We start from the raw sequence: 96,465 nt of genomic DNA on the forward strand, positions 1-96,465 counted from the left end.
CAGCGCCGGCAGGTCGGCCTGGACGCCGGTCTGGACCTTCTCGAACAGCGCGCTGGCCTGCCAGACGCCGGCCAGTCGTGCGGCAGCGGCGATCGCGCGGTCGCGCTCCGGGTAGCCGACCAGCACCAGCAATTCGCGGTTCAGCGGTTCCTGCATGCGCTGCTCGGCGCTTTTCTGCAGCGCGTCGCGGCTGCTGCCGGGCACCAGTTCGAGGATGTCGGTGCTCAGTGGCGCGCCGTTTCGCCACTGCCAGGCGCCCAGCGCGAGGAGCATCAGCAGACCGGCGAGAAAGACCCGGGGGGCGCGCCGCTCAATCGGTGAAATCATGCTGTTCCCGATCGGACAGGGCATCGGCCGCGACGCTGTTCTGCAACAGCAGCTCGGTGCGGTCGCCCTGGGTTTCGTTCAGCACGATGCGCTGTACCAGCGCGCCGCCGTCGATGCGGATGCTGTTGAAGATCTGCTTGAGCAGCAGCGCGCGCGGCGTCAGGGTCAGCTGCCAGTGCTGTGCATCGCCTTGCAGGGCCAGCTCGAAATCCCGTTGCAGGCCGCTGCTGTCGCCGCCCAGCACGGCGAGGAACAGGCGGTTCTGCTGGGCGCTGGCGCTGCGTTGCGGGATCGCCTGCCAGCCGCCGGCTTCGCGCCGGGCGATGCCCTGTTCGTCGATGCGGTAATCCTGCTGCAGCGGCGTCTTCAACAGCCAGAGCAGGCCGTGGCCCTTGGCCAGGACGAACTCCCCGCGGCTGGTCAGCGGTTTTTCCAGGGCGCGGAGAAACTTCTGCTGAACGAATTCGCCGCGCACCACCGCGGGTTTGCCCAGTTGCGCCGCCAGCTGTTCCAGGCCGAACGCCTGGGCCAGCGCCGGGAGCAGCGACAACGCGGTCGCCAGCAGCAGGCGTCTCATGCCAGCGCCCTGCGCACGGCGTCGACCAACACCGCCGGCGAGGCGAGTTGCATTTCCTGGCTGGCGATCTCGACCGCCACCTGCACGCTGCTGGCGCGGGTCAGGCGTTCGCCGGTTTCGACGTCGCGAATCAGGTAGTTGATCTTCAGGCGGTTTTCCCACTCGACCAGGTCGGCGCGCACGCTGATGCGCTGGTTGAAGCGCGCCGGCCGCACGTAGCGCAGCTGCAGGTCGATGATCGGCCAGCCGTAGCCGGCGTCGCGCATCTGCTGGTAGTTGTGGCCGATGCGCTCGAGCAGCGCGCAGCGGGCGACTTCCAGGTATTTGACGTAGTGGCCGTGCCAGACGATGTCCATCGAGTCGACGTCGAAGAACGGCACCAGCACCTCGATTTCGCTTTGCAGTACGCCGTCCTTACGCATACAGCCCCCAGAGGCGGTTGCGGATGTGGGTGAGGCACAGGCGCAGCTCGGTCTCCAGCGCGCGGTCCTCGATCACCGGCGCGAAGTCGCTGGCGAGCTGTTCGCGCATCGCCGCCAGCGCCGCCGGCAGCGCGCGCGAATCGGCCTGGCCGGCACGCAGCCAGACGCCTTGGTTGGCGGCGAGCAGCGCCGCGGCGGCGACCTGCTCGCTCAGCTCCAGGCTGCGCAGGGCGTCGCGGGCGGCGATGGTGCCCATGCTGACCTTGTCCTGGTTGTGGCATTCGGTGGAGCGCGAGAACAGGCTCGCCGGCATGCCGTTCTTCAGTGCCTCGGCGGTCCAGGCGCTGGCGCCGATCTGCACCGCCTTGAAGCCGTGGTTGATCATCGCGGTGTGCGCCGGCGCGCCGGAGAGGTTGCTCGGCAGGCCGTGGTTGTAGCGGGTGTCCACCAGCAGCGCGAGCTGGCGGTCGAGCAGGTCGGCGACGTTGGCGACGAGGTTCTTCAGGCTGTCCATGGCGAAGGCGATATGGCCGCCGTAGAAATGCCCGCCGTGCAGCACGCGCTCTTCTTCGGCGTCGATGATCGGGTTGTCGTTGGCGCTGTTCAGCTCGGTCTCGATGAACTGGCGCAGCCAGCCCAGGCTGTCGGCGAGCACGCCGAGCACGTGCGGCGCGCAGCGGATGGAGTAGCGATCCTGCAGCCTATGCAGCGGCGGCGTCGGGCCGTCGATGGCCAGGTCGTCGCGCAGCCAGGCGGCGACCTGGGCCTGGCCGGGGTGCGGCTTGGCGGCGAACAGGCGCTCGTCGAAGTGTTCCGGGTTGCCCTGCAGGGCGATCACGTTGAGCGCGGTGATGCGCGTGGCCAGGCGCAACAGGTAGTCGGCGCGGACGAACGCCTGGCAGGCCAGGCCGGTCATCACCGCGGTGCCGTTCATCAGCGCCAGGGCTTCCTTGGGCCGCAGCACCAGCGGCGTCCAGCCGAGTTCGCGATGGACCTCGGCGGCGTTGCGGCGGGCGCCGCGCCAGAGCACGTCGCGTTCGCCGGCGAGGGCGGCGGCGACGTAGGACAGCGGCGTGAGATCGCCGCTGGCGCCCACCGAGCCTTCTTCGGGAATCAGCGGCAGCACGTCCTCGGCGAGGAACGCCTGCAGCCGTTCGAGCAATTCCAGGCGCACGCCGGACATGCCGTGGGTCAGCGAACGCAAGCGCGCGGCGAGCACGGCGCGAGTGGCCTGAGCGTCGAGCAGCTTGCCCAGGCCACAGCCGTGGAAGGTGAACAGGTGCTGCGGCAGCGCCTCGACGTGCTGCAGCGGCACGGCCACCACGCAGGAGTCGCCGTAGCCGGTGGTGACGCCGTAGATGACCCCTTCGCGGTCGAGGAGAGTGTCGAGGAACTGAGCCCCGCGAGCGATCCGCTCACGGAAGGCGGCGTCGTCCTGCAGGCGCGTCGGTGCGCGGCGCTCGGCCACGGCGACCAGTGCTTCGATGGAAAGATGGCTTTCGCCGAACACCACGGGATCAGTCGTCATGCGATTTCCAGAACGGATAGAAGTTGAACCATTGCAGCGGCGCCTGGGCGCAGTGCTCACCGAGGCGCAGGGCGTAGCGCTGCGTCCACTCGCGGATCACCTGCTGACGGTCGTTGCGCCGCCAGTGGATGCGTTCGGCGAAGGGCTCCAGGTGAATCCGGTAGCGCCCGCGCTGCTTGATGCAGAACAGCAGGCTCGCCGGGCATTGCAGCAGCCCGGCGAGCAGCCACGGGCCCTGCGGAAAATCGGCCGGCTTGCCGAGGAAGTCGACCCGGCTGCGGCGGCCGCCGTGCAACGGCACGCGGTCGCCAGCGATGGCCAGCCATTCGCCGTTGTCCAGCCGCTCCGACAGCTGCAGCATGATCGCCGGGTCCAGCTCGCTGACCTGAATCAGGCGCAGGCGGCTGGCACCGGCCTCACCGAGCAGGCGGTTGAAGCGCTCGGCGTGGCGGGTGTGCACCAGCACGTTCATGCGCACCTGTTCGCCCAGTTCGGCCAGCGCGCGGCATACCTCGAGGTTGCCCAGGTGGGCGCCGACCAGCAGCTGGCCGCGCTGGCCCGAAGAAGTCTTCTGCCGCAGGCCGGCCGGGTCCAGCAGTTCGATGTCGCGCATGTCCAGCTTGCCGTTCCAGACGTCGAGCTTGTCGAGCAGGCTGTCGGCGAAGGCGAGGAACTGGCGGAACACCGAGCGCGTGTTTGGCCGCAGCCCGGCTTTTCCGCTCCACTGGGCGAGGTTGTCCTGGTATTCGCGGGCACTGCGACGCGCCCGGCGGCCGAACAGGAAGAAATAGAAAACGATGCCGTACAGCAGCGGCGCGATCAGCCGGCGGCCCAGGGTGCGCGCGGCCCAGGCGGTGAAGCGCATCAGCAGTAAGCTGCCGCGTTCGCCCTGCGCGGCCCAGTGCTGGCCGGCGTCATTCATGCCCGCCACCGCCGCCAGAGGATCAGCGGCGCGCGGCCGAGCATGCCGAAGAACAGCTTGGCGTGCATTTTCGAGATCAGCGCGTTGTCCTGCCACAGGCGGAAATGCGACAGGCCGTCGAGCGGGTAGTGCACGCGGGTCGGCAGCCAGCGCATCGGCTGGTTGCGCCAGGCCAGGCGCACGAGGATCTCCGGGTCGAAATCCATCCGCCTGCCCAGCCGCGCCGAGTCAATCAGCGCCAGGGTCGGCTCCAGCGGGTAGACGCGGAAGCCGCACATGCCGTCGCGGATGCGTAGCGAGAGGCTGTTGATCCAGACCCAGACATGGGTCAGATAGCGCGCGTAGAGGCGGCTCTTCGGCACGCTCGCGTCGTACTGCGGGTAGCCGCAGATCAGCGCCTGCGGCGCCTGCTCCGCGGCGGCGAGGAAGGCGGCGACGTCGCCGAGGTCGTGCTGGCCATCGGCATCCACCTGCAGCGCATGGCTGAAGCCCAGGCGGCGGGCTTCGCGCAGGCCGGCCATCACCGCGCCGCCCTTGCCCTGGTTGGTCGCCAGGCGCACCAGGTGGACCTGCTCGGCGTCGGCCAGGCGATCCATCGCTGCGGCGCAGGCCGCGCTGGAGGCGTCGTCGACGATCACGCAGGCCAGCCCGGCCTCGCGCAGCGCCTGCAACACCAGCGGCAGGGCGTGTTCGTGGTTGTACACTGGGATCACCGCGCACGGCCTAAACATTGGCCGGCCCGAGGAGGATGCGCCCGGAGGAGCAGGGCGCATCGCCGTTGCGATAGGCGAAGTGCAGCTTGCCGCGCTCGGCATCGAAGCGCAGCGTCAGCTGCAGTCGATCGCCGGGACGCGCGAGTTGCTGGAACTTCAGCACCTCCATACCGCAGAAACGCGGGGGCAGCTGGAGCAGCTCGCGGGCCAGGCTCAGCGCCCAGTCGATCTGCACCACGCCGGGGAGCACCGGGGTGCGCGGGAAATGCCCGCTGAAGTGCGCCAGGTCCGGCGGCACGTCCAGCAGCAGTCGCCACTCGCCGTCCACTTCGTGTTCCTCGACCCGTTCCGGCTGCCGGGTGCGCGGCGCCTGCAGCAGAGCATCGACCTGCGCCTGCGGCAGCTTGCCCTGCGCGGTCAGCGGCAGTTGCCGCAACAACCGCCAGCGACGCGGCAGCGCCAGCGCCTCGCAATGATCGCCGAGGTGGGCACGCAGCGCCTGGGTCAGCGCGCGACGGCCCTCGTTGCGCAAGACGTGCAGCCCGGCATCGCTGAGGGCGACCAGGGCGCCCAGATAGGCGCGGTTTTCGCTGATCACGCCGAGGCGGCAATCGGCGACCCAGGCGTGGCTGGCCAGCGCCCCTTCGAGCATCGGCAGGGAGATGCGTTTTTCTTCCAGCTTGACGATGCGATCGAGGCGACCGAGCAGCTCGAAGCCACCGCTGGCGTCGAGCCTGACGGCATCCGCCGACTGTTCGATATGGCCGGCCGGCAAGTAACTGGAGGCGATGCGCAACGCGCCGCTGTCATCCTGGCTCAGTTCGACTCCGGCGAAGGGCTGCCACAGGCCCTCGCCCTGACGCCAGGCGATGCCGCCGGTTTCCGAACTGCCGTAGATTTCCGTCGGCCACTGGCCGAGACGCCGTTGCAACTCCTGGGCGGCTTCGGCCGGCAGCGCGCCGCCGGAGGAAAATACCTTGCTGACGCGGCCCAGCGCGGGCCAGTCGAGGTTGTCGCCCATGCGCTTGAGCAGCGCCGGGCTGGCGACCCAGGCGAACCCGCCGGCGTCGGCGAGGCCCAGGCTGGCGAGCTGGATGTCTTCGGGAAATGGCAGCGCGCGGCGCAGGAAGGTGCGCCCCGCGGCCAGCGGCCAGAGCACGCGGAACAGCAGCCCGTAGATGTGTTGTGCGGCGACGCTGCCGATCAGCGTGGCGGCGCCCAGCTCGGCGCCCCACAGCGCTTCGAGCGCGTCGACTTCGTTGGCCAACTGGCGCAGCGACTTGCTGATCAGCTTAGGTTTGCCGCTGGAACCGGAGGTGCTCAGCGTCAGGCGGCAGGCGTCCAGGTCCAGTTCCGCGGCGGCCAGCGGCTCGTCCTGCGGCGCGTCGAGGCGCGTGTCGCCAGGCTGGTCGGTCAGCCAGAGGTCGACCTTCGGCGCCAGGCGCTGGCGATTGCCCGGTTGCAGGTCGGCGGGCAGGACCACCTCGACACCGGCGCGCCAGGCGCCGAACAGCGCGATGGCCAGCTCGGCGGCGTCTTCCAGGTGCAGGGCCAGGCGGCGCACGCCGCGGCGTTGCAGGGCGGCCGCCAGGCACAGGGCGCGCTGGCGGAATTCGGCGTGCTCGAGGGCCGGCGCCAGGCTCAGCGCGCGCGGGCCGGGCGATTCCAGCAACAGGCGGTGCAACGGTGTCATGCGCTCGCCCTCACGCGTTGGCGCAACAGCCATTCGCCGATGAACAGCAGGCCCATGAGCAGGTAGGAGAGCAGCCCGTTGTAGAGCGTCCACCAGCTCAGCGGCGCCCACAGCGTCAGCGCGGCGGCGAGCAGCCCGTTGCAGAGGAAGAAGATCGCCCAGACCACGGTGACCTGGCGCGTGTAGCGGATCGCCACGGCTGGCAGTTCCGGCTCGCGCAGGCGTGCCAGGCGCTCGACCAGCGGCGGGCCGTACCTGAGGCTCAGGCCGAACAGCGCCAGCAGCATCAGGCTGATCAGCACCGGGTACCAGCGCAGCAGGTGCGCGTCGCCGACCACGCCGAGCAGCACGCAGAAGGCCAGCGCGCCCAGCGCCAGCCAGCGGTTGCCCGGGCGTTCGGCGCTGCACAGCATGCGCGCCAGCCAGAGGCTGCCGAGCAGGATGGCGAAGAACTGCGGTGACAGATGCCCGAGGCCGTAATAGACGGCGAACGGATAGGCCAACCCGGCCAGCAGCAATCCCAGCGCGATCAGTCGACTCAAGCGGCGTCCTGCATCTTGTGCATCGCCTCGACCACGTCGGCCACTGTGCGCACCGCCTTGAAGTCCTCGGCGGCAATCTTCTTGCCGGTCTGCCGCTTCAGGTGGTCGATCAGGTCGACCGCATCGATGCTGTCGATTTCCAGGTCCTGATAGAGGTTGGCCTCCGGCGTGATCCGCTCGGGTTCCAGCTCGAACAGCTCGACCAACGCGTCGCGCAGGGTGGCAAAGATTTCATCGCGATTCTGCATGGGTCGTTCCTTCAGGCCGCTTTGCTCGCGCTGACGTAAGCCGCCAGGCGGGCCACGTTGGCGAAATGCGTGCGGGTGTCCTTGGCTTCGGCGTCGATCTTGATGCCGAAACGCTTCTGGATGGCCAGGCCCAGTTCCAGGGCGTCCACCGAGTCGAGGCCGAGGCCGTCGCCGAACAGCGGTTGTTCGCTGTCGATGTCGTCCGGGCCCATGTCTTCGAGGCCAAGGGCCTCGATGATCAGGTTTTTGATGTCAGTTTCCAGTTGGCTCATCTTCGGCGAGCTCCTTCATGAAGTAGTGATGCAGATGATCGTTGAGTTTGCGCGAAGCGATGGGCGCGGAGTCCTGTTCGGCGAAGCGTTGCGGATCGATGTCCGCGCCGACGTGCAGGCGGAAGTGGAAGCGCCGCGAGGGAATGCTGTACCAGGGCTCGGCCTTGGTCAGGGTCGTCGGCGTGACGCTGATCACCACGGGCGTGACGATGCGGGCACCGCGCAGGGCGATCGCCGCGGCGCCACGGTGGAACTCCGGGGCACGACCGGGTGTGGTGCGGGTGCCTTCGGGGAAGACGATCAGCGTCTGACCCGAGCGCAGCGCCCCGGCCGCCTCGTCGAGCATGTCCATGCTGCCGCTGTTGCTGATGTAGCCCGCGGCGCGCACCGGACCGCGGGTGAACGGGTTGTTCCACAGGCTCTGCTTGACGACGCAGTTCGCATCGCGGATGCAGGCGATCAGTACCACCACGTCGATCAGCGACGGGTGATTGGCGATGATCAACTGGCCGGGCTGGCCGAGGCGCTGCACGCCTTCGATCTCGTAGGTGAGCACGCCGCTGCGGTACATGAACTGGACGAACAGCCAGAACAGCCGGCTGACGGTGGCGCGTGCCCGCTGGCGGCGCCGGGCCGCGTCGCCGGGAAGCAGGCTCAGCAGCGGGAAGATCAGCAGCCTCAGGCACAGCCCGCCGACTCCGAATAGCACGAAGCTTAGGCCCGTGGCGATCAGCCGCCAGGCATAGGGCGCGCTGCCGTGCGCCTTCACGGATTGCGTCGCCAGGTCCATGCGCGGCTCTTCCAGTGGTTGCTGCACAGGCTTTTGCCTTGCAGCAGGGTGAGCAGGACATTCAGCGCATGCGGCCACCGGCAGGCGGTTGCGTCGGCGCTGGGCGTGTCGCAGGTAAGCGACCACTGCGCGCCGCGGCGCAGCCTCAGGGCCACGGCATAGGGGAAGGGCACGTCGTCGATCCAGGGGGCGTAGGCCTCCGGCGGGCGGTCCTCGGCGATCACCAGCAGCACCTGCGGCTCGCCCTCGGCAAGCAGCCCGGCGGCTTCGAGCAGGGCATGCTCCAGGCCGTCGCCTTCGGCAGCGATGGCGGTCATCTCGCTGTCGTCGCCGCGCAGGATCGACCACAGGCCGATGATCGCGTTGTGCACCGAGAGGCTGAACTGGGTGGGTGACAGCGGCTGCCGCTCGGCCAGTTCGCTGAGCAGGGCGAAGGTGCGCGGCGTCTCGCCATGCCGGGAGGCAAACACCATCGGCATCGGCGCCTGGCCTTCGGCCAGCGGCCAGGCTACCTGGAAGGTCATTCGCGCCAGCCGACTCATGCGCCGACGCTGCATCGCGGGCAGGAAATCGACCGCAGGCACGGCCGCCGGGTCGCCGCCGACACAGCCGGGGGCCAGGCTCCAGCGCGTCCAGGCGTCCGCGTCATCCAGGCCGGGGGCCCATGCTCTCCATTGATCGATGCTGAATTGAATCACGTCAAAGCGCTCGTTCCCGCTTGTACGGGTGTCCATTGCGAGGTGCGTCTTCCTGAAACGGGTTGGTGTGAAACTGTCCAGACCACGCGCGGGCGGATTATCCCGGCGCCATCCGCTACAGGCAAACATTGTTACAGAGTCGAATGTGACGCCGCGCAACCTTCCGGGTCACTGGCGTTCTAATCGATCCTTTATACAAAAGGCGGGCGGTAGAGTGATCGCCGCTCATCGAAACGCGGCGATCCGCGGCCCGCGCGCTGTCGTCTTATCGTCATCTTCGCGGCGTAGAGTGAGCAGCGGGTTCCATTTCCGGAGGTTTCGCATGCGGCGCGTGGTGTTCAATCAGAAGGGCGGGGTAGGCAAGTCGAGCATCGCCTGCAACCTGGCGGCGGTCGCCGCGGCCGAGGGTTATCGCACGTTGCTGGTGGACCTCGACACCCAGGGCAACTCCACCCATTACCTCACCGGGCTGGCCGGCGACGAAATCCCGCTGGGGATCGCCGACTTCTTCACGCAGATCCTCTCGTCCGGGCCGATCGCCAAGAACGGCAAGGTGGACATCTACGAGACGCCGTTCGACAACCTGCACGTGATCACCGCCACCGCGGAGCTTGCCGACCTGCAGCCCAAGCTGGAGGCGAAACACAAGATCAACAAGCTGCGCAAGCTGCTCGATTCACTCGACGAGGACTACGAGCGGATCTACCTGGATACGCCGCCGGCGCTGAATTTCTACACGGTGTCCGCGCTGATCGCCGCCGAGCGCTGCCTGATCCCCTTCGACTGCGACAGCTTCTCGCGCCAGGCGCTGTACGGGTTGCTGCGCGAGATCGAGGAGATTCGCGACGACCACAACCCCGGCCTGACGGTGGAAGGCATCGTGGTCAACCAGTTCCAGGCGCGGGCGGCGCTGCCGCAGCGGGTGCTCGACGAGATGATCGGCGAAGGTCTGCCGGTGCTGCCGGTCTATCTCGGTGCCTCGGTGAAGATGCGCGAGTCGCACGAGGCCTGTACGCCGCTGATCCATCTCGACCCCACGCACAAGCTGACCCGGCAGTTCGTCGAGCTGCACCAGTTGCTCGAAGCCAGCGGCTGAGCGCGTCAGCGCGAGTGGGCGCGCAACTGGTAGAGCGCGCTGCTCTCGGCCACCACTGCGCCCGAGGCGTCGGTGAGCTGCAGCTCCAGCCGGTACTCGGCCTTGCCGGCGCGCGTCGCCTCTTCCTGGATGCGCTGGATCTCGGCGGCGTCCAGACGCGCCTCCACGCGGATGTCGCCGGTGGCCGGGCGGCGGAAACGCAGGTTCATCTCCTTCACCACCGGGTAGAAGCGCTGGCTGTCGAAGCTGGTGAGAAAGAGTGCGCCGCCGGGCATTTCCGCGAGGGTGAAGAGGGCACCGGCGTACAGGCTGCCGATGTGGTTCTGGTTGCCGGCCAGCGGCGCCAGCAGGCGCACGAAGCCGGGCTCCAGCACCTCGGCCTTGAGGCCCATGCGCTGGACGAAGGCGATCTTTTCCTCGGTGAGCTGGCGGGCGATCTCGGCGGGCACGGGCATGGCGGACTCCTTCGGTAAGGTCCCTAGCCTAGCCGGCGGCGCTGACGCGGCAATGATCGCCGCGCTCGGCGCCACTGACCGATGCGCTCAGAGTCCCTGGCCGTTCAGCCAGGCGAGCAGTTGCGGCAGCGGCATGGCGCCGCTCTGGCGCGCGCTCTCGCGGCCGTCGCGGTAGAGGATCAGGCTGGGGATCGAACGGATGCCCAGGCGCGCCGACAGCTCGCGGTTGGCTTCGCTGTCCAGCTTGCCCAGCCGGCAACGCCCACGCAGTTGCGCGGCGGCCTGCTGGAACACCGGGGCGAAGGCCTTGCACGGCCCGCACCAGTCGGCCCAGACGTCCACCAGCAAGGGCAAATCGCCCTTGGTCTGCCGGTCGAAATTGGCCTGGTTCAGTTCGAAGGGGGTGGCGCTGAGCACCTCGGCCTTGCAGTGGCCGCACTTCGGCGTCTCGCCCAGGCGCGCTGCCGGTATGCGGTTGAGCCCGGCGCAGTGCGCGCAGGGAACGAGAAGGGCGTCGGACATGCCGCGGCTCCGTCGAAGGATGGTGATCCTAATGTGGAGCCGCGGGCCGGGAAGTCAAGGCGGCCGGTCAGCCGCGCGCCGCAGCCAGCGCCTGCCCGATGTCGGCGAGGATGTCGTCGATGTGCTCGATGCCGATCGACAGTCGGATCATGTCGCGCGGCACGCCGGCCTTCTCCAGTTCGGCGTCGTCGAGTTGGCGGTGGGTGGTGGACGCGGGGTGGCAGGCCAGCGACTTGGCATCGCCGATGTTCACCAGACGCACCACCAGTTGCAGCGCATCGATGAAGCGCGCGCCGGCGGCCTGGCCGCCCTCGATGCCGAAGGACAGGATGCCCGCCGGTTTGCCTGCGACGTAGCGTTGCGCCAGTTCGTGCTCCGGGTGATCCGCCAGGCCGGCGTACTTCACCCAGCGCACCTGTGGATGATCGCGCAGGTATTCGGCGACCTTCAGCGCGTTCGCGGTGTGCCGTTCCATGCGCAGGCCCAGGGTTTCCAGGCCCTGCAGGATGAGGAAAGCGTTGAACGGCGACAGCGCGGCGCCGGTGTTGCGCAGCGGCACCACGCGGCAACGGCCGATGAAGGCGGCGGGGCCGAAGGCCTCGGTGTAGGTGACGCCGTGGTAGGACGGATCGGGCGTATTGAGCAGCGGGAAACGCTCGCGGTGCTGCGCCCAGGGGAATTTGCCGGAGTCGACGACGATGCCGCCGATGGAGTTGCCATGGCCGCCGATGTACTTGGTCAGCGAGTGCACGACGATGTCGGCGCCGTGCTCGAACGGCCGGCAGAGCACCGGGGTGGCAACGGTGTTGTCGACGATCAGCGGCACGCCATGGCGATGCGCGGCATCGGCCAGTGCCTGCAGGTCGACGATGTTGCCGGCCGGGTTGCCGATGGATTCGCAGAACACCGCCTTGGTGCGCCCGTCGATCAGCGTTTCCAGGGCGGCGATGTCGTCGTGCGGGGCGAAGCGGGTCTCGATGCCGAAGCGCGGAAGGGTATGGGCGAACAGGTTGTAGGTGCCGCCGTACAGCTTGGCCACCGAGACGATGTTGTCGCCGACCTCGGCGAGGGTCTGGATCGCGTAGGTGATGGCCGCCGCGCCGGACGCCACGGCCAGCGCGCCGACACCGCCCTCCAGCGCCGCCACGCGCTTTTCCAGCACGTCGCTGGTGGGGTTCATGATCCGCGTGTAGATGTTGCCGGCGACCTTCAGGTCGAACAGGTCGGCGCCGTGCTGCGTGTCGTCGAAGGCGTAGGAGCTGGTCTGGTAGATCGGCACGGCCACCGCCTTGGTGGTCGGGTCGGGGCTGTAGCCGGCGTGAATGGCGAGGGTTTCCAGTTTCATGTGCGAGGCGTTCCATCGTGGCAGGGAAGGCCCTGAGCATGTCGACTGGAACGGCGGCGGGTCAATGCGTCCCGCCGCGCCCGGCTAAACCGTTTGCGCCTAAGGTTATGCCGCGATCAACCAACCAGCGCGTTGTAGATGTTGTAGGCGCTGATCAGGGTGATCAGGCTGCCGATCAGCATCAGCAGGGTCTTCGCCGGCAGGCTTTTGCACAGCAGCGCGGCGAAGGGCGCGGCGAACAGGCCGCCGAAGACCAGGCCGGCGACCAGCAGCCAGGTGCTCGGCTGACCGGCGAGCAGGATGAAGGAGGTGGCGCTGGCGATGGTCAGGAAGAACTCGGCGAAGTTTACCGAGCCGATGGTGGTGCGCGGGTCGCTGCCGGAGCCGATCAGGGTGGTGGTCACCACCGGGCCCCAGCCGCCACCGCCCGCCGCATCGACGAAACCGCCGAACAGCGCCAGCTTGGCGATGTGCTTTGGCTGGCGCTTCTGCAGCACGTGGCGGAACGCCTTGGCCAGGATGTACAGGCCCATCAGCAGCAGGTAGGCGGAGATGAAGGGCTTGAGCACCTTGCCGTCGAACTGGGTGATCACCACCGCGCCGAGCACGGCACCGATCATTCCCGGCACGAGCAGGCGCAGGAACAGCGACTTGTTGACGTTGCCCAGCTTGACGTGGGAGATCCCGGACAGGCCGGTGGTGAAGACCTCGGCGATGTGCACGCTGGCGCTGGCCGCGGCGGGCGAGGCACCGGCACTCAGCAGGAAGGTGGTCGCGGTGATGCCGTAGGCCATGCCCAGCGCGCCATCGATGGCCTGGGCCAGGAAGCCGACCGCCACCGCGCTCCAGAACAGCGGGCTGTTCAGCGCGCCCTCGATGATCTCCAGGCCACTGCTCTGGTGTTCGCCGAAGAACAGCCGCCAGGCGAGGAAGCTCAGCAGGCCGACCAGGATGGCCACCGCCAGCCACATGGCGACGCGCAGCACGGGATGGTTGATCGGGTTGGAAACGTAGTCCTCGACCGGCGGCAGGCCGAGGGCCTGGTGCTCGCTGTTGATCGGGCTGGCGGTAAGGTCTAGATCGCGGATTTTCATCTAATGCAGAAGCCGTCTGGGCGAGTGGTTGGCCACCCGGTGGCGCCACGATAGTGAGCTTTGCTTAGAGAGTCTAAGAATGATTCGGCAGGGTTATATGTGCTTTTGTTTGGAACTGCGGTGTTGGACGCTCAGCTGCTCAGGACGAGCAACTGATTTCCAGATGCTTGCCCCATTCCGGCGGACGCTCGGCGAAACCTTCCTTGCCGGGTTGTTCGTCGAAGGGCCGGGCGAGTACCGCGTGCAGTTCGCGCACTTCGCGGTAGTCGCCGGCTTCCGCAGCCTCGATGGCGCGCTGCGCCAGGTAGTTGCGCAGGATGTACTTCGGGTTCACCGCATGCATGCGCTGCCGGCGCGCGGTCTGGTCGCCGCCTTCATTCTCGACGCGGGCGCGGTAGCGCACGGCCCAGGCATCGAACCCGGCAAGGTCGACGAAATCGTCGCGCAGTCGGGCCAGGGCCGTTTCCGGCGCGTCGTCGCCGAGGCGGCGGAAGAACAGGCTGTAGTCGATGGCGCTGCCCTGCATCAGTTGCAGCAGGCGCTCGATGAGTTCGCCATCGGCCTCCTCCGCCTGCTGCAGGCCCAGGCGACGGCGCATCAGGTCGAGGTAGTGCGCCTGGTACAGCGGCAGGAAAAGGGTCAGCGTCTCGCGCAGGATTTCCACGCTGACGAACGGGGTCAGCGCCTGGGCCAGCGCGGAGAGGTTCCAGTGCGCGATGGGCACCTGGTTGCTGAAGGAGTAGCGGCCGCTGTCGTCGGAGTGGTTGCAGATGAAGTGCGCGTCGAAATCGTCGAGAAAGGCGTAGGGGCCGAAGTCGAAGGTGATGCCGAGGATCGACATGTTGTCGGTGTTCATCACCCCGTGGCAGAACCCGTAGGCCTGCCAGCGGGCGATCAGCTCGGCGTTGCGCTCCAGCACCTCGCGGAACAGGGCCGCGTGCGGCTCGGGCGACTCCAGGCAGTGCGGGTAATGCTCGCGCAGGACGTGCTCGGCGAGCTGCCCCAGGGCGTCGTGCTGGCGCGTGTAGTAGAGGTACTCGAAGCTGCCGAAGCGCACGTGGCTGGGCGCCATGCGCAGCAGCATGGCGGCGCGTTCCTCGGTCTCGCGATAGACCAGCGTGCTCGAGCCGGTCACGCACAGCGCCCGCGAGCTGGGGATGCCCAGCGCATGCAGGTGTTCGCTGGCGAGGAATTCGCGGATCGAACTGCGCAGCACCGCGCGGCCGTCGCCGCTGCGTGAATAGGGGGTCTGCCCTGCGCCCTTGAGGTGCAGGTCCCAGTGCTCCCCGGCGGCGTTGACCACCTCGCCCAGCAACAGGCCGCGGCCGTCGCCCAGGCGCGGGTTGTAGGAGCCGAACTGGTGCCCGGAATAAACCATCGCCCGCGGTTCGGCGTCGGACCAGAGCATGTGGCCGGCGAAGATTTCGGCGAATTCGGGACGTTCGCTCTCGGCCGGGTCGAGGTCGAGTAGCGCCATGGCCGACGCGCTGGCCACCACCAAACGCGGTTCGGCGATGGGTTCGGGCAGCACGGCGGTGGAGAAGCTGTCGCCCAGGCGGGCGAAGCGGTTATCGAACTGCAGTGTGTCTAGGCTTTTCAAGGTGTTCTCCGCATCTCGGACATACTGGGTTTGAACGCTGCCAAGGGGTGCCGTTCGGCCCGTACCAGCGCCCCCGCCCGATTTCGCCGAGATCGCACCGCTGTGCCGTTAGGGCACCACTGGTGGCTTCGGCACGCTGGCATCTGCGCCGGCGGCGGCTGCTCCGGTGACGATCGCGTTGCGTTCGACCTGGGCTTCCTGGCCTTCGCTGTTCTTGACGAACACATCGACCTGACGGAACGCGATCTCGATGCCGTTTTCGTTGAACAGCTGGAAAATCCTCCGGTTGATCTCGTCGGTGGCGCGGCCGCGATCGCCGAGTTCGCGAACGTGGATGATCAGGTCGTGATCCAGGGTGCTTTCGCCGAACACCTGGAACAGCACCAGCGGTTCAGGATCGCGCATCACCCGGGCGTTCTCGTTGGCCGCCTGGTAGAGCAGCCGGCGAACCAGCTCGAGGTCCGAACCGTAGCCGACGCCGACCTTGAGGACCAGGCGCGTCACGGTGTCGGTGAGCGTCCAGTTGATCAGCTGGCTGGTGACGAAAGTCTTGTTCGGCACGATCACCACTTTCTTGTCGGCGTCGGTGATGTGAGTGGCGCGGATCTGGATGCGGTTGACCGAGCCGGTGACGCCGCCGACGGTGACCAGATCGCCGATCCGTACCGGGCGCTCGAAGAGGATGATCAGGCCGGAGATGAAGTTGGCGAAGATTTCCTGCATGCCGAAGCCCAGTCCTACGGACAGCGCCGCAACCAGCCATTGCAGCTTGTCCCAGCTGACCCCGAGGGTCGAGAGCCCGACCACGAGGCCGGCCCCGGTAATCACATAGGACAGTAGCGTGGTCATCGCGTAGGCGCTGCCCTGCGCCAGGCTCAGGCGCGAAAGGACCAGTACCTCCAGCAGGCCCGGCAGGTTGCGCGCCAGCGCCAGGGTGACCGCGACGATGAGCAGGGCGCTGAGCAGATTGAGCAGGCTGATGGGGGTCTGCGTAGCCGTTGCGCCGGTGCCGCTGGTGTAGGTGTACAAGGTGACGTTGTCGAGATACGCGAAGACCCCGATGAGGTCCGCCCAGACCCAGTACAACGCCACCAGGAACAGGCCCAGCAGTGCCAGCCGGATCAAGCGCAGCGACTGCTGGTTGATCTGCTCGATGTCGAGGTTCGGCTCCTCCTGCAGTTCCTGCCCTTCCGGCCCTTCCTTCACCTGCGTCTGGCGCTTCGCGAATGCTCGCTGGTAGGCCAGGCGCCGCGCCGCCACCGACAGCCAGCGCACCGACATGGCTTCCAACAGGATCCAGATCATCACCAGGTAAAGCGTGTCGATCAGGCGGTCGGACAGGCGCAGCGCGGTGTAGTAGTAGCCGAAGCCGACCGCGAGGATCAGCGCGATCGGCAGGGCGATGATGGCCACGCCGATGATCAGGTTGACCGCCTTCTTGCGCGGCCCGCTGAGCAGCGTCTTGCCCAGCAGCCAGGCCATCAGCGCGTAGCAGACCAGCACCACGACGATCCCGATGACGTCCTCGGCGAGGGTCTCGGGCTGCACCTCGGCGATGCTCACCACCGCCAGCAACGCCATCACCACGAAGCCGAGCTTGCGCATCTGCGCCCGCAGGAACGACACCTGGCGGCGCGCCCAGCGGAAATGCAGCTCGGCCAGGCCGCCGCTGTCGAGCACCCGGTAGGCGGTGTAGAACACCAGCCAGGCCTCGGCCATCTGGATCAGCGCCGAGCCCAGGGCGGCGTTCTGGCCGCGCGCGTCATAACGCAGCGCCAGCCCGCAGAGCATCAGGAACAGGCTGCCGGGCAGCGCCAGGAGAATGTAGAGGAACACCGCCAGCGGCGTGTGCAGCTGGCTGTCGTTCTTGTAGTGGCCGATGTCGCCGTGCAGCTTCTGCAGCTTCTGGTGGATGAAACGGCGTCGCCAGAGCAGCACGCCGATGCCCAGCAGCAGCGGAATGAACACCCACGGGCGGCTGCCGAGGCCGGCCAGCAGCTCCTGGGTCAGCGAACTCCACGGCACCCGCGCCACCTGGCTCTCCAGGTAGGACGGCGCCAGGCGCAGCCAGTCCAGCCCCAGCGGCTGGTTGCTGGGAATCCAGAACATTTGCTCTTCGAGCGTGGCGCGCAGGCTCTTGGCGGTGTCCTGCAGCTGCTTCTGGTTGAGCTGCAGGTTGATCGACTCGCTGAGCAGCGAGTTGAGCTCCGTGTTGAGCTGGGCGAGCAGCTCGGCGCGGGTGTCGGCGATGCCCTGCAACGACTGGCGCAGCTCGGGAGTGACCTGCTCCGGCGGCTGCGCGGCGAGCAGCCGGTCGACGTATTCGCTGGGGCGGCCGAGTTTTTCGCGGCGCTGGCTGAGCTCGAACTGGTACAGGCGCAGGTCGGCGATCTCGTCGGCGAGGTTGCTGTCGGTCTTCACCTTCGGCAGCGCCTGCTGCTGCTGGTAAAGAATCTTCGACAGCAGCAGGCTGCCCTTGAGCACGTTGATTTGCTCTTCCAGCGCCTGGTCGGCCTGAGTCAGGTTGTCCAGTTTCTGCCGGGCCTCCAGGTTCAGGCGGTTCAGCTCGCTGAGGCGGTCGGTGGCCTTGAGCAGGTAATCGGAGAGCTGCAGGTTTTCGCTGCTTTCCTGGGCCAGCAGGCTGTCCGGGCTGAGCTTCTGCGCTTCCGCCGACTGGGCCGCGACGGTCTGCTCGGACTGTTCGCGGCGCTTATCGCTGATCAGTTGCTGGAGGTCGAGGATTTCCTTCTCCAGCCGCGCGATGCGCTCCTGCAGGAGGTCGCGCTGGGCGTTGCCGAGGTCCTGCAGCAGGCTGTTGCCGGCCATCTCCTGGCGGCGCAGCTGGGTCTGCACGTCGAGCTGCGCCAGTTCCGCTTCGAGCATGCCGCGGCTTTCGGGGATCAGCGGCTTGCCGTCCAGCTTGCCGGTTTTCAGCGCACTGCTGATTTCCTGGCTGCGCGTCTGGTTGCTGCTGATCTCCGTCTGCGCGCGCTCGGGGCGGGTCTGCGAGGTGATGATCAGGCTGTTGGCGGCGGTGCTCGCCTTCTGCCACTCGTTCAATTGGTTGCTGCGCTCGGCGATCAGTTGCTCGATCTCCGGCACCTTGCTCGCGGCGTAGCGCCTGGCGATGTCCACCGGCGTGCTGGCCTTGAGCTGCGCCAGCTGGTGCTGAGATGTGGCGATCAGGCGTGGCGCTTCGGCGAGCTGCTGCTTGAGGCTGGCCAGGGCCTGCTGGGTCGTGGCGCGCTGGTCGAGCAGACTCAGGGTGCGTTCGAGGGCCTGCTGCACCGCGGCCTGGTCGGCCTCGGCGAGCTTGCGCTGGGCCAGGCCGTCGAGGCTCTGCTGCACGGCATCGCGCGACGGTGGTTCGGCATAAGAGGGTGAAACGCTCAGGCAGAAACCGAGCAGGAGGGCGAAAGGCAGGCAACGCAGAAAGGACATGGCGGCATTCGTGCGGCTGGAAAGACGGCGAGTTTAACAGGCCGTCGCGACCAATAGCCTCAGCCGCTTGCGATGACCCGCGCGCCGCTTCGGGCTAGAGGAACAGCCCCGGCCCCGGTCGGCCGCCCTCGGGAAACCTGACGCCGACCTTGCCGATGCGGTTGCCGTCCATGCTGGCGACGGTCCAGGTCAGGCCCTTCCATTCCACCTGGTCGCCGACGACCGGTTCGCCGCCGATCTGCCGGGCGATGAAGCGGCCCAACGGCTGGCTGCCGTCGAGATCGTCCAGTTGCAGGCCGTAGAGCGCGCCGATGGCGCCCAGCTCGGCGTCGGCCTCGAGCACGAAGTCGCCGAAGAAGCGCAGGTCCTGGCCGCGCTTGGGCGCCTGGCTGAACAGCTTGCCGAGCGCCGGCAGGTCGCGGTCGTGGCCGATCACGCAAAGGATGTCGCCGGCTTCCAGCGTGGTGCTGCCGGACGGGTGAAGCAGGTCGGTGCCGCGGAACAGGGCGGCGATGCGCGTGTCCTCGGGCATCTTCAGCTCGCGCAGGGCGGCGCCGATGCACCATTTCTCCGCGCCGAGGCGATAGACGAACAGCTCCCACTCGCTGGTCGGATGCACTTCCAGCCCGGCGCGGGAGATCGGCGCGGGTGCCGGCGGTACCGTGACGCGCAGCAGCTTGGCGGCCCACGGCAGGCTGGTGCCCTGCACCAGCAGCGACACCAGGACGATGAAGAACGCCAGATTGAAGTACATCTGGGCGTGCGGCAGCCCGGCCATCAGCGGGAACACCGCAAGGATGATCGGCACCGCGCCGCGCAGGCCGACCCAGGCGATGAAGGCTTTCTCGCGGTCGTGGAAGGCGCGGAACGGCCACAGCCCGACCAGCACCGACAGCGGCCGCGCGATCAGGATCATCCACAGCGCCAGTCCCAGCGCCGGGATCGCGATCGGCAGCAGGTCGTGCGGCGTGACCAGCAGGCCCAGGACCAGGAACATGCCGATCTGCGCCAGCCAGGCCATGCCGTCGAGCATGTGCAGGATGCTGTGGCGCGAACGGATCGGGCGGTTGCCGAGCACCAGGCCGCAAAGGTAGACGGCGAGGATGCCGCTGCCGTGCAGGGTATTGGTCAGGGCGAAGATCATCAGCCCGCCGCTGATGACCAGCAGCGGGTAGAGCCCGTGGGCGAGGTGGATACGGTTGATCATCTGCAGCAGCAGCCAGCCGCCGCCGAGGCCGAGCAGCGCGCCGATGCCGAATTCGCTGAGCAAGTGGCCGAGGAAGCCGATGTCGACGCCGGTCTGGCCCTTGGCGAGCATGTCGATCAGGGTCACGGTGAGGAACACCGCCATCGGGTCGTTGCTGCCGGATTCGATCTCCAGGGTGGCGTTGACCCGTTCGTTGAGGCCCTTGCCGCCGAGCAGCGAGAACACCGCGGCAGCATCCGTGGAGCCGACGATGGCGCCGATCAACAGGCCCTGGATCAGGTTCAGGTCGAACAGCCAGGCGGCGGCCATGCCGGTCAGCCCGGTGGTGATCAACACGCCCACCGTGGCCATCGACAACGCCGGCCAGAGCGCCACGCGGAAGCTGGACACACGGGTGCGCAGGCCGCCGTCGAGGAGGATGATCGCCAGCGCCAGGTTGCCCACTAGGTAGGCCATCGGATAGTTGGAGAAGCCGATGCCGCCGGGACCGTCGATGCCGGCGAGCATGCCGACCGCGAGGATGATCACCAGGATCGGGATGCCCAGGCGCGAGGACAGCGAGCTGACCAGAATGCTCGCACCCACCAGCAACGCGCCGATCAGGAACAGGCTGTTGATGGTGATGGCATCCACGTACGGCTACTCCTCAGGCGGGCGAAAACGACCGCCTCGAACGAGCACGGTCCGACCTTTCTATGCAGGTCGCATGCCAGGGATTCTAACCTGAGGTTTTGCGCCGCTGTCAAAAAATGTCCGGCGTTTTCCAGGCGGGCGGCGGAGAGGGGCGAGGTGCATCGCCGAAGGGGGAAAACGTCCCGCCGGGCGGGACGTTCTGGGTGCGGGCTCGCGCTGGCTAGAACCAGGTCTCCTGCATGCCCAAGCAGGTGTCGTCGCGGGCTTCGAGGAGCGTCAGCGCCTGGTTGCAGCCCGGCACTTCCCAGGTCAGGAAGTAACGCGCAGCCTGCAGTTTGCCCCGGTAGAAGTCCACATCCGCCGGGTTGCCGCGGGCCAGGCCCTGCTCGGCGCGGATCGCCTGTTCCAGCCAGCGCCAGCCGATCACCGCATGGCCGAACACGTTGAGGTAAAGCGCCGAGTTGGCCAGCGCCTGGTTGACCTTGCCCTGCATCAGGTCGCCGAGCAGCGCCAGGGTGACCGTCGACAGGCGCTGCAGCAGCTGTTCCAGCGGCTGACGCAGCGCGTTGAGCGATTCGTACTCGGCGGCGCGCTGGCAGCAGTCGCCGATCAGGCGGGTCAGTTGCTTGAGGCCGGCGCCGTTGTTCTGCGCCACCTTGCGCCCCAGCAGGTCGAGCGACTGGATGCCGTGGGTGCCTTCATGGATGGGGTTGAGGCGGTTGTCGCGGTAGTACTGCTCCACCGGGTAGTCGCGGGTGTAGCCGTGGCCGCCGAGGATCTGCACCGCCAGCTCGTTGGCCTTCAGGCAGAACTCTGAAGGCCAGGACTTGACGATGGGGGTGAGCAGGTCAAGCAGCTCGTGGGCCTGCTTGCGCTCTTCCTCGGTGGCGAGGGTCTGGGTGTCGTCGAACAGGCGCGCGGCGTACAGGCCGAGGTCGAAGGCGCCCTCGACGTAGGCCTTCTGGGTCAGCAGCATGCGGCGCACGTCGGCGTGCTCGATGATCGCCACCTGGGCGCTGCTCGGGTCCTTGCCGTCGGGCAGGCGGCCCTGGGGGCGCTCGCGGGCGTAGTCCAGCGAATACAGGTAGCCGGCGTAGCCGAGCATCACCGCGCCCATGCCGACGCCGATGCGCGCCTCGTTCATCATCTGGAACATGTAGGACAGCCCGGCGTGCGGCTTGCCGACCAGGTAGCCGACGCAGGCGCCGTTGTCGCCGAAGTTCAGCGCCGTCGAGGTGGTGCCGCGCCAGCCCATCTTGTGGAACAGCCCGGCCAGCGCCACGTCGTTGCGCTCGCCCAGCGAGCCGTCGTCCGCGACGAGGAACTTCGGCACGATGAACAGCGAGATGCCCTTCACCCCCGGTGGCGCGTCCGGCAGCTTGGCCAGCACCATGTGCACGATGTTTTCCGAAAGCGGATGGTCGCCACCGGAAATGAAGATCTTGTTGCCCTTGATCCGGTAGCTGCCGTCGCCGGCCGGCTCCGCGCGGGTGCGGATGTCCGACAGCGACGAGCCGGCATGTGGCTCGGTAAGCGCCATGGTGCCGAAGAAGCGCCCCTCGATCATTGGCTCCAGGAAGCGCCGCTTCTGCTCCTCGCTGCCAAAGCTCTCGATCAGGTTGGCCGCGCCCATGGTCAGGAACGGATAGGACGTGGTCGCCGCGTTGGCGGCCTGGAAATGCGCGAAGCAGGCCTGGGACAGCAGCGTCGGCAACTGCATGCCGCCCTGCTCGAAGCTGCGCGCGGCGTTCAGGAAGCCAGCCTCGAGGAAGGCATCGACCGCCGGCTTGACCTCGGGAATCAGCTTCGCCGCGCCGTCGATGTATTCCGGCTCGTTCTCGTCGCCCTTGCGGTTGTGCGGGGCGAAGAACTTCTCGGCGATGTTGCGCGCGGTGCCGATGGCGGCGTCGAAGGTCTCGCGGCTGTGCTCGGCGAAGCGCTCGCGCTGGGTCAGGGCTTCGGCATCGAGCACTTCGTAGAGCTCGAAAGCCAGGTTGCGGGAACTGAGCAGGGTCTCGGACATGGGTACCTCCGGTTGGATCGGGCCAGTCTGGGCCCGCGGATGCGCCTCGACCAGCACCATGCACAAGCGTGATGGAGGCGCAAAAGCCACTGCCGGGGCGGTAGAATTCGCCGCCTGATCCGAGGACCTCCGATGAACTACCGCCACGCCTTCCATGCCGGCAACCATGCCGACGTGCTCAAGCACCTGATCCTGGCCAGGATCATCGCCGCTCTGTCGCGCAAGGAAGCGCCCTTCGCCTACGTTGACAGCCACGCCGGCATCGGCCTGTACGACCTGCAGGGCGACGCCGCCAGTCGGACCGGCGAGTGGTTGGCCGGCATCGGTCGCCTGTGGGACACGCCGATGCCGGCGGCGATGGCCGACTATCGCGCCACCATCGCCGCGCTGAACCCGGCGGGCACGCTGCGCTACTACCCGGGCTCGCCGGAGCTGGCGCGGCGCCTGAGCCGCCCGCAGGATCGCCTGCAACTGAACGAAAAGCACCCCGAAGACGGGCGCCTGCTCAAGGAAAACATGGCCGGCGACCGCCGCGTGGCGGTGCACCTGGGCGAGGGCTGGCACGTGCCGCGGGCGCTGCTGCCGACCCGCGAGAAGCGCGTGCTGATGCTGATCGATCCACCGTTCGAGAAGGCCGACGAACTGCAGCGTTGCGCCCAGGCGCTGCAGGAAGCCATTGCGCGCATGCGCCAGGCCATCGTCGCGATCTGGTATCCGATCAAGGACGAGCGCCAGCTCAAGCGCTTCTACCGCGACCTGCAGCAGAGCGGCGCGCCCAAGCTGCTGCGCGTCGAGCTGCTGGTGCACCCGGCCGACGAGGCGCAACGCCTCAACGGTTCCGGCCTGGCCATCGCCAACCCGCCGTGGGGACTGGAAGAGGAATTGCGCGAGCTGCTTCCGTGGCTCGCCGAGCACCTGGCGCAGAGCGAGGGCGGCTGGCGGCTGGACTGGCTGATCGAGGAGTGAGGCCGCGGCTCAACCGCGCTGACGTGCATCCACGTGATAGGACAGCTGCTGGCGCGGGTTGAGGTACTCCAGCGCTTCGACCGGCAATTGCGCCGGCCGCAGCGCGCGGGCGATCGCCAGCTGCGGCTCCTGTTCCAGGTCGACGATCAGCGCTTCGTTCTTCGGTACCGTGGCGTCGTAAAGAATCAGCGTCGGCTTCAGCGGCAGGCTCGGGTGCATGGCCAGCACCAGGGCGTAGGCATCATTGTCGAGCTGCACCAGGCTCCCCGGCGGATAGACCCCCATGACGCGGATGAACGCCTTCAGCGCGACGTCGTCGAAGCGCGCGCGCACGGTGAACATCTTCGCCAGCGCCTCGTGCGGGCTCAGGCCGTCGCGCGGGTTGAGCGGGTTGCACAGGTTGTCGAAGTAGTTGGTGATGCAGACCACCCGGCTCAGCCGGCTGATCGACGCCTCGCTCAACTGGCGCGGATAGCCGCTGCCGTCGCAGTACTCGTGGTGCTCGTGGATGATCCGCAGGATGTCGTCGTCGAACATCAGCCCCTGACCGAGGCGCAGGCCGTAGTCGGTGTGCATCTGCAGCAACTGCTGCTCGGGGCGGGTCAGCGGCGGCGGCTTTAGCAGGACCTTGCTGGGGATGTCCAGCTTGCCGATGTCGTGCAGGACCGCGCCCATGCCCAGGCTGTGGCAAACCTCGGAATCGAAGCCGAGCTGCCGACCCAGCAGCAGCGACAGCACGGTCACGTTCAGCGGATGGTAATAGGCATCGTCCGAGGCTTTGCCGTTGATGCTGTGCAGCACCACGCCGTCTTCGCCGAGCAGCACCTCGACCATGTCGGCCACCAGCGCGCCGGCCTCCTTGGTCAGGTCTTCCGGCTGCCGGCGCAGGGTCTGGATCAAGCCCTTGGCGCGCTGGCTGGTCTGAACGAACTTGCGATCGACTTCCGCCAGGCGCTTGCGCAGGACGCTGAGCTTGCGCACGCGCTTCTCGCGGGCGATCTCCTCGGCGCTGGGCGGCGGCGCTTGCACCACCGGCGGGGCTTCGGGCTCGGGCAGTTCCAGCGGGGCGCGATCGCTGCGCGTGGGGTCGTAACGCAGCCGTTTGAGGCCCAGGTCGCGGAGCGCCTTGATCTGCCCCTCGTCCTTGATCTTGAACTTGCTGAACGCGAAGGAATGCTCCCACCAGCCCAGCTCGAGCTGGACATAGAGACCGACGCAGAGCTGGTCGGGAGTGATGTAGACGGGTGTTTCGGGCATGCCTGGCTCGCAAGGCTGATCGGCTGCTGGCTATTTACTGGCATTTTGCACCGTAGTCTAGACCTCGGCGTGTGCCGCGCTCGCGCCGGCGGACCAGGCGCCGCGCTTCACGCTGGCAGGCAGACGCCCGTGCCGCCCAGGCCGCAGTAACCGTTGGGGTTCTTCGCCAGGTATTGCTGGTGATAGGCCTCGGCGTAGTAGAACGTCGGCGCCTGGATGATCTCGGTGGTGATGCCGGCGAATCCAGCCTTCTCCAGTTCGACCTCGAACGCCGCGCGACTGGCTTCGGCGGCCGCGGCCTGCTCGTCGTTCAGCACATGGATCGCCGAGCGGTACTGGGTGCCGACGTCGTTGCCCTGGCGCATGCCCTGGGTCGGGTTGTGCGCTTCCCAGAACACCTTGAGCAGCGTCTCGTAGGAGGTCAGCTGCGGATCGAACACCACCAGCACCATCTCGGTGTGGCCGGTCAGCCCGGAGCAGACCTCGTCGTAGGTGGGGTTCGGCGTGTAACCGCCGGCATAGCCGACCGCAGTGCTCCACACGCCCGGCTGCTGCCAGAAGCGCCGCTCGGCACCCCAGAAGCAACCCAGCCCGAACAGGGCCTGCTGCATGCCGGCGGGGAAGGGCGGCTGCAGCCGGTTGCCGTTCACGTAGTGCGCTTCGGGGACCGGCAGCGGTGTTTCCCGGCCAGGCAACGCCTGTTCGGGCTGCGGCAGTTCGAGTTTGTGGGCGAGGATTTGCGAGCGCAGAGCCATGGTTGCCTCCGGGACTGAAAAGGGCGCGGTTGCCGTTGGATGTCGGTGCCTGGACGGACAAGCATGCCGGCAAAGCCGTGGAAAAGTCACCTGCAGGGTTGGACCGGGCGGCGCGACTAAGGTGCGTGCGGGTCAGTTCTGCTGGCGATAGCGGCGCAGCCGCTCGACCAGTTCGGGGCCGGGGATCGGTCGGTCGAACAGGTAGCCCTGGCCGATATCGCAGCGCTGCTTGCGCAGGAAGGCGAGCTGCTCGACGGTCTCGATACCTTCGGCGACGACGGTCAGCTTGAGGTTGTGCGCCATGGCGATCACCGCCGAGGTGATTTCCATGTCGTCCTGGCTGGTGGGGATGTCGTTGATGAAGCTGCGGTCGATCTTCAGCACGTCGATGGGGAATTTCTTCAGGTAGCTCAGCGACGAGTAGCCGGTGCCGAAGTCGTCCATCGCCAGGGTCAGGCCGAGGTCCTTGAGGCGGTTGAGCTGGTCGCGGGTGTCCTCGGTGGCTTCCAGCAGCAGGCCTTCGGTGAGTTCCAGCTCGAGCAGCGAGGCGGGCAGGCGCTCTTCCTCGAGGATGCTGGTGATGGAGCCGACCAGGTCTGGATCGGAGAACTGCTTGGGCGACAGGTTGATGGCGATCTTCAGGTTGCCGAAGCCCTGCGCGGTGAGTTCCTGGCTGGTGCGGCAGGCCTGGCGAACCAGCCACTTGCCGATCGGGATGATCAGCCCGGTTTCCTCGGCCACGCCGATGAACTGGTCGGGACGGATCATCCCGCGCTCCGGGTGGTTCCAGCGCAGCAGCGCTTCCATGCCCAGCAGCTTGCCGGTGCGCAGGCAGAGCTTGGGCTGGTAGAAGACTTCCAGCTCGTTCTGGGTCAGCGCGCGACGCAGGTTGTTCTCGACGAACAGCTTGTAGCTGGCCTCGGCATTCATCGCCTCGGTGAACACCTGCAACTGGTGCTTGCCGTTGGCCTTGGCCTTGTGCAGCGCCAGGCCGGCGTGCTTCATCAGCGTCTGCGGGTCGCGCCCGTGGTCGGGCGAGCAGGCCAGGCCGACCGATCCGGTGACGCTGATCAGCTGGTTGTCGACGAACAGCGGCTTGTCCAGCAGGTGCAGTACCTGGTTGGCATGGCGCTGGCCGGTTTCCAGGTCGGTCTTGGTCAGCAGCACGGCGAACTCGTTGCTGGCGAAGCGCGCCAGGGTGCCGTTCGGCGCGAGGCTGTTGCGCAGGCGCCGCGCCAGGTTGACCAGCAGCTTGTCGCCGGTCTGGTGGCCGAGGCTGTCGTTGATTCGCTTGAAGTTGTCGATGTCCACCAGCAGCAGGCTGACCGGCACGTCGGCGTCGCGCTCGAAATGTTCCTCGAGGCTGCGGATGAAGTGCGGGCGATTGCCCAGGCCGGTGAGGTTGTCGGTGTAGGCCAGGCGCTCGATGCGCTGGTGCGCCAGCTTGTTCTCGGTGACGTCTTCGTAGATGCCGATGTAGTGAGTCAGCTCGCCTTCGGTGCCGTAGACCTTGGAGATCGACAGCTGGCCCCAGTAGGGCTCCAGGTTCTTCCGCCGGCTGCGGAATTCGCCTTGCCAGCTGTTGGTGGTGGCCAGGCTGGAGTTGTCGTCGAAGAGCAGTTCGCTGAGGTTTTCCAGCGCCGGCAGCTCCGACAGGCGGCGGTTCTGCACTTCCTCGACGCTGTACTGGGTGATCGAGGTGAAGCTCGGGTTGACGTATTCCACCAGACCGTCGCAGTCGACCAGCAGGAAGGCGCTGGCACTCTGCTCGACGGCGCGCTGGAACAGGTGCAGCGCGCTGGCGGCGTTGCGTCTCTGGTGGTTGGTCAGGACCTGCGCGTACTGGTCGGCCAGTTCGCCAGCGAAGGCCACCTCGTCGGTCTGCCATTCGCGCTGGCCGCCGGTGTGCTCCAGGCACAGCACGCCGACCAGCTCGCCGCCGACACGGATGCCGGCGGCGAGCAGCGCGGCGATCCCCACGGGCTGCAGGTAGGTTTCGCCCAGCTCGCGGGTGCGCGGGTCCTGCTGGGCATTGCTGGCTTCGATCGCACGGCCGCCGTTGAGCGCTTCCAGGTAGCGCTTGAAGGGCCGCGCATCCAGGGCGAGCGGCTGTTCGTGCCGGTCGATGTCGCGGCGATACAGCGCCACCGGCTCGAGCCGCTCGTTGGCCAGGTTCCAGATGCTGGCGCGGGCCACGGCGTAGGTCTCGCAGGCGGCTTGGGTGATCAGCTCGGCGGCTTCGCGCAGGGGGTCGCTGGAGTTGTAGCGGTGCCGCGCCAGACGCAGGATCAGGCTCTGCTGCGCGCGCGAGCGGACCAGGTGCTGCAGGTGGTCGTCCTGGGTCTGCTGGTAAAGCTGCAGCGACGCGCGCAGGCGCGCGTTCTGCGCCTCCAGTTCGCTCTCCAGCTCGCTCTCGTCGGCCACTGCGGCGGCATCGTCGATGATCATCAGGTAGCCGCGCAGCAGTTGGCGCTTGTGCTGCTGGAAGCCTTCGCCGATCTCGATCACCTGCAGCGGTCGCTCCGGCGTGTGCAGGGTGTAGCGCACCGTGTAGTGCGGCGCCTGCTGGAGTTGTTGCTGGATGACATCGTGCAGCCGGTAGCGGGCTTCGGGCTCCATCAGGCTGGCGAAGGGGCTGCCGATCAGGGCGCAGAGCTCGCTGGCGGGCAGTCCCAGGCGTTGCTCGCAGGCCGGATCGAGGAACAGCAAAGCCCAGCTGGCCTCGTTCAGCCGCTCGAAACGCAGCATTCCCAACCGAGAGGGCACGGGGAGTTGCGTAACTACCTCGACCGCCGGACGGCTGGCGGGATCGGGATGGTTCTTCATTCGGGCGGCTGCTTCCGGTTTTAGGACCTGGGTAGGGGCGTCGGCCCGTCAATGTGTCGGGCAAGGGTGCATCAAAGTCTCTGCCGCTGACAAGCGTAGAGGCACTTTGGCAGCACTCTGCGGGAAGTACCTGTTTTAACAGACATTCGGTAGGGTTTTTTTGCGGACTGCCCAGTCAAAAAAAAGCCCCGCTGGGAGGCGGGGCCGAGGAACGAGCGTGGCGTGCTCGAGCAAGGGGCTGGCAGGCCGCGTGGCTCGCCGGAAAACCGTTACAGCAACAGCGTGCGGATATCGCCGAGCAGCTCGCCGAGACGCTTGGTATAGCGCGCGGCGGCGGCACCGTTGATCACCCGGTGGTCGTAGGAAAGCGACAGCGGCAGCATCAGGCGCGGCTGGAAGGCCTTGCCGTCCCAGACCGGCTGGATGGTCGCTTTGGAGACGCCCAGGATCGCGACTTCCGGCGCGTTGACGATCGGCGTGAAGCCGGTGCCGCCAATGTGGCCGAGGCTGGAGATGGTGAAGCAGGCGCCCTGCATGTCGTCGGCGGCGAGCTTCTTGGTGCGTGCCTTTTCCGCCAGTGCGGCGGCTTCGGCGGCCAGTTGCAGCAGGCTCTTCTGGTCGACGTTCTTGATCACCGGGACCAGCAGGCCGTCCGGTGTGTCCACGGCGAAGCCGATGTTCACGTACTTCTTGCGGATCAGCGCCTTGCCGCTGGGGGCCAGCGCACTGTTGAAGTCCGGCAGTTCCTTCTGCAGGTGCGCGCAGGCCTTGAGCAGCAGCGGCAGCACGGTCAGCTTGACGCCGGCCTTCTCGGCGACGGCTTTCTGCGCAACGCGGAAGGCCTCCAGCTCGGTGATGTCGGCCGAGTCGAACTGGGTCACGTGCGGCACGTTCAGCCAGCTGCGGTGCAGGTTGGCGGCGCCGACCTGCATCAGGCGGGTCATCGGCACTTCTTCGACTTCGCCGAACTTGCTGAAGTCGATTTCCGGCACTGGCGGAATGCCCGCGCCGCCGGTTGCGCCCGCGGCGGCGGCTGGCGCGCTCTTGGCTTTCTGCAGCTGCGCCTTGACGAAGGCCTGCACGTCTTCCTTGACGATCCGGTCGCGCGGACCGCTGGCGGTGACGTCGGCGAGATCGACGCCGAATTCGCGCGCCAGCATGCGGACCGCCGGGCCGGCGTGGACTTTCTTGCCGGCCTTGCTCGGCGCGGTAGCAGCAGGCGCAGGCGCTGCCGATGCCTGGGGCTCGGTGACGCCCTGCTTGTTCGGTGCGACGGCCTGTTGCGGCGTGGCCGCTTCGGTTTTCGCCGCGGCCTTGGCCGGAGCGGCGCCCGCGACCTTGAGCACCAGGATCAGGTCGCCGGTCTTGGCCTGGTCACCGACCTTGACCGCCAGGCTTTCCACCACGCCGGCCTTCGGCGAAGGGATCTCCATGCTGGCCTTGTCGGATTCCAGGGTGATCAGCGACTGGTCGGCTTCAACGCTGTCGCCGACCTTGACCAGCACTTCGATGACGTTGGCGTCACCGCTTGAGCCGATGTCCGGAACCTTGACCTCTTCGCTGCTTTCGCCCGCGGGCTCGGCGGCCGCTTCGGGTTCGGCAGGCTTGGCGTCGCTCTTCGGCGCGGCAGCGGGGGCGCTGGCGGCCTTGGCGGGTTTGGCCTTGGCGGCACCTTTCAGGACCAGGATCAGGTCGCCGGTGCCGACTTCGTCGCCGACCTTGACCGACAGGCTTTCCACCACGCCGGCGGCCGGCGAGGGGATTTCCATGCTGGCCTTGTCGGATTCCAAGGTGATCAGCGACTGCTCGGCTTCGATGGTGTCGCCCGGCTTGACCGACACTTCGATGACGCTGGCCTTGGCGCTGGAGCCGATATCCGGAACCTTGATCTCCTGCGCTTCGCCTTCGCCGGCGGATGCCGAGGCATCGTCGTCGCCCGGCGGCGTCGGCGCTTCGGACTCTTCCGGAGCCTCCTGGGTCTCGCCCACGGCGGCCTTGGGTTCGGCGGATGCCTGCTCGCTGGCGGCGCCGTCGGCGCTTTCCAGGTCGATCAGCAGGTCACCGGTCTTCAGGTTGTCGCCCATCTTGAAATGCAGCGCGACGACCTTGCCCGCTTTGGGCGCCGGGATTTCCATGCTGGCTTTGTCGGACTCGAGGGTGACCAGGCCCTGTTCGGCTTCGACGACGTCGCCGACCTTGACCAGTACCTCGATGACCTCGCCTTCGCCGCTGCCGATATCGGGTACGCGAATGGTTTCACTCACAATATGTTCTCCTGTTCGCTCGCGTTATCAGCAATCAAGCGGGTTGCGTTTCTCGGGATCGATGCCGAACTTGGCGATGGCTTCGGCCACCACTTTGCGTTCGACCGAACCGCGATCGGCAAGTGCTTGCAGCGCGGCGAGGCTGACCCAGCGGCGGTCGACTTCGAAGAAGTCGCGCAATTTCTTGCGGCTGTCGCTGCGGCCGAAACCGTCGGTGCCCAGGACCTGGTATTCCTTGCTCGGAACCCATTGGCGAATCTGGTCGGCGAACAGCTTCATGTAGTCGGTCGATGCGACGACCGGGCCATGACGTCCTTCCAGGCAGGTTTCGACGTAGGTCTTGCGCGGCTCTTCGGCCGGGTGCAGGCGGTTCCAGCGGTCCACCGCCAGGCCGTCGCGACGCAGTTCGTTGAAGCTGGTGACGCTCCAGATGTCGGCGCCGACGCCGAATTCGGCGAGCAGCTCGGCTGCAGCGCGGACTTCGGTGAGGATGGTGCCGCAACCCAGCAACTGGACGCGGTGGGCGAAGTCGCCCTTGGCTTCCTCTAGCAGGTACATGCCGCGGATGATGCCCTCTTCCACGCCTTCCGGCATGGCCGGCTGCTGGTAGTTCTCGTTCATCACGGTGATGTAGTAGTAGACGCTTTCCTGCTTCTCCATCATCTGATAAACGCCGTGGCGCATGATCACGGCCAGCTCGTAGGCGTAGGTCGGGTCGTAGCTGCGGCAGTTCGGGATGGTGCTGGCGAGGATGTGGCTGTGGCCGTCCTCGTGCTGCAGGCCTTCGCCGTTCAGCGTGGTGCGCCCGGAGGTGCCGCCGAGCAGGAAACCGCGGGTCTGCGCGTCGCCGGCGGCCCAGGCGAGGTCGCCGATACGCTGGAAGCCGAACATCGAATAGAAGATGTAGACCGGCAGCATCGGCGTGTTGTAGTTGCTGTAGGCAGTGCCGGCAGCGACGAAGGAGGAGAACGCGCCAGCCTCGTTGAGGCCTTCCTGGAGGATCTGGCCGTCCTTCTCTTCGCGGTAGTACATCACCTGATCGCGGTCGACCGGCTCGTACAGCTGACCTACCGGGGAATAGATGCCAAGCTGGCGGAACATCCCTTCCATGCCGAAGGTGCGCGCTTCGTCAGCCAGGATCGGCACGATGCGCTTGCCCAGTTCCTTGTCCTTGACCAGCGAAGCGAGGATCCGGCCGAAGGCCATGGTGGTGGAGATTTCGCGATCGCCGGAACCGTCGAGCACGGCTTTCAGGGTTTCCAGCGGCGGGGTCGGGATGCTCACGCTGGTGTGGCGGCGTTGCGGCAGGTGGCCGCCGAGCTTCTCGCGGCACTTGCGCAGGTACTTCATCTCCGCGCTGTCTTCTTCCGGACGATAGAAGGGCAGGTCATGCAGCTGCGAGTCATTGAGCGGGATGTCGAAACGGTCGCGGAATTTCTTCAGGCTCTCGATATCGACTTTCTTGGTGTTGTGCGCGGTGTTCTTCGCTTCACCGGCGCCGGTGCCGTAGCCCTTGATGGTCTTGGCCAGGATGACCGTCGGCTGACCCTTGTGGTTGACCGCCTGGTGGTAGGCCGCATAGACCTTGTAGGGGTCGTGGCCGCCGCGGTTGAGCTTCCAGATCTCGTCGTCGGTGAGTTTCTCGACGCGCTTGAGCAGTTCCGGATCGGCACCGAAGAAGTGCTTGCGCACGAAGGCGCCGTCCTTGGCCTTGTAGTTCTGGTAGTCGCCGTCGATCACCTCGTCCATGCGGCGCTGCATGCGGCCGTCTTCGTCCTCGGCGAACAGCGGGTCCCACATGCGGCCCCAGATGACCTTGTTGACGTTCCAGTTGGCGCCGCGGAAGTTGCCTTCCAGTTCCTGGATGATCTTGCCGTTGCCGCGAACTGGGCCGTCGAGGCGCTGCAGGTTGCAGTTGATGACGAAGATCAGGTTGTCCAGGTTCTCGCGACCGGCCAGGGAAATGGCACCGAGGGTTTCCGGCTCGTCGGTCTCGCCGTCGCCGATGAAGCACCAGACCTTCTGTTTGCCGGCGGGGATGAAGCCGCGGTTTTCCAGGTACTTCATGAAGCGCGCCTGGTAGATCGCCTGGATCGGGCCGAGGCCCATGGAGACGGTCGGGAACTGCCAGAAGTCCGGCATCAGGTGCGGGTGCGGGTAGGACGAGAGGCCGCCGCCATCGACTTCCTGGCGGAAGTTGTTCATCTGGTCTTCGGACAGGCGGCCCTCGAGGAAGGCGCGGGCATAGATGCCCGGCGACGCGTGGCCCTGGTAGTAGATCAGGTCGCCGCCGTGTTCTTCGGTCGGGGCCTGGAAGAAGTAGTTGAAGCCGATGTCGTACAGCGTCGCGCTGGAGGCGAAGGTGGAGATGTGGCCACCCAGGTCCGGGTCCTTCATGTTCGCGCGCATCACCATCGCCAGGGCGTTCCAGCGAACCAGCGAGCGGATGCGGCGTTCCATGAACAGGTCGCCAGGCATGCGTGCTTCGTGGGTGACGGGGATGGTATTGCGATACGGCGTGGTGATCGCGTAGGGCAGCTGAGTACCGCTGCGAGTAGCGAGTTCACCCATGCGGGTCATCAGGTAGTGGGCGCGGTCTTCGCCTTCGCGGTCCAGGACCGACTCAAGGGCGTCCAGCCATTCCTGGGTTTCGACGGGATCGAGATCTTGCATGGCTTGCTCCAGGGCGGAAAGGCAACCAAAATCGGCCGCCTGTAACACCACCGGCCTTGTGGGCCGGAAGTGGCTAAATTCTTGGATGTGCCGGTCATTCGGCCTTGTAGTTTTACTACATTCCGACGCCGGTTTCACCCATTCGGGCACATTGCCCAGTAGTAAAACTACAATAACAACGGCTTCTTCATTGCCAGCGTGGGCTTTCGGCAGGGGCGGAAAACCTCTTTCGCATCCCCCGGCGGCAATCCGCAGCCGACAAGGATAGACCATGAACCTGCCCCCACTCGTCGCCGTGCCGGACGTCCTGCAAAGCGGCGCCGAACGCGCGGAACAGGCCTTGCGCACTGCCGCAGCGACCCTCGGCGACAGCGCCGAGCAGCGCCTTTCCAGCTGGCCCGCACCGCGCCACGCGGACTTCCTGAGGGTGGCCGCCGCCAGCGATTTCGTCGCCGAGCAGGCCACGCGCAGCCCCGAAGCCTTTCTCGATCTGGCCGATTCCGGCGAGCTGGAGCGTTCTCTGCAGACCGGCGAACTGCGCGATCAGTTGCACCGCCTGCTTGCCGAATGCACAGACGAGGACGACCTCGCGCGGCGCCTGCGACGTTTTCGCAACCGCCAGCAGGTGCGCATCATCTGGCGCGACCTGACGCGCCAGGCCGACCTGATCGAAACCTGCCGCGACCTCTCCGAGCTGGCCGACGTGTGCATCGACGAGGCCTACCGCTGGCTTTACCCGCGCCTCTGCGCACAGTTCGGCACGCCGATCGGCAAGCGCTCCGGCGAGGCCCAGCAACTTGTCGTGCTGGGCATGGGCAAGCTCGGCGCCGGCGAATTGAATCTGTCCTCGGACATCGACCTGATCTTCGGCTTCCCGGAGGGTGGCGAAACCCAGGGCGTGAAGCGCGCGCTGGATAACCAGGAATTCTTCGTGCGCCTCGGCCAGCGGCTGATCAAGGCGCTCGACAGCATCACCGTCGACGGCTTCGTGTTCCGCGTCGACATGCGCCTGCGTCCCTACGGTTCCGCCGGTGCTCTGGTGTTCAGTTTCAGCGCGCTGGAGCAGTACTACCAGGACCAGGGGCGCGACTGGGAACGCTACGCGATGATCAAGGCGCGGGTGGTCGGCGGCGACCGCCAGGCCGGGGAGCAACTGCTCGACCACCTGCGCCCGTTCGTCTACCGGCGTTACCTGGATTTCTCGGCGATCGAGGCGCTGCGCCTGCTCAAGCAGATGATCCAGCAGGAAGTCCGGCGCAAGGGGATGGACGAGAACATCAAGCTCGGCGCCGGCGGGATTCGCGAGGTCGAGTTCATCGCCCAGGTGTTCCAGCTGATCCACGGCGGCCGCGACCTGAGCCTGCAGCAGCGCTCCCTGTTCAAGGTGCTGGCAACCCTCGAAGGGCAGGGCTACCTGCCGGCGGCGGTGATCGCCGAGCTGCGCGACGGCTACGCCTTCCTGCGCTACACCGAACACGCCTTGCAGGCGATCGCCGACCGCCAGACGCAGATGCTCCCCGACGGCGCGGTGGAGCGCGCGCGGGTCGCCTTCATCCTGGGTTTCCCGGGCTGGGCCGCGTTCCACGAGCGCCTCAGCCACTGGCGTGAGCGCATCGACTGGCACTTCCGCCAGGTGATCGCCGACCCCAACGAGGAAGAAAACCTCCCCAGCCAGGCCAGCGTCGGCGGCGAGTGGCTGCCGCTGTGGGAAGACCGCATGGAAGAGGAGGCCATCGACCGACAGTTGCTGGATGCCGGCTTCGTCGATCCCTTCGCCGCGCGCAAGCGCCTTGCCGAGCTGCGCAACGGGCCGCAGGCGCGCGCCATGCAGCGCCTGGGTCGCGAGCGGCTGGACGCCTTCATCCCGCGGTTGCTGAGCATGGCCGCCGAACACCAGGACCCGGACCGGGTGCTGGAGCGCGTGCTGCCGCTGGTCGAAGCCGTGGTGCGGCGCTCCGCCTACCTGGTGCTGCTGACGGAAAACCCCGGAGCCTTGCAGCGGCTGATCGCGCTCTGCGTCGCCAGCCCATGGATCGCCGGACACATCGCGCGCTACCCGATCCTGCTCGACGAGCTGCTCAACGAAGGACGGCTGTTCAACCCGCCGAACGCGCCGGAGCTGGCCTCCGAGCTCCAGGAGCGGCTGCTGCGGATTCCTGAGGACGACCTCGAGCAGCAGATGGAAGCGCTGCGCCACTTCAAACTGGCCCACGGCCTGCGCGTAGCGGCCTCGGAAATCAGCGGCTCGCTGCCGCTGATGAAGGTCAGCGATTACCTGACCTGGCTCGCCGAGGCGATTCTCGACCAGGTGCTGGCGCTGGCCTGGCGCCATACGGTGGCGCGCCACGGCGCGCCGAAACGTGCCGATGGCAGCCCTTGCGATCCGGATTTCGTCATCGTCGGCTACGGCAAGGTCGGCGGCATCGAGCTGGGCCACGGTTCCGATCTCGACTTGGTGTTCATCCACGACGGCGATCCGCAGGCGGAAACCGACGGGCCCAAGCCGATCGACGGCGCGCAGTTCTTCACCCGCCTCGGTCAGCGGATCATTCACCTGCTCACCGCGCACACCAACTCCGGCCAGCTCTACGAGGTCGACATGCGCCTGCGTCCGTCCGGCGCGGCCGGGCTGCTGGTGAGTTCGCTGGGCGCCTTCGCCCGCTACCAGGAAACCGAGGCCTGGACCTGGGAACACCAGGCGCTGGTGCGCGCCCGCGTGCTGGTGGGCAATCGCCGGGTCGGCGAAGGCTTCGAACAGGTGCGCGCCCGCGTGCTCGGCCGCGAGCGCGATCTGCCGACCCTGCGCCAGGAGGTCAGCGAGATGCGCGCCAAGATGCGCAGCAACCTCGGCACCCCGATAACCGCCGCCGGCACCGCGGCGAACGCCTTCGCCGCCACCGTCGGCTACGACCTCAAGCAGGACGCCGGAGGTATCGTCGATATCGAATTTATGGTGCAATACGCGGCCTTGGCCTGGTCGCACGGGCATCCCGAGCTGCTGCGCTACACCGATAACATCCGCATTCTGGACGGCCTGGCTGATGCCGGACTGCTCCCGGCCGAAGACGTCGCCCTGCTACAGGAAGCCTACAAGACCTACCGCTCCGTGGCGCATCGTCAGGCGCTGGAAAAGCTTCCGGGCGTGGTCCCAGGCGATCAGTTGCAGGCCGAGCGGCGCGCCGTGATGCGCATCTGGCGGACGCTGGGGCTGAGCTGAATCCCGGCGCGTCGCCAACCCGTATTAGTTGTACGAACCGAACCTTGAGGAGCTGGCAGTTATGTCGATGTCCGACCGCGATGGCGTGATCTGGTATGACGGCGAAATGGTGCAGTGGCGCGACGCTACCACCCATGTGCTGACCCACACCCTGCACTACGGCATGGGCGTGTTCGAAGGCGTGCGTGCCTACGAAACCCCGCAGGGCACGGCGATCTTCCGCCTGCAGGCGCACACCGACCGGCTGTTCGATTCGGCGCACATCATGAACATGAAGATCCCGTTCACCAAGGACGAGATCAACGAGGCGACCCGCGCCGCCGTGCGCGAGAACAACCTGGCTTCGGCATACATCCGTCCGATGGTGTTCTACGGATCGGAAGGCATGGGCATCCGCGCCGACAACCTGAAGGTCCACGTCATCGTCGCTGCCTGGCACTGGGGCGCGTACATGGGTGAAGAAGCGCTGAAGAGCGGCATCAAGGTGCGCACCAGTTCCTTCACCCGCCACCACGTGAACATCTCGATGACCCGCGCCAAGTCCAACGGCGCCTACATCAACTCCATGCTGGCCCTGCAGGAAGCGGTTTCCGGCGGCGCCGACGAGGCGCTGATGCTGGACCCGGAAGGCTACGTCGCCGAAGGCTCCGGCGAGAACATCTTCCTGATCCGCGAAGGCCGCCTGTACACCCCCGAGGTGACCGCCTGCCTGAACGGCATCACCCGCGGTACCGTGCTGATCCTGGCCAAGGAACTCGGCCTGGAAATCGTCGAGAAGCGCATCACCCGCGACGAGGTGTACATCGCCGATGAAGCCTTCTTCACCGGTACCGCCGCCGAAGTCACGCCGATCCGTGAAGTCGATGGCCGGCAGATCGGCGGCGGCAGCCGTGGTCCGATCACCGAGAAGCTGCAGAAAGCCTACTTCGACCTGGTCAGCGGCAAGACCGACGGCCACGCCGACTGGCGTACCCTGGTCAAGTAAGTCGCCGGACCTTCCCGGCGAAGCCCGGCGCGAGGCGGCCCTGCGCCGCGTCCGTCGGGCTCGGGCGGTCCGCGCCTCGAGTCCCTTATGAATATTCTGATCATCGGCCCGAGCTGGGTAGGCGACATGGTGATGGCGCAGACGCTGTTCGCCTGCCTGAAACAGCGCCATCCCGGCTGCGCCATCGATGTGCTGGCGCCTGAGTGGAGCCGGCCGATCCTCGAACGGATGCCCGAAGTGCGCGAGGCGCTGAGCTTCCCGCTCGGCCACGGCGTACTCGATCTCGCCGCTCGCCGGCGCATCGGTGCCGGCCTCAAGGGGCGCTACCAGCAGGCGATCCTGTTGCCGAACTCGCTGAAGTCGGCGCTGGTGCCGTTCTTTGCCGGGATTCCCAAGCGCACCGGCTGGCGCGGTGAGATGCGCCTGGGCCTGCTCAACGACATCCGCAAGCTGGACAAGGACCGTTATCCGCTGATGATCGAGCGCTTCATGGCGCTCGCCTACGAGCCTGGCGCCGCGTTGCCGCAACCCTATCCGCGGCCGGCGCTGGCAATCGACCCGGGCAGCCGCGACGCCGCGCTGGCCACGTTCGGCCTGCAACTGGATCGTCCGGTGCTGGCGATGTGTCCCGGCGCCGAGTTCGGCGAAGCCAAGCGCTGGCCGGTGGAGCACTACGCCAAGGTCGCCGAGCTGAAGATTCGCGAAGGCTGGCAGGTCTGGCTGTTCGGCTCGAAGAACGATCACCCGGTGGGCGAGGAAATCCGCGCGCGGCTGATCCCCGGCCTGCGCGAGGAAGCGCTGAACCTGGCGGGCGACACCTCGCTGGCCGAGGCCATCGACCTGCTCTCCTGCGCCGCCGCCGTGGTCTCCAACGACTCCGGCCTGATGCACGTGGCCGCGGCGCTGAACCGCCCGCTGGTGGCGGTGTACGGCTCCACCTCGCCGCAGTTCACCCCGCCGCTGGCGGACCAGGTGGAGGTGGTGCGCCTGGGGCTGGAATGCAGCCCGTGTTTCGAGCGCACCTGCCGCTTCGGTCACTACAACTGCCTGCGCCAGCTCGAGCCGCGCCCGGTGCTGGATGCCCTCGGCCGGCTGGTCGGCGACCCGCTCGAGGTGAGCTGACGTTGCGCGTCCTGCTGATCAAGACGTCCTCCCTCGGGGATGTGATCCACACCCTGCCGGCCCTCACCGATGCGGCGCGGGCGATCCCCGGCATCCGTTTCGACTGGGTGGTGGAAGAGGGCTTCGCCGAAATTCCGGCCTGGCATCCGGCGGTGGCGCAGGTGATCCCGGTGGCGATCCGGCGCTGGCGCAAGCACCCGTTGCAGACCTGGAGGAGCGGCGAATGGCGGCGCTTCAAGGCGCGCCTGCGCGAGACCCGCTACGACCTGGTGATCGACGCCCAGGGCCTGCTGAAGAGCGCCTGGTTGACCCGCTACGTGAAGGCGCCGGTGGCCGGGCTCGACCGCGACTCCGCCCGCGAGCCGATCGCGGCACGCTTCTACGACCGGCGCTACGCCGTGGCCCGCGAGCAGCACGCGCTGCAACGCACCCGCGCGCTGTTCGCCGAGGCGCTGGATTACCCGCTGCCGACCGGCATCGGCGATTACGGACTGGACCGCGCGCAACTGGCCGATCCGGCCGGCGAGCCTTACGTGCTGTTCCTGCACGGCACCACCTGGGCCAGCAAGCACTGGCCCGAAGCCGACTGGCGCGCCCTGGCCGAGCGCATCGCCGAGCGCGGCTGGGCGATTCGCCTGCCGTGGGGCAACCCGACCGAGAAAGCCCGCGCCGAGCGCATCGCCGCCGGCCTTGAAAAGGTCGCCGTGCTGCCCAAACTGAACCTTGCCGGAGTCGCCAAGGTGATCGCCGGCGCGCGTGCCTGCGTGGCGGTGGACACCGGCCTCGGTCACCTCGCCGCCGCGCTGGACGTGCCGTGCATCTCGCTCTACGGCCCGACCCGCCCGGACCGCGTCGGCGCCTATGGCCGCTCGCAGATCCACCTGTGCGCGAACGGGCCGGGCGCCGGCCTTGGCGACCGCGACACGCCGTGCTTCGACGGCCTCGATGCCGAGCGCGTCGGCACCGAACTGGAGGCGTTGCTGCTGGCGCCGGAAAGCGTTTTCGAGGATCGCGCCTGATGCAACTGGCTTTTGCCCTCTACAAGTACTTCCCCTTCGGCGGCCTGCAGCGCGACTTCATGCGCATCGCCCTGGAGTGCCAGCGCCGTGGCCACGCCATCCGCGTCTATACGCCGATCTGGGAAGGCGAAGTACCGTCGGGTTTCGACGTGCGCGTGGCGCCGGTCAAGGCGCTTTTCAACCACAGGCGCAACGAGAAATTCAGCGCCTGGATCGCCGCCGACCTGGCCCGCGATCCGGTCGACCGGCTGATCGGCTTCAACAAGATGCCGAACCTGGACGTCTACTACGCCGCCGACGGCTGCTACGAAGACAAGGCGCAGACCCTGCGCAACCCGCTGTACCGCAAATGGGGCCGCTACCGGCACTTCGCCGACTACGAGCGTGCGGTGTTCGGCGGCGACGCGCAGGCCGAGATACTGATGATCTCCGAGGTCCAGCAGCCGCTGTTCGTCAAGCACTACGGCACCCCGGCCGAGCGCTTCCACCTGTTGCCGCCGGGCATCGCCGCCGACCGCCGGGCGCCGTCCAACGCCGCCGACATCCGCGCCGAATTCCGCCGCGAGTTCAAGCTGGCCGACGACGACCTGCTGCTGGTGCAGATCGGTTCCGGCTTCAAGACCAAGGGCCTGGACCGCACCCTGAAAGCCGTCGCCGCGCTGCCCCGCGAGCTGAAGAAGCGCACCCGCCTGATCGCCATCGGCCAGGATGATCCCAAGCCGTTCCAGCTGCAGATGGGCGCGCTGGGCATTTCCGAACAGGTGCAGATTCTCAAGGGGCGCAGCGACATTCCGCGCTTCCTGCTCGGTGCCGACCTGCTGATCCATCCGGCCTACAACGAGAACACCGGCACCGTGCTGCTCGAGGCGCTGGTCGCCGGGCTGCCGGTGCTGGTCAGCGCGGTCTGCGGCTATGCCCATTACATCGCCGATGCCGATGCCGGCCGCGTGCTCGCCGAGCCGTTCGAGCAGGCGCAACTGAACGCTACCCTGGCGAGCGTGCTCGCCGACGACGCGGCGCGTGCCGGCTGGTCGCGCAACGGCCTGGCCTTCGCCGATTCGGCGGACCTGTACTCGATGCCGGAGCGCGCGGCCGACGTGATTCTCGGAGAACGGCCATGAGCAAGCTGGAGCTGCAGGAACCCTTCAGGAGCCTCTGGCAGGGCCGCGATCCCTTCGTCGAAGTGGAGAAGCTGCAGGGCGAGGTTTACCGCGAGCTGGAGGCCCGCCGCACGCTGCGCACCGAAGTCGACGGCCGTGGCTATTTCGTGAAGATTCACCGTGGCGTCGGCTGGGGCGAGATCGTCAAGAACTGGCTGACGGCCAAGGCGCCGGTGCTGGGCGCCGGTCAGGAATGGGCGGCGATCCAGCGGCTGACCGAGGTTGGCGTGCCGACCATGACCTCCGTGGCGTTCGGCGAGCGCGGTGCCAACCCGGCGATGCAGCATTCCTTCATCGTCACCGAAGAGCTGGCGCCGACCGTCAGCCTGGAGGATTTCTGCCGCGACTGGCCGAGCGATCCGCCGCCACCGGCGCTGAAACGGGCGCTGATCGCCGAAGTGGCGCGGATGACCGGCGCCATGCACCGCGCCGGCGTCAACCACCGCGACTGCTACATCTGCCATTTCCTCCTGCACACCGACGCACCGCCGGCAGCCGGGGCCTTCAGGCTGTCGGTGATCGACCTGCACCGCGCCCAGGTGCGCACGCAGACGCCGACCCGCTGGCGCAACAAGGACATCGCTGGGCTGTACTTCTCGGCGCTGGACATCGGCCTGACGCGGCGTGACAAGCTGCGCTTTCTAAAGACCTATTTCGGCAAGCCGCTGCGCGAGATTCTGCGCGACGAAGCCGCGCTGCTGGCCTGGCTGGAACGCAAGGCCGAGCGCCTGCTGCAGCGCTACCGGCGCAAATACGAGCCGGGGGCCGCGGCATGAGCGGCGCCTGCACACAAGGGGCAACATGAATTTCAACGGACTGCGTGTCGGCATCGTCTCGTTTCCGGCACTGGGTGACGCCACCCTCTACCTGCGTCTGGCCTGGCTGTTCCATCGCGCCGGCGCGCAGGTCAGCTTCTTCAGCAAGACCCTCTACCCGGCGCGCGAGTACTTCGACTGGCTCGACGTGCAGCGCGATGACAGCGAGTCGCTGGAGGTGCTATCGCCCCGCTTCGACCTGCTGATCGCCTGCTTCGAGAAGTGCTACGAGCCGGGCGCGGGTGCCCAGGCCTACGCGGCGCTGACCAACGTGGCCTTCGTCACCGCCAAGAAGATTTCCCGGGAGTCCGGCCTGCACGGGCGCGAGGTAATCGTGCGCGGCGAGCGCCTGCCGGGCGCGAGCATTCCGTTCTGCCTCGATTCGCGTGCCGGGCAGACCATGGTCGACTGGGTCGACTCCTACGCCAGCCAGGTGTACGGGATCTCCCTGGGGCCGGGTGAGCGGGTCATGGGGCGCGAGAAAGAGCCGGCACCGAGCCGCCGCGTGGTGGTTTTCCCGACCACGCCCAAGGAGAGCAAGAATTACTGGCTGGCCGGTTTCCGCCTGCTGGCTCATGCCATCAAGGCGCGCGGCTGGGACGTCGAGTTCGTCTGCATGCCGGACGAACGCGAGCGGATCGGCGCGGCCATAGGCGATTTCCCGCTGCATGCCTTTCCGGACGTCAAGGCGCTCATGGATTACGTCGCCGGCGCCGCCGTGGTCATCAGCAACGATTCCGGCGGCGGCCACCTGGCCTCGATGATGGACATTCCCACCTTCACCATCACCCGCCGGCGCAAGAACTTCGTCTGGCGCCCCGGCTTCAACCACAAGAACACCGTGCTGTATCCACTGTGGCGCTTCAAATGGCTCGGCAACTACGTCTGGCGGCCGTTCGTACCGGTCTGGCGGATCGCCCGCGACCTCGGTCAGGCGCGCTGATGGCGGGCTGGAAGCTCGATTCGTCGTATGCCGATCTGTCGGCGCACTTCGGCAGCCTGGACGCGGTGTTCGCGCTCGAGGGCGAGCGCCTGACCCGCGACCCGCTGTCCGAGGTGATCCGCGTCGAGGTCGACGGCGTGCGCTATTACGTCAAGCGCTACTGGGGCGCAGGCAAGGGCGTGCGGCGCTACCTGGGCCGGCCGCGGGTCAAGGCCGAGTGGCAGAACCTCAAGCATTTTGCCCGCTGGGGCATCCCCACCGCGACGGTGGTCGGCTGGGGGCTGGAACGTAGCGGCGGGGCCTTCCTGCGCGGTGCGCTGATCACCCGGGAGTTGCCCAACACCCACGACCTGGCATGGCTCGCGAACAACCACGATCCCCGCCTGCGCGATCGTCGCTGGGTCGATGGCATCAGTCGCCAGCTGGCCCGGGCGACGCGCATCCTGCACGACCATTCGTTCGCCCATAACGACCTGAAGTGGCGCAACCTGCTGGTCGACGAGCGCGGCGAGCTGTTCTTCATCGATTGCCCCGGCGGAACCTTCTGGCGCGGCGCCTTGCTGCGCCGACGCATCGTCAAGGACCTCGCCTGCCTCGACAAGGTGGCGAAGTACACGCTGTCGCGTACGCAGCGCCTGCGTTTCTACCTGCAATACGCCGGCGCGACGCGGCTAGGGGCGGGCGACAAGCAGCGCATCCGCCAGGTGCTGGGCTATTTCGAGGGACGCGAGTGAGCGATTACCTGTGTGGCGATGACTGCGACCTGCTCGAGCGCCATGCGCTGGCTAGCTTCGACGCACTCTGGGCCTTGCAACTCGACGCGGTGGACGCGCCGAACCGGGCGGGAAAGGGCTGGAGCCAGGTCTTCCGCCTGGATCTGGAGGGCCGCGGTTACTACCTCAAGCGCCAGTCCGACTACCTGATGCGCAGCCTGCGCCATCCCTTCGGCGAGCCGAGCTTCGCCCGCGAATTCCGCAACATCCAGCGCTACCGTGAGCTGGGCATTCCGGCGTTGCAGGCGGCCTTCTTCGGTCAGCGGAAGGTGCGCGGCGAGCGCCAGGCGATCCTCCTGACCCGCGCCCTGGACGACCGCCGGGACCTGCAGCACTGGCTGGAGGGCTGGGAGCAGCGGCCGGCGGAGCAACGCCAGGCGCTGCTGACGGCGGTGGGGCGGCTGGCGCGCCGGCTGCACGAGGCCGGGCAGAGTCACGGCTGTTTCTACCCCAAGCACATCTTCCTGCGCGAGGCCGACGGCTTCGACGCCTGCCTGATCGACCTGGAGAAGACCCGCCCGCTGCGCCGGGGCGAGGCCGACCGGGTGCGTGATCTGGAACCGCTGCTGCGCCGCGCGCACGTCTGGCAGGAAGCCGACGTGCGCGGATTTCTAGCCGCCTATCTGGACCGGCCGGCGACAAGCGCCGAGGTGGCGCACTGGTTGCCGCTGCTCGCCGCGCGTCAGCGCCGCAAGGAGGCACGCACGTGAAGCTGGCCGAGTTGCAGCATGCCGGTCGCGCGCCGGCCCTGCCGCTGAGCGTCGACCTCGGTGCGCACGGCCTGGGCGTCAGCGCCTGGCTGCGCGTGCTGCCGGGGCAGCGCTACGTCGGCCTGGCGCAGTGGCAGGGGCGAGCAGTGCTCGCCAAATTGCTGGTCGGCGCGAAGGCCGAGCGGCATTTCGCCCGCGAGCGCGACGGCGCGGCGCTGCTGGCCGCCTCCGGCCTGGATACCCCGGCGCTGCTCGGCGAAGGCTTCGAGGCCGGGCAGGGCGGCTGGCTGCTGTTCGAGTTCCTCGACGGCGCGCAGAGCCTGTGGGACGCCTGGCGCGCGGTGGAGCATGAACCGCCGCTGTCGGACGCCCAACAGGCCGTGCTGGGCGAGGCCCTCGCCGCCATCGGCCGCCTGCATGCCCAGGGCCTATGGCAGAGCGACCTGCACCTGGACAATCTGCTGCGGCACGACGGTCGCCTGTTCCTGATCGATGGCGGCGGCGTGCAGGCGGAAACCCCTGGCCAGCCGCTGTCCCGCGCGCGGGCGCTGGAAAACCTCGGGGTGTTCTTCGCCCAATTGCCGGCGCGTCTGGAGCCCTTTTTCGAAGAGCTGCTGGTGCGCTACCTGCTGGCCAATGGCGAGCACGCCCTGCCGCTGGAGGCGCTGCTGAAGGATGTCGCCCGGGTCCGTCGCTGGCGTCTGCGCGATTACCTGCAGAAGGCGGGGCGCGATTGCAGCCTGTTCAGTGTGCGTACCGAGCCGCGCGGCCTGTGCGCCGTGCGCCGTGACGAGCAGGACGCCCTGGCCCCGCTGCTGGCCGACCCCGACGCGTTCATCCGCGCCGGGCAGTTGCTGAAGAACGGAGGCAGCGCGACGGTCGCGAAGGTCGAGGTGGCGACGCGCCAACTACTGGTGAAGCGCTACAACGTCAAGGGCCTAGGCCACTGGCTCCGACGCTGCCTGCGCCCGAGCCGGGCCTGGCACAGCTGGATCGAGGGCAATCGGCTGGAGTTCCTCGGCATCGCCACGCCACGACCGCTGGCCTGCATCGAGCGACGCTTTCTCGGGCTGCGTCGCGGGGGCTGGCTGATCAACGTCTTCTGCGAGGCGGGCGACCTGTTCGCGCTGTTCGGGCGCGAGGGCGATCGTCTGCCGTCCCCGGAAGAGGCCGGCGCGATTCAGAGCCTCTTCGCCGACCTGGCGCGCGAGCGCATCAGCCACGGCGACCTCAAGGCGACCAACCTGCTGTGGGACGCCGGGCGTCTGCTGCTCATCGACCTCGACGCGCTGCGCGCGCACCCACCGGGTGCCGGATGGCAGCGCGCCCAGGCGGCGGACCGCGCCCGCTTCATTCGCAACTGGCCGGCGGATAGCCCCCTGGCGCATTGGCTGGAGGAAAACCTGCCCAGCGCCGAAGCGCCGCCATCCGCCGTGGGGCATGACTGATGCAGGTGGCCGATGCCCGCTGGAAACAGCACGCACCGGCCGATCTGCTATTGAGCGTGATCATTCCCGCCTACAACTACGCCTCGGTGTTGTCGCGCTGCCTGGATTCGGTGCTGATGCAGCTCACCGGCGAGTGCGAGCTGATCGTCGTCGACGACGGTTCGCAAGACACTACGCTCGATCTGCTGCGCGGACGGCATTGCGGGGCGCAGCGTGCCGCTTATCTGCGCCAGGACAACCGCGGCCCTTCCGCGGCCCGCAATGCCGGGCTGGCGCTATCCTCCGGGCGCTGGGTGTTGTTTCTCGATGCCGACGATGTCATGGCTTCGGGGGCGATAGCGGCGATCCTGCATAGGCTGCGCACCTGCCCCGGTATCGATCTGTTGCTCGGCGGACATCTGGATTGCGCGGAGGACGGCAGTAGCCGCTACCACCCTCCCGGGCGGATGGCCGACGCGGTTTTTTCCCGGCTCGACGATTTCCTGCTGAAGAAACGCTTCGGCATGGGGCATGGGAGCGCCGTGTTCCGCCGCGCACGGGCGACGTGCTGTCCCTACCCCGAGGATCTGAAGCAGGGCGAAGACCTGGCGGTTTTCGCCTTCATGCTCTCGTCGCCGGTGATTTCGGTGCTGGATGTTCCGCTCGTCTGGATCTACAAGCACGCGGATTCCCTGCGCAATCAGCTGGAGCTGGATGCCGCCCACGGCGACCGGGTCGCGGCGGCGGTCTTCGAGCGTCTGCCGGGCGAGTTCCAGCACCGCCTGCGCGCCTACCGGGCACAGCGCCAGCTGTCCCTGTTTCGCGGTTGCTACCTCGCCGGGCTGCGCAGCGAGGCGTTGGCTTGCTATCGTCGGGCCTGGCGGCTCGACCCCTGGATAGCGTGCCGCTGGGACTATCTTTCGAAATGGCTACGGCTGGTACTTGGCTGGCGAGGGACGCGACCTTGAGCGTGCAGGATGTGCACATGACGGACACCCGGCAGGTCGCTTCGCTGGCGCCGGGCACTTCGAGCGGCATCCGGATCGACTATCAGCTGCAGCTCGGCGAGCGGCGCTACCCGGTCTATTTTGCCGCCGCAGGCATTCCGCTGTCCGGCGATGGCGAAGCGCTGCTGGCCATGGCCGCGCTGGGGGCGATGGCCACCGATACCGACCTTCGCTTGCCGGGCGTGCTCTCGCCGCAGTTCCTCGCCAACCAGCGCCAGCTCATGCAGACGTTCACCGGTTGGTTTGCGCGCTATCGGCCGGTGTCGATCACCGCGCAGTCCCTGGTTTCCCGCCCGAAAGCGGCCACCGGGCGTGTCGGCAGTTTCTTCACCGGCGGAGTCGACTCGTTCTACACCTTCCTCAAGCACCGCGACGAAATCACCGACCTGATCTTCGTGCACGGCTACGACGTCGCGCTGGACGACCTGCCGCGGCGCCAAGCGATCAGCGAAATGGGCCGCGCGATAGAGCAGGCGACCGGTGTGCGCTTCATCGAGCTGGAGACCAACGCCATCCGTCTGTTCAAGGATTTCGGGCGCTGGGGACTGCATGGCCACGGCTACGGGCTGGGCAGCGCCGCGCGCCATCTGGCCGACTATCTGGACCGGATCTACATTCCGTCCTCGTTCGCCGAAGCCGACCTGATGCCCTGGGCATCCCATCCGCAGACCGATCCGCTGTTCTCCGACGAGCGTCTGGAGGTCATCCACGACGGGTGCGAGGCCGGACGGATCGACAAGGTCGAGGCGCTGGCCGCGGACCCTTTGGCGCTGGCTCATCTGCGGGTCTGCTGGGAGCGGGTCGAGGGCAGCTACAACTGCGGGCGCTGCGAGAAATGCCTGCGCACCATGACATCCCTGGCGGCCCTGGGCGTTCTCAAAGACAGCGCGACCTTTCCGCCACAGGTGGCCCTGGAGCGCGTCCGCGCCCTGGTGATGTACGACGAATCCCTGATCAAGTTCGCCCGTGAGAACGTCCGCCTGCTGTCGGCCCGCGGGTTGGGCGACAGCCCTCTGGCCCGGGCCTGGCAACAGGTGCTGGAGCGACCGCAGTGGCGCAACAGGCTGATCCTGCGAGGCAGGAAAATACGCGGCAAATGGCGGCGGGTTATCAGGAAAATAAGGAACGCCACGTGAGGCCGATCTGTTTGCTGGAATACACCGGCGCGATATTCGAGCGATTCGTCAATCTGGGTGACGATATCCAGACACTGGCCGTCAGCCGCCTGGTGCCGCGCGTCGATGGCTATGTGTCGCGTGAGGCCCTGAACCAGGTCACGGAGCCCTGCACCGTGCCGATGAATGGCTTCTTCATGAACACCGGGAACTGGCCGCCCTCCGCCCAGGTGAGCCCGGTGTTCTTCGCGTTCCATATCTCGGCCCCCGCGCAGGCGGTGATCTGCTCCCCCGAAGGCATCGATTACCTGCGCCGCTGGCAGCCCATCGGCTGCAGGGATCGCGGCACGCAGGCACTGCTCGAACGGCATGGCGTGCAGGCGTATTACAGCCGTTGCGTGACCCTGACCCTGCCACGGCGCGAGCGGTCGCCCGAAGGGGAGGGCGAGGTGTTTCTGGTCGGCCTCAGCCCGGCGGCTCGGCGGACGGTGCCGGCTTCGATTCGCAAACGTGCGGTCGTCGTCGACCAGGCCAAGCTGCGCCTGCCGATCGGCAACACGCGTTTGCGCCTGGAGCTGGCCGGCGAACTGCTGGACCAGTACCGCCGACGCGCGCGTCTGGTGATCACCTCGAAGATCCATTGCGCGATGCCCTGCATCGCCATGGGCATTCCCGTCGTGTTTCTCTACGACGCGGCGCGGCGCGACGACTATCGGGTGAAGATCATCGAGGACCTGGTGGGTATCCATTACGTGCACAATTCCGGGCCCCTGGCCGCGTTGCGCAACCTGCATCTGGCGCGCGGGATCGACTGGAATCCGCCGCCGCTGGATATCGAGTCGCTGAAACTCGAGATCGCCGCCGAGTTCGGCCGGGCGTTCAGTCGCGTCCACGCTGGCGAACCAGGCATCGCCGAAGCGGAGTCCACAACGTGAGCATCATCGTTTCAGAGCTTTCCTTGGACTGGTCGCGCGAGCCGTCGGAGAAATCGACGGTGACCTACCGCGTCGACCTCGGCGATCGGCGCTACGACGTCTTCATCCGCAGCAACGGCTTGCAACGGCAGCCCGGACTCGATGCGGCGCTGCCGCTGGCATTGCTGGCGGCGATGAAGCTGCGTCGGCCGATTCGGGTCAAGGGGGCGCTGTCGGCGACCTACCTGGCGAGTGTCAGGCAGGTAATGGCGCTGTTCGAGGCAAGCTTCGACGAATATTTCGCGGTGCCGATCGAGGCCGATTCGATGTACCAGCCGGCCCCGCAGGCCGGGCCGCGCAAGGCGGCCTTCTTTTCCGGCGGCGTCGACTCCTTCTTCACCCTGATCAAAGGGCGGGAAGAGCTTACCGACATCCTGTACATCCACGGCTTCGACGTGCGCCTGGACGACCTGCCGCGACGTGCGGCGGTGAGCGCGATGGGAGCCGCCGTGGCCGAGGGCACCGGGACGCGCTTCATCGAGGTGGAAAGCAATCTCGGCAAGGTGATCCAGGACTTCGGCTCCTGGCCTATTCACGGGCACGGCTTCGCCCTGATGAGTGTCGCCCGCGCGCTGGCCGGCGATATCGGCGAAGTGCGCGTTCCCGGGACCCACAGCCTGCGGCACCAGAAGCCCTGGGGCTCCTGGCTGGATACCGATCCGCTGTTTTCCGATGAACGTCTCGCCATCGTCCACGATGCCTGCGAGGCCGAGCGGATCGACAAGATCAAGCGCATCTCCAGCGAGCCGCTGGCGCAGACATATCTGCGGGTGTGCTGGGGCAAGGTCGACGGGATGTACAACTGCTGCCGCTGTGAAAAATGCCTGCGGACCATGGTTTCCCTGCATGCGCTGAATCGCCTCGAACAGTTCACCTGCTTCCCGCTGCCGCTGGAGACCCGGGACGTTGCGGGCATTCTTCTCCCGCGCGATGGCTTGCGCATCTACCTGGAGGAGAATATCGAACTGCTTAGGCAGAATCGGCCGGAAGAGCGTGCATTGATCGCCGCCTTGCAGCGGCAATTGCGCCGGCCCATATGGCTGGCCGTGCTGCGCCTGAAGTGGCGCAAGCGATTTGCCCGGCTCAAGGGGCATTTTCGCCGCTTGACGCGGCGAGGCGCCGGACGCGACCTTGAGTGACGGGCTGAATTACCGATTTCGACGGGCGCCGCGATATAATCCCTGTTTTTTGCTGCTCGGTGCCGCCCCGCTTCCCCCTTCCGGATGAAGGTCGCCGCGGCCGGCCTCGCGCCGGGCACGACCCACTTGACGTGGTCATCCAAACTCAAGAGGCAACGCTGTGTCACTCACGATTCTCGGCCTTTCCGGCGCGCTCAGTCATGATCCCTCCGCCGCGCTGTACATCGACGGCAAGTTGATCGCGGCAGTGGAAGAGGAGCGCTTCGTTCGCGACAAGCACGCGAAGAACCGCATGCCCTACGAGTCGGCGAAGTTCTGCCTGGAGCAGGCCGGCATCCAGCCGGCGGATGTCGACGTGGTGGCGATTCCGTTCGCGCCCATCAGCATTTTCGGCAAGGCGCGCTGGCACTACGCGAAGCGCTACTGGTACGCGCCGGACCGCGCACTGGACGCCATCCTGCTCGGTAACCGCCGCTACAAGCGCTATCACAAGCGCATCGAATGGTGCCTGCAGCAACTCGGCTTCGACCTGAAGAAGGTCCGCATCGAGCCGGTCGAGCACCACCTGGCACACGCCTCCAGCGCCTACCATTGCTCGGGTTTCACCGAGAAGACCGCGATCATGGGTATCGACGGCAAGGGCGAGTACGCCACCACCTTCTTCGGCTACGGCGAGAACGGCAAGATCCACAAGATCAAGGAGTTCTTCGACCCGGATTCGCTGGGTGGCCTGTACGGTGCGATCACCGAGTACCTGGGCTTCGAGATGCTCGACGGCGAGTTCAAGGTGATGGGCATGGCGCCCTACGGCGACGCGGCCAAGTACGATTTCTCGCGGCTGGCCAGCTTCGAGAACGGCGAGCTGACCATCAACACCGACTACGCCAACGTCATCGGCTTCCGCCGCTACAAGGAGAAGGGCAAGGGCTTCTACTTCTCGCCCAAGCTGATCGAGTGGCTGGGACCCAAGCGCGAAGGCGACATCGCCGACGACCCTTACATCCACTACGCGGCGAGCATGCAGGCGCTGTTCGAGAAGCTCGCGCTGCAGATGATGGATCACTACCTGGGCGACATCATCAGGCAGACCGGCAAGATCGCCTTCGCCGGCGGCTGCGCGCTGAACGTCAAGCTGAACCAGAAGATCATCGCGCGGCCCGAGGTGAAGGAACTGTTCGTCCAGCCGGCCTCCGGCGACGCCGGTACCGCGGTGGGCGCGGCCGCCTACGTCTCGCATCAGCGCGGCGTGCCGGTGGAGAAGATGGAGCACGTCTATCTCGGCCCGGCCTACTCCAACGAGGACATCATCGCTGCCTGCGCGCGTCACCCGAGCCAGCCGGTATGGAAGCGCATCGACGACATGCCGCAGCGCATCGCCCAGATCATGGTGGCCGGCAATCCGGTCGCCTGGTTCCAGGGGCGCATGGAGTTCGGCCCGCGTGCGCTGGGTGGACGCTCGATCATCGGTTGCCCGAGCGTGGCCGGCGTCGCCGACCGGATCAACGCGCAGATCAAGTTCCGCGAGCGCTGGCGCCCGTTCTGCCCGTCGATGCTCGATACCGTCGCCCCGCAGATGCTCAAGGTCGACCATCCGTCGCCGTTCATGACCTTCACCTTCGAGGTCAACGACGAGTGGAAGAACCGCGTTGGCGAGGTCGTCCACGAGGATGGCACCTCCCGCGCCCAGGTGCTCAAGCGCGAGTACAACCCGCGCTACTACGACATGATGAAGGCGCTGGAAGACCTCACCGGCAACGGTGTCTCGCTGAACACGTCGCTGAACCGCCGTGGTGAGCCGATGGTGTGCTCGCCGACCGATGCGTTGAACATGTTCTACGGGTCCGATCTTCCGTACCTGATCATGGAAGACATCCTGGTTGCCAAAGACGGGATGGACTGGCATGACCCCATCGGCTGAGCCGCGCGTTCTGCAGGTTTGCCATGGCTATGACGGGCCCTTCCTTGATTGCGCCCGTCAGTACGCGGTGCTGTTCGCCGGGACGCCCTACAAGGTGACTACGGTGTTCCTGACCGGCGCGCCCGATCCGGCGGTAGCGGCCGGTTGCGCGTCCGACGAGGTGCTGTTCCTCGATTACAGCTCCCGGGACATCCGCGGCCTGAAGCTGCGCGCCATCCGCGAGATTCGCCAGATCGCCCGCCTTCGCAGCGTGCAGCTGTGCATCGCCCACCGTTTCAAGCCGATCTACATCGCCTGCCTGGCCACCCGGTTGCCGGTGATTGGCGTGCACCACGCATTCGGCATCTACACGCGGCTGATGCGCCGCGCGTTCGTCGGCCTCTTTCGCCGTCGCCTGACGCTGCTCGGCGTTTCCGACGCCGTGCGCGACGACATGCGCCGCTGTCTCACCGACTGGCCTGCCGAGCGCATCCAGACGCTCTACAACCGTATCGACGTGGCCGCCGTGCGGGCTCTCCAGATCGACCGCGCCGCCGCCCGCGCGGAGCTGGGTCTGCCGGATGGGGCCTGGATCGTCGGCAACGTCGGCCGCCTCCATCCGGACAAGGATCAGGCGACACTGCTGCGTGGCTTCGCCGCGGCGCTGCCGGAGCTGCCGCCCAACAGCCTGCTGACGATCATCGGAACCGGTCGCCTGGAGAGCGAACTCAAGGCTCTTGCCCACGAGCTGGGCATCGCACCGAAGGTCGCGTTCCTCGGCCAGGTGCCCGATGCACGTCGCTACTTCAAGGCCTTCGACGTCTTCGCGCTGAGCTCCGACCACGAGCCTTTCGGCATGGTGCTGCTGGAAGCCATGGCCGCGGGTGTGCCGATCATCTGCAGCGACTGCGGAGGAGGGCGCGAGGTGGTGAGCGGGGTGGGCATATTGTTCCGGTTCGCGGATGACCGCGGGTTGGCCGAGGGCATCGCACAGCTGTCCAGGCTGACCGATGAGCAACGGCAAACCTGTGCACAGGTCATGTTCGATCAACTGCAGGCCCATTACTGCGATGCCGCCGTAACCCGGCGTTTCTGGGCACACTGGGCGCTCGAAGGCGGCTGGTCCGAGGACGTCTCTTCCCGCCGATGAGAGCTATCGACATGCCAATCCGCGCCATCGTGTTCAACGATACCTCTTACGACGAGCACCACGGTTGCCAGGTAGTGATGGCGCAGCTCTTCTCGCTGTGCGCAGACGCTGGCATCGAGATCGCGCGTTCCTGCCCGATAGGCCACGACTGGGCGAGCGACGAGAAGCTCAGGCGAGACATCCGCAAGGTCGATGTTTGCATCGTCAACGGCGAAGGGACGATGCATCACGATGCGAAACAGGCGATGCGCTACGGGCACCTCGCCCGCTATTGCCGCGAGCAGGGCGTCCCCTGCTACCTGGTGAACAGCGTCTGGCAGGACAACCAGAGATTGTCCGAGTATGCCGCGGATTTCACCGGTATCTATGTCCGTGACGGAAGAAGCCAGGCGGAGCTTGCGTCGGAGGGCGTTCAGTCCACGGTCGTACCTGACCTTACGCTGTCTCTTGCGCCGCGCGAGCCGCGCCGCCGGCAAGGCTTCATCATCAACGGCAGTGTACTCAGAGAGCGCCTGGCGGAGGCATGGGGAGTCGCGTGCATGGCGGACGCGCGGTCCGTGCGCTATGTGAGCATCCGCACGCTGCCGCCGCTGCAGTTCTCCAAGGGCTTTTCCGGCTATGCCCTGCGCAGTTGCTGGAAAAGACTGCGGCTGCTACTGGATATCCTCAAAAGCCGCCTGTTCAACCCCGGCGACCCTGCCACCAAGAAGGGCGCCGGATACCTGCGCTGGCGCTATGCGGAACTGTCGACCGAAGACTTTCTGAATGCGCTCGCCTGCAGCGAAGGCGTGATCACCGGCCGGTATCATTGTGTGACCCTGTGCCTGCTCACGCGAACGCCGTTCTTCGCCATTTCTTCCAACACCCACAAGATCGAGGCGCTTCTCGATGAGGTCTGCCTGCCGTCGCGAATGGTCGATTCCTATGCCGCCGGTATGGCGGCGCGTGAGGCGATGGCATTCAGTGACGCCGAACTCGGGCACATTGAGATCTTTCTGGAGCAGGCTCGCGCGCGGGCCCGGCAGATGTTCCAGCAAATAGCCGATAGCGTCGCTACGGCACGTCGGGAGGGAAAATGTTGACGCTGGAGGAGCGGCCGAACGGTGCGCTGGGCGTGGTCAATGACGGAGTCGGGCTGTTCGATCTCGAAAGCCTGGCGGCCCTGAAGGGTACCTGCAGTGGCCCGGCTTTCATCGTGGCATCAGGGCCTTCCGTTCGGAGGTTTCCCATCGAGCGCTACGCGCATATCCCGATGTTTGCGGTCAACGGCTCTATCATTGGTTTTCAGAAGGCGCGCGTTCAGCCCTTTTTCTACGTCTGCGACGATCCCAACTTTCCGGCAGCGAGCCCGCGCACCGTGGTGGAAGCTTCGCATTGCGCGCAGAACATGGCAGTCAGCGTATCGGTCATCGATAGTCTGCTGAACAGCTTTGGCAATTTCAGACCTGCATGTCCTGCTTATCACTTCGAACGATTAAACAGGCCTTGGAGTGGACGCGGGATAACGGACCGCAAATTCGCTTGGCTCATAAGAAACAATCCAGATTACTTCTCCAACTTCTCTCTGCTATCAAAGAAGAAGAACCGTGTCGGTTTCAGCGCGGACATTTCCAAAGGCTATTTCTGTGCACGCACGGTGCCTTTCGTGGCGTTGCAACTCGCGTACCATTTGGGATTTAGTACTGTCATTTTTGTAGGTATGGACCTGAGCTCTACGCGGGGGCGTTTCTACGAGACAGAAGCGGATGGAGGAGGGCTTCCTAGTGCTTTGGATAGCGACTACGAGGATCTGATACTGCCCAGCTTCAAATTCGTGGCCGATAGGGTGGTGAATCGGGGCGTATTTGAAATGTTCAATCTTTTCAAGGAAAGTCGTCTCCCTTTGGAGGTTGTTCCAAGCATCGAAACTCTCGATAACTTGGACGCCCTTCTGGTAAAGAGCCTCGGTAGGGCTGGTTAAGGTTTTGACGGTTTGGACGCGGGCACGACAGGGCTGGTTCTTAGATGTATCGCTCTTGTGCGCCTTCTAGTGCCTTAATTATTGAGGGGAAATTCAAAGCGGCGTGGTCTTCAAGTGCCTTTGGATCTATACCTACGATCCTGATCGGGATGTTAGTTAGTCCAAGCTTCTTGGCGACGAAAAAACGGTGATTGCCACTGGCGGCCTTTGCTATGGTTCCATTCCCCAGGATAAACGCAGCGCCAACGTCGTGCCCTTTGCCGTCTATGTAGCCTTTCTCTTGCATACTTGAAATTAGTTCACAAGCGTAATTTTTGAAGAATGAATTAAGCTCTTCGGTTGAATTTATTTTTATGTTCTTATGCCGGGTTTTTCCTTTCTCTTCGAGTTCCTTTTTAAGGTCTTCATACCATGACGATCTATGGTAGTTTTCAATATTCTCGATGAGGCTTTCTACTCTGCAGTATTTTTCCGTTTGTACAATGTTGACTAACGGTGGTAGCCATCTTTCGGGTACAAGAAAGGGGTGATGGCGTGTGATCGTTCTGTTCGTCCATTTCCGGAAGAAAACCGGTAGCCATTTAGTTTTCTGTGCTGTTAGCACGCTTAAAGGGTGTTTTGAACCAGCGTAAAGATCTATTTTTCGTGGGTCTACGTACAGAGTCAGTTTCTCGTTGAGTTCCAGATTTGCTTGGGTTTGAGATATGGGCATGGAGTTGTGCCTTTTGTTGTGTCAGTAATTGTTGTTTTTCCTTTTGAAAGGTACGAATTATATGGATTTCTATATAATCGACTTCCCCGTCTGCTTCCTGCGGCATCACGCCGACTACTGAGTTCAGATCAACTATGTAGCCATTGACCTGCTGTCGAGTGCAACTCCGAATTTTGTCGGGCAACACTCCTGCTGCTATCATCGACGCCTCTGTGCCTTCGGCCTTCCTTGGAAGCTTTGTTGCATCCTCCGTCATGATCCCAAACGCAGTTCCAATGTCCTGCCCGGTATCTGAGATGAGCGAGTGTGCAACACAGATGCCAAGGGGGGCGGGGCCGAGCCCGGCCCGACTCAGTCGCTCAGTTGCGAGATAAATTTCCGCAGTTCTTCGAATGGCTGACTTGTTATAAGCGTTTAGCCAGTCCCTCCACGTATAACTCCCTGCGCCGCTTGGAGACTCGTCCAACCGCGCCTTCATCTGATTGACTTCGGCTCGCGTGGGAGCGCCGGGAAATCTGCAATCGATCATGCCATTGTCGGCGTAGAGAAATTTTGCTTGAAGAGTGGGAATCCAAAACGCCCAGGCACCAGCCTCATAGGGGTGCTCACCTCCACGGGCGTAAAGGCTCGGCCCTTTCTTTTTTTTACGGCCTATAGGCAACAGTGCCTTGGGCGTGGGGAGGAATTTGATCGTGTCGAAGAACACAATCTCTGGTTTTATAGAGGTGATGCCTGACTTCATTCTCTGCCCTTCCTATGGCTCTGTCTGTCTACCATTTCGCACTTAGGTTTTCTATGGGTTATCTGGGATTTAATTATTAATTCTACCATCCTGAATTATGTTGATGGGCGTCATTTTTTTGTATAAAATGGACCAATTTGTTAGTTGGTTGTTGGAAGCACTTTGTTGTCGGATATTGGTGTCGGTGAGCTATGTCTTCAGGTGAAATTTCTCCGCTGGTCTCCGTAATAGTGCCTTGCTACAACTATTCGGCTTATGTTGGCCAGGCGTTGTTGAGTATTTTGGCACAGGATTACCCGAACTTTGAGTTGATCATTGTGGATGATGGCTCTACGGATGATAGTGTGGTTGTTATTGAGCGGGCGATCGCCGGATGTGAGTCTTGGTCTTTGGTGCGGCGGGTGAGATTTTTTTGCCAGTCTAATCAGGGTGTGAGTGCTGCACTAAATGCGGGACTTGCTTATGCTGAAGGGGCGTTTATAGCTACCTTCGATGCGGACGACTTGATGCCTCCGGGTCGTATCTATTTGCAAGTTAATTATCTTCTTGCGCACCCCTCGGTTGGTTGTCTCGGTGGTAAAACCATTCCCATAGATGAGCGTGGGAATATGCTTCCTACAAATATGAAGCGTAAGAGCGTCTTGCGTTTCAACTTCTCAGAGGCGCTGGCCGTCGCTCTTTGTGTGGGTGGTAACGTTGCCATGTATCGATCTGACGCCATGGAAAGGGTTGGAAATTATGACCCGGAAATAAAGGTTCAAGATTTCCAGATGACGCTCAAAATTGCTTACGCGGGTTATGGTGTGGCCATTCTGCCTGAGGTGGTTACCTTTTATCGTCAGCACGGATGCAGCCTCTCTAAGGACTACAAGACGGAGTATCAATATAATCTGAAGGTTATTGAGCCTTACAGTGCGCATTTATCTTATGAGTCCGCGTGGGCGCGAGTTATAACTAAAGCTTTGCATAATGCCGTTATATATGATAAGCGCTATGCGTGGGAGCTGTTCCGGCAGGTGCCGTTGCGGCAGTGGGATAAGAAACTCTTAAGGCGGCTACGACATTTTTTGTTCAAGGCGCAGAAGCCATGGCCTTTCGGAGTGCTCAACTAAAAGATATCCTCTATGGATGATGTCTCTGTGTAGCCTGCTTTTAATGCGTCGATGTTTTCATGGAATAGCCATTGCCGATCTTCCTCGTATCGTTGCATGTGACGAAGATTTCTCTGTCGCTTCCAGCGTGAAAGTCGTTTCCTCTCAATGCGCATATCGGCAAAGTCGATTAGCCCTAAGCGTTGGTCTGGTAGCAGTAATACATTGCCAAGATGCAGGGAGCGAAAGTAGACGCCGGCTTCGTGAAGTTGTGCCAGTAGACGGCCAAGGCTCGTCGTAAGCTCCTTTCGGCGGGGCGGATTGGCATCTTTCATTGCTTGCCGCAGAGTTATCCCGGGAAGCCCTTTGTACTGAACAGCTGTGCGGTCGGGGCTATCCAGTCGGTAGACGGCGGCTACTTCCGGTGCCGGTACGTTGAGTCGGCTCAGGGTGGCCGCGTTATTTGCAAACCGCTGGGCATAGGGTGATAGCGCTTCTGAGGAGATCAGGCGCTTACGTCGGAAAAGCTTGAGAAAATTCCCGTCTGCCAGACGCATCACCTTGGGGCCATGGCTGTCGGCTTCGAGTACCTCGGCGCCTGAAATCAGGGTCTGGTAGGTGGTGGGGCTCAGTGGCTTCATGGTAGTTCCCGGCAAATCAGTGCCCAGATTCTAACGAGTGTTTAGACCCCTGTCCCCTGGTGGTATAATCCTCGGCCCCCGCCACCGTCAGCAGTAGCCAATGACCGACTCAACAAGCACACCTAATGCGATGTCCAGTTTCAGGTTGTATATGCGCCTGCTAAGTTACGTGCGCCGTTATTGGATAATGTTTGCTGTAAGTATGCTGGGTTACGTTATTTTTGCGTCCACTCAACCCATGATGGCCGGGCTGTTGAAGTACTTCGTGGATGGAATTGCCCATCCTGAAAAAAACATTACGCAGTTGCCCATTCTTGGCGAGATGCAGCTGCTATATGCAGTTCCGCTTGCATTGTTGCTCATTACGGTATGGCAGGGCATAGGTTCTTTTTTGGGGGGGTATTATCTGGCTCGAGTTGCGCTTGGGCTTGTTCAGGATCTGCGCGTAGCACTGTTCAATAACCTGCTTACATTGCCCAATCGATATTTCGACAACCATGCATCCGGGCACCTGATCTCGCGGATTACCTATAACGTCAGCATGGTTACCGGTGCGGCGACAGACGCGCTGAAAGTGATGGTCAGGGAAGGTCTTACCGTTATTTTCCTGTTCGGCTATCTGGTATGGATGAACTGGAAACTGACATTGGTCATGGTCGCCATCCTTCCGGTCATTGCGCTGATGGTACGCACGTCCAGCCGCAAGTTTCGCAGCCAGAGTCGAAAAATCCAGGGGGCAATGGGCGAGGTGACGCATGTCACGTCTGAAACCATTCAGGGCTACCGGGTGGTCCGCAGCTTTGGCGGCGAACGCTATGAAAGCCAGCGATTCCTGGCGGCCAGCGAAGACAACATGCGCAAGCAGTTGCGGATGACGCGGACCTCGGCGATCTACACTCCGAGCCTCCAGTTCGTCACCTACAGTGCCATGGCGTTGCTCATGTTCCTGGTGTTGTTCCTTCGCGGAGACTCCACGGTCGGTGACCTGGTGGCCTACATCACCGCGGCAGGCCTGCTTCCCAAGCCGATTCGCCAGCTTTCGGAGGTCAGCTCGACCATCCAGAAGGGGCTCGCGGGTGCGGAGAGCATTTTCAACCAGCTCGACGAGGTTCCGGAAAAAGACGAGGGGACCGTAGAGAAGGAACGCGTCAGCGGCAAGCTGGAAGTTCGTAATCTCAGTTTTACGTATCCAGGTACGGAAAAGCTGATCCTCGACGACATCAGCTTTCGTGTCGAGCCGGGGCAGATGGTCGCTCTGGTGGGCCGCTCTGGGAGTGGTAAATCCACGCTCGCCAACTTGATTCCGCGCTTCTATCAGAGCGAACAGGGCGCGATCCTCCTCGACGATGTGCCAGTCGAGGAATATCGCTTGCGCAACCTGCGCAAGCATATCGCGCTGGTTACCCAGAACGTCACGCTGTTCAACGACACCGTTGCGAACAATATCGCCTACGGCGATCTGTCCACGGCGCCGCGGGAGGCTGTCGTGCGTGCAGCGGAAGATGCCTACGCCAAGGAGTTCATCGATCAACTTCCACAGGGCTTCGATACCCTGGTCGGTGAGAACGGTGTGCTGCTGTCGGGTGGCCAGCGTCAGCGTCTCGCCATCGCCCGCGCCTTGCTCAAGGATGCTCCGGTACTGATTCTCGACGAGGCGACCTCCGCCCTGGATACGGAGTCCGAGCGGCATATCCAGGCCGCTCTGGATGAAGTGATGAAGGGGCGCACCACCTTGGTTATCGCGCATCGCCTGTCGACCATCGAGAAGGCCGACATCATTCTAGTGATGGACGCGGGACGCATCGTGGAGCGCGGCTCGCACCAGCAGTTGCTGGATGCCAATGGCTACTACGCCAAGTTGCATGACAAGTTCGAAGAGCTCGCCATGGATGACCGGCCTTCGGATTGACTGGCAAGTAGCCTCCGCCACCATACGCCGGGCTTGATCCCGTTCTGAGAATTCAAGCAATAGCCCTCTTAAGGATTCCGTTCGGATGAAATTCAGTGATAACAGCGATATCACCCTGGTAGTGACCAGCTGCGGACGTTTCGATCTACTCGCCAGGACGCTGGAAACCTTCGATGCGTTCAACACCGCGCCAATCAACCAGGTCATCATCACGGAGGACTCGGGAAGTGATGCGGTAGCTGACGCATTACCTGCTCATTGGAAGGAGCACACGAAAATTTTCGTCAATCGACCGAAGATTGGTCAGCTTGCATCCATCGATCTGGCCTATGGGGCGGTGAAAACACCCTTCATTTTCCATTGTGAAGACGATTGGGAATTCTATCGCCCTGGCTTCGTCGAAGCGTCCAGGGCAATTCTCGAACAGATGCCTTCCGTGCTCGTCGTCTGGTTGCGAAGCTTTGCCCACGACGTCCGCATCAGTTACCCCTTTCATTCGCTGGGCGAGCGCTACGTCATCGAGCGCGAGGCGTGTTCACGGCTGTTGTCGAGCAATCCTTCGTGGCAGGGATTCACCTTCAATCCAGGCTTGCGTCGCCTGCAGGACTATCGACCCCTGGCTCCCTTCGCCCGTTTCGAGTCCTCGGCGGCAGGTGAGTCGGGGCTGTCCAGGGCTTATGCCGAGCGACAGTTTTTCGCGGTCATACTTGAGTCGGACGCCGTCCTGCATATCGGCGGAGAAAATCACGTCTGGAACCCCCAGGACGCCCTCAAGAAAAAGAGGAAGGCGCTGCGTCGGGCGGTGCGCGTCATGGCGGCCCTGGCGATCCTCGGCGTCGGCGCCTTGATTGGCGCTGCCCTCTGCGGGTTCGATTGAGGGCTATTGTCTTGAGCTCCCGGCTATTCGATGCTGCACAACGCTGCCGGCTACTGCTCATCCTGTTGTCGTTCTTCGCATTGCTGGTCGGCCGTTTCTACTGGTACGGAGAGACGACCTCCTGGGCCGCCTTCATCCGCGCCTCCCTGTTCGCTGCCCTGCTATTGGCGCTGGCGGAATGGAAAAGCATCCGCCCCTTTTTGCAGGGCAATGCCTTTGCATTTGTTCTGCTGGGCTTCATGGCCTACTTGGCGGCCAACAGCATTTGTCTGGGCGATGGCAAGACGGCCCGCAGGGTGGCATTGCTGATTGCATTGCTGGTTGCGGTGAAGTGCGTCGTAAGCAAGGCCCCCGGAGCGATGAGGGGGCTGTTGATGCTGATGGTGGTGGTGTCGGCCGGGGTGGCACTCTTTAGCATCTTCAACCTGCACGCGGCGGGCATGCTCAATTTCCAGTATCGAAAGGGAAGTATCGAAGGCTCCGGCGTTCCGGGCTTCGCAGAATTCGAAAACAGCATTCTGGCGGCCCTCGAGCTCGGCTTTTCCTGCGTGACGGCCTGCTGGCTTCTGCTGCAGGCAAGAGGCCGTTGGCTGCAGATGTTGCTCCTGTGCTGTGCGCTGGCTGTCGCCGCCTACATCTACCTGACCTATGGCCGAACGGGCTGGCTGGCCACCCTGGTGGGCTGCGGCATTGTGATGCTTTTCGGCGTCGAACCCCGGCAGAGAGGGCGCCTGCTACTCGCGGGCTTGGCGATTGGTATGGTCGTAGTGGTGGTTTTCCATGAGCGCCTCGCCTACGAGCTATTCAACCGACAGCTGACCAATCGCGACGAGATTTGGGCGATGGTGCTGGATCTGATGCCGGACCACTGGCTATTCGGCCATGGCGCCGACACCAGCCTTAGCCGAATGCTGGGTCATCGCCCGTTGGGTGGCGGGAAGCCCGTCCTGATCGCGCACGCCCACAGCATTTACATGGAAGTGCTGTTCAACTACGGGTTGGTTGGTCTGAGCGGCTTCGTTTCAGTGCTGCTTTTTGCCGGGAACCGGCTCTGGGCGCAACGAAAAGAGCCGCTGGCGCTGTTCTGGCTTGCGGTGTTGGTCGGCGGTGCGTTGGGGATGCTGTTCGATTTCAGCTCCTTCGTATCCACGCCCAATCTTCTGTGGCTATGGTTCTGGTTGCCGGTCGCCTGGGCTTTTGCGTTGTCGGGCCGTCAGCCAGAGCGGCAGCTGGGGTGAGGAACCAGAGTAAAAAAATCGCCAAGCAGCATGGAAACTTCGAACTTTACCGATTGAGAGTGCTTATGACCCTTGATGCCAACTGTTCAGTTGAGGTGTTGCCCGATGTTTGCAAATTGGCGTTCGCCGGGCAGGAGATCGGAGTCATATCGCTAGGGCGGAGCTTCGATGTCCAATCGAACAACTTCGCTGCAATCCTGCTGCTGCCGTTGGCGATGGCGTCACGACAGGACCTGGTTATTCCCGGTTTGGGTGATCCTGCCCTCGCGCACAACCTGAGTCGGCTGTCCCGAGTCTGGCAAGCCTGGATGCCTGAGCTGTTTGGAGAGGTGACGGTCAGTTTCGAAACGAGCCATACGCCACCCCGAGCCAGCTCCAATCGGGACTTGGTCTTATATTCGGGAGGAGTTGATTCGACCTACAATCTTTTGAATCGGGTCTCGCGGGGCGAATCGCAGGATCTCCTTACCGTTCATGGCCTGGACTATCGCTATCACGACGATGCGAAGTTCTCGAGTTTGCTTGAGAAGACTTCCGGCTTCTCAACGGGCATCTGCGAAAACCATTATCGGATAAAGACCGACGCCTACGATGCCTACGGTGCGCTGGGCATCGACAGTGGCCTGGCCCATATCTATGTGCTGGCCGGCCTGCTTTTCATGCATGAAATGCAGTACCGCGCCGGGGAAATAGCGGCCGACTACAGTCGGATCGAGGAATACCTGTTCTGGCCCTGGGGAACCAGCAGCGTTACCAACGACTATTTTTGCGGATCAGGTTTCGCTCTGCGAACTGCGGATCAGGATATCGATCGGGTGCAGAAGATGGAGTTGCTCGCCTCCAGCCCAGAAGCACTAAGCGGACTGAGTGTCTGCAAGGACTACTCTTTCCGGCCGAACAACTGCGGTGTCTGTGCGAAATGCCTGCGAACCAAATTGCAGTTCGAGGCCGCTACCGGAGATGTACCGGAAATATTTGCCGATAGCCGAAGCATCACGCAGGCGCAGATTCGTTACTTGTCCGACAAGGGGAAGCATGAGCAGGTTTTCCTGCTGCAGGCCTTTCACCATGCCGCCCGGCGCGGTATCAGCATCGACGGACTGAGCGAAGCGGCCGGAAAGCTAAAGCGACAAAAAGAGAAGCCAAGGAAAAAGTCCGGCTTTTTCTTCTGGAAGAAGTAGCGCCGCCGATACGTTCCCCTTGCTTAAACCCGAGACTCCTGCGGCGCCGCGCCAGGCGGCTGCGCGGGATGTCACCTCGGCCCGCCATGTTATTATCCGCGCCGATTTCGCTGTCCGGAGTTACCCATGAAGCTGTCCATGCCCCGTTTCGATCAGGCCCCGGTGTTGGTGGTCGGTGATGTCATGCTCGACCGCTATTGGCATGGCGGCACGTCGCGGATTTCTCCGGAGGCGCCAGTCCCCGTCGTGCGCGTCGACCAGATCGAGGATCGTCCGGGGGGCGCGGCCAACGTCGCGCTGAACATCGCGGCGCTCGGCGCGCCGGCGTTTCTCGTGGGTGTCACCGGCGAGGACGAGGCCGCGCAGAGTTTGGGCGACAGCCTGGCCGCGGCCAAGGTCTCGGCGCATTTCCAGCGCATCGCGCACCAGCCGACCATCGTCAAGCTGCGCGTACTCAGCCGTCATCAGCAGTTGCTGCGGATGGACTTCGAGGAACCGTTCGAGACCGACGCGGCGGCGATGGCGCTGGAGGTCGAGCGCCTGCTGGCCGGGGTGCGTGTGCTGGTGCTTTCCGACTACGGCAAGGGCGCGTTGAAGAACCACCAGGTGCTGATCCAGGCGGCGCGCGCGCGCGGGATACCGGTGCTGGCCGATCCGAAAGGCAAGAATTTCGAGATCTACCGCGGCGCCACGCTGATCACGCCGAACCTGGTGGAGTTCGAGGCGATCGTCGGCGCTTGCCCGGACGAGGCCGATCTGGTCGCCAAGGGCGCGCAGTTGATGAGTGATCTCGAGCTCGGCGCCTTGCTGGTTACCCGCGGCGAGCATGGCATGACGCTTCTGCGCCCCGATCAGCCGCCGCTGCACCTGCCGGCGCGTGCGCGGGAGGTGTTCGACGTCACCGGCGCGGGCGACACGGTGATTTCCACCCTGGCCGCCGCGCTGGCGGCGGGCGAGGCGCTTCCCCAGGCGGTGGCGTTGGCCAACCTGGCGGCGGGCATCGTGGTCGGCAAACTGGGTACGGCGGCGATCAGTGCTCCCGAGTTGCGCCGCGCGGTTCAGCGCGAAGAGGGTTCGGAGCGCGGCGTGCTGGGTCTCGAACAGTTGCAGTTGGCGATGGAGGACGCGCGCGCCCACGGCGAGAAGATCGTCTTCACCAACGGCTGTTTCGACATCCTTCATGCGGGGCACGTGACCTACCTGGAACAGGCCCGCGCGCAGGGCGATCGGTTGGTCGTCGCGGTCAACGACGATGCCTCGGTGAGTCGCCTGAAGGGCCCTGGCCGTCCGATCAACTCGGTGGATCGGCGGATGGCCGTGCTGGCCGGCCTGGGCGCGGTGGACTGGGTGGTCAGCTTTGCCGAAGACACTCCGGAAAACCTGCTCGAACAGCTCAAGCCGGACGTGCTGGTCAAAGGCGGCGACTACGGCATCGAGGGCGTGGTCGGCGCCTCCATCGTCAAGGCCTATGGCGGCGAGGTGCGGGTGCTCGGCCTGGTGGAGAACAGCTCCACCACCGCCATCGTCGAGAAAATCCGCAGCCGCTAGAGGCTGGCGTCCGAGCCGTGTCTTCGGCCCGGCCGATGCCAAACTCGGCGGGCCATCCGTCGATGGCGCCGGAGGGCTCGACCTCATCGATCTTCCTGCTTCGGCTCCAACCGCCCCCACATGCCGTGAGGCGGAGGGCGTCTCAACCCTGCTCTTTCGCCGGCTGCGGCGTCGCCGCGACGTTCTGTCGGGCCAGCCAGTCTTTCCATGGGGCGCGCTCGTCGCGTACCAGCCAGCCTTCCTGCGGCGCGAAGCTTTCGGCCAGCCACAGTCCGCGGGTGCTCACCGGCAGCAACACGCCGCGCTTGAGGCGCAGCAACTCGCCGGTCGGGCGGCGCTGGTCCAGGGCCACCAGGTAGATATCGCCCCGTGAGCGATCCAGGCGCGAGACCAGCTTGCCTTCTTCGAGCACTTCGTCGACGTGGAACAGGCTCGGCAGGCGCGTCTCCTTGGGCAGGTCTAGGCGCATGTCGTAGACCAGTTGCAGCGACGCGGTGGGCAGGTGCACGTAGGCGCGCGGGCGCTCGAGCAGGCGCAGGTTGCCGCACTGCACCGGGCGCGCGGCACCCGATAGCGGGCTGAGGCGGAAATGCGCCAGCTCGCGGTAGCGCAGCACGCTCTCGTAGGGCGTCGGCAGCCAGGTATCGCCGAACCGTCCGGCGAGCCAGCCGTCGGGCGTTTCCAGCAGGCACTCCTCGGCGACTTCGTTGATCGCGGTGAGCAGCGGCAGGTTCAGTTCGTGGGCCGGCACGTAGCCGGAGATGAGCTTGAGCACCACGTCACCACGGTCGTGGCGGCGCTGGCGCACCAGAATCCAGTACTCGCGACCTTGCCAGCTCAGCGTCAGGCGCACCGAGACGCCGAGGTTGGCCAGCTCGGCCGAGAAGCGCTGACCGTCGTCGATCTGCAGCGGCCGCCGGCGTTCGAGCATCTGGGTGAAGTTGAGCGGCATACCCAGGCTGCGGTAGCTGAGCCCGTCCGGGGTGGCTTCGACCAGCAGCGGCAGGGTCTTGAAGGAGCTCGGGTCCTTGCGGGCGAGGGTGCGCGGCATCTTGACTCCTTGGCAGGTCGGCGCCGCTGGGGCGGCTTGTTGTTATCCGGCGATCACCGTTGCGGCGGTCGCCACGTTATGCGACAGGTGCAGCGGATCGATGGTTCCTACGATGGCGCCGGTGACGCCGGGGTGCGAAAACAGCAACTCGAAGCTGGCGCGCACCGGGTCGACACCCGTGCCGAGGCAGGCATGGCCGCTGGCCAGCGCCTTCTTCACCAGTATCGCCTTGCCCAGCTCGGCGGCGCGGTCGAGCACCGGGCGCTCGCCCTGTTCGGCGAGATTGTAGGTGACCATCGCGCAGTCGCCCTGTTCGAGCGCCAGCAGACCGCCCTCGACGGTCTTGCCGGATAGTCCAAAGGCGCGGATCTTGCCCTCGCGCTTGAAGTCGGCCAGCACCTCGTAGAGCCCGCTGTCGCGCAGGATCGCGGTGTCGTTGCCGTCCGAATGGATCAGCAGCAGGTCGATGAAGTCGGTCTGCAAACGCTGCAGGCTGCGTTCGAGCGAACGGCGCGCGTGCGCCGGGCTGAAGTCGAAGTGCGACTGGCCGTCGTCGAATTCCTCGCCGACCTTGCTGACGATCACCCAGTCGTTGCGCTGGCCGCGCAGCAGCGGGCCGAGGCGTTCCTCGCTGCGCCCGTAGGCCGGCGCGGTATCGATGAGGTTGATGCCCAGGTGGCGGGCCAGCACGAGCAGTTGCCGCGCCTCGCTGTCGTCCGGGATGCGGAAGCCGCTGGGGTATTTGACGCCCTGATCGCGGCCCAGCTTTACCGTGCCCAGGCCGAGCGGCGACACCGTCAGGCCGGTGCTGCCGAGGGGGCGATGCAGGTCGTGCAGGGTCGCGACGCTCATTCGAACAGTTCCTCCCACACCGGCTGGCCGAGCGGCGGGCGCGGCAGGGCGTCGGCGGCGGATTTCTCGCCGGGCCGGATGCCGTCGCGCTCGAGGGCGACGAACACGCGATCGGCGAAGTCCGGCGCCAGCGCCAGCTTGGTCGGCCAACCGACGAGAAGCTTGCCCTGTTCGGCGAGGAAGGCGTTGTCGGGACGGGTCAGCCCGGATTGTTGCGGCTCGGCGCGCCCCACGCGCAGGGTCGCCCATTGCGCCTGCGACAGGTCGATCCAGGGCAACAGGTCGTGCAGCTCCTTCTGCGCCGCGCCGATCTGCGCGGCTTCGTTACGCGCCACGCCGTCGGCTTCGGCGAGGTCGCCGCCCAGGTACCAGACCCACTGGCCGTCGGCGGCCGGATGGCTGGTGACGGTCACGCGCGGCTTGCTGCCGCCGCCCAGGCAATGCGCGTAGAGCGGTTTCAACGTTGGCGCCTTGACCAGCACCATGTGCAGCGGGCGGAGCTGCATCGCCGGCTGGGCGAGGTTCAGGCGGGCGAGCAGATCCTGGTTGCCGGCGCCGGCGATGAACACCACGCGCTGCGCGCGGATTTCGCGGTCGTCGACCCGTAGGCCCACCAGTTGGCCGTTTTCTTCGAGGGGAGCGACCTGCTGACCGGCCAGCAGGCTGTCGCCGGCGAGCTCAGCCAGTCGCGCGATCAGGCTCGGCACGTCGAGGACCAGTTCGGCGAGTCGGTAGACCTTGCCCTTGAACCTGGGATGCTGCAGTGCCGGCGGCAGTTGCTCGCCCTTCACCTGGTCGACGCGGCCACGCACTGCCTTGCTGGCGAAGAAGCTGGTGAGGTTGCCGGCCAGGGTGCCGGGCGACCACAGGTAATGCGCCTCGGACAGCACGCGCACGCCGGCGAGATCCAGCTCGCCGCTGCCGGCCAGCGCCTCGCGCCAGCGCCGCGGCATGTCGGCGATGGCTTCGGAGGCACCGGTCAGCGCGCCATGCAGCGCGTACTTGGCGCCGCCGTGGATGATGCCCTGGGACTTCAGGCTCTGCCCTCCGCCGAGCGCGCCGCTTTCCACCAGCACGGTGGAATAGCCGGCGCGGCGCAGGCGGGCGTTGAGCCAGAGGCCGGCGACACCGCCGCCGACTATCAGGACATCGGTATGCAAAGCGTTGGACATTCGAGGACTCGTCGTTCGAAAGCGGAAGGGGAGTATAAACCGCTGCCTGTCGCCTGCCGGAAGCTGCGACAAAGCAGACGCCGGGGGCCGCTCAGTGGCCGGTACTGGCGGAAAACAGCTGGATCACCACCACGCCGGCGACGATCAGAGCCATGCCGGCGATGGCGGGCAGATCGAGTTTCTGCCCGTAGATCAGCGCCGCGGCGATGCTCACCAGGACGATGCCCAGGCCCGCCCAGATCGCGTAGGCAATGCCGACCGGAATGCTCTTCACCACCAGCGCGAGCATCCAGAACGACAGGCCGTAGCCGCAGATCACCAGGGCCAGCGGCAGTGGCTTGCTGAAACCGGCGAGCGATTTCATCGACGTGGTGGCGATCACTTCGGCGGCGATGGCGATGCCGAGATACAGGTAACCGGTCATGTTCGGGACTCCTTATCGAGCGGCGGATTCTAACCGCTGCGCCGCGTCCGCAGGGCCGGGTTCGGCCCGTCGGCGTCGCTGCCGCCGAGGCGCACGCGCCTGCGGAAAATTCCGCCGGTTTTTTGCTACGCTGCGCGCCCATGAACCGACGCCTCTACAGCCTGATTTTCCACCTCGCCCTGCCGATCATCGTAGCCCGCCTGTTTTGGCGCGCGCGCCGCGCTCCGGCCTACGCCCAGCGCATCGGCGAACGTTTCGCCCTGGCGCTGCCCAAGGTCGCTCCCGGCGGCATATGGGTACATGCGGTGTCGGTGGGCGAAAGCATCGCCGCGGCGCCGATGATCCGCGCCCTGCGCCAGCGCTACCCGGACCTCCCGATCACCGTCACCTGCATGACCCCCACCGGCTCCGAGCGCATTCGTGCGCTGTTCGGCGACCAGGTCGCCCATTGCTACCTGCCCTACGACCTGCCGTGGGCGGCGGCGCGCTTCCTGCGCCGGCTGCGGCCACGCCTGGCGGTGATCATGGAAACCGAGCTGTGGCCGAATCACATCCACCAGTGCGCCCGCCGCGGCATTCCGGTAGCCCTCGCCAATGCACGGCTGTCCGAACGCTCGGCGCGGGGCTATGCGCGTTTCGCCAGGCTCACCGCGCCGATGCTCGCCGAGCTGGCGCTGATCGCGGTGCAGAGCGAGGTGGAGGCGCAGCGTTTCCGCCAACTGGGCGCGCGGGCGAAGTGCGTCGAGGTGACCGGATCGATCAAGTTCGACCTGAGCATCGACCCGGCGCTGATCGAACGCGCCGCCGCGTTGCGCGAGGCGTGGCAGGCCACGGCGCGGCCACTGTGGATCGCCGCCAGCACCCACGCGGGCGAGGACGAGGTGCTGCTGGCGGCGCATCGGCAGTTGCTGGGGCGCCGTCCCGATGCGCTGCTGGTCCTGGTACCGCGCCACCCGGAACGCTTCGGCGCGGTGTTCGAGCTGTGCCGGCAGAGCGGTTTCGGCAGCGTGCGGCGATCCACCGGCGAGCTCCCGGGCGCGGAAACCTCGGTGCTGGTCGGCGACACCATGGGCGAGCTGCTGTTTCTCTACGCGCTGGCCGATCTGGCGTTCGTCGGCGGCAGCCTGGTGCCGAACGGCGGGCACAACCTGCTGGAGCCCGCCGCGCTGGGTAAACCGGTGCTCAGCGGTCCTCACCTGTTCAACTTCCTCGACATCGCCGCGCAATTGCGCGAAGCCGGCGCGCTGGTGGAAGTTGCCGATGGCGAAGCCCTGGCCGACCGCCTGGACGGGTTGTTCGCCGACCGCGCCCAGGCCCAGGCCATGGCCGACGCCGGCCTGCGCGTGATGCGGGCCAACGAGGGCGCGCTCGGGCGGCTGCTGGCGGGGCTGGGGCGATTGCTGGATTAGCCGGGGCGGTGTATCGCCGGGTTTCGCTGCGGTGGGCGTGGCCCACCCTACGTCGCGGTGCGGGGCTTCCGTAGGGTGGGTCAGGCGTGCTGCGTGGGTGCGGGCGTTTGCGGTGATTGGCGCCGTAACCCATCGGGCAGTATGTCGCCGGGCTCCGTTGCGGTGGGCGTGGCCCACCCTACGTCGAGGTGGGCGCATGCGTATGATCGACGTGTAAAAAAAGCCCGGCATTTGCCGGGCTTTTCTCTTCGTGCGTGTTGCTCAGAGCTGCGGGGTCTTGTTGCGCTGCTCGCGCTCCGTGGCGCCGAGGTCGGGTGGCAGGAAGTCGCGGTCCGGATCGTAGTCGGGCTTGAGGTAGCTGGCCAGGGTTTCCAGATCGGCCGGGCTGAGGGTGCCGGCGGACTGTTTCAGGCGCAGGTTGTCGAGGATGTAGTCGTAGCGCGCGTTGTTGTAGTCGCGCACCGAGGCGTACAGCTGGCGCTGCGCGTCGAGCACGTCGACGATGTTGCGGGTGCCGACCTGGTAGCCGATCTCGGTGGCTTCCACCGCGCTCTGGTTGGAGACGATGGACTGGCGCCGGGCGGCGACCTGCTCGACGTCGGTGTTCACCGCGCGGTGACGGTTGCGGGTGTCCTGTACCACCTGACGGCGCAGGCTTTCGCGCTGCTGCTCGGCCTGGTTGAGCAACTGGTAGGCCTCGCGGGCCTGGGAACTGGTCAGGCCGCCGCTGAAGATCGGGATGTTCAGTTGCACGCCGATGCTGGTCTGCTCGACGTCGCCGTTGTAGCGCGGAAGATTGATCCCGGCTGCGGCGCCGAGCGCCTCGTTGGCGCCGGAATTGCTGAAGCCCAGCGCATCGTTATCGCCCTTCTCGTAGCTGGCGACGGCATCCAGGGTTGGTGCGTGGCCGGCCTTGCGCTGGCGCAGCGTCTCTTCGGCGGCGTTGACCGCGTAGTTGACGGCCTGCAGGTTAAGGTTCTGCTGCGCGGCGGTGTCGACCCAGGACTTCGCGTCGTTCGGCACCGGCGTCTGCACGGGCAGGGTGTGACGGATGCCCTCGACGGCCGGGAAGTCGCGGTTGGTCAGGGTGATCAGCGCCTGGAAGGCGTCGTCGACGTTGCGCTGCGCGATGATCCGGTTGGCCCGCGCGGTGTCGTAGCCGGCCTGGGATTGCAGCACGTCGGTGCGGTCGGACAGGCCAACGTCGAAGCGCTCGTTGGCCTGGTCGAGCTGGCGCTTGAAGGCGGATTCCTCGGCCTTGGTGGCGGCCAGGTTGTCCTGCGCGCGGAGCACCGCGAAGTAGGTCTCGGCGGTCTGCAGGATCAGGTTCTGCTGGGTTGCGGAAAACTCCAGCGCGGCCTGTTCGCTGGTCGCCTGGGCGGCCTGCAGCTGGAACCAGCGGTCGGCGCGGAACAGCGGCTGGCTGAGGTTGGCCTGATAGGAGAAGGCGTTGCGATCGACCTTCTGGCTGCCGGCGCTGGTATCGATCTTGGTCCGCGTGTCGCCGGTGAAGGCGCCGGCGCTGAGGTACGGCAGGAGACCGGCGCGCGCCTGGGGCACCAGTTCCTGGCGGGCGGCGAGCTGCGCGCGGGCGGCGGCCAGGTCGGCGTTGTTGTTGACGGCTTCCTGGTAGACGGTGACCAGGTCGGTCTTGCTGGAGAGGGGCACTTCTTGTGCCTGAGCCAGGCCGGAGGAAGCCGCAGCCACAGCGACAGCCAGCGAAAGTCTGCGCAGCATGATCGTTCCTAGATTCGTTTCGAGAGCGGCAAGGCTAAGTGCACCACCCATGCCGGTCAAGCGCGCCATGGCCGTTGATTGGCGGGCTCTCCGGCCATTTGTGCCGGGGTTGATGACAAATCATCATTTAACCTCCGGACGATGACCCTGCGCTGGGGTTGGTTTTATCGCCGGGGGTTGTTTAGACTGGGGCCGTTCTTGTCGGGGTGCCTCGAATCGGAGGCTGAGATCGGAGAGTTCCGGATCCCGTTGAACCTGATCAGGTTAAGGCCTGCGTAGGGAACAAGATGTGCTCGCCCTAGGGCGGCTCCTCTCGGCACCGGTCCTGGTGCACCTCTGCTTCATCAGGTTCGCTCCGACATTCAGCCAGGAGCCAGCCGATGACCGTAAAACAACAACAAGACGACCGTGCCAACCTCAGCGACAGCGCTCGGGTCGACCAGCAGTCCATCCAGCCGTTTCCCCGTTCGCAGAAGATCTACGTGCAAGGCAGCCGCCCGGACATCCGCGTGCCGATGCGCGAAATCAGCCTGGACGTCACGCCGACCGCATTCGGTGGCGAGATCAACGCCCCGGTGCTGGTCTACGACACCTCCGGCCCCTACACCGATCCGGCCGTGCAGATCGACGTGCGCAAGGGGCTGGGCGATGTGCGCTCGGCGTGGATCGCGGATCGCGACGATACCGAGTTGCTCGATGGACTGAGTTCGCGGTTCGGCCAGGAGCGCCTGGCCAATCCGGAACTGACACGGATGCGCTTCGCCCACGTACGCAACCCGCGCCGCGCCAAGCCCGGCAGAAACGTCAGCCAGATGCACTACGCGCGGCAGGGCATCATCACGCCCGAGATGGAATACATCGCCATCCGCGAGAACATGAAGCTGGCCGAACACCGCGCCGCCGGTTTGCTCGATCAGCAGCACGGCGGGCATAGCTTCGGCGCGAGCATCCCGAAGGAGATCACCGCCGAGTTCGTCCGTGAGGAAGTGGCCCGCGGCCGCGCGATCATCCCGGCGAACATCAACCACACCGAGCTGGAGCCGATGATCATCGGCCGCAACTTCCTGGTGAAGATCAACGGCAATATCGGCAACAGCGCCCTGGGTTCGTCTATCGAAGAAGAAGTGGCCAAGCTGACCTGGGGCATTCGCTGGGGTTCGGACACGGTGATGGACCTTTCCACCGGCAAGCACATCCACGAAACCCGCGAGTGGATCATCCGCAACTCGCCAGTGCCGATCGGTACGGTGCCGATCTACCAAGCGCTGGAGAAGGTCGGCGGCGTGGCCGAGGACCTGACCTGGGAGCTGTTCCGCGACACCCTCATCGAGCAGGCCGAACAGGGCGTGGACTACTTCACCATCCATGCCGGCGTGCTGTTGCGCTACGTGCCGCTGACCGCCAAGCGCGTGACCGGCATTGTGTCCCGTGGTGGTTCGATCATGGCCAAGTGGTGCCTGGCCCACCACAAGGAAAACTTCCTCTACACCCATTTCGAAGACATCTGCGAAATCATGAAGGCCTACGACGTGTCCTTCTCGCTGGGTGATGGCCTGCGCCCAGGCTCGATTGCCGACGCCAACGACGCCGCGCAATTCGGCGAACTGGAAACCCTCGGCGAGCTGACCAAGATCGCCTGGAAGCACGACGTGCAATGCATGATCGAAGGCCCGGGCCACGTGCCGATGCAGTTGATCAAGGAGAACATGGACAAGCAGCTCGAATGCTGCGACGAGGCGCCGTTCTACACCCTCGGCCCGCTGACCACCGACATTGCGCCGGGCTACGACCACATAACCTCGGGAATTGGCGCCGCGATGATCGGCTGGTTCGGTTGCGCCATGCTCTGCTACGTCACCCCCAAGGAACACCTGGGGCTGCCGAACAAGGATGACGTGAAGACCGGCATCATCACCTACAAGATCGCCGCCCATGCGGCGGATCTCGCCAAGGGGCATCCGGGGGCGCAGATCCGCGACAACGCATTGAGCAAGGCGCGTTTCGAGTTCCGCTGGGAAGACCAGTTCAACCTCGGCCTGGACCCGGACACCGCCCGCGCCTACCACGACGAAACCCTGCCGAAGGACTCGGCGAAGGTCGCTCACTTCTGCTCCATGTGCGGGCCGAAGTTCTGCTCGATGAAGATCACCCAGGAAGTCCGCGACTACGCCAAGGACAACGGCCTCTCCGACGAGAGCAAGGCGGTCGAGGCGGGTTTCCGCGAGCAGGCCGAGCGCTTCAAGGGCGAGGGTTCGGTGATCTACAAGCAGGTCTGATGCGCTTGGTGGACGATGCTTTTGCCGTCCACCAGGCACGCCGCGCGGTGGAGGGATAGAGCGTCATCCACCCTGCGAATACACAGCGCTGCGGCCAGTCCGCAGCCGTCTTTCACCTGAACGAGCCCCCTACGATGCCTCTTCCTTCCGGCACCTATTCCCCTGGCGTTGCCGTCCCCGCCGCCCAGCGCGTGCTGGGCGCGCGCGATCTGTTTTCCCTGTGGTTCTCCCTCGGCATCGGACTGATGGTGCTGCAGCTCGGCGGCCTGCTGGCGCCGGGCCTCGGCCTGGCGGGCGGGGTCGGCGCGATCCTGCTCGGCACCGCGGTCGGCGTGCTGCTGCTCGGCGCGGTGGCGGTGATCGGCGCTGATACCGGATTGTCGGCGATGTCCGCGCTGAAACTCAGCCTGGGCAGCCGCGGTGCGGTGCTGCCGGCGCTGCTCAACCTGCTGCAACTGGTCGGCTGGGGGGCTTTCGAGATCATCGTCATGCGCGATGCCGCCAGCCTGCTGGCCGGCAAGGTGTTCGCCGAGGGCAGCGTGCTGACCAGTCCGTGGCTGTGGACGCTGTTCTTTGGCGCACTGGCCACGCTGCTGGCGGTGAGCGGCCCGCTGACCTTCGTGCGCCGGGTGCTGCGCAAGTGGGGCATCTGGCTGCTGCTCGGCGCCTGCCTGTGGCTGACCTGGAATCTCTTCGACAAGGCCGACCTTGGCGAGCTGTGGGCGCGCGCCGGCGACGGTTCGCTGCCGTTCGCCCTGGGTTTCGACATTGCCATCGCCATGCCGCTGTCGTGGCTGCCGCTGATCGCCGATTACTCGCGCTTCGGCAAGGCGGCCGGGCGGGTGTTCGCCGGCAGCGCGGCGGGTTTCTTCTGCGGCAACGTCTGGCTGATGAGCCTGGGTGTGGCCTACACCCTGGCCTTCGCCCCGAGCGGCGAGATGAACGCCCTGCTGCTGGCGCTGGCCGGCGCCGGACTGGGCATTCCGCTGCTGCTGATCCTGCTGGACGAGTCGGAAAACGCCTTCGCCGACATCCACTCCGCGGCGGTGTCCAGCGGCACCCTGGTGGCGTTGAAGGTCGAGCACCTGGCGCTGGGCCTGGGTACGTTGTGCACACTGATCGCGCTGTTCGCGCCGCTGGCGGAGTATCAGAACTTCCTGCTGATGATCGGCTCGGTGTTCGCGCCGCTGTTCGGCGTGGTGCTGGTCGACCACTTCGTGCTGCGCCAGCGCCGCGCCGCCGTGGCGCCGGCCGGCTTGCGCTGGGATGCGCTGGTCGCCTGGGCGTGCGGTGCGGTCATCTACCACCTGCTGGCGCAGCTGGCACCGGACGTGGGCGCGACGCTGCCGTCGCTGCTGCTCGCCGGCGTGCTGCAACTTGCGTTCGGCTGGTCGCGGCGCGGCCGGCAGGCGTCCACGGTCGCATGAGCTAGGCGCGGGGCGCGCGAGGCGCCCCGCGCGTCACTTCTTCGGCAGGTACTGCGGCTGCAGGATGCCCTGCAGCTGCGCATACGCCAGGTGCAGTTCCGGATGCCCGGCGGCGTAAGGCGCGATGCTGTAGACCGGGTACTTGAGCAGCACTTCGTCCTTCTTCAGGGCGACGTTGTCGGTGCGCTGGAACGGCCAGTTGGCGGTGAATCCGGGTTCCTGGGCGAACTTGTTTTCGGCCAGCCAGCGCTGGTGCGCCTGCGCCGCGAGGCGCCAGAAGGCCTCTTCCTGGCCGGGCAGCAGCACGTCCTGCAAGGTCAGGGCGCGGTCCTGCTGGCGGTCGTAGTTGATGAAGCCGCGGCCGGGCATGCCGTGGGCGCCGCCGGTTTCCAGGTAGCTGGACAGCTCGACCACCGTCAACTGGTCATGCTGGTCGATTACTTTCGCCTGCAGATAGGTCGCCCAGCGCGCATCGGCGCGGGTGAGGAATTCCTTCTCGTAATCCTGCAGGGTGGCCGCCGGCGCGCGGTCCGGCGAGTCGTCGGTCATCGCCAGCAGGCGCTTTTCGATCAGCTCGGTGAGGGCTGGTTCGTCGATGAAACGCAAGGTATCGACGTTGATCAGCGCACAGTCGCTGGCCTGGCAACCGGCGGAGCGATGCTCCCAGGCAATGTGCTGGGCTTCGAGCGGTTTGTCCTTGGGCGGCGGGGTGAAGGTCTGGCAGGCGCCGAGCGCCAGGACCAGCCCGGCGAGGCAGAAGGGTTTCGCGAAAGGTAGGGAATTCATCGTGGTTTGCACAGTCGGTTAGGGTGCGGTCTTCGATTGCCCGAAGTGGCCCGAGTTCGCCTGAGCGGCCTCCGGATCGGGTGACGAATAACACAGGCCGCGGTTAATCCGCAAAGGGCTGCGCCTGCCGATCGGGCGCGTTAGGATGGCGCGAACATCAACCAGCAAGCGAGCCGAGCATGATCGATACCTTCAAGCCCGACGCCGGTGCGGTGGAACTCGTCGAGCGGGAAAACTGCTTCCAGGGTTTCTACCGGCTCGATCGCCTGCACCTGCGTCACCGGCAGTTTTCCGGAGCGATGGGGCCGCAGATCAGCCGTGAGCTGTTCGTCCGCCACGACGCCGTCTGCGTGTTGCCCTACGACCCGAAGCACGACCGCGTGGTGCTGATCGAGCAGTTCCGCGTCGGCGCCCTCGACAAGGCGGAAAACCCCTGGATGCTCGAGCTGGTCGCCGGCCTGATCGACAAGGCCGAGGAGCCCGAGGACGTGGCGCGCCGCGAAGCGGTCGAGGAGTCCGGGCTGACCCTCGACGCGCTCTGGCCGATCACCACCTATTTCCCCTCTCCCGGCGGCAGCGACGAACTGGTTCACCTGTACGTGGGGCGCTGCGACAGCGAGGGCGCCGGCGGCTTGCATGGTCTGGAAGAGGAGGGCGAGGATATTCGCGTACACCTGCTGTCGTTCGCCGATGCCTTGCAGTTGCTCAGGGATGGCCGCATCAACAACGCTGCCAGCATCATCGCCTTGCAATGGCTGGCCTTGAATCGAAATGAAGTTCGGGGGCTCTGGTCTTGAATCTGTTGCGTGAACGTTACCGGGTCGATCTGACCGGCCTGCAGGCCACCTGCGAGGCGAATTACGCCCGGCTGATGCGCCTCCTGCCGTCGATGCGCGACGGTAACGGCGCGCGCCGGGTCGCCCTGAGCCAGGGTGAGCGCCTGCTCGGCGTGCTCGCCCTCGAAGTGCTCGACGCCGGCCCGTACACCACCACCCTGCAGGTTCGCCAGGAACACAGCCTGCCGTGGCTGCCGGTGCCGCGGCTGGAGGTGCGCGTCTATCACGACGCGCGCATGGCCGAGGTGATCTGCGCGGAAAAGGCCCGGCGCTTCCGTGGCATCTATCCCTACCCGAATGCCGACATGCACCAGCCCGACGAGAAGAGCCAGCTCAACCTGTTCCTCGGCGAGTGGCTGAGCCATTGCCTGGCCTGCGGGCACGAACTGGAGCGGCAGATCTAGCGTGGCGTCAGCGCCATGGCGCGCCGCGACGCCTGGTTGGCGGGCGAGAGCCACACGCCGCCGCTGCCACCCGTTTCCGGGACCGCGCAGCCACTTCTGCGACGGGCTGTCGCGCCAACTGTGACCTGCGTCCCCTTCATGGTTTGCCCGGCCGCGCCCTAGACACCATAATCCCGCAACTTTCGATCGAAGGAGACAGCCTTGCCGCGCCTGTCAACCCATGCCGACTCGTCGGTCCTGCTGGTGCAGTTGTCCGATAGTCACCTCTTCGCCGAGGCGGACGGCAAGCTGCTGGGCATGGACACCTCGGACAGCCTGCAGCGGGTCATCGAGCGGGTGCTCGAGGAGCAGCCGCGGATCGATCTGCTGCTCGCCAGCGGCGACCTTTCGCAGGACGGATCGCTGGCGTCGTACCAGCGTTTCCGCCAGATGAGCGCCGCGATCGACGCGCCGGCGCGCTGGTTCCCCGGCAACCACGACGAACGCGCGCCGATGCGCGAAGCCTGCGCCGGCACCGACCTGCTCGAAGCGGTGGTGGACATCGGCGCCTGGCGGCTGATCCTGCTCGACAGCACCATCCCCGGCGCCGTGCCCGGGCATCTCGACGACGCGCAGCTGCAACTGCTGGAGGATGCCCTGGCGGGGGCCGGGCAGCGTCATGTGCTGGTCAGCTTCCATCACCACCCGGTGTCCATCGGTTGCCGCTGGATGGAGCCGATCGGCGTCCGCAACCCGGCGGCGCTGTTCGCCGTCACCGACCGTTTTCCGCAGGTGCGCGCGCTGCTCTGGGGCCACGTGCACCAGGAATTCGACCAGCAGCGCAACGGCGTGCGCCTGCTGGCGTCGCCCTCGACCTGCGTGCAGTTCGCGCCGGGCAGCGAGGCGTTCCAGGTCGACCGCCTGGCGCCCGGCTATCGCTGGCTGCGGCTGAACGACGACGGCAGCCTGGAGACCGGCGTGTCGCGGGTCACCGGCATCGATTTCGTCGTCGACTACAGCATCAAGGGTTACTGACGGCGCGACGCTTGCGGCGGCTACGCCCGAACTTGTAGCCTCCCCACCCCATGATGACTTCCATTCTCTATCTACACGGCCTCAACAGTTCGCCCGATTCGCTCAAGGCGAGCCAGCTGACGCGGGCCATGGCACGCCTCGGCTGGAGCGACCGGCTGCGGGTTCCGGCGCTGCACCACCATCCGCGCGAAGCCATCGCCACGCTCGATGCGCTGATCGCCGAGCTGGGCCGGCCGGTGCTGGTCGGCAGCTCGCTGGGCGGCTACTATGCGACCCACCTCGCCGAGCGCCATGGCCTCAAGGCCCTGCTGATCAACCCGGCGGTCAGCCCGCACCGGTTGTTCGACGGTCATCTCGGGCCGCAGACGAACCATTACAGCGGCGAGACCTGGGAACTCACCCAGGATCACGTGGATGCCCTGGCCGGGCTGGAAGTGCCTGCACCCAAGGATGCGCAGCGCTACCAGGTGTGGCTGCAGACCGCCGACGAAACCCTCGACTACCGCCACGCCCAGGCCTATTACCGCGGCTGCGCGCTGCGCATCCAGGCCGGTGGCGACCATGGCTTTCAGGGGTTCGCCGAGCGCCTGCCGGCGCTCCTGCACTTCGCCGGGTTCGATCCGCGGCACTGGCGCGACAGCGATTTTTCCGACATCTAGACCACGAGAGCTCATGGCCACTTACAACGCCGACGCCATCGAAGTCCTTTCCGGGCTCGACCCGGTGCGCAAGCGCCCGGGCATGTACACCGACACCTCGCGGCCCAACCACCTGGCCCAGGAAGTCATCGACAACAGCGTCGACGAGGCCCTCGCTGGCCACGCCCGTTCGGTGCAGGTGATCCTCCACGAGGACAACTCACTGGAAGTGATGGACGACGGCCGCGGCATGCCAGTGGACATCCACCCGGAAGAGGGCGTGTCCGGTGTCGAGCTGATCCTCACCAAGCTGCACGCCGGCGGCAAGTTCTCGAACAAGAACTACCAGTTCTCCGGCGGCCTGCACGGCGTCGGCATCTCGGTGGTGAACGCGCTGTCGACCCGCGTCGAAGTGCGCGTCAAGCGCGACGGCAGCGAGTACCTGATGAGCTTCGCCGACGGCTTCAGGGCCAGCGACCTGGCGGTGGTCGGTACGGTCGGCAAGCGCAACACCGGCACCAGCGTGCACTTCTGGCCGGACCCGAAGTACTTCGATACGCCGAAGTTCTCCATCAGCCGCCTCAAGCACGTGCTCAAGGCCAAGGCCGTGCTCTGCCCGGGCCTGTCGGTGAGCTTCGAGGACAAGGCCAGCGGCGAGAAGGTCGAGTGGCACTACGAGGACGGCCTGCGCTCGTACCTCGCCGACTCGGTCGCCGAACACCTGCGCCTGCCCGACGCGCCCTTCGTCGGTTCCCTCGCCGGCACTAAGGAAGCCGTGGACTGGGCGCTGCTGTGGCTGCCCGAGGGTGGCGAGAGCGTGCAGGAAAGCTACGTCAACCTGATCCCCACTGCCCAGGGCGGCACCCACGTCAACGGCCTGCGCCAGGGCCTGCTGGACGCCATGCGCGAGTTCTGCGAGTTCCGCAACCTGCTGCCGCGCGGCGTCAAGCTGGCCCCGGAAGACGTCTGGGAGCGCATCGCCTTCGTCCTCTCGATGAAGATGCAGGAGCCGCAATTCTCCGGCCAGACCAAGGAGCGCCTGTCCTCCCGCGAGGCCGCTGCGTTCGTCTCCGGGGTGGTCAAGGACGCCTTCAGCCTGTGGCTCAACGCCCACCCCGAGCTCGGCCTGCAGCTCGCCGAGCTGGCGATCAGCAACGCCGGCCGCCGCCTCAAGGCCGGCAAGAAGGTCGAACGCAAGAAGATCACCCAGGGCCCGGCGCTGCCCGGCAAGCTGGCCGATTGCGCCGGCCAGGACCCGATGCGCTCCGAGCTGTTCCTGGTCGAGGGAGACTCCGCCGGCGGCTCGGCCAAGCAGGCGCGGGACAAGGAGTTCCAGGCGATCCTGCCGCTGCGCGGGAAGATCCTGAACACCTGGGAAGTCGACGGCGGCGAAGTGCTCGCCAGCCAGGAAGTGCACCACATCGCCGTGGCCATCGGCGTCGATCCCGGCTCGCCGGACCTGGGCGAGCTGCGCTACGGCAAGATCTGCATCCTTGCCGACGCCGACTCCGACGGCCTGCACATCGCCACGCTGATCTGCGCGCTGTTCGTCCGCCACTTCCGCCCGCTGGTGGATGCCGGGCACATATACGTGGCGATGCCGCCGCTGTACCGCATCGACCTGGGCAAGGAAATCCACTACGCCCTCGACGAGGCGGAGCGAGACGGCATTCTCGAGCGGCTGAGCGCCGAGAAGAAACGCGGCAAGCCGCAGGTCACCCGCTTCAAGGGGCTTGGCGAGATGAATCCGCTGCAGCTGCGCGAGACCACCATGGACCCGAACACCCGGCGCCTGGTGCAACTGACCCTGGAAGACTTCGACGCGACCCGCGAGATGATGGACATGCTGCTGGCGAAGAAACGCGCCGGCGACCGCAAGAGCTGGCTGGAGTCCAAGGGCAACCTCGCCGAGGTTCTGGTGTGACCCCAGGCGCGCGCGCGGTCCTCGCCCTTCTGCCGCTGTTGATCCTGCTGCAACCCTGCGCCGCCGCCGAGCTGGAGGAGCTGACGCTGCTCGACGAGCACGTCATCGACGGCGTGCCGGCGGGCAATCTCTCCGGCCTGGAGCGCTGCGGCGATTCGTTGTGGACCGTCTCCGATCGCGAGGACGACCGCTTCTACCGGCTGACTCCCCAGGCCGGCGGCGAGCCGTGGCAGGTCGAGGTGGAAACCTTCGTCGCCCCGCCTGCACCGGACGTGGGGCTCTCCGCCGGCCTGCGCAGCAGCGCCTGGGTGCTCGGCAAGATGCGCGGCGGCGAGCTTGATTTCGAAGGCCTGGCCTGCGACGCGGCGGGCAACCGCTATCTGGTCAGCGAAAGCCAGGCCGCCGTGCTGCAGATACCGCTGGCGGCTCCGCCGAGCTGGCTGCTGCTGCCCCCGGCCCTGGTTCGTCAGGCGCGGGCCAGTGGCATGTTGCAGCAGTACAACAGTTTGTTCGAGGGCATCGTCATCAACCCCGAGGGCGACCGCCTGTGGCTCGCCGCCGAGCGCGAGAAGCGTGGCCTGCTGGCCCTGCAGAAGCGCAAGGGCGGCTGGGCGTGCAGCGACGGCTGCGTGCTGATGAGCGAAGGCGGGCGCGAGGACACGCCGAAGGGTGACAGCATGCCGCGCGACTTCTCCGGCCTTTCGCTGTTCGACGGCAAGCTCTACACCCTGGAACGCGCGACCTATCGCATCTGCCGGCGCTCGCTGAAGCACGGCGATGCCGAGCGCTGCTGGTCGTTCGCCCGGGAAGGGCTGACCGAGGCGCGCGACTACGGCAAGACTTGGGGCATGGCCGAAGGCCTGGTGGTGGACGCCAACGGCGCCTGGATCATGCTCGACAACGGCAAGCACGCCCGCGGCGATGGCGAGGACCGCCCGATCCTCTGGCGCTTCGCCGCGCCGGCCAGGGGCTGGGGAGCGAACCCGTGAGCACGCAGCGACCGGGCCAGCGCATCGGCCGGGTGATGCTGGTGCTCGCCTGGGGCGCCGGCCTGCTGCTGGCCACGCGCTTCTTCGGCGAGTGGCAGGCATCGCGGGAGAACCCCAACCAGGCACCGCAGTCGCGGCATGCCGAGAACTACGTCGAAGTGCAGCTGGCCGGCGACGGCCGCGGGCACTTCATCGCCAGCGGGCAGATCAACGAGCAGCCGGTGAGCTTCCTTCTCGACACCGGTGCAACCGACGTGGCGATTCCTCAGTCGGTGGCCGAGCGCCTTGGCCTGGAGCGCGGCGAAGCGGTGGGCCTGATGACCGCCAACGGCCGCAGCGAGGGCTATCGTACCCGCCTGCGCAGCCTGCGCATCGGCGACATCGTGCTCCAGGACGTGCGCGCCCTGGTGGCGCCCGGTTTCGACGGCGAGCGCGTTCTGCTCGGCATGAGCGCGCTGCGCCAACTCGAATTCACCCAGCGCGACGGCACCCTGGTGCTGCGCCGCTATACACCGAACAGAACCCAGGAATAGACCCGATGAGCGAAACCCTCGACCTGAGCCTGGAAGGCGTGGAGCGCCGCTCCCTGGCCGACTTCACCGAGCAGGCCTACCTCAACTACTCGATGTACGTGATCATGGATCGCGCCCTGCCGCACATCGGCGACGGCCTGAAACCGGTGCAGCGCCGCATCGTCTACGCGATGAGCGAGTTGGGACTGGACGCCGACTCCAAGCACAAGAAGTCGGCGCGTACCGTCGGCGACGTGCTCGGCAAGTTCCACCCGCACGGCGATTCCGCCTGCTACGAAGCCATGGTGCTGATGGCCCAGCCGTTCAGCTACCGCTACACGCTGGTCGACGGCCAGGGCAACTGGGGCGCGCCGGACGATCCGAAATCCTTCGCCGCCATGCGCTACACCGAGGCGCGCCTGTCGCGCTATTCCGAGGTGCTGCTCAGCGAACTCGGCCAGGGCACCGTGGACTGGGTGCCGAACTTCGACGGCACCCTGGACGAGCCGGCGACGCTGCCGGCGCGGCTTCCCAACCTCTTGTTGAATGGCACCACCGGGATCGCCGTGGGCATGGCCACCGACGTGCCGCCGCACAACCTGCGCGAAGTCGCCGCCGCCTGCGTGCGCCTGCTCGACGAGCCGAACGCCACGGTGGAGCAGCTCTGCGAACACATCCTCGGCCCGGATTTCCCGACCGAGGCGGAAGTCATCACGCCGCGCGCCGACCTGCTGAAACTCTACGAAACCGGCCGCGGCTCGGTGCGCATGCGCGCCGTCTATCGCGTCGAGGACGGCGACATCGTCGTCACTGCGCTGCCGCACCAGGTCTCCGGGGCCAAGGTGCTGGAGCAGATAGCCGGGCAGATGCAGGCGAAGAAGCTGCCGATGGTCGCCGACCTGCGCGACGAATCGGACCATGAGAACCCCTGCCGCATCGTCATCATCCCACGCTCCAACCGCGTGGATGCCGACGAGCTGATGCAGCACCTGTTCGCCACCACCGACCTGGAGTCCAGCTACCGGGTCAACACCAACGTCATCGGCCTGGACGGCAAACCGTCGGTGAAGAACCTGCGCCAGCTGCTGGTGGAATGGCTGGTCTACCGCGTCAACACCGTGCGCCGGCGCCTGCAGTTCCGCCTGGATAAGGTGGAAAAGCGCCTGCACCTGTTGGAAGGCCTGTTGATCGCCTTCCTCAACCTGGACGAAGTGATCCACATCATTCGTACCGAGGAACATCCCAAAGCGGTGCTGATGCAGCGCTTCGAGCTGAGCGATACCCAGGCCGACTACATCCTCGACACCCGCCTGCGTCAGCTGGCGCGCCTCGAGGAAATGAAGATCCGTGGCGAGCAGGAAGAGCTGGCCAGGGAGCGTGAAAAGCTGCTGGCGCTCCTCGGCAGCGAGGCCAAGCTGAAGAAGCTGGTGCGCAAGGAGCTGCTCGAGGACGCCGAGAAGTACGGCGACGACCGCCGCTCGCCGATCGTCGCCCGCGCCGAAGCCAGGGCGCTCTCGGAAACCGAACTGATGCCTACCGAGCCGGTCACCGTGGTGGTCTCCGAGAAGGGCTGGGTGCGCTGCGCCAAGGGCCACGACATCGACGCCACCGGGCTTTCCTACAAGGCCGGCGACGGCTTCAAGGTCGCCGCGCCTGGGCGCTCCAACCAGTTCGCCGTGTTCATCGACTCCACCGGGCGCAGCTATTCGCTGGCCGCCCATTCGCTGCCCTCGGCGCGCGGCCAGGGCGAGCCGCTCACCGGCCGCCTGCAACCGCCGCCAGGCGCCAGCTTCGAGTGCGTGCTGCTGCCCGAGGACGAGGCGCTCTACGTGATCGCCTCCGATGCCGGCTACGGCTTCGTGGTCAAGGGCGAGGACCTGCAGGCGAAGAACAAGGCGGGCAAGGCGCTGCTCTCGTTGCCCGCCGGCGCGCGGGTGGTGGCGCCGCGGCCGCTCGCCGATCGCGACCAGGACTGGCTGGCGGCGGTGACCACCGAGGGACGGCTGCTGCTATTCCCGATCCGTGACCTGCCGCAGCTGGCCAAGGGCAAGGGCAACAAGATCATCGGCATCCCCGGCGACCGCGTCGCCAGCCGCGAGGAATACCTCACCGACCTGGCCGTTCTGCCGGTTGGGTCGACCCTCGTTCTGCAGGCCGGCAAGCGAGTGCTGTCGCTCAAGGCCAGCGATCTGGAGCACTACAAGGGCGAGCGTGGGCGCCGCGGAAACAAGCTGCCGCGTGGCTTCCAGCGCGTCGACTCGCTGCTGGTCGAACCGCTGGCGCCCTGAGTCGGCCGGCGGGACGTTCTCCCGGACACAGCCGGAAGCGATTTCGCCCCGGCTGCAGCTCCCGCATCCTGCGGCCCGGGTGGCATACTCAGCGCAATCGACCGGTGGTCGCACTGGAGTCGCGCGCCGGTTTGAAGGATCATAGGCCGCCGAGACGCTGCGGCTTTTCAGCGCAGCGCTCCCGTATGCAACAACCGGTCACCAGGGGTGGCCAGTGGATGACTCTTGATGACTCTCGTGCGCGTTTCCCGTCTGTTCTTCCTGACCGCCCTGCTGGGTCTGGGCGGCTGCATGAGCAAAACGCCGGCACCGCTCTATCAGCTAGACAGCGGCAGTCCGGCCATTCCACAGAAGGCCAGCGGACCGGCGGTGCTGCTCGGTCCGATCCAACTCGCCGAATACCTGTCCCAGGACAACCTGCTGCAGCGCCAGGCCGATGGCAGCCTGCTCGCCGACCGTGACGCGCGCTGGGCCGGGCGCCTTTCGGCGAACGTCGACGATGTGCTCCTGCGGCAGCTCGCCGGACGCCTGAACAGCCAGCGCGTGGCGCTCGCCCCGGCGATCGGTTTCAGCGCCGACGTGCAGGCCCAGCTGAACATCACGCGGCTGGATTCCGGCCCTACCCAGCCGGCGGTGCTCGAAGCGCAGTGGCGCCTGGTGGACAAGGCCGGGCAACTGCGCGATACCCGCCTGGTGCGCCTGCAGGAGGAGCATCAGGGCAGCGCCGCGGATCAGGTGCGCGCCCAGGGCGTGCTGCTGCAGCGCCTGGCGGGCGAGATGGCCGAGACGATCGGCCCGCTGTCGCGGCAGCTGGCCGAAAGCGCGCGCAAGGCCGAGGCGAGGGCGGCGACTGCGACCAAGGAGAAGCCTTCGCGCATCCCGGTCGCCGAACCGGTGCGCAACGGCGCCGAAGTGTTCCGCTTCTAGCCCGCGCCGCACGCGCAAGAGCCCGGACCGCCCAGCGCGCTCCGGGCTTTTTTATGGGCCGAAGGGAGGTTTTCGCCGCAGATCCGTAGGGTGGGTTAGCGGCGATAGGCTCGGCTTTGTGGGTACGACACCGCAGGTTAACGCCGAGTAACCCACCGGGCGGAGGTTGGCGATAACACGTCTGGTGGGTTACGGCGCACGTGGTGCGGGGAGCGTCCGAAACACCGATGATGCGCCTAACCCACCCTACGGGTGGCGGTGGCATCTGGACGTAGGGTGGGTTAGCGGCGATAGGCACTGGCGGTGGGCACGACTCCGCAGCGCAACGCCGCGTAACCCACCGGGCGAGGCCCCAGGATCACCAACGAAACGGCCGCCTCAGCGGCCGTTCATGTCCTGCATGCGCACCAGCTGGCGTTCGAGCAGCGAGGGGTAGGGTTCGAGCAGGCGCTCGACGCAGCAGGCGCCCTCGGGGCTGGCGATCGGGCGGATGCGCGCGCGCTGGCGCAGCAGAGGGTCGTCGGCGATGCGGCGTCCCACCAGCAGCAGGTTGCGGCTGTGCTGCGACAGGGCCAGGGCGTCCTGGGCGGTTTCGCTGAGCAGCAGTTCGGGCTGGTCGAGGCCGGCCAGGTCTTCCCCGAGGGTCAGCCCCAGTTGCAGTTGCAGGGCGATGCCGCTGTCGGCGACTTCGATCTGCAGGGCGTGGCCGAGGGCGCGCATCAGTTCGCCACAGCACAGCGCGTGGGTCAGGTAGTCCTCGCCGCTGTCCTGGCGATGGAAGAGCAACAGGCTGCTGCCGTCGCTCAGCGTGTGCAGGTCGCACTGATAGAGCGAGGCGGCCTTGTCCAGGCAGTCGCGGTAGCGCTTCAGCAGGTCGAGCAGGCGACTGCGCGGCAGGCGGCGCAGCTGTTCCTGGGCGCCGAGCTGGATCGCCAGTACCGCGCTGAGCGCGGGCAGGCTCGGAGCCACCGTGACCCGGGCCGGCTGCACCTGTACCGGCGGCCGTGTTCTCGACGTCTCGACCGGGCTTTCGTCGCGCAGCTCGGAGAACGGATCGTCCTCGTCGTGAAGGCGGCTCGAGGCGCGCATCGGGGCCGGTTCGTCGTCGTCTTCCTCGTCGCTGTCGAAGCGGCTGTCGCCGAGGTCGCGTACCTCGAACTCTTCTTCGGCTTCCTGGTCGAGGTAGTCCTCCTCGAGGTATTCGTCTTCGGGCTCGGGCTCGGGTTTTTCCGGCACCAGGCGCGCCTGCAACTGGCGCGCGAGGTCGCCGATCTCGTCCTGGCGGCCTGCGCCGGGCGCCGGATCGTCCGGGTCGCGCAGCCACACCCGCAGCTCCAGCAGCGGCGTCGAGATGTGCCGGCCCAGGCGCAGGCTCAGCGACAGGGTCAGCGCCAGCAGGATCAGGCTGAGCAGCCCCATGCTCTGCAGGCTGATGGTCATCGGCTGCTCGAACTGCTGCATGTCGAGGCTGATACGCAGCTGCCCGGCAATCACTTCCTGGAAGGTGATCGGCGTGGAGAACACGCCTTCGGTCTCGCCGAGCATGCTCTGCTTGGGCCGCGAACCGGCCTCGGCGAGCAGGCGGTTGTCGACGCTGTAGATCGCCGCGTGGGCGACCAGCCGGTTCTTCACCAGGTTGCCCAGCAGCACGTTGAGGCTGAGGATGTCGTTGGACACCAGTGGATCGCGCGCGGAGGAGGCGGTCTGGGTGATCAGGCTCTGGCCGAGGGCATCGGCTTGCGACTGCATCGCCTGCTTGAACTGCATCCCCATCACCCAGGCGTAGATCACCAGCGCCAGGGCCACCAGCAACAGGCTGTGACTGGCGATGCGCAGGGCCAGGGGTACACGCCGCTGACGCAGGGCGTGGAAGATGAGGAGGAAGAAGTTGTCGGGCTTGACGGGGGCTGGCCGGTTCACGGAGCTCGGCTCTTCTCGAGTAGGAAATGTGGCCGGCAGTATACGGGAAAAGCCGGGCCAGGCTTCAAGCCAGACACCCGCCTTTGCGCCAGGCGGACGCGCAGAGCGGGAAGCCGGGCGTCGACGGCTCGGTTAGAATGGCCGCCGCATTCTTCAGCGGAGCCAGCACCTTGCGCGAAATCGTCCTGATCAACATCACCGGGGAAGACCGCCCGGGCCTGACCGCCGCCATCACCGGCGCGCTGGCGCAGGGCGGGGTGAACATCCTCGATATCGGCCAGGCGGTGATCCACGACACGCTATCGTTCGGCATCCTGGTGGAAATCCCGGACAACCAGCGCGCCTCTGCGGTGCTCAAGGAAGTGCTCTTCACTGGCTACAAGCTGGATCAGCAGGTGCGCTTCACGCCGGTTTCGGAAGCCGACTACCAGCAATGGGTCGGCGGCCAGGGCAAATCCCGCCACATCGTCACCCTGCTGACGCGCAAGGTGACCGCCGAACAGCTGCAGCGGGTCAGCTCGATCACCGCCAAGTTCGGCCTCAACATCGATCGTATCGACCGTCTTTCCGGGCGTATGCCGCTGGATACGCCGGATGAGCGCAGCAACGGCTGCATCGAGTTCTCGGTGCGCGGCGAGCCGGCCGACACCTTGGCGCTGCGCGCCGAGTTCCTCAGCGTGGCGCAGGAGTTGAACGTCGACATCGCCTTCCAGCGCGACTCGGTGTTCCGCCGCAACCGGCGCCTGGCGGTGTTCGACATGGATTCGACGCTGATCGAGGCGGAAGTCATCGACGAGCTGGCCAAGGTTGCCGGCGTCGGCGAGAAGGTGTCCGAGATCACCGAGCGGGCGATGCGCGGCGAGCTGGATTTCCGCGCCAGCTTCACCGAGCGTCTGGCGCTGCTCAAGGGATTGCCGGAATCCGAGCTGGAAGCCGTCGGCGCCTCGCTGCGCCTGACCGAAGGCGCCGAGGTGCTGTTCGCCGAGCTCAAGCGGCTGGGCTACAAAACCGCGATCCTTTCCGGCGGCTTCAGCTACTTCGCCCGACAACTGCAGGCCAGGCTGGGCATCGACTACGTGTTCGCCAACGAACTGCAGATCGAGAACGGCGTGCTCACCGGCGTCGCCGTCGAGCCGATCGTCGACGCCCAGCGCAAGGCCGACCTGCTGCGACAGCTGGCGGAACAGGAAGGCCTGCGCCTGGAGCAGACCATCGCAGTGGGCGACGGCGCCAACGACCTGCCGATGCTCGGCCTGGCCGGTCTCGGCGTGGCCTTCCGCGCCAAGCCGCTGGTCAAGCAGTCGGCCAAGCAGGCGATTTCCACCCTTGGCCTCGATGGCATCCTCTATCTGCTCGGTTTTCGCGATCGGGAAGGGCAGGACTAGGACGGTCCTGTCTGCGGGGCGGTTGAATCCGCCCCGCGGGAGTGATGGCTGTTAGCTGCGCCGTTCGACGATGAAACGCGCGAGGTCGCGCAGCGGTTCGGCGCGTTTGCCGAAGGCCTCCAGCGCGGCCAGCGCCTGGTCGCGCAGGTCCAGCGCGTAGGCCTTGGCGGGTTCCAGGCCGAGCAGGGCCGGGTAGGTGGGCTTGTCCTGGGCCTGGTCCTTGCCCTGGGTCTTGCCCAGCGTCGCGGTATCGCTCTCCACGTCGAGGATGTCGTCCTGCACCTGGAACGCCAGGCCGATGGCCCGCGCGTAGGTTTGCAGCGCGGCCAGCGCCGCGTCGTCGGCCCGGCCGCTGGCGAGGGCGCCGAGGCACACGCTGGCTTCGATCAGCGCGCCGGTCTTGTGCCGGTGCATGCTTTCCAGCGCGCGCTGGTCGATCTGCCGCCCCACCGACTCCAGGTCGATCGCCTGCCCGCCGACCATGCCTTCGGGCCCGGCCGCGCGGGCCAGGGTGGTCAGCATGCGCAGGCGGGTCTCGGCGCTGGCGCTACGTGCGCCCGGTTCCGCCAGCACGCTGAAGGCCAGGCTCTGCAGGCCGTCGCCGGCGAGAATCGCCGCCGCTTCGTCGAACGCCTTGTGGGTGGTCGGCTGGCCACGACGCAGGTCGTCGTCGTCCATCGCCGGCAGATCGTCGTGCACCAGCGAATAGGCATGGATCAGCTCGACGGCACAGGCCGCGTTGTCGGCCTGTTCGGCGTCGCCGCCGAGGGCTTCGCAGGCGGCGTAGACGAGGATCGGGCGCACCCGCTTGCCGCCGTTCATCACGCTGTAGCGCATCGCCTGGTAGAGCCGCGCCAGATCGTCCTGCGGGGCCTGGAAGAACCGCTCCAGGCACGCGTCGACACGTGCCCGGCAGGCTTTCTGATAGGCCGCGGTCATGCCTCGGGGTCCGTTTCGAAGGGCGCTTCTTCGGTTTCGCCGTCACGCTCCAGGAGTATCTGCACCTTCTGCTCGGCCTGGCTAAGTGCCGCCTGGCAGTCACGGGTGAGGCGGATGCCCTGCTCGAAGGCGCCCAGGGAGTCTTCCAGCGACAGCTCGCCGCTTTCCAGGCGCTCGACCAGGTTCTGCAGGTCGGCGATGGATTGTTCGAAATCGAGTGCAGCTTTCTTGCGGGCCATGGGCGTTCTCTACGACGGGAGCGGAAACCGCGGCGACACTAGCAGAGCGGCCGCGCACGGAGCAAATGGCCGGCGGGGCGAATCCGCGCGAATCACGCGTCGGCCAGCTCGATATCGGGCAAGGGTGAACAGCCGTTTCGCGCAGTCATTGTCCGGCGCGGCTTGGTATCCTGTGCGGGGATTCGGGAGCGTAGGGAAATGGAATGGGGCATGGTGCGGCGGCTGGTGACACTCGGCAAACGCCTGCGCAGGTCGGTCGTAGCTCTGACCTTCGATGCGCATGATTTCTCCGACCCGCTCCCCTGCCTCTGGTCGAAGGGCCTGAGCCGCCAGTGCGACTTTCGCGGGCCGGAAAGCTACTGGCAGGCGCCGACCGAGAGCGTCCAGAGCGAAAGCCTGTTCCGCGAGCATTATGCCGATGCCCACGGCCTGGTCTGGGTCCGGCTGAGCACCCCCAGTCGCGCGACGGCGTCGCGGCGGATCTGGATCATTTCGTTGCCGCCGCGCTGCCCTCCATCCCAAGCCCTTCGTGCTGGTGACATCCGACGGCGACGTTTCGGTGCCCTCCGAGCTTCGCCCGGAAACGGTCGCGCTGCTGTCCTGTTCCTGGCTGGTCGCCTGGTACACGCAGAACCACGACGGCAGCGATGCCCCGCGGCTCGCGCCATTGCCCATCGGGCTCGACCTGCACACGCCGCGCCCTTTCACCAGCCCGCGCCGGCTGTTCGACGACCTGGCGCGCATCCGCTCGATGCGTCGCGAGGCGGGCGATCTGCCGCCCACGGTTCTGTGCGACATCGGCCTGAGCCTGGCCTCCGCGCCGCGCATCGCGGCGGTCAAGGCATTGCACGGCTGCAGGCATGTCGAGAGGGTTCGTCGCCGGGTGAGCCAGCGGGCGATATGGCAGCGTTATGCGAACCATCCCTTCGTGCTCAGCCTGGAGGGCAATGCGGTGGACTGCCATCGCACCTGGGAGGCGCTCTACCTCGGGTCCATCGTGATTACCATGAGCTCGGCGCTCGATTCGCTGTTCGCCGATCTTGCAGTCGTGATCATCCACGACTGGTCGGAGATCCTCGATCAGGACAACCTGCGCCGCTGGCAGCTGCAGTACGGTCCGCTGACCGTGCGCGAGCACGTCTGGACGCTGCTGTAGGCGCAGGCCTACATGGCCCTCCTGCGCGACCGGCTCGAGCGGCCGGCCCTGCCCGCGGCGGTATGAAGTTGCCCACTCACTTTCCCCACGCTGAAGGAGCGCCGTGCATGTCCGCGACGGAACGCACCCCGCTGATCCTCTTCTACAACGCGTTCTTCGGCGAGTATCCGGATGTCTCGCACTTCGCCGAGCAGGCCGTGTGCCGCTTCACCACGGACCGCGCCCGCCTGCGGGAAGCCGATGCGGTGATCTTCCACCTGCCGGCGTTCAACGAAATCGCCGTTGCGCCCAAGTATCGCGGCCAGCTGTGTGTCGGCTGGTCGATGGAAAGCCGCGCGCACACGCCGACCCGCCACAACCCTCGGCTCATGCGCCACTTCGATATACAGATGAACTTCGAGCCGGCGGCGGACGTGCGCTGCACCTATTTCCCCAAATGGGACGAGTGGCGGGCGGCGATGGCGCGTCCGCTGCCAGCGAAGGTTCAGCCGCGTACCACGGCGCTGTTCCGGTCGGCACCGAAGGACACCAGCGGGCCCAACGCCTTCGCCGCCGAACTGATGCGTCATCTGCCGGTGGATTCCTACGGGCGATTCCTCAACAACAGCGCCATCCCGCAGGCGGACCACGGCGCGGCGACCAAGATGGACCTGCTTGGCGGCTACCGCTTCTGCCTCGCGCTGGAGAACACCTTCGAGGAGGACTACGTCACCGAGAAATTCTTCCAGCCGCTGCTGGCGGGCTGCGTGAAGGTCTATCGGGGGGGCGCCGAACGTCGAGGCCTACGCGCCGGGCGATCACTGCTACATCGGTGCGGGTGCTTTCGAGAGCCCGCGGAGCCTGGCCGCCTACCTGCAGGACCTCTCCCACGACGAGACTGCCTATGCGCGCTATTTCGACTGGCGTTCGCACCCGCTGCGGCCGGCCTTCGTCACACAGATGGACCTGGCGTCCGAGGAGGTCGTCCTCCGGCTCGCCCGACACATCGCGCGCCGGCTGCAAGCGCATCCCCGCCCGCAGGATGCCGGCGCCTCGCAGAGGCCCTTCGGCTGGCTGGGCTACGCGCGCCCGTCTCCAGCATCTCCGGCGCCGCTTGGCCGGCTGAACGCATCCGTGGTTCGGGCGTATTCCGCTCACCGGGGGCTCGAGCCCAACTGGCGATACAAGGCCACATAGCGCTCGGCCATGCGTTGCGCGGTGAACAGCTGCCAGTAGCGGGCTTCGGCGCGCTGGCCCATCGCGGCGGCTTGCTGCGGATGGTTCCACAGGTACTGCATGGCGCTGCGCAACGCCTCGGCGTTGTCGGCCGGGACCACCAGGCCGGTCTCTTCGCCGATGTTGATGAAGGTGGTGCCGGTGCCGATCTCGCTGGAAATCATCGGCTTGCCATACATCGCGCCTTCCAGCAGCGAGATGCCGAACGCCTCCGAACGCAAATGCGAGGGAAACACCACGGCGTAACTCAGCTGCAGCAGCGCGGCCTTGTCGTCATCGGGCAGGTGGCCGAGGAAGCGGATGTTGAGCAGGCCGAGTTCGGCGGCCTGGGCGCGCAATTCCGCCTCGATGGGCCCGGCGCCGACGATGACGATCGGCAGGTCGGTGCCCTTGGCGGCCTCCAGCAGGATGTGCAGGCCCTTGTAGTAGCGGATCACGCCGACGAAGAGGAAGAACTTCGGGCCGATACGCTCGCGCCAGTAGCGCAGCTTTTCGGGTGAGGCCGCGGGATAGCTGGTCTTGTCCAGGCCGATGGGAATTACGCTGACCTTGTCCCGGTACTGCTCCAGCACATCGCTGGACGCCAGGTAGTTGGGCGAGGTGGCGACGATGTGATCGACGTCGGCGAGGAAGCGCCGCTCCAGCGGCCGGTAGAGCTTGAGGAGGTTCTTCTGGCGGATGATGTCAGAGTGATAGGTGACCAGCGTCGGCTTGCGGGTGCGACTGAGGAAGTGCACCAGGTCCATGAACGGCCACGGAAAGTGGTAGTGGATCAGGTCGGCCTGCTTCGCCAGGCGGCCGAACAGCGGGAATGCGGACAGGGAGAAACCGGTGGAGGCGATCTGGAAATCCAGCCTGGCGCGGTAGCCATGGTAGCCGTTGATTTCCATCGGCCGTTCGATGCGCCGCTCGCCCAGCGACAGCACGTCGGTGGTCACCCCGAGGCTGGCTGCGCCGCGGGCGATCTGATCGATGACCTGTTCGATTCCACCGATGCTGTCGGGAAGGGAGGTCTTGTAGAAGTGCAGCACGCGCATGGTGAAGGTACTACTGGATTATGTTTCTGAAGGCGTCGAGGAAGCGCGCCCGGGAGAACTCCGCCGCCTGCGCCTCGCAGGCGGCGCGCATGCTCAATGCCCGCCCGGCGGACAGGCGTCCGACCGCCTCGGCGATGGCTTCGGCGCTCGGGTCCGCGGGCAGCAGCAGCCCCGTGCGCTGGTCGACGACGCTTTCGCGCAGCCCGCCCTCGGCGACGCCGATCAGCGGTTTGCCCGCCGCCATGGCCTCGACCGCGGACATACCGAAATCCTCGTCCTGCGGCACGTAGAGCGCGGCGATGGCATTGCCCAGGAGCTGCGCCAGGGCGGCGTCGTCGAGCCAGCCGGCGAAACGGATGTTCGGCGCGCCGTTCGCCAGCGTCTTCAGGGCCTCGAGCTGCGAGCCGCCGGAGGCGACCACCAGCTGCTTGTCCGGCATGCCGAGAAAGGCGCGGACGATGCGGTCGACCCGCTTGTTGGGTTCCAGGCGCCCCAGCGACAGATAGTAGCCCTGCTGGCCGAGGAAGCGAAACCCGGTGGTATCGATGGGCGGGTAGACGACCTCGGCGGCGATCCCGGTGTGTTCGAGCAGGCGCTCGCGGACATGCAGCGAGTTGGTCAGCACACGGTCCATGCGCTGCAGCGCGAGCAGGTAGGCGTGGCGATAGCGTTCGATGGCCAGGCGCAGCGCCGGCCTGGCCAGCGCCGGAGCACGCGCCAGGTAGCGCTCGCGCTGGTCAAAGGCGAAACGCGGCGGCGTGTGGCAATAGTAGAGGCGCCGCCCGCGCGGCTGTTCGAGCGCCGCAAGCGGGGCATAGAGCCCGCTGTAGATCACCTGCCGCGCCTCACGCAGGTACGCGGGCGGCCGGGAGAACGCGGCCAGCGCCCGGGGGATGCGCGGGAGCATGCGCAGGGGCGCGGCGCCGATCACCTGGGGCTCTACGGCGTCGCAATCCCCGGATTCGCGGAACGCCGGGTAAACCCCCGATACGCCGAGGGCGAAGCCGGGCAGCCCGTTGGCCAGGGCGATGACCAGTCGCTCGGCCCCGCCGTTCACTTGCAGGTAGTCGTGCAGCACCCAGTGCGAGAAAGGTGCGTTCATGGTCGCCCCGCGTCCGACAGGTTCAGCCGTTCCAGCAACTGCCGGGTGACCGCGCCGGCCTCGTAGCGTTCGACGACCTTGGCGTGACCGGCTTCGCCCAGGCGTCGGCACAGCTCCGGCGAGGAAGCCAGGCGCAGCAGCGCCTCGGCGAGCGCCTGGGTATCGCCCTCCGGCACCAGCAGGCCGTCGACCTCGTGCTCGATCAGTTGCGCGGGCGCGCCGGTGGCGTAGGCGATTACCGGTTTGCGCCGCGACCAGGCCTCTATGACGGTTCTGCCGAAGGTCTCCGGCCCGCCGGAATGCGACACCGAGGCCACCACCACGGCGCGGCAGCTGCGCAGCAGGGCGGAGGGGTCAGCCACGTAGTCGCCGAGCCGGTAGCTGGCGCCGATGCCGAGCCGCTCGATCAACCGCCGCAAGCGCTGCTGAAGCGCCGGGTCATCCTGCGGTCCGCAGGACAAAAGGGCCAGTGGCTGCCGTCGCTCGTGCAGATGATGCAGCGCCAGGGCCAGATCGGTATGGCCCTTCCAGGGATTGAGCGTGGCCAGATGCAGGATCGGACCCTCGTAGGAAACCGCCTCGTCGGGAATCTCCACCATGTCCGGCACCACCGACCAGGGCGAGGGGCCGAAGGGCGCCGCGTGCATGGGGCTCAGGTAGCCCTGGCGCTGCATCACCACGCTGCTCGGTAGCAGAATCGGCGCGCCCGGCAGGCGGGTGAAGATGAAATCCAGGTCCTGCCAGAGGTAGTCACGCACGTAGAGGTGGCAGCGTCGGGCCAGCGGGCGGAGGAACCGCGCGGCCATGGCGGCGATGAGCGCCGAACGCTGGGTGTTGAGCAGGATCGCGTCGGGGCGATGGCGCAGGAACGCGAGCAGCAGTTGCAGCGCCGCGATTCGCCGGCCGGCGGTGTTCTGGCTGGTGCGCACATGAATCAGGCGCGCATTGGCCGGCAATGTTCCCGGCTGTAGCAGGCGCTCCCGGTGCGCCTTGCTCTGGGCGAAGATCACCACCCGCAGGTCCGCTGGCAAATGGCGCAGGACGATCTCGATGCTGCGCTCGGCGCCGCCGTAGCCCTGCTCTATGGAGAGGATGAACAGGGTCTTCATGGCCGCGCATACTGCTGTCGGCAGAGCGCCCAGCCGGCGTCCGCGATGCGTCCGGCAAGCTCGCGCCGCGTCGCCAGGGCGACGATCGATGCGGCGAACTCCTCGGCACCATGGGCCTCCAGGTAGTGCTCGCCGGACGTTACCGCGAGGCCGCGCACGCCTTGCCGGGTGGAAATCACTGGGCGGCGGTGGGCGAAACCTTCGAGCGTCTTGAGCTTGGTCCCGCCGCCGGCGAACAGCGGGACCAGGACGATGTGGCTGCGCGCATAGCAGTCGCCAAGGTCGCCGGCCTCGGCGCTGAACTCCACCTGCGGCGTGCGAAGCAGTGCCTGCAGCGACGGGGAGGCATGCCGGCCGACGATGCGCAGGCGCCAGGGCGAGGTTAGCGTCGCTGACAGGCGGGGTATCAGGCGCGTCACCAGAAAGCGCACGGCTTCTTCGTTGGGCGGGTAGTTCAGCGTGCCGACGAACAGCAGGCCAAGCGTCCCGTCGCCGGGCAGCTCGGCAGGCGTCGCCGGCAGGGCGATCCGGTTGGGCCGGCAGGCGATTGACAGGCCGGGACGCGCCGGCAAGTGCCGCGCATCGTCGCTCGCGGCCAGGTAGAGGGTTCGGTACTGCCGCGCGATGTCGCGCTCGACCAGGCGGTACTGGATCGCCGTGGACAGCCCGCGCAGCGCGTCGCGGTACTGGCCCATGCGCCAGGAGGCCAGCGCCACGCTGGTTCGCGTGCGGGACTCCAGATCGTCCAGGTCGAGTGCGCAGTCGGCGTGCGGATAGCGCGCGGCCAGCGCGGTCCCGAGGTCTTGCAGGTAAAGCCGGAACACCACGATGCGCTGCACCGTCTCGCCGGCGAGGCGGGCTTCCAGCGCCTCCAGCGTCGATGTCGACGTCCACTGCTGCCAGTCGCTGACGAAGCGACGGGAACACAGGGCAAGCAGCGGCAGAGACAGGCCTGCCAGGCGGCGATAGCGGCGCGTCGTGCTGACCCCGTCCGCCAGCGGCCAGACCGCTTCGGCGGGATAGTCCGCGGGCAACGTCGGCCAGCTGTCGCGGTCACCGGCCACCAGCAGGTGCACACGGTGCTCGCGGCTCAGCGTCTGCAGCCAGTCCCAGGCGCGCAGCGCGCGGCCCGAGCCGCCCGGCAAGGGCAGGACCGGCGTGACGAACAGGGCAACCGGTCTGGATGTCATTCGGCGTTCGCCGCCAGGTCTTCGAGCACGCCGTTCTGCAGGCGCACGGTGCGGTCGGCGAAGCGCAGGTTGCTGCTGCGGTGGGTGATGTAGACCACGCTCATCGCCGGGCACTCGCTGCGCAGCCGGGACAGCAGGCGGGTTTCGCTGGCTTCGTCTAGGCCGGAAGTGGCCTCATCCAGCAGCAGCAGGTCCGGGCGCCGGTACAGCGCCCGCGCCAGTGCCATCCGCTTGCGTTCCCCGCCGGAAAGCCGTGTGCCGTCGGC

82 protein-coding genes, 2 pseudogenes and 1 riboswitch are annotated in these 96,465 nt (G+C 66.1%); of the genes and pseudogenes, 42 read left to right on the forward strand and 42 right to left on the reverse strand.

Annotated features, from left to right (window positions below):
• The 12 genes and pseudogenes from B2X67_RS10165 to B2X67_RS10220 all read right to left on the reverse strand — a co-directional run.
• Nucleotides 1-327 (reverse strand): annotated as a pseudogene (locus tag B2X67_RS10165) (hypothetical protein); the annotation flags it as partial.
• Nucleotides 311-904 (reverse strand): outer membrane lipoprotein carrier protein LolA, encoded by a 594-nt coding sequence (locus tag B2X67_RS10170; RefSeq protein WP_286785411.1) that lies wholly within the window; start codon nt 902-904, stop codon nt 311-313. The gene B2X67_RS10170 and the pseudogene B2X67_RS10165, both read right to left, overlap by 17 nt.
• The gene (locus B2X67_RS10175; protein WP_286785412.1) at nt 901-1,326 is read right to left on the reverse strand and encodes an acyl-CoA thioesterase; all 426 of its coding nucleotides are present in this window, start codon (nt 1,324-1,326) and stop codon (nt 901-903) included. Before B2X67_RS10175 ends, B2X67_RS10170 begins: the two co-directional genes overlap by 4 nt.
• A complete protein-coding gene (locus tag B2X67_RS10180; RefSeq protein ID WP_286785413.1) occupies nt 1,319-2,854 on the reverse strand; it encodes an HAL/PAL/TAL family ammonia-lyase in 1,536 nt (511 codons plus the stop codon). The genes B2X67_RS10175 and B2X67_RS10180 overlap by 8 nt, the downstream gene beginning before the upstream one ends.
• Nucleotides 2,844-3,776 carry a glycosyl transferase gene (locus tag B2X67_RS10185; RefSeq protein ID WP_286785414.1) on the reverse strand — a complete coding sequence of 311 codons (933 nt, stop codon included), beginning with the start codon at nt 3,774-3,776 and terminating at the stop codon, nt 2,844-2,846. Before B2X67_RS10185 ends, B2X67_RS10180 begins: the two co-directional genes overlap by 11 nt.
• A complete protein-coding gene (locus tag B2X67_RS10190) occupies nt 3,773-4,507 on the reverse strand; it encodes a glycosyltransferase family 2 protein (RefSeq protein ID WP_090225714.1) in 735 nt (244 codons plus the stop codon). The genes B2X67_RS10185 and B2X67_RS10190 overlap by 4 nt, the downstream gene beginning before the upstream one ends.
• Nucleotides 4,500-6,182 carry an acyl-CoA synthetase family protein gene (locus B2X67_RS10195; RefSeq protein ID WP_286785415.1) on the reverse strand — a complete coding sequence of 561 codons (1,683 nt, stop codon included), beginning with the start codon at nt 6,180-6,182 and terminating at the stop codon, nt 4,500-4,502. The genes B2X67_RS10190 and B2X67_RS10195 overlap by 8 nt, the downstream gene beginning before the upstream one ends.
• Nucleotides 6,179-6,724, reverse strand: coding sequence for a hypothetical protein (locus B2X67_RS10200; RefSeq protein ID WP_286785416.1), 546 nt, complete (start codon nt 6,722-6,724; stop codon nt 6,179-6,181). Before B2X67_RS10200 ends, B2X67_RS10195 begins: the two co-directional genes overlap by 4 nt.
• Nucleotides 6,721-6,972, reverse strand: coding sequence for an acyl carrier protein (locus tag B2X67_RS10205; RefSeq protein ID WP_090225720.1), 252 nt, complete (start codon nt 6,970-6,972; stop codon nt 6,721-6,723). Before B2X67_RS10205 ends, B2X67_RS10200 begins: the two co-directional genes overlap by 4 nt.
• A gap of 11 nt (nt 6,973-6,983) precedes the next feature.
• Nucleotides 6,984-7,244, reverse strand: a complete 261-nt coding sequence (locus B2X67_RS10210; RefSeq protein ID WP_090225722.1) for a phosphopantetheine-binding protein — start codon at nt 7,242-7,244, stop codon at nt 6,984-6,986.
• Entirely contained in the window at nt 7,225-8,034 is an 810-nt protein-coding gene (locus B2X67_RS10215; protein WP_286785417.1) for a lysophospholipid acyltransferase family protein, read from the reverse strand. Before B2X67_RS10215 ends, B2X67_RS10210 begins: the two co-directional genes overlap by 20 nt.
• Entirely contained in the window at nt 8,010-8,768 is a 759-nt protein-coding gene (locus B2X67_RS10220; RefSeq protein WP_286785418.1) for a beta-ketoacyl synthase chain length factor, read from the reverse strand. Before B2X67_RS10220 ends, B2X67_RS10215 begins: the two co-directional genes overlap by 25 nt.
• A gap of 286 nt (nt 8,769-9,054) precedes the next feature.
• Here B2X67_RS10220 and B2X67_RS10225 point away from each other — a divergent pair, with 286 nt between their 5' ends.
• A complete protein-coding gene (locus B2X67_RS10225; protein ID WP_286785419.1) occupies nt 9,055-9,828 on the forward strand; it encodes a ParA family protein in 774 nt (257 codons plus the stop codon).
• Between the two features lie 5 nt (nt 9,829-9,833).
• Here the strand turns inward: B2X67_RS10225 and B2X67_RS10230 are convergent, their stop codons facing one another.
• The 8 genes from B2X67_RS10230 to B2X67_RS10265 form a co-directional block, all read right to left on the reverse strand.
• Entirely contained in the window at nt 9,834-10,283 is a 450-nt protein-coding gene (locus B2X67_RS10230) for a YiiD C-terminal domain-containing protein (RefSeq protein WP_282340456.1), read from the reverse strand.
• An 87-nt stretch (nt 10,284-10,370) separates the two neighbouring features.
• Nucleotides 10,371-10,805: a thioredoxin TrxC gene (gene trxC, locus B2X67_RS10235; RefSeq protein ID WP_286785420.1), complete on the reverse strand. Its 435-nt coding sequence runs from the start codon at nt 10,803-10,805 to the stop codon at nt 10,371-10,373.
• A gap of 67 nt (nt 10,806-10,872) precedes the next feature.
• Entirely contained in the window at nt 10,873-12,150 is a 1,278-nt protein-coding gene (locus tag B2X67_RS10240) for a bifunctional O-acetylhomoserine aminocarboxypropyltransferase/cysteine synthase (protein WP_286785421.1), read from the reverse strand.
• 116 nt (nt 12,151-12,266) lie between these two features.
• A complete protein-coding gene (locus tag B2X67_RS10245; RefSeq protein ID WP_090225731.1) occupies nt 12,267-13,244 on the reverse strand; it encodes a sulfite exporter TauE/SafE family protein in 978 nt (325 codons plus the stop codon).
• A 139-nt stretch (nt 13,245-13,383) separates the two neighbouring features.
• Entirely contained in the window at nt 13,384-14,844 is a 1,461-nt protein-coding gene (gene selO / locus B2X67_RS10250; RefSeq protein WP_286785422.1) for a protein adenylyltransferase SelO, read from the reverse strand.
• Nucleotides 14,845-14,952: 108 nt separating this feature from the next.
• Nucleotides 14,953-18,285 carry a mechanosensitive channel MscK gene (gene mscK, locus B2X67_RS10255; RefSeq protein ID WP_282340466.1) on the reverse strand — a complete coding sequence of 1,111 codons (3,333 nt, stop codon included), beginning with the start codon at nt 18,283-18,285 and terminating at the stop codon, nt 14,953-14,955.
• A 94-nt stretch (nt 18,286-18,379) separates the two neighbouring features.
• Complete coding sequence (locus tag B2X67_RS10260) at nt 18,380-20,125, reverse strand: potassium/proton antiporter (RefSeq protein ID WP_282340468.1); 1,746 nt, start codon at nt 20,123-20,125, stop codon at nt 18,380-18,382.
• A gap of 220 nt (nt 20,126-20,345) precedes the next feature.
• A complete protein-coding gene (locus B2X67_RS10265; RefSeq protein ID WP_286785423.1) occupies nt 20,346-22,148 on the reverse strand; it encodes an acyl-CoA dehydrogenase in 1,803 nt (600 codons plus the stop codon).
• A gap of 132 nt (nt 22,149-22,280) precedes the next feature.
• On the opposite strand from B2X67_RS10265, the gene B2X67_RS10270 reads away from it, so the two are divergent.
• Nucleotides 22,281-23,114 carry a 23S rRNA (adenine(2030)-N(6))-methyltransferase RlmJ gene (locus B2X67_RS10270; RefSeq protein WP_282340471.1) on the forward strand — a complete coding sequence of 278 codons (834 nt, stop codon included), beginning with the start codon at nt 22,281-22,283 and terminating at the stop codon, nt 23,112-23,114.
• Between the two features lie 9 nt (nt 23,115-23,123).
• Here the strand turns inward: B2X67_RS10270 and B2X67_RS10275 are convergent, their stop codons facing one another.
• From B2X67_RS10275 to aceE, 5 genes are all read right to left on the reverse strand, one after another.
• Nucleotides 23,124-24,371: an HD-GYP domain-containing protein gene (locus tag B2X67_RS10275; RefSeq protein ID WP_286785424.1), complete on the reverse strand. Its 1,248-nt coding sequence runs from the start codon at nt 24,369-24,371 to the stop codon at nt 23,124-23,126.
• A 107-nt stretch (nt 24,372-24,478) separates the two neighbouring features.
• Complete coding sequence (gene msrA, locus B2X67_RS10280; RefSeq protein ID WP_273229848.1) at nt 24,479-25,126, reverse strand: peptide-methionine (S)-S-oxide reductase MsrA; 648 nt, start codon at nt 25,124-25,126, stop codon at nt 24,479-24,481.
• Nucleotides 25,127-25,258: 132 nt separating this feature from the next.
• Nucleotides 25,259-27,952, reverse strand: a complete 2,694-nt coding sequence (locus B2X67_RS10285; RefSeq protein WP_286785425.1) for a putative bifunctional diguanylate cyclase/phosphodiesterase — start codon at nt 27,950-27,952, stop codon at nt 25,259-25,261.
• A gap of 269 nt (nt 27,953-28,221) precedes the next feature.
• Nucleotides 28,222-30,216, reverse strand: coding sequence for a dihydrolipoyllysine-residue acetyltransferase (gene aceF / locus B2X67_RS10290; protein WP_286785426.1), 1,995 nt, complete (start codon nt 30,214-30,216; stop codon nt 28,222-28,224).
• Nucleotides 30,217-30,243: 27 nt separating this feature from the next.
• Nucleotides 30,244-32,889 carry a pyruvate dehydrogenase (acetyl-transferring), homodimeric type gene (gene aceE / locus B2X67_RS10295; protein ID WP_090225748.1) on the reverse strand — a complete coding sequence of 882 codons (2,646 nt, stop codon included), beginning with the start codon at nt 32,887-32,889 and terminating at the stop codon, nt 30,244-30,246.
• A gap of 271 nt (nt 32,890-33,160) precedes the next feature.
• Between aceE and glnE the strand changes: the two genes are divergently transcribed.
• The 18 genes from glnE to B2X67_RS10385 all read left to right on the forward strand — a co-directional run bounded on the left by glnE (nt 33,161) and on the right by B2X67_RS10385 (nt 54,302).
• Nucleotides 33,161-36,106: a bifunctional [glutamate--ammonia ligase]-adenylyl-L-tyrosine phosphorylase/[glutamate--ammonia-ligase] adenylyltransferase gene (gene glnE / locus B2X67_RS10300; RefSeq protein WP_286785427.1), complete on the forward strand. Its 2,946-nt coding sequence runs from the start codon at nt 33,161-33,163 to the stop codon at nt 36,104-36,106.
• Nucleotides 36,107-36,167: 61 nt separating this feature from the next.
• Nucleotides 36,168-37,091, forward strand: coding sequence for a branched-chain amino acid transaminase (locus B2X67_RS10305; protein WP_282340482.1), 924 nt, complete (start codon nt 36,168-36,170; stop codon nt 37,089-37,091).
• A gap of 87 nt (nt 37,092-37,178) precedes the next feature.
• On the forward strand, nt 37,179-38,213 hold the full coding sequence (waaF, locus tag B2X67_RS10310) for a lipopolysaccharide heptosyltransferase II (RefSeq protein WP_282340484.1): 1,035 nt from the start codon (nt 37,179-37,181) through the stop codon (nt 38,211-38,213).
• A gap of 2 nt (nt 38,214-38,215) precedes the next feature.
• Nucleotides 38,216-39,232, forward strand: a complete 1,017-nt coding sequence (gene waaC, locus B2X67_RS10315; RefSeq protein WP_282340486.1) for a lipopolysaccharide heptosyltransferase I — start codon at nt 38,216-38,218, stop codon at nt 39,230-39,232.
• The gene (locus B2X67_RS10320; protein WP_286785428.1) at nt 39,232-40,353 is read left to right on the forward strand and encodes a glycosyltransferase family 4 protein; all 1,122 of its coding nucleotides are present in this window, start codon (nt 39,232-39,234) and stop codon (nt 40,351-40,353) included. Before waaC ends, B2X67_RS10320 begins: the two co-directional genes overlap by 1 nt.
• Entirely contained in the window at nt 40,350-41,168 is an 819-nt protein-coding gene (rfaP, locus tag B2X67_RS10325) for a lipopolysaccharide core heptose(I) kinase RfaP (RefSeq protein ID WP_282340490.1), read from the forward strand. Before B2X67_RS10320 ends, rfaP begins: the two co-directional genes overlap by 4 nt.
• A 25-nt stretch (nt 41,169-41,193) precedes the next feature.
• The gene (locus B2X67_RS10330; RefSeq protein WP_286785429.1) at nt 41,194-42,150 is read left to right on the forward strand and encodes a glycosyltransferase family 9 protein; all 957 of its coding nucleotides are present in this window, start codon (nt 41,194-41,196) and stop codon (nt 42,148-42,150) included.
• Nucleotides 42,150-42,884 carry a lipopolysaccharide kinase InaA family protein gene (locus tag B2X67_RS10335; RefSeq protein WP_286785430.1) on the forward strand — a complete coding sequence of 245 codons (735 nt, stop codon included), beginning with the start codon at nt 42,150-42,152 and terminating at the stop codon, nt 42,882-42,884. The genes B2X67_RS10330 and B2X67_RS10335 overlap by 1 nt, the downstream gene beginning before the upstream one ends.
• The gene (locus B2X67_RS10340; RefSeq protein WP_286785431.1) at nt 42,881-43,633 is read left to right on the forward strand and encodes a lipopolysaccharide kinase InaA family protein; all 753 of its coding nucleotides are present in this window, start codon (nt 42,881-42,883) and stop codon (nt 43,631-43,633) included. The genes B2X67_RS10335 and B2X67_RS10340 overlap by 4 nt, the downstream gene beginning before the upstream one ends.
• Nucleotides 43,630-45,081, forward strand: coding sequence for a lipopolysaccharide kinase InaA family protein (locus tag B2X67_RS10345; protein WP_286785432.1), 1,452 nt, complete (start codon nt 43,630-43,632; stop codon nt 45,079-45,081). Before B2X67_RS10340 ends, B2X67_RS10345 begins: the two co-directional genes overlap by 4 nt.
• Complete coding sequence (locus tag B2X67_RS10350; protein WP_286785433.1) at nt 45,081-46,028, forward strand: glycosyltransferase family 2 protein; 948 nt, start codon at nt 45,081-45,083, stop codon at nt 46,026-46,028. Before B2X67_RS10345 ends, B2X67_RS10350 begins: the two co-directional genes overlap by 1 nt.
• Before the next feature lie 17 nt (nt 46,029-46,045).
• Complete coding sequence (locus B2X67_RS10355; RefSeq protein ID WP_286785434.1) at nt 46,046-47,203, forward strand: hypothetical protein; 1,158 nt, start codon at nt 46,046-46,048, stop codon at nt 47,201-47,203.
• On the forward strand, nt 47,119-48,117 hold the full coding sequence (locus tag B2X67_RS10360; RefSeq protein WP_286785435.1) for a polysaccharide pyruvyl transferase family protein: 999 nt from the start codon (nt 47,119-47,121) through the stop codon (nt 48,115-48,117). Before B2X67_RS10355 ends, B2X67_RS10360 begins: the two co-directional genes overlap by 85 nt.
• Nucleotides 48,114-49,295, forward strand: coding sequence for a hypothetical protein (locus tag B2X67_RS10365; RefSeq protein ID WP_286785436.1), 1,182 nt, complete (start codon nt 48,114-48,116; stop codon nt 49,293-49,295). The genes B2X67_RS10360 and B2X67_RS10365 overlap by 4 nt, the downstream gene beginning before the upstream one ends.
• A 160-nt stretch (nt 49,296-49,455) precedes the next feature.
• The gene (locus tag B2X67_RS10370) at nt 49,456-51,213 is read left to right on the forward strand and encodes a carbamoyltransferase family protein (protein WP_286785437.1); all 1,758 of its coding nucleotides are present in this window, start codon (nt 49,456-49,458) and stop codon (nt 51,211-51,213) included.
• Nucleotides 51,197-52,342, forward strand: coding sequence for a glycosyltransferase (locus tag B2X67_RS10375; protein ID WP_286785438.1), 1,146 nt, complete (start codon nt 51,197-51,199; stop codon nt 52,340-52,342). The genes B2X67_RS10370 and B2X67_RS10375 overlap by 17 nt, the downstream gene beginning before the upstream one ends.
• 11 nt (nt 52,343-52,353) lie before the next feature.
• Nucleotides 52,354-53,424: a polysaccharide pyruvyl transferase family protein gene (locus B2X67_RS10380; protein ID WP_286785439.1), complete on the forward strand. Its 1,071-nt coding sequence runs from the start codon at nt 52,354-52,356 to the stop codon at nt 53,422-53,424.
• On the forward strand, nt 53,418-54,302 hold the full coding sequence (locus tag B2X67_RS10385) for a lipopolysaccharide core biosynthesis protein (protein WP_286785440.1): 885 nt from the start codon (nt 53,418-53,420) through the stop codon (nt 54,300-54,302). Before B2X67_RS10380 ends, B2X67_RS10385 begins: the two co-directional genes overlap by 7 nt.
• A gap of 40 nt (nt 54,303-54,342) precedes the next feature.
• Here the strand turns inward: B2X67_RS10385 and B2X67_RS10390 are convergent, their stop codons facing one another.
• Both B2X67_RS10390 and B2X67_RS10395 read right to left on the reverse strand, forming a co-directional pair.
• Entirely contained in the window at nt 54,343-54,906 is a 564-nt protein-coding gene (locus B2X67_RS10390; protein WP_286785441.1) for a hypothetical protein, read from the reverse strand.
• Entirely contained in the window at nt 54,884-55,756 is an 873-nt protein-coding gene (locus B2X67_RS10395; RefSeq protein WP_286785442.1) for a hypothetical protein, read from the reverse strand. The genes B2X67_RS10390 and B2X67_RS10395 overlap by 23 nt, the downstream gene beginning before the upstream one ends.
• 191 nt (nt 55,757-55,947) lie before the next feature.
• On the opposite strand from B2X67_RS10395, the gene B2X67_RS10400 reads away from it, so the two are divergent.
• Nucleotides 55,948-56,868: a glycosyltransferase family 2 protein gene (locus B2X67_RS10400; protein WP_286785443.1), complete on the forward strand. Its 921-nt coding sequence runs from the start codon at nt 55,948-55,950 to the stop codon at nt 56,866-56,868.
• On the opposite strand, the gene B2X67_RS10405 is transcribed toward B2X67_RS10400, so the two are convergent.
• On the reverse strand, nt 56,865-57,488 hold the full coding sequence (locus B2X67_RS10405; protein WP_286785444.1) for a lipopolysaccharide kinase InaA family protein: 624 nt from the start codon (nt 57,486-57,488) through the stop codon (nt 56,865-56,867). The two genes, B2X67_RS10400 and B2X67_RS10405, sit on opposite strands and share 4 nt — an antisense overlap.
• A gap of 100 nt (nt 57,489-57,588) precedes the next feature.
• Here B2X67_RS10405 and msbA point away from each other — a divergent pair, with 100 nt between their 5' ends.
• The 5 genes from msbA (at nt 57,589) to hldE (ending at nt 64,241) form a co-directional block, all read left to right on the forward strand.
• Nucleotides 57,589-59,397, forward strand: coding sequence for a lipid A export permease/ATP-binding protein MsbA (gene msbA / locus B2X67_RS10410; protein ID WP_286785445.1), 1,809 nt, complete (start codon nt 57,589-57,591; stop codon nt 59,395-59,397).
• Nucleotides 59,398-59,482: 85 nt separating this feature from the next.
• Nucleotides 59,483-60,274, forward strand: coding sequence for a glycosyltransferase family 2 protein (locus B2X67_RS10415; RefSeq protein WP_286785446.1), 792 nt, complete (start codon nt 59,483-59,485; stop codon nt 60,272-60,274).
• Nucleotides 60,275-60,285: 11 nt separating this feature from the next.
• Nucleotides 60,286-61,512 carry an O-antigen ligase family protein gene (locus B2X67_RS10420; protein ID WP_286785447.1) on the forward strand — a complete coding sequence of 409 codons (1,227 nt, stop codon included), beginning with the start codon at nt 60,286-60,288 and terminating at the stop codon, nt 61,510-61,512.
• Nucleotides 61,513-61,577: 65 nt separating this feature from the next.
• Complete coding sequence (locus B2X67_RS10425) at nt 61,578-62,693, forward strand: hypothetical protein (RefSeq protein WP_286785448.1); 1,116 nt, start codon at nt 61,578-61,580, stop codon at nt 62,691-62,693.
• Nucleotides 62,694-62,819: 126 nt separating this feature from the next.
• Nucleotides 62,820-64,241 carry a bifunctional D-glycero-beta-D-manno-heptose-7-phosphate kinase/D-glycero-beta-D-manno-heptose 1-phosphate adenylyltransferase HldE gene (hldE, locus tag B2X67_RS10430; protein WP_282340526.1) on the forward strand — a complete coding sequence of 474 codons (1,422 nt, stop codon included), beginning with the start codon at nt 62,820-62,822 and terminating at the stop codon, nt 64,239-64,241.
• A 142-nt stretch (nt 64,242-64,383) separates the two neighbouring features.
• On the opposite strand, the gene B2X67_RS10435 is transcribed toward hldE, so the two are convergent.
• The 4 genes from B2X67_RS10435 to B2X67_RS10450 form a co-directional block, all read right to left on the reverse strand.
• The gene (locus tag B2X67_RS10435) at nt 64,384-65,292 is read right to left on the reverse strand and encodes a metal ABC transporter ATPase (RefSeq protein WP_286785449.1); all 909 of its coding nucleotides are present in this window, start codon (nt 65,290-65,292) and stop codon (nt 64,384-64,386) included.
• A gap of 42 nt (nt 65,293-65,334) precedes the next feature.
• The gene (locus tag B2X67_RS10440) at nt 65,335-66,144 is read right to left on the reverse strand and encodes an aldo/keto reductase (RefSeq protein ID WP_286785450.1); all 810 of its coding nucleotides are present in this window, start codon (nt 66,142-66,144) and stop codon (nt 65,335-65,337) included.
• Complete coding sequence (locus B2X67_RS10445; RefSeq protein WP_286785451.1) at nt 66,141-67,316, reverse strand: NAD(P)/FAD-dependent oxidoreductase; 1,176 nt, start codon at nt 67,314-67,316, stop codon at nt 66,141-66,143. Before B2X67_RS10445 ends, B2X67_RS10440 begins: the two co-directional genes overlap by 4 nt.
• Nucleotides 67,317-67,407: 91 nt before the next feature.
• Nucleotides 67,408-67,740: a DMT family transporter gene (locus B2X67_RS10450; RefSeq protein ID WP_090225819.1), complete on the reverse strand. Its 333-nt coding sequence runs from the start codon at nt 67,738-67,740 to the stop codon at nt 67,408-67,410.
• Between the two features lie 140 nt (nt 67,741-67,880).
• Here B2X67_RS10450 and waaA point away from each other — a divergent pair, with 140 nt between their 5' ends.
• On the forward strand, nt 67,881-69,149 hold the full coding sequence (waaA, locus tag B2X67_RS10455; RefSeq protein WP_286785452.1) for a lipid IV(A) 3-deoxy-D-manno-octulosonic acid transferase: 1,269 nt from the start codon (nt 67,881-67,883) through the stop codon (nt 69,147-69,149).
• Nucleotides 69,150-69,410: 261 nt separating this feature from the next.
• On the opposite strand, the gene B2X67_RS10460 is transcribed toward waaA, so the two are convergent.
• Nucleotides 69,411-70,886 (reverse strand): TolC family outer membrane protein, encoded by a 1,476-nt coding sequence (locus B2X67_RS10460; RefSeq protein ID WP_282340536.1) that lies wholly within the window; start codon nt 70,884-70,886, stop codon nt 69,411-69,413.
• A 192-nt stretch (nt 70,887-71,078) separates the two neighbouring features.
• Nucleotides 71,079-71,185, forward strand: a riboswitch (TPP riboswitch).
• Between the two features lie 81 nt (nt 71,186-71,266).
• Between B2X67_RS10460 and thiC the strand changes: the two genes are divergently transcribed.
• Both thiC and cytX read left to right on the forward strand, forming a co-directional pair.
• Nucleotides 71,267-73,162, forward strand: a complete 1,896-nt coding sequence (gene thiC / locus B2X67_RS10465; RefSeq protein WP_286785453.1) for a phosphomethylpyrimidine synthase ThiC — start codon at nt 71,267-71,269, stop codon at nt 73,160-73,162.
• 134 nt (nt 73,163-73,296) lie between these two features.
• The gene (cytX, locus tag B2X67_RS10470; RefSeq protein WP_286785454.1) at nt 73,297-74,589 is read left to right on the forward strand and encodes a putative hydroxymethylpyrimidine transporter CytX; all 1,293 of its coding nucleotides are present in this window, start codon (nt 73,297-73,299) and stop codon (nt 74,587-74,589) included.
• Between the two features lie 33 nt (nt 74,590-74,622).
• Here the strand turns inward: cytX and B2X67_RS10475 are convergent, their stop codons facing one another.
• A complete protein-coding gene (locus B2X67_RS10475) occupies nt 74,623-75,375 on the reverse strand; it encodes an RsiV family protein (RefSeq protein WP_282344094.1) in 753 nt (250 codons plus the stop codon).
• A 179-nt stretch (nt 75,376-75,554) separates the two neighbouring features.
• On the opposite strand from B2X67_RS10475, the gene B2X67_RS10480 reads away from it, so the two are divergent.
• The 9 genes from B2X67_RS10480 to B2X67_RS10520 all read left to right on the forward strand — a co-directional run bounded on the left by B2X67_RS10480 (nt 75,555) and on the right by B2X67_RS10520 (nt 84,907).
• A complete protein-coding gene (locus tag B2X67_RS10480; protein WP_286785455.1) occupies nt 75,555-76,172 on the forward strand; it encodes an NUDIX domain-containing protein in 618 nt (205 codons plus the stop codon).
• The gene (locus B2X67_RS10485; RefSeq protein ID WP_090225836.1) at nt 76,163-76,615 is read left to right on the forward strand and encodes a DUF1249 domain-containing protein; all 453 of its coding nucleotides are present in this window, start codon (nt 76,163-76,165) and stop codon (nt 76,613-76,615) included. Before B2X67_RS10480 ends, B2X67_RS10485 begins: the two co-directional genes overlap by 10 nt.
• A 201-nt stretch (nt 76,616-76,816) precedes the next feature.
• Complete coding sequence (gene cpdA, locus B2X67_RS10490; RefSeq protein WP_286785456.1) at nt 76,817-77,629, forward strand: 3',5'-cyclic-AMP phosphodiesterase; 813 nt, start codon at nt 76,817-76,819, stop codon at nt 77,627-77,629.
• 50 nt (nt 77,630-77,679) lie between these two features.
• Nucleotides 77,680-78,288, forward strand: coding sequence for a YqiA/YcfP family alpha/beta fold hydrolase (locus B2X67_RS10495; RefSeq protein WP_376747786.1), 609 nt, complete (start codon nt 77,680-77,682; stop codon nt 78,286-78,288).
• 13 nt (nt 78,289-78,301) lie between these two features.
• On the forward strand, nt 78,302-80,191 hold the full coding sequence (gene parE / locus B2X67_RS10500; RefSeq protein ID WP_286785457.1) for a DNA topoisomerase IV subunit B: 1,890 nt from the start codon (nt 78,302-78,304) through the stop codon (nt 80,189-80,191).
• On the forward strand, nt 80,188-81,180 hold the full coding sequence (locus tag B2X67_RS10505; protein WP_286785458.1) for an esterase-like activity of phytase family protein: 993 nt from the start codon (nt 80,188-80,190) through the stop codon (nt 81,178-81,180). Before parE ends, B2X67_RS10505 begins: the two co-directional genes overlap by 4 nt.
• Nucleotides 81,177-81,713 carry a retropepsin-like aspartic protease family protein gene (locus B2X67_RS10510; protein ID WP_090225845.1) on the forward strand — a complete coding sequence of 179 codons (537 nt, stop codon included), beginning with the start codon at nt 81,177-81,179 and terminating at the stop codon, nt 81,711-81,713. Before B2X67_RS10505 ends, B2X67_RS10510 begins: the two co-directional genes overlap by 4 nt.
• Before the next feature lie 5 nt (nt 81,714-81,718).
• On the forward strand, nt 81,719-83,980 hold the full coding sequence (gene parC, locus B2X67_RS10515; RefSeq protein WP_286785459.1) for a DNA topoisomerase IV subunit A: 2,262 nt from the start codon (nt 81,719-81,721) through the stop codon (nt 83,978-83,980).
• Between the two features lie 228 nt (nt 83,981-84,208).
• Complete coding sequence (locus tag B2X67_RS10520; protein ID WP_286785460.1) at nt 84,209-84,907, forward strand: PqiC family protein; 699 nt, start codon at nt 84,209-84,211, stop codon at nt 84,905-84,907.
• Nucleotides 84,908-85,285: 378 nt separating this feature from the next.
• Here B2X67_RS10520 and B2X67_RS10525 read toward each other — a convergent pair whose 3' ends face one another.
• Nucleotides 85,286-86,827: an AhpA/YtjB family protein gene (locus tag B2X67_RS10525; RefSeq protein ID WP_286785461.1), complete on the reverse strand. Its 1,542-nt coding sequence runs from the start codon at nt 86,825-86,827 to the stop codon at nt 85,286-85,288.
• Nucleotides 86,828-86,997: 170 nt separating this feature from the next.
• Between B2X67_RS10525 and serB the strand changes: the two genes are divergently transcribed.
• A complete protein-coding gene (gene serB, locus B2X67_RS10530) occupies nt 86,998-88,212 on the forward strand; it encodes a phosphoserine phosphatase SerB (RefSeq protein WP_282344106.1) in 1,215 nt (404 codons plus the stop codon).
• Nucleotides 88,213-88,263: 51 nt separating this feature from the next.
• On the opposite strand, the gene ispA is transcribed toward serB, so the two are convergent.
• Together ispA and B2X67_RS10540 are read right to left on the reverse strand one after the other, a co-directional pair.
• On the reverse strand, nt 88,264-89,151 hold the full coding sequence (ispA, locus tag B2X67_RS10535; RefSeq protein ID WP_286785462.1) for a (2E,6E)-farnesyl diphosphate synthase: 888 nt from the start codon (nt 89,149-89,151) through the stop codon (nt 88,264-88,266).
• Entirely contained in the window at nt 89,148-89,390 is a 243-nt protein-coding gene (locus B2X67_RS10540) for an exodeoxyribonuclease VII small subunit (protein ID WP_282344110.1), read from the reverse strand. Before B2X67_RS10540 ends, ispA begins: the two co-directional genes overlap by 4 nt.
• A gap of 529 nt (nt 89,391-89,919) precedes the next feature.
• Here B2X67_RS10540 and B2X67_RS10545 point away from each other — a divergent pair.
• From B2X67_RS10545 to B2X67_RS20860, 3 genes and pseudogenes are all read left to right on the forward strand, one after another.
• The gene (locus B2X67_RS10545; protein WP_286785463.1) at nt 89,920-90,546 is read left to right on the forward strand and encodes a hypothetical protein; all 627 of its coding nucleotides are present in this window, start codon (nt 89,920-89,922) and stop codon (nt 90,544-90,546) included.
• A 107-nt stretch (nt 90,547-90,653) separates the two neighbouring features.
• Nucleotides 90,654-91,298 (forward strand): annotated as a pseudogene (locus B2X67_RS20855) (glycosyltransferase family 10 domain-containing protein); the annotation flags it as partial.
• Between the two features lie 4 nt (nt 91,299-91,302).
• Complete coding sequence (locus B2X67_RS20860; RefSeq protein ID WP_376747787.1) at nt 91,303-91,722, forward strand: glycosyltransferase family 10 domain-containing protein; 420 nt, start codon at nt 91,303-91,305, stop codon at nt 91,720-91,722.
• Here the strand turns inward: B2X67_RS20860 and B2X67_RS10550 are convergent.
• From B2X67_RS10550 to B2X67_RS10570, 5 genes are all read right to left on the reverse strand, one after another.
• Complete coding sequence (locus tag B2X67_RS10550; RefSeq protein ID WP_286785464.1) at nt 91,680-92,798, reverse strand: glycosyltransferase family 4 protein; 1,119 nt, start codon at nt 92,796-92,798, stop codon at nt 91,680-91,682. The genes B2X67_RS20860 and B2X67_RS10550 overlap by 43 nt on opposite strands.
• 10 nt (nt 92,799-92,808) lie before the next feature.
• Nucleotides 92,809-93,900 (reverse strand): glycosyltransferase, encoded by a 1,092-nt coding sequence (locus B2X67_RS10555; RefSeq protein WP_286785465.1) that lies wholly within the window; start codon nt 93,898-93,900, stop codon nt 92,809-92,811.
• Nucleotides 93,897-95,009: a glycosyltransferase gene (locus tag B2X67_RS10560; RefSeq protein WP_286785466.1), complete on the reverse strand. Its 1,113-nt coding sequence runs from the start codon at nt 95,007-95,009 to the stop codon at nt 93,897-93,899. The genes B2X67_RS10555 and B2X67_RS10560 overlap by 4 nt, the downstream gene beginning before the upstream one ends.
• The gene (locus B2X67_RS10565) at nt 95,006-96,199 is read right to left on the reverse strand and encodes a glycosyltransferase (RefSeq protein ID WP_286785467.1); all 1,194 of its coding nucleotides are present in this window, start codon (nt 96,197-96,199) and stop codon (nt 95,006-95,008) included. Before B2X67_RS10565 ends, B2X67_RS10560 begins: the two co-directional genes overlap by 4 nt.
• Nucleotides 96,196-96,465: ATP-binding cassette domain-containing protein (locus B2X67_RS10570; protein ID WP_286785468.1), on the reverse strand; the 270-nt coding region annotated here is incomplete at its 5' end. The genes B2X67_RS10570 and B2X67_RS10565, both read right to left, overlap by 4 nt.

The organism is Pseudomonas sp. UBA3153, assembly GCF_002364635.1.
Lineage (GTDB): Bacteria > Pseudomonadota > Gammaproteobacteria > Pseudomonadales > Pseudomonadaceae > Pseudomonas_O > Pseudomonas_O kuykendallii.

Excerpts from the sequence above, each read along its gene's own strand:
- B2X67_RS10405 (WP_286785444.1), bottom strand. The coding sequence starts at position 57,488 with ATGAAGCCACTGAGCCCCACCACCTACCAGACCCTGATTTCAGGCGCC.
- B2X67_RS10220 (WP_286785418.1), bottom strand. The coding sequence starts at position 8,768 with ATGGACACCCGTACAAGCGGGAACGAGCGCTTTGACGTGATTCAATTC.
- B2X67_RS10285 (WP_286785425.1), bottom strand. The coding sequence starts at position 27,952 with ATGAAGAACCATCCCGATCCCGCCAGCCGTCCGGCGGTCGAGGTAGTT.
- B2X67_RS10330 (WP_286785429.1), top strand. The coding sequence starts at position 41,194 with ATGAATTTCAACGGACTGCGTGTCGGCATCGTCTCGTTTCCGGCACTG.
- B2X67_RS10185 (WP_286785414.1), bottom strand. The coding sequence starts at position 3,776 with ATGAATGACGCCGGCCAGCACTGGGCCGCGCAGGGCGAACGCGGCAGC.
- parE (WP_286785457.1), top strand. The coding sequence starts at position 78,302 with ATGGCCACTTACAACGCCGACGCCATCGAAGTCCTTTCCGGGCTCGAC.
- B2X67_RS10195 (WP_286785415.1), bottom strand. The coding sequence starts at position 6,182 with ATGACACCGTTGCACCGCCTGTTGCTGGAATCGCCCGGCCCGCGCGCG.
- B2X67_RS10320 (WP_286785428.1), top strand. The coding sequence starts at position 39,232 with ATGCAACTGGCTTTTGCCCTCTACAAGTACTTCCCCTTCGGCGGCCTG.
- waaA (WP_286785452.1), top strand. The coding sequence starts at position 67,881 with ATGAACCGACGCCTCTACAGCCTGATTTTCCACCTCGCCCTGCCGATC.
- hldE (WP_282340526.1), top strand. The coding sequence starts at position 62,820 with ATGAAGCTGTCCATGCCCCGTTTCGATCAGGCCCCGGTGTTGGTGGTC.
- B2X67_RS10385 (WP_286785440.1), top strand. The coding sequence starts at position 53,418 with ATGTTGACGCTGGAGGAGCGGCCGAACGGTGCGCTGGGCGTGGTCAAT.
- B2X67_RS10225 (WP_286785419.1), top strand. The coding sequence starts at position 9,055 with ATGCGGCGCGTGGTGTTCAATCAGAAGGGCGGGGTAGGCAAGTCGAGC.
- B2X67_RS10565 (WP_286785467.1), bottom strand. The coding sequence starts at position 96,199 with ATGACATCCAGACCGGTTGCCCTGTTCGTCACGCCGGTCCTGCCCTTG.
- B2X67_RS10205 (WP_090225720.1), bottom strand. The coding sequence starts at position 6,972 with ATGCAGAATCGCGATGAAATCTTTGCCACCCTGCGCGACGCGTTGGTC.
- B2X67_RS10550 (WP_286785464.1), bottom strand. The coding sequence starts at position 92,798 with ATGCGCGTGCTGCACTTCTACAAGACCTCCCTTCCCGACAGCATCGGT.
- msbA (WP_286785445.1), top strand. The coding sequence starts at position 57,589 with ATGACCGACTCAACAAGCACACCTAATGCGATGTCCAGTTTCAGGTTG.
- B2X67_RS10475 (WP_282344094.1), bottom strand. The coding sequence starts at position 75,375 with ATGAATTCCCTACCTTTCGCGAAACCCTTCTGCCTCGCCGGGCTGGTC.
- parC (WP_286785459.1), top strand. The coding sequence starts at position 81,719 with ATGAGCGAAACCCTCGACCTGAGCCTGGAAGGCGTGGAGCGCCGCTCC.
- rfaP (WP_282340490.1), top strand. The coding sequence starts at position 40,350 with ATGAGCAAGCTGGAGCTGCAGGAACCCTTCAGGAGCCTCTGGCAGGGC.
- B2X67_RS10240 (WP_286785421.1), bottom strand. The coding sequence starts at position 12,150 with ATGAAACTGGAAACCCTCGCCATTCACGCCGGCTACAGCCCCGACCCG.
- B2X67_RS10445 (WP_286785451.1), bottom strand. The coding sequence starts at position 67,316 with ATGTCCAACGCTTTGCATACCGATGTCCTGATAGTCGGCGGCGGTGTC.
- B2X67_RS10305 (WP_282340482.1), top strand. The coding sequence starts at position 36,168 with ATGTCGATGTCCGACCGCGATGGCGTGATCTGGTATGACGGCGAAATG.
- B2X67_RS10560 (WP_286785466.1), bottom strand. The coding sequence starts at position 95,009 with ATGAAGACCCTGTTCATCCTCTCCATAGAGCAGGGCTACGGCGGCGCC.
- waaF (WP_282340484.1), top strand. The coding sequence starts at position 37,179 with ATGAATATTCTGATCATCGGCCCGAGCTGGGTAGGCGACATGGTGATG.
- B2X67_RS10230 (WP_282340456.1), bottom strand. The coding sequence starts at position 10,283 with ATGCCCGTGCCCGCCGAGATCGCCCGCCAGCTCACCGAGGAAAAGATC.
- B2X67_RS10425 (WP_286785448.1), top strand. The coding sequence starts at position 61,578 with ATGACCCTTGATGCCAACTGTTCAGTTGAGGTGTTGCCCGATGTTTGC.
- B2X67_RS10480 (WP_286785455.1), top strand. The coding sequence starts at position 75,555 with ATGATCGATACCTTCAAGCCCGACGCCGGTGCGGTGGAACTCGTCGAG.
- B2X67_RS10355 (WP_286785434.1), top strand. The coding sequence starts at position 46,046 with ATGACGGACACCCGGCAGGTCGCTTCGCTGGCGCCGGGCACTTCGAGC.
- B2X67_RS10495 (WP_376747786.1), top strand. The coding sequence starts at position 77,680 with ATGATGACTTCCATTCTCTATCTACACGGCCTCAACAGTTCGCCCGAT.
- B2X67_RS10270 (WP_282340471.1), top strand. The coding sequence starts at position 22,281 with ATGAACTACCGCCACGCCTTCCATGCCGGCAACCATGCCGACGTGCTC.
- B2X67_RS10180 (WP_286785413.1), bottom strand. The coding sequence starts at position 2,854 with ATGACGACTGATCCCGTGGTGTTCGGCGAAAGCCATCTTTCCATCGAA.
- B2X67_RS10380 (WP_286785439.1), top strand. The coding sequence starts at position 52,354 with ATGCCAATCCGCGCCATCGTGTTCAACGATACCTCTTACGACGAGCAC.
- msrA (WP_273229848.1), bottom strand. The coding sequence starts at position 25,126 with ATGGCTCTGCGCTCGCAAATCCTCGCCCACAAACTCGAACTGCCGCAG.
- B2X67_RS10460 (WP_282340536.1), bottom strand. The coding sequence starts at position 70,886 with ATGCTGCGCAGACTTTCGCTGGCTGTCGCTGTGGCTGCGGCTTCCTCC.
- glnE (WP_286785427.1), top strand. The coding sequence starts at position 33,161 with ATGAACCTGCCCCCACTCGTCGCCGTGCCGGACGTCCTGCAAAGCGGC.
- ispA (WP_286785462.1), bottom strand. The coding sequence starts at position 89,151 with ATGACCGCGGCCTATCAGAAAGCCTGCCGGGCACGTGTCGACGCGTGC.
- B2X67_RS10350 (WP_286785433.1), top strand. The coding sequence starts at position 45,081 with ATGCAGGTGGCCGATGCCCGCTGGAAACAGCACGCACCGGCCGATCTG.
- B2X67_RS10190 (WP_090225714.1), bottom strand. The coding sequence starts at position 4,507 with ATGTTTAGGCCGTGCGCGGTGATCCCAGTGTACAACCACGAACACGCC.
- B2X67_RS10265 (WP_286785423.1), bottom strand. The coding sequence starts at position 22,148 with ATGTCCGAGACCCTGCTCAGTTCCCGCAACCTGGCTTTCGAGCTCTAC.
- trxC (WP_286785420.1), bottom strand. The coding sequence starts at position 10,805 with ATGTCCGACGCCCTTCTCGTTCCCTGCGCGCACTGCGCCGGGCTCAAC.
- mscK (WP_282340466.1), bottom strand. The coding sequence starts at position 18,285 with ATGTCCTTTCTGCGTTGCCTGCCTTTCGCCCTCCTGCTCGGTTTCTGC.
- B2X67_RS10555 (WP_286785465.1), bottom strand. The coding sequence starts at position 93,900 with ATGAACGCACCTTTCTCGCACTGGGTGCTGCACGACTACCTGCAAGTG.
- B2X67_RS10400 (WP_286785443.1), top strand. The coding sequence starts at position 55,948 with ATGTCTTCAGGTGAAATTTCTCCGCTGGTCTCCGTAATAGTGCCTTGC.
- B2X67_RS10175 (WP_286785412.1), bottom strand. The coding sequence starts at position 1,326 with ATGCGTAAGGACGGCGTACTGCAAAGCGAAATCGAGGTGCTGGTGCCG.
- B2X67_RS10395 (WP_286785442.1), bottom strand. The coding sequence starts at position 55,756 with ATGAAGTCAGGCATCACCTCTATAAAACCAGAGATTGTGTTCTTCGAC.
- B2X67_RS10210 (WP_090225722.1), bottom strand. The coding sequence starts at position 7,244 with ATGAGCCAACTGGAAACTGACATCAAAAACCTGATCATCGAGGCCCTT.
- B2X67_RS10375 (WP_286785438.1), top strand. The coding sequence starts at position 51,197 with ATGACCCCATCGGCTGAGCCGCGCGTTCTGCAGGTTTGCCATGGCTAT.
- B2X67_RS10440 (WP_286785450.1), bottom strand. The coding sequence starts at position 66,144 with ATGAGCGTCGCGACCCTGCACGACCTGCATCGCCCCCTCGGCAGCACC.
- B2X67_RS10245 (WP_090225731.1), bottom strand. The coding sequence starts at position 13,244 with ATGAAAATCCGCGATCTAGACCTTACCGCCAGCCCGATCAACAGCGAG.
- B2X67_RS10215 (WP_286785417.1), bottom strand. The coding sequence starts at position 8,034 with ATGGACCTGGCGACGCAATCCGTGAAGGCGCACGGCAGCGCGCCCTAT.
- aceE (WP_090225748.1), bottom strand. The coding sequence starts at position 32,889 with ATGCAAGATCTCGATCCCGTCGAAACCCAGGAATGGCTGGACGCCCTT.
- B2X67_RS10450 (WP_090225819.1), bottom strand. The coding sequence starts at position 67,740 with ATGACCGGTTACCTGTATCTCGGCATCGCCATCGCCGCCGAAGTGATC.
- thiC (WP_286785453.1), top strand. The coding sequence starts at position 71,267 with ATGACCGTAAAACAACAACAAGACGACCGTGCCAACCTCAGCGACAGC.
- B2X67_RS10435 (WP_286785449.1), bottom strand. The coding sequence starts at position 65,292 with ATGCCGCGCACCCTCGCCCGCAAGGACCCGAGCTCCTTCAAGACCCTG.
- B2X67_RS10170 (WP_286785411.1), bottom strand. The coding sequence starts at position 904 with ATGAGACGCCTGCTGCTGGCGACCGCGTTGTCGCTGCTCCCGGCGCTG.
- B2X67_RS10540 (WP_282344110.1), bottom strand. The coding sequence starts at position 89,390 with ATGGCCCGCAAGAAAGCTGCACTCGATTTCGAACAATCCATCGCCGAC.
- B2X67_RS10335 (WP_286785430.1), top strand. The coding sequence starts at position 42,150 with ATGGCGGGCTGGAAGCTCGATTCGTCGTATGCCGATCTGTCGGCGCAC.
- cytX (WP_286785454.1), top strand. The coding sequence starts at position 73,297 with ATGCCTCTTCCTTCCGGCACCTATTCCCCTGGCGTTGCCGTCCCCGCC.
- B2X67_RS10520 (WP_286785460.1), top strand. The coding sequence starts at position 84,209 with ATGACTCTCGTGCGCGTTTCCCGTCTGTTCTTCCTGACCGCCCTGCTG.
- B2X67_RS10275 (WP_286785424.1), bottom strand. The coding sequence starts at position 24,371 with ATGCCCGAAACACCCGTCTACATCACTCCCGACCAGCTCTGCGTCGGT.
- B2X67_RS10415 (WP_286785446.1), top strand. The coding sequence starts at position 59,483 with ATGAAATTCAGTGATAACAGCGATATCACCCTGGTAGTGACCAGCTGC.